The sequence below is a fragment of the Vibrio phycocola genome (genome assembly GCF_053850235.1).
In genome coordinates this window covers 1-115,343 of record NZ_JBSQDJ010000007.1, presented here as the reverse complement: position 1 = coordinate 115,343, position 115,343 = coordinate 1, and the positions used below count along the sequence as shown (strand labels likewise).

At 42.0% G+C, this 115,343-nt stretch carries 105 protein-coding genes, 1 tRNA gene, 1 rRNA gene and 1 pseudogene (1 of these 108 running past the window's edge); 49 read left to right on the top strand and 59 right to left on the bottom strand.

Going from position 1 to position 115,343, the window contains the following annotated elements:
- Together ppc and ACWU4D_RS11840 are read left to right on the top strand one after the other, a co-directional pair.
- A protein-coding gene (gene ppc / locus ACWU4D_RS11845) for a phosphoenolpyruvate carboxylase (RefSeq protein ID WP_456051642.1) crosses the window boundary here: on the top strand, positions 1–423 show its final stretch. The gene continues 2,211 nt to the left of window position 1, outside the view; the window shows 423 of its 2,634 coding nt (coding positions 2,212–2,634); its start codon lies beyond the left edge, outside the window; its stop codon occupies positions 421–423.
- A 351-nt stretch (positions 424–774) separates the two neighbouring features.
- A complete protein-coding gene (locus tag ACWU4D_RS11840) occupies positions 775–1,314 on the top strand; it encodes a PadR family transcriptional regulator (protein ID WP_456051641.1) in 540 nt (179 codons plus the stop codon).
- A gap of 103 nt (positions 1,315–1,417) precedes the next feature.
- On the opposite strand, the gene cysE is transcribed toward ACWU4D_RS11840, so the two are convergent.
- From cysE to epmA, 5 genes are all read right to left on the bottom strand, one after another.
- The gene (gene cysE / locus ACWU4D_RS11835; protein ID WP_456051640.1) at positions 1,418–2,239 is read right to left on the bottom strand and encodes a serine O-acetyltransferase; all 822 of its coding nucleotides are present in this window, start codon (positions 2,237–2,239) and stop codon (positions 1,418–1,420) included.
- Between the two features lie 35 nt (positions 2,240–2,274).
- Entirely contained in the window at positions 2,275–3,306 is a 1,032-nt protein-coding gene (gene gpsA, locus ACWU4D_RS11830; protein WP_456051639.1) for an NAD(P)H-dependent glycerol-3-phosphate dehydrogenase, read from the bottom strand.
- A 105-nt stretch (positions 3,307–3,411) separates the two neighbouring features.
- The gene (gene secB, locus ACWU4D_RS11825) at positions 3,412–3,888 is read right to left on the bottom strand and encodes a protein-export chaperone SecB (RefSeq protein WP_456051638.1); all 477 of its coding nucleotides are present in this window, start codon (positions 3,886–3,888) and stop codon (positions 3,412–3,414) included.
- A gap of 116 nt (positions 3,889–4,004) precedes the next feature.
- The gene (locus ACWU4D_RS11820) at positions 4,005–4,439 is read right to left on the bottom strand and encodes a rhodanese-like domain-containing protein (RefSeq protein ID WP_456051637.1); all 435 of its coding nucleotides are present in this window, start codon (positions 4,437–4,439) and stop codon (positions 4,005–4,007) included.
- A 149-nt stretch (positions 4,440–4,588) separates the two neighbouring features.
- On the bottom strand, positions 4,589–5,563 hold the full coding sequence (gene epmA / locus ACWU4D_RS11815) for an elongation factor P--(R)-beta-lysine ligase (RefSeq protein ID WP_456051636.1): 975 nt from the start codon (positions 5,561–5,563) through the stop codon (positions 4,589–4,591).
- Positions 5,564–5,835: 272 nt separating this feature from the next.
- Here epmA and frdA point away from each other — a divergent pair, with 272 nt between their 5' ends.
- The 4 genes from frdA to frdD are packed head-to-tail and all read left to right on the top strand — an operon-like array spanning position 5,836 to position 9,140.
- Positions 5,836–7,641 carry a fumarate reductase (quinol) flavoprotein subunit gene (frdA, locus tag ACWU4D_RS11810; protein WP_456051635.1) on the top strand — a complete coding sequence of 602 codons (1,806 nt, stop codon included), beginning with the start codon at positions 5,836–5,838 and terminating at the stop codon, positions 7,639–7,641.
- Complete coding sequence (locus tag ACWU4D_RS11805; protein ID WP_456051634.1) at positions 7,641–8,387, top strand: succinate dehydrogenase/fumarate reductase iron-sulfur subunit; 747 nt, start codon at positions 7,641–7,643, stop codon at positions 8,385–8,387. The genes frdA and ACWU4D_RS11805 overlap by 1 nt, the downstream gene beginning before the upstream one ends.
- Positions 8,384–8,767 carry a fumarate reductase subunit FrdC gene (gene frdC / locus ACWU4D_RS11800; protein ID WP_456051633.1) on the top strand — a complete coding sequence of 128 codons (384 nt, stop codon included), beginning with the start codon at positions 8,384–8,386 and terminating at the stop codon, positions 8,765–8,767. The genes ACWU4D_RS11805 and frdC overlap by 4 nt, the downstream gene beginning before the upstream one ends.
- Before the next feature lie 10 nt (positions 8,768–8,777).
- The gene (frdD, locus tag ACWU4D_RS11795) at positions 8,778–9,140 is read left to right on the top strand and encodes a fumarate reductase subunit FrdD (RefSeq protein ID WP_456051632.1); all 363 of its coding nucleotides are present in this window, start codon (positions 8,778–8,780) and stop codon (positions 9,138–9,140) included.
- A gap of 99 nt (positions 9,141–9,239) precedes the next feature.
- Here the strand turns inward: frdD and ACWU4D_RS11790 are convergent, their stop codons facing one another.
- Positions 9,240–11,123: a methyl-accepting chemotaxis protein gene (locus tag ACWU4D_RS11790; RefSeq protein WP_456051631.1), complete on the bottom strand. Its 1,884-nt coding sequence runs from the start codon at positions 11,121–11,123 to the stop codon at positions 9,240–9,242.
- Between the two features lie 393 nt (positions 11,124–11,516).
- The gene (efp, locus tag ACWU4D_RS11785; protein WP_456051630.1) at positions 11,517–12,083 is read right to left on the bottom strand and encodes an elongation factor P; all 567 of its coding nucleotides are present in this window, start codon (positions 12,081–12,083) and stop codon (positions 11,517–11,519) included.
- 33 nt (positions 12,084–12,116) lie between these two features.
- Between efp and epmB the strand changes: the two genes are divergently transcribed.
- Positions 12,117–13,139, top strand: coding sequence for an EF-P beta-lysylation protein EpmB (epmB, locus tag ACWU4D_RS11780; RefSeq protein ID WP_456051629.1), 1,023 nt, complete (start codon positions 12,117–12,119; stop codon positions 13,137–13,139).
- A 3-nt stretch (positions 13,140–13,142) separates the two neighbouring features.
- On the opposite strand, the gene ACWU4D_RS11775 is transcribed toward epmB, so the two are convergent.
- From ACWU4D_RS11775 to ACWU4D_RS11765, 3 genes and pseudogenes are all read right to left on the bottom strand, one after another.
- Positions 13,143–14,588, bottom strand: a complete 1,446-nt coding sequence (locus tag ACWU4D_RS11775) for an ATP-binding cassette domain-containing protein (protein ID WP_456051628.1) — start codon at positions 14,586–14,588, stop codon at positions 13,143–13,145.
- Positions 14,589–14,642: 54 nt separating this feature from the next.
- The gene (locus ACWU4D_RS11770) at positions 14,643–16,256 is read right to left on the bottom strand and encodes a diguanylate cyclase (protein WP_456051627.1); all 1,614 of its coding nucleotides are present in this window, start codon (positions 16,254–16,256) and stop codon (positions 14,643–14,645) included.
- A gap of 535 nt (positions 16,257–16,791) precedes the next feature.
- Positions 16,792–17,942 (bottom strand): annotated as a pseudogene (locus tag ACWU4D_RS11765) (IS3 family transposase).
- A gap of 529 nt (positions 17,943–18,471) precedes the next feature.
- On the opposite strand from ACWU4D_RS11765, the gene ileS reads away from it, so the two are divergent.
- Positions 18,472–21,618, top strand: coding sequence for an isoleucine--tRNA ligase (gene ileS, locus ACWU4D_RS11760; RefSeq protein WP_456051626.1), 3,147 nt, complete (start codon positions 18,472–18,474; stop codon positions 21,616–21,618).
- Between the two features lie 149 nt (positions 21,619–21,767).
- Here ileS and ACWU4D_RS11755 read toward each other — a convergent pair whose 3' ends face one another.
- Complete coding sequence (locus tag ACWU4D_RS11755) at positions 21,768–22,397, bottom strand: TetR/AcrR family transcriptional regulator (protein WP_456051625.1); 630 nt, start codon at positions 22,395–22,397, stop codon at positions 21,768–21,770.
- Positions 22,398–22,514: 117 nt separating this feature from the next.
- On the opposite strand from ACWU4D_RS11755, the gene ACWU4D_RS11750 reads away from it, so the two are divergent.
- The 3 genes from ACWU4D_RS11750 to ACWU4D_RS11740 all read left to right on the top strand — a co-directional run bounded on the left by ACWU4D_RS11750 (position 22,515) and on the right by ACWU4D_RS11740 (position 24,502).
- The gene (locus tag ACWU4D_RS11750; RefSeq protein ID WP_456051624.1) at positions 22,515–22,952 is read left to right on the top strand and encodes a DUF2214 family protein; all 438 of its coding nucleotides are present in this window, start codon (positions 22,515–22,517) and stop codon (positions 22,950–22,952) included.
- A 49-nt stretch (positions 22,953–23,001) separates the two neighbouring features.
- Positions 23,002–23,472, top strand: coding sequence for a DoxX family protein (locus ACWU4D_RS11745; RefSeq protein WP_456051623.1), 471 nt, complete (start codon positions 23,002–23,004; stop codon positions 23,470–23,472).
- 532 nt (positions 23,473–24,004) lie between these two features.
- Entirely contained in the window at positions 24,005–24,502 is a 498-nt protein-coding gene (locus ACWU4D_RS11740; protein WP_456051622.1) for an AAA family ATPase, read from the top strand.
- 427 nt (positions 24,503–24,929) lie between these two features.
- Here ACWU4D_RS11740 and ACWU4D_RS11735 read toward each other — a convergent pair whose 3' ends face one another.
- The 5 genes from ACWU4D_RS11735 to ACWU4D_RS11715 all read right to left on the bottom strand — a co-directional run bounded on the left by ACWU4D_RS11735 (position 24,930) and on the right by ACWU4D_RS11715 (position 27,928).
- Positions 24,930–25,100 carry a helix-turn-helix domain-containing protein gene (locus ACWU4D_RS11735; RefSeq protein ID WP_456051766.1) on the bottom strand — a complete coding sequence of 57 codons (171 nt, stop codon included), beginning with the start codon at positions 25,098–25,100 and terminating at the stop codon, positions 24,930–24,932.
- A gap of 28 nt (positions 25,101–25,128) precedes the next feature.
- Positions 25,129–25,341 (bottom strand): helix-turn-helix domain-containing protein, encoded by a 213-nt coding sequence (locus ACWU4D_RS11730; protein WP_456051621.1) that lies wholly within the window; start codon positions 25,339–25,341, stop codon positions 25,129–25,131.
- Between the two features lie 209 nt (positions 25,342–25,550).
- Complete coding sequence (locus ACWU4D_RS11725; RefSeq protein ID WP_456051620.1) at positions 25,551–25,817, bottom strand: hypothetical protein; 267 nt, start codon at positions 25,815–25,817, stop codon at positions 25,551–25,553.
- A 110-nt stretch (positions 25,818–25,927) separates the two neighbouring features.
- A complete protein-coding gene (gene groL, locus ACWU4D_RS11720) occupies positions 25,928–27,577 on the bottom strand; it encodes a chaperonin GroEL (RefSeq protein ID WP_456051619.1) in 1,650 nt (549 codons plus the stop codon).
- A gap of 60 nt (positions 27,578–27,637) precedes the next feature.
- Positions 27,638–27,928 carry a co-chaperone GroES gene (locus ACWU4D_RS11715; protein WP_456051618.1) on the bottom strand — a complete coding sequence of 97 codons (291 nt, stop codon included), beginning with the start codon at positions 27,926–27,928 and terminating at the stop codon, positions 27,638–27,640.
- A gap of 260 nt (positions 27,929–28,188) precedes the next feature.
- Between ACWU4D_RS11715 and ACWU4D_RS11710 the strand changes: the two genes are divergently transcribed.
- The 4 genes from ACWU4D_RS11710 (at position 28,189) to ACWU4D_RS11695 (ending at position 31,784) form a co-directional block, all read left to right on the top strand.
- Positions 28,189–28,821: a helix-turn-helix transcriptional regulator gene (locus ACWU4D_RS11710; RefSeq protein WP_456051617.1), complete on the top strand. Its 633-nt coding sequence runs from the start codon at positions 28,189–28,191 to the stop codon at positions 28,819–28,821.
- A 106-nt stretch (positions 28,822–28,927) separates the two neighbouring features.
- Positions 28,928–29,254 (top strand): DUF3135 domain-containing protein, encoded by a 327-nt coding sequence (locus ACWU4D_RS11705; protein WP_456051616.1) that lies wholly within the window; start codon positions 28,928–28,930, stop codon positions 29,252–29,254.
- Positions 29,255–29,550: 296 nt separating this feature from the next.
- Entirely contained in the window at positions 29,551–30,321 is a 771-nt protein-coding gene (gene tpiA, locus ACWU4D_RS11700; RefSeq protein ID WP_456051615.1) for a triose-phosphate isomerase, read from the top strand.
- A 122-nt stretch (positions 30,322–30,443) separates the two neighbouring features.
- Positions 30,444–31,784 carry an MATE family efflux transporter gene (locus ACWU4D_RS11695; protein ID WP_456051614.1) on the top strand — a complete coding sequence of 447 codons (1,341 nt, stop codon included), beginning with the start codon at positions 30,444–30,446 and terminating at the stop codon, positions 31,782–31,784.
- Between the two features lie 79 nt (positions 31,785–31,863).
- Here ACWU4D_RS11695 and rraA read toward each other — a convergent pair whose 3' ends face one another.
- From rraA to priA, 7 genes are all read right to left on the bottom strand, one after another.
- On the bottom strand, positions 31,864–32,394 hold the full coding sequence (gene rraA, locus ACWU4D_RS11690) for a ribonuclease E activity regulator RraA (protein ID WP_456051613.1): 531 nt from the start codon (positions 32,392–32,394) through the stop codon (positions 31,864–31,866).
- 76 nt (positions 32,395–32,470) lie between these two features.
- Positions 32,471–33,388 carry a 1,4-dihydroxy-2-naphthoate polyprenyltransferase gene (locus tag ACWU4D_RS11685; RefSeq protein WP_456051612.1) on the bottom strand — a complete coding sequence of 306 codons (918 nt, stop codon included), beginning with the start codon at positions 33,386–33,388 and terminating at the stop codon, positions 32,471–32,473.
- A 156-nt stretch (positions 33,389–33,544) separates the two neighbouring features.
- Positions 33,545–34,867: an HslU--HslV peptidase ATPase subunit gene (gene hslU / locus ACWU4D_RS11680; RefSeq protein ID WP_456051611.1), complete on the bottom strand. Its 1,323-nt coding sequence runs from the start codon at positions 34,865–34,867 to the stop codon at positions 33,545–33,547.
- A gap of 43 nt (positions 34,868–34,910) precedes the next feature.
- A complete protein-coding gene (gene hslV, locus ACWU4D_RS11675; RefSeq protein ID WP_456051610.1) occupies positions 34,911–35,447 on the bottom strand; it encodes an ATP-dependent protease subunit HslV in 537 nt (178 codons plus the stop codon).
- A gap of 151 nt (positions 35,448–35,598) precedes the next feature.
- Entirely contained in the window at positions 35,599–36,159 is a 561-nt protein-coding gene (locus tag ACWU4D_RS11670) for an SPOR domain-containing protein (RefSeq protein WP_456051609.1), read from the bottom strand.
- A 101-nt stretch (positions 36,160–36,260) separates the two neighbouring features.
- The gene (gene cytR, locus ACWU4D_RS11665; RefSeq protein ID WP_456051608.1) at positions 36,261–37,268 is read right to left on the bottom strand and encodes a DNA-binding transcriptional regulator CytR; all 1,008 of its coding nucleotides are present in this window, start codon (positions 37,266–37,268) and stop codon (positions 36,261–36,263) included.
- A 291-nt stretch (positions 37,269–37,559) separates the two neighbouring features.
- Entirely contained in the window at positions 37,560–39,761 is a 2,202-nt protein-coding gene (gene priA, locus ACWU4D_RS11660; protein ID WP_456051607.1) for a primosomal protein N', read from the bottom strand.
- 241 nt (positions 39,762–40,002) lie between these two features.
- Here priA and rpmE point away from each other — a divergent pair, with 241 nt between their 5' ends.
- Both rpmE and ACWU4D_RS11650 read left to right on the top strand, forming a co-directional pair.
- A complete protein-coding gene (gene rpmE / locus ACWU4D_RS11655) occupies positions 40,003–40,221 on the top strand; it encodes a 50S ribosomal protein L31 (protein WP_456051606.1) in 219 nt (72 codons plus the stop codon).
- Positions 40,222–40,456: 235 nt separating this feature from the next.
- Positions 40,457–41,734 carry a malic enzyme-like NAD(P)-binding protein gene (locus ACWU4D_RS11650; RefSeq protein ID WP_456051605.1) on the top strand — a complete coding sequence of 426 codons (1,278 nt, stop codon included), beginning with the start codon at positions 40,457–40,459 and terminating at the stop codon, positions 41,732–41,734.
- A gap of 58 nt (positions 41,735–41,792) precedes the next feature.
- Here ACWU4D_RS11650 and rluF read toward each other — a convergent pair whose 3' ends face one another.
- Positions 41,793–42,752: a 23S rRNA pseudouridine(2604) synthase RluF gene (rluF, locus tag ACWU4D_RS11645; RefSeq protein ID WP_456051604.1), complete on the bottom strand. Its 960-nt coding sequence runs from the start codon at positions 42,750–42,752 to the stop codon at positions 41,793–41,795.
- 170 nt (positions 42,753–42,922) lie between these two features.
- Positions 42,923–43,372: a DUF1499 domain-containing protein gene (locus tag ACWU4D_RS11640; RefSeq protein ID WP_456051603.1), complete on the bottom strand. Its 450-nt coding sequence runs from the start codon at positions 43,370–43,372 to the stop codon at positions 42,923–42,925.
- Positions 43,373–43,498: 126 nt separating this feature from the next.
- On the opposite strand from ACWU4D_RS11640, the gene ACWU4D_RS11635 reads away from it, so the two are divergent.
- On the top strand, positions 43,499–43,936 hold the full coding sequence (locus ACWU4D_RS11635) for a MarR family winged helix-turn-helix transcriptional regulator (RefSeq protein WP_456051602.1): 438 nt from the start codon (positions 43,499–43,501) through the stop codon (positions 43,934–43,936).
- Positions 43,937–44,020: 84 nt separating this feature from the next.
- Here the strand turns inward: ACWU4D_RS11635 and metJ are convergent, their stop codons facing one another.
- A complete protein-coding gene (gene metJ, locus ACWU4D_RS11630) occupies positions 44,021–44,344 on the bottom strand; it encodes a met regulon transcriptional regulator MetJ (protein ID WP_456051601.1) in 324 nt (107 codons plus the stop codon).
- A 289-nt stretch (positions 44,345–44,633) separates the two neighbouring features.
- On the opposite strand from metJ, the gene ACWU4D_RS11625 reads away from it, so the two are divergent.
- The 3 genes from ACWU4D_RS11625 to metF all read left to right on the top strand — a co-directional run bounded on the left by ACWU4D_RS11625 (position 44,634) and on the right by metF (position 49,316).
- Positions 44,634–45,800 (top strand): O-succinylhomoserine (thiol)-lyase, encoded by a 1,167-nt coding sequence (locus ACWU4D_RS11625; protein WP_456051600.1) that lies wholly within the window; start codon positions 44,634–44,636, stop codon positions 45,798–45,800.
- Positions 45,800–48,205: a bifunctional aspartate kinase/homoserine dehydrogenase II gene (locus tag ACWU4D_RS11620; RefSeq protein WP_456051599.1), complete on the top strand. Its 2,406-nt coding sequence runs from the start codon at positions 45,800–45,802 to the stop codon at positions 48,203–48,205. Before ACWU4D_RS11625 ends, ACWU4D_RS11620 begins: the two co-directional genes overlap by 1 nt.
- A gap of 220 nt (positions 48,206–48,425) precedes the next feature.
- Positions 48,426–49,316: a methylenetetrahydrofolate reductase gene (metF, locus tag ACWU4D_RS11615; RefSeq protein ID WP_456051598.1), complete on the top strand. Its 891-nt coding sequence runs from the start codon at positions 48,426–48,428 to the stop codon at positions 49,314–49,316.
- A 96-nt stretch (positions 49,317–49,412) separates the two neighbouring features.
- Here metF and zapB read toward each other — a convergent pair whose 3' ends face one another.
- Entirely contained in the window at positions 49,413–49,655 is a 243-nt protein-coding gene (gene zapB / locus ACWU4D_RS11610; protein WP_456051597.1) for a cell division protein ZapB, read from the bottom strand.
- A gap of 279 nt (positions 49,656–49,934) precedes the next feature.
- Here zapB and glpX point away from each other — a divergent pair, with 279 nt between their 5' ends.
- Entirely contained in the window at positions 49,935–50,942 is a 1,008-nt protein-coding gene (gene glpX, locus ACWU4D_RS11605; protein WP_456051596.1) for a class II fructose-bisphosphatase, read from the top strand.
- A 90-nt stretch (positions 50,943–51,032) separates the two neighbouring features.
- On the opposite strand, the gene pfkA is transcribed toward glpX, so the two are convergent.
- From pfkA to ACWU4D_RS11590, 3 genes are all read right to left on the bottom strand, one after another.
- The gene (gene pfkA / locus ACWU4D_RS11600; RefSeq protein WP_456051595.1) at positions 51,033–51,995 is read right to left on the bottom strand and encodes a 6-phosphofructokinase; all 963 of its coding nucleotides are present in this window, start codon (positions 51,993–51,995) and stop codon (positions 51,033–51,035) included.
- A 252-nt stretch (positions 51,996–52,247) separates the two neighbouring features.
- Positions 52,248–53,165, bottom strand: a complete 918-nt coding sequence (fieF, locus tag ACWU4D_RS11595; protein ID WP_456051594.1) for a CDF family cation-efflux transporter FieF — start codon at positions 53,163–53,165, stop codon at positions 52,248–52,250.
- A gap of 173 nt (positions 53,166–53,338) precedes the next feature.
- A complete protein-coding gene (locus tag ACWU4D_RS11590) occupies positions 53,339–53,845 on the bottom strand; it encodes a CpxP family protein (protein ID WP_456051593.1) in 507 nt (168 codons plus the stop codon).
- A gap of 196 nt (positions 53,846–54,041) precedes the next feature.
- Here ACWU4D_RS11590 and ACWU4D_RS11585 point away from each other — a divergent pair, with 196 nt between their 5' ends.
- The 3 genes from ACWU4D_RS11585 (at position 54,042) to trmL (ending at position 56,694) form a co-directional block, all read left to right on the top strand.
- Positions 54,042–54,728 (top strand): response regulator, encoded by a 687-nt coding sequence (locus ACWU4D_RS11585; protein WP_456051592.1) that lies wholly within the window; start codon positions 54,042–54,044, stop codon positions 54,726–54,728.
- Positions 54,728–56,140, top strand: coding sequence for an envelope stress sensor histidine kinase CpxA (gene cpxA, locus ACWU4D_RS11580; RefSeq protein ID WP_456051591.1), 1,413 nt, complete (start codon positions 54,728–54,730; stop codon positions 56,138–56,140). The genes ACWU4D_RS11585 and cpxA overlap by 1 nt, the downstream gene beginning before the upstream one ends.
- A gap of 77 nt (positions 56,141–56,217) precedes the next feature.
- Positions 56,218–56,694, top strand: coding sequence for a tRNA (uridine(34)/cytosine(34)/5-carboxymethylaminomethyluridine(34)-2'-O)-methyltransferase TrmL (trmL, locus tag ACWU4D_RS11575; protein ID WP_456051590.1), 477 nt, complete (start codon positions 56,218–56,220; stop codon positions 56,692–56,694).
- Between the two features lie 36 nt (positions 56,695–56,730).
- Here the strand turns inward: trmL and ACWU4D_RS11570 are convergent, their stop codons facing one another.
- Positions 56,731–57,216, bottom strand: coding sequence for an FxsA family protein (locus tag ACWU4D_RS11570; protein WP_456051765.1), 486 nt, complete (start codon positions 57,214–57,216; stop codon positions 56,731–56,733).
- A gap of 339 nt (positions 57,217–57,555) precedes the next feature.
- Between ACWU4D_RS11570 and ACWU4D_RS11565 the strand changes: the two genes are divergently transcribed.
- The 4 genes from ACWU4D_RS11565 to ACWU4D_RS11550 all read left to right on the top strand — a co-directional run bounded on the left by ACWU4D_RS11565 (position 57,556) and on the right by ACWU4D_RS11550 (position 62,347).
- Complete coding sequence (locus ACWU4D_RS11565; RefSeq protein WP_456051589.1) at positions 57,556–59,349, top strand: protein-disulfide reductase DsbD; 1,794 nt, start codon at positions 57,556–57,558, stop codon at positions 59,347–59,349.
- 125 nt (positions 59,350–59,474) lie between these two features.
- The gene (locus tag ACWU4D_RS11560; RefSeq protein WP_456051588.1) at positions 59,475–60,104 is read left to right on the top strand and encodes a response regulator; all 630 of its coding nucleotides are present in this window, start codon (positions 59,475–59,477) and stop codon (positions 60,102–60,104) included.
- Between the two features lie 260 nt (positions 60,105–60,364).
- Positions 60,365–60,631, top strand: a complete 267-nt coding sequence (locus tag ACWU4D_RS11555; RefSeq protein WP_456051587.1) for a DUF4212 domain-containing protein — start codon at positions 60,365–60,367, stop codon at positions 60,629–60,631.
- A 12-nt stretch (positions 60,632–60,643) separates the two neighbouring features.
- A complete protein-coding gene (locus tag ACWU4D_RS11550) occupies positions 60,644–62,347 on the top strand; it encodes a sodium:solute symporter family protein (RefSeq protein WP_456051586.1) in 1,704 nt (567 codons plus the stop codon).
- 103 nt (positions 62,348–62,450) lie between these two features.
- Here the strand turns inward: ACWU4D_RS11550 and ACWU4D_RS11545 are convergent, their stop codons facing one another.
- Positions 62,451–63,119, bottom strand: coding sequence for a 7-cyano-7-deazaguanine/7-aminomethyl-7-deazaguanine transporter (locus tag ACWU4D_RS11545; protein ID WP_456051585.1), 669 nt, complete (start codon positions 63,117–63,119; stop codon positions 62,451–62,453).
- Between the two features lie 314 nt (positions 63,120–63,433).
- Here ACWU4D_RS11545 and gmk point away from each other — a divergent pair, with 314 nt between their 5' ends.
- The 5 genes from gmk (at position 63,434) to recG (ending at position 69,587) form a co-directional block, all read left to right on the top strand.
- Complete coding sequence (gene gmk / locus ACWU4D_RS11540) at positions 63,434–64,054, top strand: guanylate kinase (RefSeq protein ID WP_456051764.1); 621 nt, start codon at positions 63,434–63,436, stop codon at positions 64,052–64,054.
- A 112-nt stretch (positions 64,055–64,166) separates the two neighbouring features.
- Positions 64,167–64,439 carry a DNA-directed RNA polymerase subunit omega gene (gene rpoZ / locus ACWU4D_RS11535; protein ID WP_456051584.1) on the top strand — a complete coding sequence of 91 codons (273 nt, stop codon included), beginning with the start codon at positions 64,167–64,169 and terminating at the stop codon, positions 64,437–64,439.
- A gap of 56 nt (positions 64,440–64,495) precedes the next feature.
- Positions 64,496–66,610 (top strand): bifunctional GTP diphosphokinase/guanosine-3',5'-bis pyrophosphate 3'-pyrophosphohydrolase, encoded by a 2,115-nt coding sequence (gene spoT, locus ACWU4D_RS11530; protein ID WP_456051583.1) that lies wholly within the window; start codon positions 64,496–64,498, stop codon positions 66,608–66,610.
- A gap of 130 nt (positions 66,611–66,740) precedes the next feature.
- The gene (trmH, locus tag ACWU4D_RS11525; protein WP_456051582.1) at positions 66,741–67,427 is read left to right on the top strand and encodes a tRNA (guanosine(18)-2'-O)-methyltransferase TrmH; all 687 of its coding nucleotides are present in this window, start codon (positions 66,741–66,743) and stop codon (positions 67,425–67,427) included.
- Between the two features lie 78 nt (positions 67,428–67,505).
- The gene (recG, locus tag ACWU4D_RS11520) at positions 67,506–69,587 is read left to right on the top strand and encodes an ATP-dependent DNA helicase RecG (protein ID WP_456051581.1); all 2,082 of its coding nucleotides are present in this window, start codon (positions 67,506–67,508) and stop codon (positions 69,585–69,587) included.
- A gap of 1 nt (position 69,588) precedes the next feature.
- On the opposite strand, the gene envZ is transcribed toward recG, so the two are convergent.
- From envZ to ACWU4D_RS11495, 5 genes are all read right to left on the bottom strand, one after another.
- Positions 69,589–70,896, bottom strand: a complete 1,308-nt coding sequence (gene envZ / locus ACWU4D_RS11515) for a two-component system sensor histidine kinase EnvZ (RefSeq protein WP_456051580.1) — start codon at positions 70,894–70,896, stop codon at positions 69,589–69,591.
- Between the two features lie 53 nt (positions 70,897–70,949).
- Positions 70,950–71,669, bottom strand: a complete 720-nt coding sequence (gene ompR / locus ACWU4D_RS11510) for an osmolarity response regulator transcription factor OmpR (RefSeq protein ID WP_456051579.1) — start codon at positions 71,667–71,669, stop codon at positions 70,950–70,952.
- A 232-nt stretch (positions 71,670–71,901) separates the two neighbouring features.
- The gene (locus ACWU4D_RS11505) at positions 71,902–73,095 is read right to left on the bottom strand and encodes an amino acid aminotransferase (RefSeq protein ID WP_456051578.1); all 1,194 of its coding nucleotides are present in this window, start codon (positions 73,093–73,095) and stop codon (positions 71,902–71,904) included.
- A 14-nt stretch (positions 73,096–73,109) separates the two neighbouring features.
- Positions 73,110–73,733, bottom strand: coding sequence for a YitT family protein (locus ACWU4D_RS11500; protein ID WP_456051577.1), 624 nt, complete (start codon positions 73,731–73,733; stop codon positions 73,110–73,112).
- A gap of 200 nt (positions 73,734–73,933) precedes the next feature.
- Positions 73,934–74,392, bottom strand: a complete 459-nt coding sequence (locus ACWU4D_RS11495; RefSeq protein WP_456051576.1) for an Lrp/AsnC family transcriptional regulator — start codon at positions 74,390–74,392, stop codon at positions 73,934–73,936.
- Positions 74,393–74,635: 243 nt separating this feature from the next.
- Between ACWU4D_RS11495 and ACWU4D_RS11490 the strand changes: the two genes are divergently transcribed.
- Positions 74,636–76,585: a methyl-accepting chemotaxis protein gene (locus ACWU4D_RS11490; RefSeq protein WP_456051575.1), complete on the top strand. Its 1,950-nt coding sequence runs from the start codon at positions 74,636–74,638 to the stop codon at positions 76,583–76,585.
- Between the two features lie 394 nt (positions 76,586–76,979).
- Here the strand turns inward: ACWU4D_RS11490 and ACWU4D_RS11485 are convergent, their stop codons facing one another.
- Both ACWU4D_RS11485 and greB read right to left on the bottom strand, forming a co-directional pair.
- The gene (locus ACWU4D_RS11485) at positions 76,980–78,860 is read right to left on the bottom strand and encodes a methyl-accepting chemotaxis protein (protein WP_456051574.1); all 1,881 of its coding nucleotides are present in this window, start codon (positions 78,858–78,860) and stop codon (positions 76,980–76,982) included.
- Between the two features lie 340 nt (positions 78,861–79,200).
- A complete protein-coding gene (gene greB / locus ACWU4D_RS11480) occupies positions 79,201–79,680 on the bottom strand; it encodes a transcription elongation factor GreB (RefSeq protein ID WP_456051573.1) in 480 nt (159 codons plus the stop codon).
- A 496-nt stretch (positions 79,681–80,176) separates the two neighbouring features.
- On the opposite strand from greB, the gene ACWU4D_RS11475 reads away from it, so the two are divergent.
- A complete protein-coding gene (locus tag ACWU4D_RS11475; protein WP_456051572.1) occupies positions 80,177–82,501 on the top strand; it encodes a Tex family protein in 2,325 nt (774 codons plus the stop codon).
- A 52-nt stretch (positions 82,502–82,553) separates the two neighbouring features.
- Here the strand turns inward: ACWU4D_RS11475 and ACWU4D_RS11470 are convergent, their stop codons facing one another.
- Both ACWU4D_RS11470 and bioH read right to left on the bottom strand, forming a co-directional pair.
- Positions 82,554–83,024, bottom strand: a complete 471-nt coding sequence (locus ACWU4D_RS11470; RefSeq protein ID WP_456051571.1) for an ATP-dependent Lon protease — start codon at positions 83,022–83,024, stop codon at positions 82,554–82,556.
- 158 nt (positions 83,025–83,182) lie between these two features.
- Positions 83,183–83,965: a pimeloyl-ACP methyl ester esterase BioH gene (gene bioH / locus ACWU4D_RS11465; RefSeq protein ID WP_456051570.1), complete on the bottom strand. Its 783-nt coding sequence runs from the start codon at positions 83,963–83,965 to the stop codon at positions 83,183–83,185.
- A gap of 70 nt (positions 83,966–84,035) precedes the next feature.
- Here bioH and ACWU4D_RS11460 point away from each other — a divergent pair, with 70 nt between their 5' ends.
- The 4 genes from ACWU4D_RS11460 to cysQ all read left to right on the top strand — a co-directional run bounded on the left by ACWU4D_RS11460 (position 84,036) and on the right by cysQ (position 86,954).
- Entirely contained in the window at positions 84,036–84,743 is a 708-nt protein-coding gene (locus ACWU4D_RS11460) for a phosphoribosyltransferase family protein (RefSeq protein WP_456051569.1), read from the top strand.
- Positions 84,744–84,836: 93 nt separating this feature from the next.
- Entirely contained in the window at positions 84,837–85,424 is a 588-nt protein-coding gene (gene nfuA / locus ACWU4D_RS11455) for a Fe-S biogenesis protein NfuA (protein ID WP_456051568.1), read from the top strand.
- Positions 85,425–85,561: 137 nt separating this feature from the next.
- Positions 85,562–86,107 (top strand): ADP compounds hydrolase NudE, encoded by a 546-nt coding sequence (nudE, locus tag ACWU4D_RS11450; RefSeq protein ID WP_456051567.1) that lies wholly within the window; start codon positions 85,562–85,564, stop codon positions 86,105–86,107.
- A 25-nt stretch (positions 86,108–86,132) separates the two neighbouring features.
- A complete protein-coding gene (gene cysQ / locus ACWU4D_RS11445) occupies positions 86,133–86,954 on the top strand; it encodes a 3'(2'),5'-bisphosphate nucleotidase CysQ (RefSeq protein WP_456051566.1) in 822 nt (273 codons plus the stop codon).
- Positions 86,955–86,999: 45 nt separating this feature from the next.
- Here the strand turns inward: cysQ and ACWU4D_RS11440 are convergent, their stop codons facing one another.
- Genes ACWU4D_RS11440 through gspC form a run of 12 tightly spaced genes read right to left on the bottom strand, consistent with a single transcriptional unit; the run spans position 87,000 to position 98,245 of the window.
- Entirely contained in the window at positions 87,000–87,761 is a 762-nt protein-coding gene (locus tag ACWU4D_RS11440) for a type II secretion system protein N (protein WP_456051565.1), read from the bottom strand.
- A gap of 9 nt (positions 87,762–87,770) precedes the next feature.
- Positions 87,771–88,259, bottom strand: a complete 489-nt coding sequence (gene gspM, locus ACWU4D_RS11435; RefSeq protein ID WP_456051564.1) for a type II secretion system protein GspM — start codon at positions 88,257–88,259, stop codon at positions 87,771–87,773.
- A gap of 2 nt (positions 88,260–88,261) precedes the next feature.
- Positions 88,262–89,467 carry a type II secretion system protein GspL gene (gene gspL, locus ACWU4D_RS11430; RefSeq protein ID WP_456051563.1) on the bottom strand — a complete coding sequence of 402 codons (1,206 nt, stop codon included), beginning with the start codon at positions 89,465–89,467 and terminating at the stop codon, positions 88,262–88,264.
- Complete coding sequence (gene gspK / locus ACWU4D_RS11425; RefSeq protein WP_456051562.1) at positions 89,436–90,458, bottom strand: type II secretion system minor pseudopilin GspK; 1,023 nt, start codon at positions 90,456–90,458, stop codon at positions 89,436–89,438. The genes gspL and gspK overlap by 32 nt, the downstream gene beginning before the upstream one ends.
- Entirely contained in the window at positions 90,455–91,114 is a 660-nt protein-coding gene (gspJ, locus tag ACWU4D_RS11420) for a type II secretion system minor pseudopilin GspJ (RefSeq protein WP_456051561.1), read from the bottom strand. The genes gspK and gspJ overlap by 4 nt, the downstream gene beginning before the upstream one ends.
- Positions 91,111–91,467, bottom strand: a complete 357-nt coding sequence (gspI, locus tag ACWU4D_RS11415) for a type II secretion system minor pseudopilin GspI (protein ID WP_456051560.1) — start codon at positions 91,465–91,467, stop codon at positions 91,111–91,113. The genes gspJ and gspI overlap by 4 nt, the downstream gene beginning before the upstream one ends.
- Positions 91,460–92,044 carry a type II secretion system minor pseudopilin GspH gene (gene gspH, locus ACWU4D_RS11410; protein ID WP_456051559.1) on the bottom strand — a complete coding sequence of 195 codons (585 nt, stop codon included), beginning with the start codon at positions 92,042–92,044 and terminating at the stop codon, positions 91,460–91,462. The genes gspI and gspH overlap by 8 nt, the downstream gene beginning before the upstream one ends.
- Positions 92,045–92,068: 24 nt before the next feature.
- Positions 92,069–92,506: a type II secretion system major pseudopilin GspG gene (gspG, locus tag ACWU4D_RS11405; RefSeq protein WP_456051558.1), complete on the bottom strand. Its 438-nt coding sequence runs from the start codon at positions 92,504–92,506 to the stop codon at positions 92,069–92,071.
- A gap of 37 nt (positions 92,507–92,543) precedes the next feature.
- Positions 92,544–93,761 (bottom strand): type II secretion system inner membrane protein GspF, encoded by a 1,218-nt coding sequence (gene gspF / locus ACWU4D_RS11400; protein ID WP_456051557.1) that lies wholly within the window; start codon positions 93,759–93,761, stop codon positions 92,544–92,546.
- The gene (gene gspE, locus ACWU4D_RS11395; protein ID WP_456051556.1) at positions 93,761–95,233 is read right to left on the bottom strand and encodes a type II secretion system ATPase GspE; all 1,473 of its coding nucleotides are present in this window, start codon (positions 95,231–95,233) and stop codon (positions 93,761–93,763) included. The genes gspF and gspE overlap by 1 nt, the downstream gene beginning before the upstream one ends.
- On the bottom strand, positions 95,233–97,260 hold the full coding sequence (gspD, locus tag ACWU4D_RS11390; RefSeq protein ID WP_456051555.1) for a type II secretion system secretin GspD: 2,028 nt from the start codon (positions 97,258–97,260) through the stop codon (positions 95,233–95,235). The genes gspE and gspD overlap by 1 nt, the downstream gene beginning before the upstream one ends.
- Positions 97,261–97,300: 40 nt before the next feature.
- Positions 97,301–98,245, bottom strand: a complete 945-nt coding sequence (gspC, locus tag ACWU4D_RS11385) for a type II secretion system protein GspC (protein ID WP_456051554.1) — start codon at positions 98,243–98,245, stop codon at positions 97,301–97,303.
- A 200-nt stretch (positions 98,246–98,445) separates the two neighbouring features.
- Here gspC and hslR point away from each other — a divergent pair, with 200 nt between their 5' ends.
- The 4 genes from hslR (at position 98,446) to ACWU4D_RS11365 (ending at position 103,679) form a co-directional block, all read left to right on the top strand.
- Positions 98,446–98,832 carry a ribosome-associated heat shock protein Hsp15 gene (hslR, locus tag ACWU4D_RS11380; RefSeq protein WP_456051553.1) on the top strand — a complete coding sequence of 129 codons (387 nt, stop codon included), beginning with the start codon at positions 98,446–98,448 and terminating at the stop codon, positions 98,830–98,832.
- A 22-nt stretch (positions 98,833–98,854) separates the two neighbouring features.
- Positions 98,855–99,730 (top strand): Hsp33 family molecular chaperone HslO, encoded by an 876-nt coding sequence (hslO, locus tag ACWU4D_RS11375; RefSeq protein ID WP_456051552.1) that lies wholly within the window; start codon positions 98,855–98,857, stop codon positions 99,728–99,730.
- 344 nt (positions 99,731–100,074) lie between these two features.
- Positions 100,075–101,703 (top strand): phosphoenolpyruvate carboxykinase (ATP), encoded by a 1,629-nt coding sequence (gene pckA, locus ACWU4D_RS11370; RefSeq protein WP_456051551.1) that lies wholly within the window; start codon positions 100,075–100,077, stop codon positions 101,701–101,703.
- Between the two features lie 116 nt (positions 101,704–101,819).
- Positions 101,820–103,679, top strand: coding sequence for an AsmA family protein (locus ACWU4D_RS11365; RefSeq protein ID WP_456051550.1), 1,860 nt, complete (start codon positions 101,820–101,822; stop codon positions 103,677–103,679).
- On the opposite strand, the gene ACWU4D_RS11360 is transcribed toward ACWU4D_RS11365, so the two are convergent.
- From ACWU4D_RS11360 to ACWU4D_RS11350, 3 genes are read right to left on the bottom strand one after another with little or no spacing between them, the layout of a single operon-like run.
- Complete coding sequence (locus ACWU4D_RS11360) at positions 103,669–104,586, bottom strand: bifunctional GNAT family N-acetyltransferase/hotdog fold thioesterase (RefSeq protein WP_456051549.1); 918 nt, start codon at positions 104,584–104,586, stop codon at positions 103,669–103,671. The genes ACWU4D_RS11365 and ACWU4D_RS11360 overlap by 11 nt on opposite strands.
- 42 nt (positions 104,587–104,628) lie before the next feature.
- Positions 104,629–105,063, bottom strand: a complete 435-nt coding sequence (gene dtd / locus ACWU4D_RS11355) for a D-aminoacyl-tRNA deacylase (protein ID WP_456051548.1) — start codon at positions 105,061–105,063, stop codon at positions 104,629–104,631.
- On the bottom strand, positions 105,038–105,952 hold the full coding sequence (locus ACWU4D_RS11350) for a virulence factor BrkB family protein (RefSeq protein WP_456051547.1): 915 nt from the start codon (positions 105,950–105,952) through the stop codon (positions 105,038–105,040). Before ACWU4D_RS11350 ends, dtd begins: the two co-directional genes overlap by 26 nt.
- Positions 105,953–106,121: 169 nt before the next feature.
- Between ACWU4D_RS11350 and ACWU4D_RS11345 the strand changes: the two genes are divergently transcribed.
- On the top strand, positions 106,122–106,763 hold the full coding sequence (locus ACWU4D_RS11345; RefSeq protein WP_456051546.1) for a DUF2959 domain-containing protein: 642 nt from the start codon (positions 106,122–106,124) through the stop codon (positions 106,761–106,763).
- 116 nt (positions 106,764–106,879) lie between these two features.
- Here the strand turns inward: ACWU4D_RS11345 and typA are convergent, their stop codons facing one another.
- On the bottom strand, positions 106,880–108,709 hold the full coding sequence (gene typA / locus ACWU4D_RS11340; protein ID WP_456051544.1) for a translational GTPase TypA: 1,830 nt from the start codon (positions 108,707–108,709) through the stop codon (positions 106,880–106,882).
- 527 nt (positions 108,710–109,236) lie between these two features.
- Between typA and glnA the strand changes: the two genes are divergently transcribed.
- The 4 genes from glnA (at position 109,237) to add (ending at position 114,585) form a co-directional block, all read left to right on the top strand.
- On the top strand, positions 109,237–110,646 hold the full coding sequence (gene glnA, locus ACWU4D_RS11335) for a glutamate--ammonia ligase (protein WP_456051543.1): 1,410 nt from the start codon (positions 109,237–109,239) through the stop codon (positions 110,644–110,646).
- 319 nt (positions 110,647–110,965) lie between these two features.
- Positions 110,966–112,015: a nitrogen regulation protein NR(II) gene (gene glnL / locus ACWU4D_RS11330; RefSeq protein WP_456051542.1), complete on the top strand. Its 1,050-nt coding sequence runs from the start codon at positions 110,966–110,968 to the stop codon at positions 112,013–112,015.
- A 33-nt stretch (positions 112,016–112,048) separates the two neighbouring features.
- Complete coding sequence (glnG, locus tag ACWU4D_RS11325; RefSeq protein ID WP_456051541.1) at positions 112,049–113,452, top strand: nitrogen regulation protein NR(I); 1,404 nt, start codon at positions 112,049–112,051, stop codon at positions 113,450–113,452.
- A gap of 128 nt (positions 113,453–113,580) precedes the next feature.
- On the top strand, positions 113,581–114,585 hold the full coding sequence (gene add, locus ACWU4D_RS11320; RefSeq protein ID WP_456051540.1) for an adenosine deaminase: 1,005 nt from the start codon (positions 113,581–113,583) through the stop codon (positions 114,583–114,585).
- Between the two features lie 317 nt (positions 114,586–114,902).
- Here the strand turns inward: add and ACWU4D_RS11315 are convergent.
- Both ACWU4D_RS11315 and rrf read right to left on the bottom strand, forming a co-directional pair.
- A tRNA-Asp gene (locus ACWU4D_RS11315) sits at positions 114,903–114,979 on the bottom strand.
- Between the two features lie 101 nt (positions 114,980–115,080).
- Positions 115,081–115,196, bottom strand: a 5S ribosomal RNA gene (rrf, locus tag ACWU4D_RS11310).
- Between the last annotated feature and the right edge of the window lie 147 nt (positions 115,197–115,343).

The window sequence follows — 115,343 nt, the reverse complement described above, 5'->3', positions numbered from 1 at the left end:
TATTCAGTCGATAAAGGTCATCAAGCCTTATTGGAAGAGATGTGTCGTGAATGGCCTTTCTTCTCGACTCGTCTGGGTATGCTTGAAATGGTGTACAGCAAAACCAATATCGAAATAGCACGTTTGTATGATGAACGCTTGGTAGATGAACCCTTACGCCCATTAGGTGAACGCTTAAGATCTCAGCTACAAAAAGATATCAAATCTGTTTTAAACGTTGAAAATAATGAAAACTTAATGCAAAGCGATCCTTGGGGACAAGAGTCCATCAAACTTCGCAATATCTATGTTGAGCCGTTAAATATGCTTCAAGCTGAGCTACTATACCGAACTCGTCAACATGAAAATGTATCTAGTGAATTGGAAGAAGCTCTGATGGTAACAATCGCGGGCATTGCAGCAGGTATGCGCAATACGGGCTAGAAAACCCAGAATAATATACTACTATAAAGACAAAAGGCCGCACTATGCGGCCTTTTTATTTTGATATTTTTGTTAATAAAGCATTTCATTAGATTTTTGACCCATTTTGTCCGGCTATTCTACTTTATGCTTATAATTTCGATATACTACCGCTCGTAACAGGCTTCCAATATTATTAATATCTGTTACTTAGGCTAAATGAAACGCAGTTATTTTAGGTGATAAAGGCTTTTGGGTGACGAACGTTCTCGATTTTGAGACGTATAGTTTAAGTTGAGCTAAGAGTTGAACCAAAGAAGTTCTCCGAAACTTAAACAGATTATAATTTTACTAACCATTTGGATGTTCAACATGTCATTACCACACGTTATCCTCACAGTTTTAAGTACACGTGACGCCACGGGTTACGATATAACTAAAGAGTTTTCCTCTAGCATTGGCTATTTTTGGAAAGCAAGTCATCAACAGGTTTACCGTGAGTTAAACAAAATGGGCCAAAACGCTCTAGTAACTTGCGTATTAGAACCTCAAGAAGGCAAACCAGACCGTAAAGTTTACTCTATTACAGACTCAGGTAGAGCAACATTAGCCGCTTGGTTTGACCAACCTACTCCTCATCCAACTGTAAGAGATGAGTTTAGTGCTAAGTTAATGGCATGTTCTGTACAAGATGCTACCGCTTACCGAGACCAACTTGTTGATTTAATTGCTGATTCGAAAAAGTTTATCGAATTATACAAAGAAATCGAAGCAAGTCACTATGCCGTTACCTCGACTTTAGATAAACATAAGCGTCTAGAGCGATTAACATTGCGCCGAAATATTCTAATTCGTTCAGCTTGGGTTGAATGGGCAGAAGAAGTATTAAGTGAGCTCAATGAAATGGCGTAATACGCTAAACTAGAGAGCCTGAACAATTAAAAAGGGATGACATGGTCATCCCTTTTTATCACTTATTAATTTGTCTCTCATGTATCAAGCATACATGAATAGCTTAAATACCATCACCACCAATAAACGTTTGTGAACGAGTATTAAATTGCTGATCCATATCCAGTGACGGTTGGTCACTTTGAGGTCGACCAACTATTTTGGCAGGAACCCCCGCAACAGTCGTATGAGCAGGCACATTCTGTAATACCACAGAACCTGAACCTATTTTTGCTCCTAACCCCACTTCAATGTTGCCAAGTATTTTCGCTCCGGCACCAATCATAACACCCGTTCTAATTTTCGGGTGACGATCGCCACACTCCTTCCCCGTTCCGCCTAATGTTACATCCTGCAAAATAGACACATCATTTTCTACGACCGCTGTTTCACCAATCACGATACCTGTAGCATGATCCAGCATAATACCGTAGCCCACTTTTGCGGCAGGATGAATATCAACTTGGCAGGTTACTGATATCTGATTTTGTAAATAAGATGCTAGTGCCTCACGACCTTGCTTCCACAGCCAGTTGGACACTCGATAACCTTGTAGTGCGTGATAACCTTTTAAATAAAGCAAGGGAATTGAATATTGCGCAACAGCGGGATCTCGAGTCACTGTTGCACATATATCCTTGGCGGCAGCGTCAATGATGGAATGATCTGAAGCAAATGCTTCTTCCACCACTTCACGAACAGCCATAGCTGGCATTGATGCAGTCATTAAATTATTAGCTAAAATATAGCTTAATGCTGCACCTAAGCTCTCGTGCTTAATTATTGTGGCATGATAGAAACTCGCAAGCATCGGTTCTTGTTCAGCCAGAACACGAGCCTCTTTAATGACGGCCTCCCAGACCAGTTGGTTGTTACAACGCTTCATGGTATTCGATTTCTCCCTCTATCACGGCGACGTTATTATTCTGACTTTTTATCTCGAGCAAGAAGATCTTGAGCCGCTAACCTTGCATCTTTATCTTGATACAGTACTTGGTAAAGTTGGTCAACTATTGGCATTTCTACACCCATTCGCTTGGCGAGCAACCACACTTCTTTAGTATTACGATACCCTTCCACTACTTGACCAATCTCATCTTGTGCAACATCGACGTTTTTACCTTGGCCCAACGCCAACCCAAAGCGACGGTTTCTCGATTGATTATCGGTACAAGTTAAAACTAAATCACCTAAGCCTGCCATGCCCATAAAGGTTTCTGCTTGAGCACCCAGAGCTGCTCCTAAACGACACATTTCAGCTAGGCCTCGGGTAATTAGAGCGGTTCTTGCATTGGCACCATAGCCAATACCGTCGGACATACCTGCGCCAATTGCGATAACGTTCTTTACCGCACCACCAAGCTGAATGCCGACAAAATCATCGTTGGCATACACTCGAAACGTTCGGCTGCAGTGAATCTTTTCTTGCAGTTGAGCAACAAACTCTGAATGCGGAGAGGCCACAGCTATCGCCGTTGGCATCCCCATCGCTAATTCCTTCGCGAAGGTAGGGCCAGAAATGACGGCCAATGGATAACGATCTCCAATCACTTCATGAGCCACATCTTGCAGTAATCGACCGGTCTCGGGTTCAAGCCCTTTCGTTGCCCAACACACACGACTGTCGGCACGCAAATGAGGCTGAATCGTTTTTAATACCTCACCGAAAACATGACTCGGGACCACAATCAATAAATCTCGACTACCTTGAACGGCTCGTCGAATATCGCTCTCAATGATCAATGACTCAGGGAATGCTATGTCAGGTAAAAAAGCACGGTTCTCACGTTCAGCTTCAAGTCGCGCCATATGTTCAGAATCATGGCCCCAAAGCACCACATTCATACCATTGCGAGCAAGAGAAATGGCTAACGACGTCCCATAAGAACCAGCCCCGATAACCGTCATCCCGATAGAATTCGAATAAATAGAATCAGTTTGTGTCTCAGACATAGCTACACCTATTAAATAACCCGTAATTCAAAAAAAATGCACGTAGCATGAGTAGAAACCTCCAATGCTCGTGCATCTTTATTGTTTGCAAGAATGCTTAAAGAATTAAGCGTCTGCTGGTTGTTCGCCTTTTTCTTGAGCTTGCTGTTGTAGGTAATTCATAAATAATGCATCGAAGTTTACAGGTGCAAGATTCAATTGAGGGAAAGTACCTTTTACAACCAAGCTTGAGATAGTTTCACGAGCATATGGGAATAAAACATTCGGACAGAATGCACCAAGACAATGAGCTAATTGACCTGCATCCATATTTTCAGCAGTAAAAATACCACCTTGTTGTACTTCACATAAGAATGCGGTCTCTTCTGCATTCGTCACGGTCACTGTAAGACGCAATACAACTTCATAAACCCCTTCACCCAGCTCGCGGCTTTGCGTATCAAGATCAAGGTTTACATTAGGCTCCCAATCTTTCTGGAACATAGTTGGTGAATTAGGCGCTTCAAACGATACATCTTTTAGAAAGATACGTTGAATAGTAAAGTTTTGTTGTGCTTCTTGCGCTGCTGCAGCTTCTGACATTCTTAATTCCTTAATAATCGTTCAAATTATATAACAGACCAAATTCTGTCGACCAAAGATAGATGAGAGTGCGTATTCATCGAACTAAGCCAGCTTCTATCTTTAGTATAAAGTGGTTACTTCTTGCCACGAATCAGAGGTAATTTGCCATCTTTCCATGCGCCAATACCAAGGTTAAGGACACTAACCTGTTCAAAGCCAGCACTCGCTAGCTGATTCGCACTTGCTGGTGAAATGTGACCATTTTGACATACGACAATAATTGGGTCTGCTTTATGATTTTCAAGGGTTCCCAAGTTGCCAGATGTGATCTCAGAAGGCAAAACGTTAATTGAATCGGTAATATGGCCTTTGGAAAACTCATCCTTGTTACGAATATCAACAACAATGCCATTCTCTTTATTCACTTTTTGAGTTAGCTCGTTCACATCAACATATTTAAACTTCGCTGTTGATGACTTGTAAACAGTAAAAATAACAGCGCCAAATATCGCGATCCACGCTACACATAGGATGGTATTTTGCTGAAAAAATTCGGTATATTCTTGCATGTCTTTGCTCTTATCTTTGCTATTGCAATGGGTGATCGTAAATAGAGGAAGAAGTATAGCGAGGTTAATTCCGTTACGCGAGTACTAACGTATCTCTTCCCTTCATTATCAATGGCAATCAATGACAATTCACATTTTAAATCTCAATTTTAAGCTCGAGAAAACGGAAATGAAATCACCTCATTAATGGATTCCTTACCTAGTGCCAACATAATCAAACGATCAATGCCAACCGCGACACCAGCACAAGGCGGCAATCCTGATGCTAACGCTTCAAGAAAATTCTCATCAATAGGTTGAATCGATAATCCCATAGCTTGACGTTTAAGGTTATCTTGTTCAAAACGACGGCGTTGTTCAGCAGAATCCTCTAATTCATGGAAACCATTGGCCAGTTCGATACCTTTAAAATAAACTTCAAACCGATCGGCAACGCGATTATCGTGTTGATTAATTTTTGCGAGCGCGGCTTGGGAAGCTGGGAAGTGATAAACAAAAGCAGGAACGTCGCGACCAATACAAGGCTCAATCACCATGCTAAATAGAAGTTGTAATATCGTATCACGATCATCTTCATCTTTAGCAATCTCATCAAATCCGTGCAGAACAGCACACTGACGCAGCTCTTCGAGTGATGCCTCAAGCGGACACACACCTAAAACCTGTTGAAAGATTTGTTGGTACGTTAGACGTTCAGCTTTCTTACAATGTAAGATTTGCTGTAATAACTCATCCATTTCATTCATAAGATCATGATGATCGAACCCAATACGATACCATTCAAGCATGGAGAATTCGGGATTATGAAAACGCCCACTCTCTTCATTACGAAATGACTTAGTGATCTGAAATATCGAACCACTATCAGCAGCCAATAAACGTTTCATATGAAACTCAGGACTGGTCATCAAATAGACCTCTTGCCCAGAAGCATAATTCGGCCCAATAAAATCACTTTTAAATGTTTGCAAGTGAATGTCGGTAACCGCTGCTTGGCTCATTATTGGCGTTTCGACTTCTAAAACCTGCCTTTCTAGAAAGAAAAATCGAAGTAAATCGATTAGCTCCGCGCGCTGTTTTAGAGAATCGATACTCGCACTAGGTTGCCACTTTAAAAGAGTCATTATTTTATCTTCGCTATAATCCAGTCGTTATCATTTTACCCGTCAAAATAGCAAAACCAAGCGCTTATAGTGATATCGCTCACAAGCAAGTGATTATTATGACGAACAACTCTGACTCCGAAGAAAAAGCCTGATCAAATCAATTTTTTAATATAGGAGCTACCTTACACTAAAATTTGCCCATTTATTTATGGGCAACCCTACAAAAATGCTCATCAAGAAGCTAACGAATCTAACGCGGATAGAATCCGTTCATAAACTGGAGGGTAACTGTGAAAATACTAACCACAGATATCGCAATCATTGGTGCTGGCGGCGCCGGGCTTAGAACAGCCATCGCTGCAGCAGAAGATAACCCAAATATAAAAGTCGCACTTATATCAAAAGTATATCCTATGCGTTCTCACTCAGTCGCTGCCGAAGGAGGCTCAGCTGCAGTGATCAAAGAAGAAGATTCATTGGATAATCACTTTAACGATACAGTTGGCGGTGGAGACTGGCTTTGCGAGCAAAACGTTGTTGAATATTTCGTTAAAAATTCGACACGCGAAATGATCCAAATGGAACAATGGGGCTGCCCTTGGAGCCGCAAAGAAAATGGCGAAGTCAATGTTCGTCGGTTTGGTGGAATGAAAGTCGAGCGCACATGGTTTGCGGCGGATAAGACTGGCTTCCACATGCTTCACACTCTTTTTCAAACCTCTATGAAGTATCCACAAATCGAACGTTTTGATGAGTATTTTGTTGTCGACTTAATCGTTCATGAAGGTCAAGTTCAGGGATTAATCGCAATCCATATGGCCGAAGGTGAATTAGTCGCAATCAAAGCCAAATCCGTCGTATTAGCAACTGGCGGCGCTGGTCGCGTTTATCACTGTAACACTAATGGTGGAATCGTAACCGGTGATGGAATGGCAATGGCTTACCGTCATGGAGTTCCGCTACGTGATATGGAATTTGTTCAATATCACCCAACCGGTCTACCTGGTACCGGCATTTTAATGACCGAAGGTTGTCGTGGAGAAGGTGGAATCATTACCAATAAAGATGGTTATCGTTACCTTCAAGACTATGGCATGGGGCCAGAAACCCCTGTTGGCCAGCCAAAGAACAAATATATGGAGCTGGGTCCAAGAGACAAAGTATCTCAAGCGTTCTGGCATGAGCAGCAAAAAGGCAACACCATCAAACATGCTCTAGGCGATGTTGTTTTACTCGATCTACGCCATCTTGGCGAAGAATATATTAACGAGCGTTTACCGTTTATCTGCGAGTTATCCAAAGCCTACGTCAATGTCGATCCGGTCAAAGAACCGATTCCAATTCGTCCTACCGTTCACTACACCATGGGTGGAATCGAAACCGATGCTCAATGTGAAACTCGAATTAAAGGGTTATTTGCAGTGGGTGAATGTGCGTCTGTCGGTCTTCATGGAGCAAACCGTTTGGGGTCGAACTCTTTGGCGGAATTTGTCGTATTTGGTCGAGTTGCCGGTGAAACAGCAGTACAAAGAGCTGAAGAATTTGCTGGTTGGGATCAACAAGCAATTGAAGCTCAAATGGCTCAAGTAGAAACGCGTATCAATAACCTACTTGCTCAAGAAGGTGATGAAAACTGGGCAGAGATTCGTACTGAAATGGGGCATTCCATGGAAGCGGGTTGTGGGATCTATCGTCAAGAAGATCTGATGCAACAGACCATCGACAAGATAACGGAATTAAAACAACGTTATAAAAACATCAGTATCAAAGATAAAGGCAAAGTGTTTAATACCGACCTATTTTATGCCATTGAAGTCGGTTACGGACTAGAGGTCGCTGAAGCGATGGCTCGTTCGGCAATATTGCGAAAAGAATCCCGAGGTGCTCACCAACGACTCGATGAAGGGTGTACAGAACGTGATGATGTTAATTTCTTAAAACACTCTCTGGCTTTCTATCAAGAAGATAGCGCTCCGATCATCGACTACAGCGATGTCACTATCACTAAGTCGCAACCCAAAGCTCGTCTTTACGGTGAAGCCGCTGATAAAGCTGCTGCCGCGGAAAATACAAGCCAAGCAGAGGAGAATAAATAATGTCATCACAACGTATGCAAAAAGTTGATATTCTCCGCTATGACCCAGAAAAGGATTCACAGCCTTATCTGCAATCTTTTGAAGTCCCGTTTGACGATACTATGTCGCTTCTTGATGCGATTAGCTACATCAAAGATTATCTCGATAAAGACCTCTCTTATCGTTGGTCTTGTCGTATGGCGATTTGTGGCTCCTGCGGCATGATGGTCAATGGTGTCCCTAAACTCGCGTGTAAGACTTTTCTCCGAGATTACCCTGATGGCGTAAAAGTAGAGCCACTAGCAAATTTCCCGATAGAAAAGGATCTTATCGTCGATATGACACCTTTTATTGAGCGTCTTGAAGCGATCAAACCCTATATTTTAGGAAATGATAGAACTCCAGAAGACGGTCCCAATAATCAAACTCCAGCTCAGCTAGAAAAATACAAACAGTTTGCTGGATGTATTAATTGTGGACTCTGTTATGCCGCCTGCCCTCAATTTGGTTTAAACCCTGAATTTATTGGACCAGCGGCACTAACCCTAGCTCGTCGCTACAACCTCGATAGTCGTGATAATGGCAAGGCTGAACGCATGGCTCTAATAAATGGGGAAAATGGCGTTTGGGGTTGTACTTTTGTTGGATACTGCTCTGAAGTATGCCCGAAAAACGTGGATCCAGCAGGCGCGGTGAACCAAGGAAAAATAGAGTCATCGACCGACTTTATTATTGCGATGTTTAAACAAGGGGAGGCAGAACAATGAGTAATCGCAAACCCTATGTAAGAGAAATGAAACGAACCTGGTGGCAAGCCCATCCCTTTTATCGTTTTTATATGTTACGCGAAGCCACAGTTTTGCCGTTGATCCTATTTACGATATTCCTAACCTTTAGTTTAGGTTGCTTAGTCAAGGGGCCAGAAGCTTGGCAAAGTTGGTTGGGCTTTATGGCAAATCCAATTGTGATTGCGATTAACATCGTTGCCCTATTGGGAAGTTTGCTTCATGCCCATACATTTTTTGGCATGATGCCACAAGTCGTCCCAATGAAATTAAAAGGCAAGTTACTCGATAAGAAAGTGATCGTCGCAGCTCAATGGGCTGCTGTCGCCTTTATTTCTCTCATCATCCTATTCATTGTATAAGGAGCCTATTGTGATTAATACCAATCCTAAAAGATCCGATGAACCAGTATGGTGGGGACTCTTTGGCGCTGGTGGTACTTGGTTCGCCATGATCTCACCCATCACTATTCTAATTATTGGCGTTTTAGTTCCTCTCGGCATTATTGATGCTGAGGCGCTCAGCTATGAACGTGTTGCTAACTTTGCAACCAGCTTTATTGGTGCATTATTTGTCATTGCTACACTGGCTTTACCAATGTGGCATGCAATGCACCGTGTTCATCATGCCATGCACGATCTAAAATTCCACACTGGTGTTGTCGGTAAAATAGCCTGCTACGCAATCGCGGGGTTTATTAGTGCACTTTCCGTTGTGTTTGTTTTTATGGTGTAAATCAACACTGATTTAAAGCATAAAAAAATCCCCCAGACTTTGGGGGATTTTTATTGCGTGCCATATTTAGTATTCAGAACTCAATACTAGTTCGACATACTATGCTGTTTTAAACACATCCAACTCGCGTTTTTGTGTTTCAGCTAATTCAGATAACTCCGAAGATGCTTGTAAGGTATCATCGATTCCCGATACATTTTGATGCACTAAATCGTATGTTTCAGTTGTGACTTGAGAAATCTCTTCTGTCACATGAAATTGCTCTTGAGAAGAAGTCGCTACCAAACTGTTGATTTCTGAAATAGATTCAACCGCAGATTGAATATCTTCAAAAGACGCCTTCACGTTGTCAACTAATTGAACAGACTGATCAATTAAGTCAACATTATGCATCATATTATCCTGAGCTTTTTTCGATTGCGTCTGCAGCTTTTCAATGATGTCTTGAATATCCACTGTCGATTTTTGAGTTTTTGAAGCCAAGTTTCGCACTTCGTCTGCTACAACCGCAAAACCTCGCCCTTGTTCACCGGCTCGTGCTGCTTCAATTGCTGCGTTGAGCGCCAACAGGTTTGTTTGCTCTGAAATCGTCTGAATAACTTCGGTAACGGAGCCAATCTCAAGAGCAAATTCACGAAGTTCGTTAACAATATCTGCACTCTCACTTACAGAGACATTAATATTGTCAGTTAAGCAGATGTTTTTCTCCAACGTTTGCTTACCTTCATCCACGCTTTTCGTCGCGGATTTTGCTTCTTGCTCGGCTCTTATTGCCTTATCACTCACTTCCTGAGAAGTCGATGATAGTTCATTAATCGCGGTCGAAATTTGCTCCATATGAGCGAGCTCTTGTTGCGCATTTCCTTTCGTCGTGTTCATCACAACATTAAGTTCAGTTGATGCTGCAGCCACACTTGAAGAAATGCCGTGAGAGTTTTTAATCAATTGCGTTAGCTCACCCGACAACTTAACTAAAGAGCGGTATATACCCGAATCTTTATCAGTAGACTCAAGTGTTTGCGTAAAGTCTCCTGATGCCATTTTCTCCATTAACTCTGCGATATCATCCGGTGTACCACCAACGGGTTTTAGTACCATTTTTTCTAAAGTAATAAACAAAATACCGATTGCAAGGAGCAAACAAAATGCACCAACTAATGCAGACGTTACAAGCTGATTATGCGCTGCCTCTCCAATCTCATCATCGTTGACAAAGGAAACAAATTGCCATCCTGCAACGTCTAGATGTGTCCAAAATGCAGTAAAGTCTGTCGCCGTTCCTCTCACTTCTGCGGTATAGTGCAGCTCTGGATTAGAATCACTAAAGCCTTTGTATAGTGGTCGCTCAGCATTAATGTCTTTCCCAACCAATTCAGCATAAGGCGCGACAATAATTGTTCCGTTTTCGGTATACATAAAGATATCTTTACGCTCGCCTAAACTTTCAAGTAATGAATCGAGATACACAGACGTGATAACAGCAACAGAGCTATCTAATTTATAAGCCATCACCACAATTTCTTTTTTTGTTACCGCAGACACAAAGGGATCTGAAAAGAAGAACGTTTTACCGTCTCTGAAAACCGCATTGTAATAATTACGGCTCAACTCTTTCACATTAAAGCCCAGTTTTTCGCCTTTTACGTTGTAAATGCCACCCGCGACATCAATCAGGTAGGCACCTTCAATAAATTGCGACTGTGTACGGTAAACCATCTCCAACTGAATCTTGGCTTTATCAGATAAGCCACTCTCACTAATATCACTCGAATTCGCTTCTACCGCAGCAAGTACGCTTTTATAACCATTCACTTTTTGCGTTAGCTCGGACTCTATTGTTGCATTTTTTTCTACGAGAACGGTCTTATTAAGATGAACACTCTCATTTTGAAAAGAAATATAGCCAATCGTCATTAAAACTACGACGATAGCGGCAATTATCGATCCTATCGTTGTCGCAATTTTTACTTTAAATGTATTCATGTTCCTAACAGCTCCACGGAAGAAATAGGCAAATCATAGATGAATGAGATCCATTACATTGGATAACTACTCACTTAGCCAAGGTAACTAAACGATGATATAAGCGTAGTCTAATTTAATAAATTTTGACCTTGTTATCTTAAGAAATGAGGAAATTCTTTAGCTGTTATTTGACTTAAAACAATAAAAATCAGACGCAGATCGCAAAAAAACCAAAGATAAATACCCAACATACCGTGACCAGCCTCACATATAAGAAGGCAATAATAATTTATTGGCTCCTATAATTGATATTTATATTAAATCTTGATAGTGCGAATAATGTGCATTAAATACAAAAAAGACGAGCACTTAAGGCTCGTCTGATCATATAGAAATCGGATAAATGTTGATTTATTTTACTCGGCTGACATATTCTCCTGAGCGAGTATCTACTTTAACCACTTCACCAATCTGAATAAATAGAGGAACTCGAACCACTGCACCAGTAGTTAAAGTTGCAGGTTTTCCACCCGTACCTTGAGTATCACCTTTCAAACCTGGATCAGTTTCAGTCACTTCAAGTTCTACAAAATTTGGTGGCGTTACTGTAATTGGGCTGCCATTCCATAAAGTAATCGTACAAGTGTTATTCTCTACCAACCACTTTACATTATCACCAACCGCATTGACTTCTGCGGCAATCTGTTCAAATGTTTCGTTGTTCATAAAGTGATAAAACTCACCATCGTTGTAGAGATAATCGAGATCGATATCAACAACATCCGCCACTTCAAAAGATTCGCCCGATTTAAATGTTTTTTCCAACACTTTGCCTGAGAGAAGCTTACGGATCTTCACGCGGTTAAACGCCTGACCTTTACCTGGTTTCACATACTCGTTTTCGAGAATGACACAAGGCTCATTATCAAGCATAATCTTAAGACCGCCTTTGAATTCATTCGTGCTAACAGTAGCCATTTTTTCCTCTTACCATTCTTCGAGTTCACATTAATGTCGACTATAATACCCCGAAAAACCGATTCTGTTGAGCAAAACTGGCTCAAACAACTAACGAATGCGATCTCAGATCCGCAAAAGTTGCTCAATTACTTGAATATCGATTCAACCTCCTTCGAAAAAGGGAATGCAGCACGTTCATTATTTGCTCAGCGAGTCCCGATGAGTTTTGTTGATCGTATGGAAAAAGGGAACCCAAATGACCCATTACTGCGTCAAGTATTACCATTAGAAGAGGAATTTGAACAACATCCAGGTTATACCCATGATCCATTAGAAGAGCAAAATAATGCTCAACCTGGGCTATTACACAAATATAAAAATCGAGTACTGCTAATAGTCAAAGGGGGCTGTGCCATTAACTGTCGCTATTGCTTCCGCAGACATTTTCCTTATCAAGACAACCAAGGCGGTAAAGTCGTTTGGCAAGAAAACCTCGATTACATTGCACTGCATCCTGAAATCAATGAAGTCATCTTGTCTGGTGGCGATCCATTAATGGCCAAAGATCATGAATTGGAGTGGCTCATTCATGAAATAGAAAAAATATCACACATTAAAACGCTTCGAATTCATACCCGTTTACCGGTTGTTATACCTGACCGTATAACAAGCCACTTGTGTGACATACTTGCTCACACACCCTTAAATGTCGTACTTATCACTCACATAAATCACCCGAATGAGATCGATACTACATTGGCACAAGCAATGGCAAAACTCAGGCAAGTGAATGTGACCTTACTGAACCAAGGAGTACTGCTAAAAGGGATAAATGATTCGGCTGATGTGCTAGTAAAGCTCAGTGAGCGACTTTTTAGTATCGGGGTTTTGCCCTATTACCTACACCTATTAGATAAAGTTCAAGGCGCAGCGCACTTTTATGTACCCGACGACGTGGCACGCGATCTCATGCGACAAATCATCCCACAGTTGTCAGGTTACTTGGTTCCAAGGCTTACGAGAGAAATAAGTGGGCGCTCCAGTAAAACGCCCATCGATTTACACTTAGAGTAAATCTTATCCGTTGTGAGAAGCGACAGCTTGGAAGCCGCCTTCTTCCAATGGATAAAAATCGACATAATTATTAATCGCCTCAATGGCATCTTCTTGATAATGAGTGACATAAAGCAACTGTGTAATATTAAGTTCAGCGATACGTTCAAGGGTGTGAAAAACCAGTTTACGATTTAAATAATCTAAGCCTTGATATGGCTCATCTAGAATCAGTAATGCGGGTTGTTTAATCAGTGCTCTAGCAATAAGTAACAAGCGCTGCTGACCATAATCCAAGGACTTAAAACTGACCTTAGCATACTGGCTCATTTCAAACGCTTGTAGCCACATCTGAGCCAATTGAATTTCTTTAGTTGACGGTTGAGAGTAAAGACCAATTGAGTCATAAAAACCGGAAAGCAGAACATCAAGCGCTTGGCAATTGACGCGATACTGTAAATGAAGCGATGAAGAAACAATGCCAATATGTTTTTTTATATCCCAAATGGTTTCACCGGAACCACGTTTCATACCAAGAACGCTAATATCATTGCAATAGCATTGAGGATGATCGCCCAAAATTAAACCAAGTAATGTACTTTTTCCACAGCCATTTGGACCTCGTACTTGCCAGTGCTGCCCAGCTTCAATACGCCAATCTAAATCTTTAAAAATGAGTCCATCTGTATATTCAACTTTAACCTGATTCATCTCAACCCTAGGGTCAGGGTAATTATTGGCATGTTGGTGTTGTTGAATCAAATCAACGAGCTGATCACTTTTACTCTCAGATAATGCTGCCAATTGTTGAATCACCGGATGCTGATTCCACTCTGAGATCGTCATAGTATTGGTCAATTTATTCTCGTCAAATAAAGCCACGTGAGTAATGAAACTTGGTAACTCATCTTCACGAGAAGTAATCACTATCAGTTGAAGTGTACGAGATAGTTCTTCTAACAAGTCAGTTAGCCATAATCGATGCTCAGTATCCATACCCACATATGGATCATCCAAAATTAACATTTCAGGGTTCATTGCCAATGCTCTGGCTAACATTAACCGTCGGGTTTCTCCCGTGGATAATTGACGAAACCCTCGTTGAGCAAGCGAAAACAGGTCCATCTTCAACATAAGGTCTTCAGACTGCTGCTTCGAGGCACACAACGCTTCGAGCAATTCAGAAACGGTTGACCCGTAGTCAATTCGATCTAAAAAATCAGTATCATCGTTTGCCAGTTCATCTTCCAATAGTGCTTGCTGTAGATGCAGTGATACCACCGCTACTGATGGAGGTAATTCAAGCTTATCACCGGGATTTTTAATGCTATCAACAAAGAGCTGAGAGAGAGATTGAGCAGTTTCTGAGCGAGTAACAAAAACACCCCAATGCTGGGTAGGTTCAAGGTTCCATTCAGATATTTGTAACCCAGATCCTTGATATGAGAAATTCCATTGCAGAGCAGACACTAGATTTCCTTTTAGTGTAATAAACCAAAATTGATATAAGAAACAGGCGAAAGTTTAAGGAAGATGAACAACATTATCTAACTTGTCAGCTTCGTGGATTTGATAGTTCACGTTACCGTTACGCTTCACTTCATACATAATATCATCAGCGGATTCAAGTAACGCTCTAAGATCATACCCTTTAGTAACTGACGTGCTCACCCCAATACTTGCTCCGACACGAGCAGTAATCGTTGAACTGATTTCGATCTCTAATGCAAACGACGCATGAATTTCTTCAAGAATAAAATTCACGCGCTCTAAATTATCTAAAATCATAGAGATAACGAATTCATCTCCGCCCCAACGAACCACGAGATCATCAGCTCGTAGAACACTCCGTAATCGAGAAGCAATTTCTTTGAGTACGATATCCCCAGCTTCATGACCATGTTTATCATTGACCAGCTTGAAGTCATTGAGATCCAGAAGAAGCATGACAAAGGCGCTATTACTCTCCTTGGCATATTCCAACTGTTTCGCAAATTTAAGCTCTCCGCCACGGCGATTAAGTAAGCCAGTAAGAGAATCATGCGTCGCGTTATACTCGAAATGACGTTCGATTTTGGCACGATCGGATATATCGTACACCACCATTTCCACAAATTTACCAGACTCGCTACTTTTATCTTCAATCAAAGAAAAAATCGCACGAACCCACACATCTTCATGCCCTTTTACTCTAAAGTCTCTGAATATATTCGTTTCTTGATCTCGAACACTTTGAATAACTTCTTCCATCTCAGCCTTTTCATCAATGAGATCAGAAGCGTAATAGTAACTTTGAGATAACTTTTCCGAGTTATGTTTAAAAACAGCTTCAAAAGCGGGATTGGAAAGGAGAACTTTGTTCTGCGCATTAATTAGCGCAATCCCTGCGTGGGAGTACTCAAAAATCATCCTAAATTGTTTTTCTAAATGAGCAATTTTGGCATTTTTTTCTGAATCTAAAGAAAATGAATCCTGAACTTTTTTCAGCATCACATTCATATTTTCAGCGAGAAAACCGATTTCATCATTCGACGTCACCTCGACGGGTTTTACTTCTCCCGACTCAATCTCAACTTCTGCAAGTTGCGCAACCAAACGATGGATGGGCCGTGAAACCACCATTCTAAATAACACCATAAAGCAAATTGAGACCGTAACAATTAGAATAATTTGCCATTGAACCAAAAACAGCCCTTTCTCTTTTGCTTGGCTGTTGATGAATTCTTGGTTAATGAAAATATCTAAAGAACCCACCTCTTTAGGCGTTTCAAAGGTCGTCCGAAGCTTAACGTGTATATCCGATCCGCTATTATATCGAACATCCCCGTTAGTTAACTTTACGCCAGACGAAAGCGTAAAAATGACGCCATTAATTTCTGAAATCGTTCCAAGTCCATTTACGATTTCCGTCGCTAAAGAAAAATCACTCATATAGGCTGCTACCGAAGCATTACTTTCGATAACAGATAAAAACTGTGTCACTCGAAAATGCGCATCTTCTTGAGCTGTTTGAAAGGCGTGACGATAAGCAATAGTACTTGCTACTGGGATAAAGATAACTGAAACAATGATGATCGACACCAGTATTTTTAATTCAAGATGTCTCGCTATCCACGAAAATGGTCCTGATTTTCGCATTTTTATCTCCCTCACTGAAAAAACCTAATTCATTGAGATTTAGAGTTACAATTAAGCTTGTTTAGGTACAACAATCATTATAATCATGTGATTAAATTGCCAATTACTATCAATTCAAACTAGAGGTAACCATAAGATTTTATTATATATTTATATACAGTCATTTCTAGCTACACTCTAGCTGAGTAATCTCACAATAATAGATAACAAACATAGGCTGTTTGATTATAGGTCATAATCGGCAAGCGTAGTCGCTAACATATTCTTATTAACAATTTACTAAATTGACTTACTGCTGTCACAAAAAGGTACCATATTGAGCCACTTGGAGCTTACCTTGACCACTTATATCGCCGAAATTTAGGGAAACTTAAATAAAATCTTTTAAAAATCAGATATGTGCCACAAATTTACATTAGATGAGTCTAATCTAGAGTAAGAATTGGGTTTAACGGTGGGAATAAAAAACGAGGCTAAATATAAGCCTCGTTTTTATTAAGGTAGGTTTGGTAAAAAGGACTTAATAGCCACCGAGTCAGTAGACACTCGTTAGTCTTCTTTCGTATTGCTTCTCATACTCTACAGGCGACAATTGATTATTGGAACCATGCCTGCGTTTTACGTTGTAGAACATCTCAATATATTCAAAGATATCCATACGAGCATCTCCCCGTGTAGAGTAGATTTTCCGCTTAACTCTTTCCCTTTTCAGTAACTGGAAAAAGCTTTCAGCTACGGCATTGTCGTGACAATTGCCTCGGCGGCTCATACTGGCTTCTAGCCTATGTTGCTTTAAGAACTTATTCCAGTCTTGACTCGTATACTGACTGCCTTGATCGGAATGCACCAGCACCTTTTGTATTGGTGAACGCCGCCATATAGCCATTAAAAGCGCATCTAAAACCAATTCTTTCGTTATTCGGCTTTTCATCGACCAGCTAATCACTCTTCTCGAGAAAAGATCCATAATAACAGCAAGGTATAACCAGCCCTCATGTGTTTTTATATAGGTAATATCGGTTACCCATGATTGGTTTGGAGCCATTGGATTGAACTCCCTAGCTAATTTGTTAGCCGAAGCAACATGTTCAAAGCCCGCCTTAACTCTAGGTTTACGATACCCGCGTTGTGACTGTAAGCCTTCTCGTTTCATCAAGTGATGTACTTGATTTATCCCGCAGGATTCACCTTCATCTCGTCGGTCACTGTATATCTTTCGATAGCCATAAACGCCACCTGATTCCAACCAAAACTGTTTGATAAGCCCAAGAAGATACTGACGCCGCTTCTCTTGTTTGCTGTCAGGTTGTTTTAGCCAAGCATAATAACCACTGGGATGAACCCCAAGGATTTTTCACATCCGTCGAACAGGCCAAAAAGACTGATTGGCTTTAATAAAGGCGTACCTCAGTCGGACTGGCTTGCGAAGTACACCGCGGCTTTTTCTAGTATATCCCGCTCTTCGGTTACTCTTTGCAGCTCTTTACGAAGCCGACGAATTTCGGCATTTTCATCAGATTGAGTTTGGTGTTGGGCGGAGTTAGGACCGTAGCGCTTCACCTAAGTATATAGACTGTGAGTTGTTGTCCCCAAGCGATTGGCAACATCTGCCACACCATGACCTTTTTCAGTGACTTGTTTTACCGCTTCAATTTTAAATTCTTTTGGATATTTTTTACTGATCATAAGCACCTCTCTATTAGTCATTTTGTCTAACTAAAAGGTGTCTATCAAGTCGGTAGCTATTCAATTCCGATGTAAGGGTTATTACAGTGAAGAAAGAAGAAGCTCGTGTTAAAAGGTTCCGCGTACCCATTGAATAATCCGCAGCAGGTCAAAAAATACTTTTGCTAGGTAAATGTGACTAAATTATTTCTGCCCGTTATTCGTTGACAAAATGATGAGCACTAGGAAGTCTTTGTAACCAAAGGTGGTTAGTAGATGATAATGTTTTTAAGATCAATGGATTGTATAGGAAAAGTCCTACTTCAATTGAAACAGTCAAAAACGCCAAAACTAAATCCCAATAAAGTGATTGACAAGCAAAACGGTAAGTGTAATCCTAAATTTATGAATATGAAGCCTAACTTCCAACGAATTATTATCATCATTTCTTAAGAAATGGTGGGATAGTTAGTGCAACTAAATTTTAAGACCCGCCTGAGAGGCGGGTTTTTTGTGCTTACCTCTTAGGATTTTAAATTAAGAGGTAAGTATGAGTTCAAAACAAAAACAGACATCTCCACCCACGAGTTTTTCTTTTGTGAGTGCTGAACACGACATGCTGCAATTCTGGGAAACGCACAGTGTATTCCAGACATCTTTGGAGCAGTCAAAAGATAAACCTAAGTTCGTATTTTACGATGGTCCGCCCTTTGCAACAGGGTTACCTCATCACGGCCATTTGGTGGCTTCCACTATCAAAGACATCATCCCACGTTATCAAACCATGCTTGGACATTACGTTGAAAGGCGATTTGGCTGGGATTGTCATGGTCTTCCTATCGAGCATGAGATAGACAAATCATTGGGGATGTCTGCTAAGGAAGCGGTAGAGAAATTTGGTATCGCCAAATATAACGACGAATGCCGTGGCATCGTTCAGCGGTATACACAAGAGTGGGAGAAAACAATAACCCGCCTAGGCCGTTGGGTCGATTTCGATAACGACTATCGAACTCTGGAACCCTGGTATATGGAATCCGTGTGGTGGGTGTTTAAGCAGTTGTGGGATAAAGGCCTGGTATATCAAGGGGAAAAAGTTGTTGCTTATTCCACGGAGCTCGAGACCGTTTTATCTAACTTTGAGGCAACATCGAACTACAAAGATGTTCAAGATCCCGCTATCTCGGTATTGTTTAAACTAGAAGACGAAGATTGCTATTTGGTAGCTTGGACAACGACACCTTGGACTCTACCTTCAAACCTTGCGCTCTGCGTAAATCCTGAATTTGATTACGTTAAGGTGCGCGACCAGTCTGCAGGAAAATCGTTTTGGGTTGCTAAAGAGTTATTAGAGAACTTCTCAAAGGGACATTCGGTCGAAGTGCTGGCTACTTCTAAAGGCTCAGAGCTTGCGGGTAAATCCTATACGCCTATCTTTCCTTACTTTGTACAGTACAAAGCTAAAGGTGCGTTTAAAGTCCTCGCGGATACTTTTGTTTCGCAGGAAAGTGGTACGGGCATTGTCCATATGGCCCCTGCGTTTGGGGAGGAAGATCAACGAGTCTGCCTTGAAAACGGTGTTGAGGCGAGTGTGTGTCCACTGGATAGCAAAGGTCGCTTTACTGGTGAAGTGCGTGATTTTGCCGACGTTTATGTGAAAGATGCCGATAAATCGATAATCCAGGCGATTAAGGATCGAGGATTATTGTATCGGCATGACACGTTAATGCACAGTTACCCTTTTTGCCCTCGTTCTGATACGCCAATCATCTATCGAACGGTGCCTTCATGGTATATCGGTGTAACCCAGCTGAGAGACAAACTTGTTGAAAACAACAACCAGATCAAATGGGTGCCAGAGCATATCCAGCAGGGTCGAATGGGTAAATGGTTGGAAAATGCGATCGATTGGGCCGTTTCAAGAAATCGATACTGGGGAACCCCCTTGCCTATCTGGATAAACGATGTCACAGATAAGACCTACTGTATAGGGTCTATCGAAGAGCTGACTTCTTTAACTGGTACACAAATTGCAGACTTGCATCGGGATCATGTCGACCATTTAACCTTTACTTTAGCCGGAGAGGATGGTGTGTATCGCAGGATACCGGAAGTCTTTGATTGCTGGTTTGAGTCAGGTTCAATGCCCTATGCACAGGTTCATTATCCATTCGAGAACAAGCAAGAGTTTGAAGCAAGTTTTCCTGCATCGTTTATCGCTGAAGGCGTGGATCAGACACGAGGGTGGTTTTATACCTTGCAGGTGTTGAGTGAGTGTCTGTTCGGTAAACCCGCTTTCACTAATGTCATTGTTAACGGCATTGTGATGGCGGAAGACGGTAAGAAAATGTCTAAGCGGCTTAAAAACTACACGGCCCCCGATGTATTAATGGAACAGTACGGTGCCGATGCGTTGCGATTGTGTCTTATCAATTCTGGTTTAGTTAAAGCCGAAGAACAGAAGTTCTCTGACAAAGGCGTTCAGGAAATGGTCAGACAGGTGCTTCTGCCTTGGTATAACGGATTTAAGTTTTTTAAAACTTATGCTGATATTGACGGGTGGAAAGTCAATGACACAGCTGCGAGAGACAATGTACTTGATCAGTGGATCGTTTCTCGTTTGGAAAGCCTAAAAGAAAAAGTAAATGCTGAAATGCAGGCGTACCATTTGTATGAAGTGGTTCCACCTCTGTTTGAGTTTTTGGAAGACCTAACAAATTGGTATATCCGCTTGAACCGTTCTCGATATTGGCAAACTGACATGAATGAGGACAAAGAAAGTGCCTATGCTACGCTCTATCATTGTCTAAACACGTTTACCACGTTAATGGCCCCGTTTGCCCCTTTCTTGTCGGAGTTCATTTATCAACAGCTTAAAAAGTATGACGAAAACTCAGAGCTGCCATTATCGGTACATTTGCGACCTTACCCTCAAGAAGTCAGTGAGCTGAAATTGCCCGAACTCGAGACAAGTGTTCAGAGTTTTCAACATCTGATCATTATGGGCCGACAAATGAGAAACGATATCAAAGTTAAGCTCAAAACACCGTTGAGACAGGCAACGATACTCCACCGAGACAAGTCAGTGCTGGATGATATTCAACGCTTGTCTGATTACATCAAAGCGGAACTGAATTTCAAGTCCTTAAGTTTTAGTACCGATGAAGGAAAATTTATCGACCTCTATGCGAAGGCTAACTTTATCGCACTGGGGAAGCGTTTGGGTAAGCAAATGAAACACTATGCGAACCTAATAGCTAACCTTTCACCTACTGAGATTGATCATCTTCAGCAAACAGGGTTTCTGGATATTGACGGACAACGTTTTGTTGAAGAAGATATTGCTATCTACAGAAAAGCAAAGGACGGCGTAAACGCGGTTTCTAACCGTTATATCTCCATGGAGTTTGATCCTAATCTCACTGAGGATTTGGTTGCAGAAGGCATGATTCGTGAGATAGTAAGCCGTATACAAAAGCTCCGAAAATCATCCGGTTTTGGGGTTACGGACAAAATATCAGTGTCTGTGAATACTTCTGATTCAGTAAAACGATGGGTAGAACAGCATCTTGATTATGTCCAAACAGAGACTCTAGCGAAATCTGTTGATTTTGAGTTGCCTGACAATATGGGGGAGCACCATAAGCTGGAAATGGGGGAACTAAGTATTGCGGTCAAAAAAATAAAAGTCGATTAACGTTTACTGCAACAAGACAAGTGCGGCGTGGAAAAACTACGCCGCCTTTTTGATAGTCAGTCATTTATGTTTATGAGCACGTGTAGGACGGTATTTGTCGGTCTCTTTCTCCAGCCACTAAGAATTTACATGGACAAAAGTAGAGTCCATTAAAGGCCATTGCTTTTGAAGTTAATCAGTCCCTGGGTAAAAATCCTCGTCGACTGCTCAATTATATCCGAGCTCTTCAGCGACTGAGCTTCAGGGTTTGCTGATAATCTATTCTCTATGAGCAGTACACTCAACCCTTGAACCAGAGCCCATGCCGATATTGAGGCGATTAGTTCATCTGCTCTATCTTGCTTATTACTCACTTGAACGTTCGAAACTGCATCGCGAAGAATCTGGAAAGATTGTGAAGAAACCGTTTGGAGCATACCTGACTCAGTCGTCGCTGACTGCATATCAAACATTAGTTTAAACAACGCAGGGTTAGATAGAGCGTACGTCACATAACCTTTGCCAATAGCTTGGAGATAGTCTGAAGGTGTTGATAAAGAGACACTGTTTTCTCTCATGCTATCTAAAAGCCCTTGAAAACCATCCACTGCTAAGGCCTCTAGCAATGCCGTCTTGTCTTTGAAATGAGAGTAGGGAGCATTCTGGCTGACGCCAACTTCCTTAGCAATTCTACGAAACGTGATAGATTTAATTCCCTCAAGTTCCAGTAACTTATGTGCAGCTTCTAATACCGCTTCTCTAAGGTTTCCATGATGGTAGTTATTTTTTTTTGTCGTCATATCATTCAATTCTATAAACAACTCATAATAGTATTTCACCACATAAACTTGACAGTGTACAGTTTGAGGTTATAGTTTAATCTGTACAGTGAACAGATCGGTAATGTCGAGGGCAGCATGATAGTAGAAATAGCGGTTAGGTATATACACTTTTTGAGCATTTTTTCTCTAACTTCCTTGTTGGTTTATCAGAACTTATCCTTAACAAAGAAACTTGAAGCTCACGAACTGAGAAACTTGAGTGCGATTGACGCGCTATATGGTGTGAGTGCCTTAGCTGTATTGGTTAGTGGACTATCTCTTTGTTTCTTTGTAGGAAAGCCAAGTCATTTTTACATCAACAATATCGTTTTTCATTATAAGGTAGGTTTGTTTTTACTTGTTGCCCTAATGTCAGTAATACCGACAGTTTTCTTTTTTAGAAACCGAAAAATCACTGAGTACGATAAGAAAGTCCCTAAAGCGGTTATATTTATTAAAAGGGTAGAGGTTTTCGTGTTGTTATTTATTCCTCTATTTGCCGCATTAATGGCTAGGGGAGTGGGTTACAGCTAAAAACTGTAATGCCCGGTGTACAGACAATGTATTTGTTTAGGAGAAATATATGGTAACGCCATTAATTATTCTTTTTTTGCTTTCCAGTCCATTGGGTATTGCATTTGTTTATTCAAAGTTGAGTAGCAACCCTCTGAATGTTAGGAAATATGCATGTTGGGGGCTAGCAATTGCCTTCCTATTCTTTAGTGTGGGTCATTTCGTTCAAAAAGAAGGTATGGTAGAAATGTTACCAACCTGGGTCCCTTTCCGTTTGGAGTTGGTCTATCTCACAGGGGTGATTGAGTTTTTTATTGGTATTGCCCTTTTTGCTCCGAGGTATCAGTCCTTAGCCGCAAAGGTTGCCATTTTAGCTTTTGTTGTTTTCTTCCCGGCAAACATTTACGCAGCAATTCATAGCATTGGTCTTGGTGGGCATCAGTGGGGACCTATCTACTTGTTAATACGCGGACCTTTACAAGTTATACTAATTTCATGGGCATACTTTTTATGTATAAAAGACCAAAACAAGTCGAGTTAATATTTACAAGTTGTCAAGTTCTGTCATTGCAACAACTCTAGCAATAAAGTCGAGAATGAAGACTGCGCTCAGACGTAAAATGTAATTGAAGAGGTGATAAGGTCTAGTTCATGTCCTCCAGCAATAAAGCAAGGTGTCTTCTTTGTAACAGTGTTCACTTGTCGACTGGTTTTCGAACACCAGTATGGGGATCAAACGAAGAGGAGTTGCACGTAATTTGTAACGATTGTGCATTATCAGTTCCTTTGTATTCTTGGGAGTCTAACTTGAAAACGCCAAAAACCAAGAATGATCTGTCTTTTGAAGACAGGGATTGAGCCTAACTATGTTTGAAATGGTGTTAGGGTTTTCAACACAAAGAAATGAAACCAAAAATTGATTGAGGTATGACATTAAAAAGTGAATAAGTCGACGTGTTGGGGCGCTCTTTCGAAGGTTTTGGTTTACGTCGTTTTTTTGCCTAGCAAGGCGGAAAGTGAGTTAGGAGTTTCTGGCTACTTTTTGTAGTGTACACCACCGTAAAGGAGGAAACATGGAAAATCAAGGAAAGCTGTTCTTCTTCTGTGGCAAGATGGGAGCAGGCAAATCGACTAAATCTAAGGTTATTGCTGCTGAAAACAATACAGTCCTAATCTCAGAAGACGAATGGTTGTCAGCTCATTATCCTTCTCAAATTCAAACATTTGATGACTACATTAAGTGCTCAAATTTCATTAAGCCTTTCGTTAAAAGCCACGTTCAAAGTTTGTTGAATGTTGGGGTTAACGTTGTCATGGACTTTCCAGCTAATACTGCTAAGCAAAGGGCTTGGTTCTTATCGCTGTGCGCCGAAGTCCGTAGTAAGCATGAGCTTTGGTATTTAGACTTAACAGATGAGCAATGTTTATCCCAAATTGCTAAGCGCCGAGTTGAACAGCCTGAAAGAGCAATGTTTGACACTGAGGCTGTATTTCATCATGTTACTCAGTATTTTGAAGAACCTACAGCGAGAGAAAAGCTCAATCTGGTGCGTGTGGGAGAATACGTATAAAATGTGTAACTCATAGAGATGGTTTCAATTTTATCTGTTTTTTGCGAGTGTTCCATTTTGCCATTCACGAGAGGTGAGCCAGGCTTGTTGGGGAGAAACATGATCTCATAAATCATAAAATGTTTCTGGGCTTTCTCAGCAAAGAATTCACGCCCAATGTCTATCAATTGGTGTTCTATCGGATATCTGCTTTAGGTGCATTGTCATTATCTCTTTATTTACATAAGGGACCACCAACGCTCCTGAGTAACCATTATTAATACAGACAGAGCCAAATAAGTAAGCATATTCAAATTGCTGTTGTTTTACTGCGCGTGGTCGGCTTCCTGTGTGAGCCCATAACCGGATTGTAGTATTCTGCTGACCAAACCGAGCTTCACCTTGAAGCCATATATCAACACGATCTAGCGCAACAGTTCCTGGTATTTCAAGGATCGTTTTTAAAAGATGCTTGCGCTTCTTCAGACTGTTTTGGGTGTTTAGAGCGAGAAGTTATCCATGAAAAACCCAATTTATTGAGTAATTTATAAATACTTGAAAGGTGGTAATGAAAGCCAAATTCTTCTTGGATATAGGCTTGAATATGGTTACCCGTCAGGCGTCCGCCTGTTTCTGACTTTGATTTATCAGAGATATAATCGATAGTTGTGAATGTTGTTTTTCAGAAAGACGAAAAGGCCTGCCAGTTGTTTTTTGTCAATTAAGCCATCTATCCCTTCTTGATGGTACTGCGTGATCCATTTATTGACGCTGGTTCTACTTACTTTTAAAAACCGCGCAATCTCAAAACGAGAATGCCCTTCATAGAAGTGTGCTAAGGCTAAAAACTTTAATCTCATCCTCACACTTTTGTGTGTTTTAGCTAATAAATTAAAATCTTCATTTATCATATTCATGGATAGTACAGAGTTAAATTAAATCATTCTGCTATTAGATCATATAATTAGGCGGAATGATATTATTAGTATTTATATTCCTCAATGCGATTTAGATTGACATGCTTCTGCACTTAAGTCAGCGTACCACTACACATCACTTCATATGTAACCTAGGCTTTCATCGCTATATTTTTAGCTTTTACTTTGTCTGGAGTTTTGCATGTTTTACGTTCATCAACCCCCCAACTTTTATTATAAATACGATACGAATAATTCAACGTATTTTTCGGTATGTAGATAGAAAGCCCCTCATGTAGGGTAATTGGTTTGCAACTAGATTGCTTGTTCATCAAAGTAATGAATTGCCCTAGCAACTCTTCATTACCTGAAATAGAATTTAGATATTCATGCAATTTTATTGCATTTTCATTTTCCATAAAAAAGCCCCTTGATACATAAGTTATACATAGTAGTATCAAAGGGCTTTTCTGAAAAATTTTAAACCAATAAAATCAATAGCTAATGAAAATTAACCTTGATTTCATTATCACATCATTCCGCCCATACCACCCATTCCACCCATTCCGCCCATATCAGGCATTGCTGGAGCGTTATCAGATTGAGGAATATCAGTGATCATTGCTTCAGTAGTAATCATAAGACCAGCAACAGATGCTGCAAACTGAAGCGCACTACGTGTTACTTTAGTTGGATCCAAGATTCCCATATCAATCATATTGCCGTATTCGCCAGTCGCAGCGTTATAGCCGTAGCTACCTTCACCCGCTTTAACGTTATTTGCAACAACAGACTCTTCATCACCTGAGTTAGACACGATTTGACGTAAAGGTGCTTCCATAGCACGAAGGGCAACGCGAATACCAACATTCTGCTCTTCATTTGCGCCTTTAAGACCAGCAACTTTAGAGGCAGCTCGAACTAGAGCAACACCACCACCGGCAACCACACCTTCTTCTACCGCAGCGCGAGTCGCGTGTAGCGCATCTTCTACGCGATCTTTCTTCTCTTTCATTTCAACTTCAGTCGCCGCGCCAACTTTAATTACCGCTACACCGCCAGCAAGTTTGGCTACGCGCTCTTGAAGTTTCTCTTTATCGTAATCAGATGTCGCTTCTTCTATTTGTTGACGAATTTGTACAACACGCCCTTGAATAGAAGCCTCTTCACCTGAACCATCGATAATGGTTGTATTTTCTTTGGTGATTGACACGCGTTTAGCTTGACCAAGATCTTCTAGAGCAGCTTTTTCAAGTTCTAGCCCGATCTCTTCAGAAATAACAGTACCGCCAGTCAGGATAGCGATATCTTGTAGCATCGCTTTACGACGGTCACCGAAACCAGGCGCTTTAACAGCAGCAACTTTCACGATACCACGCATGTTGTTTACAACAAGTGTCGCGAGTGCTTCACCTTCAACATCTTCAGCAATAATCAATAGAGGACGGGAAGCTTTTGCAACGGCTTCTAGACAGCCAAGAAGTTCACGAATGTTTGATACTTTCTTATCAACCAACAAGATAAATGGATTATCTAAATCTACAGAACCCGCTTCTTGGTTATTAATGAAATATGGTGACAAATAACCACGGTCGAACTGCATACCTTCAACAACAGCTAACTCGTCTTGTAATGCTTGACCTTCTTCAACGGTAATAACACCATCACGGCCAACTTTTTCCATTGCTTCAGCAATGATGTTACCAACACTGCTATCTGAGTTCGCAGAAATAGTACCAACTTGAGCAATAGCTTTGGTATCAGCACAAGGGACAGATAGTGTTTTCAATTCTTCAACAGCAGCAATAATTGCTTGATCGATACCGCGCTTAAGATCCATTGGGTTCATGCCAGCTGCAACCGCTTTAAGACCTTCAGTAATAATAGATTGAGCTAAAACAGTCGCTGTTGTCGTACCATCACCTGCCGCATCATTTGCTTGAGACGCAACTTCTTTAACCATTTGAGCGCCCATGTTTTGGAATTTATCTTCCAATTCAATTTCACGGGCAACAGAAACACCATCTTTAGTAATAGAAGGTGAGCCAAATGATTTATCAAGAACAACATTACGTCCTTTTGGTCCCAAAGTAACTTTTACAGCGTTCGCTAATACGTTCACGCCTTCTAGCATTTTCACACGTGCATCGTTGCCAAATTTTACATCTTTAGCTGCCATCGTTATTTCCTTTTCTCAATTCGGTTATCATGTTTTAGTTGTTGAAGTAAGAGCAAAAAATTAATCGACAATTGCCAATATATCGCTCTCAGAAAGAATCAGGACCTCTTTGCCATCGATTTTTTCTGATTTAGTACCATAGCCTTCGGCAAAGATCACCGAATCGCCAATTTTAACGTCTAGAGGTAGAATACTACCGTTTTCTAAAATACGTCCTTTACCAACTGCGATAATCTTACCGCGAGTCGATTTTTCTGCCGCTGAACCTGTTAAAACAATACCACCAGCCGACTTAGACTCAGCTTCTTGGCGCTCAACAATAACTCTGTCATGTAATGGACGAATATTCATCGGTCGTCTCTCCTGATTAATTTTCAGTTTTAGTTAGATAAAAAACTACAAAGTAGCTCGTGCTTCATATGTTGGGGAGAAAAGTGAATATACCAAGGGGGAAAACTCAAAAAATGTGATCATTTTGATGAAATTTTTCTTTTTGGGATAAATTGCTTGCCTGAATAAAATTGGAAGAATTAAAAGCACACGAAAATAGTCAACTATTTACTTTATTAATCAGAGTTACGATAATGAAAACTCAGTTAATAAGGGATGACATGAAAACTGCTGAAAAAATTCTACATACCATCAAGCGCGACGGTGCTGTCTCTGCAAAACAGATTGCTGAGCAATTTGGGATGACAACCATGGGTGCTCGTCAGCATCTCCAAAGCTTAGAGAAAGATGGGATTCTAGAAACGTTCGATATAAAGGTAAAAGTAGGTCGTCCATCACGTAACTGGGCACTTACCGACAAAGGTAACGAACAATTTAGTGATCGTCATGGTGAGCTAACGATTCAAATGATTGAAGCTGTTGGTAACCTATTTGGTCAAGATGGGTTACAAAAAGTCGTCCAACAACGCGAAACTCAAACATTAAAAAACTACCAGAAAGCGCTCGTCAATACAGATTCTCTTGAAGAAAAACTATCTGTCCTTGCAAAACTACGAGAAAGCGAAGGTTACATGGTTGAAATAGAAACGACAGAGTTTGGTTATCGATTTATTGAAAATCACTGCCCTATTTGTCGTGCTGCAACGCATTGTCAATCTTTTTGCCAATCAGAATTGAGTGTTTTCAAACTGTTACTTAAAAACGATGCCAGCATCGAACGAGAAGAGCATATTATTTCGGGTCAACGTCGGTGTAGCTACATTGTTACACCCCATGAGAAACCGTCTCAATAACAAGAATGCAATTAATCCCTCTTCGATTTGCTTTTTTTTTCACCGCCTCTAGTTTAGTGTTCTAGGTAACAGCTTAGATGTAACTGATGTGATGATGAGGTGAACAATGAGTAATACTGCACATGTACAACCACTTCCCCCTTTCGATGAATTGGTCGAATTGGCGCAAGGAAATCCACAAGCATTTACAATCTTAAAACAAGAAATCTGTGAAGAAACGATTCTTGCCTCTTCTGAGGATATGCAAGATCGCTTATGGGCACTGCAAAGCCATATCGATAGAATCATTGAGACAAGTAGCAACCCAAACCATGCTAATGTTCGCTTAATGAAAGAACTCACTAAACAAGTTGTTCGTTTCCAAGATTCACTTGAATGCTCAATTAATCAAGAAGAGCTACCAACAGCAAAAATTCTTCAATTCTCTCGCTAATTTCATAGTACGTCCCTCTCTCACTCATCCGTATTATTAATATTTAATACGGATGAATTCAAATTCCCTTCTATATTTCCACTGCTCTTTTATATCGACAAATATAAAACGATGGTTTAATAATTCATAACCAAAGTATCAGTTATTTTATGTGATTTGATTTATTTTTACCTTTGAAAAAATTTGTAAGATTCCAGTAAACACGTGTCCAGAATCATGAATTACGCCTTTTTATCTGCTATATTCTGTCACAGATTTAATTCTTTTTTATAAACTTAAATTTTGGAGATTTTCCTATGCGTCGTCCTGTAGTTATGGGTAACTGGAAACTAAATGGTAGCAAATCAATGGTAACCGACCTTCTAAATGGCTTAAACACTGAGCTTGAAGGTGTTTCTGGTGTTGATGTTGCTGTTGCGCCCCCAGCTCTTTATGTTGACCTAGCTGAACGTTTAATCAGCGAAGGCGGAAACAAAATCATTCTTGGCGCACAAAATACTGACCTTAAAAACAGTGGCGCATTCACTGGTGACGTATCTCCAGAAATGCTAAAAGACTTCGGTGCGACTCACATCATTATCGGTCATTCGGAGCGCCGTGAATATCACGCAGAGTCAGACCAGTTTGTCGCGAAGAAATTCGCATTCTTAAAAGAAAATGGTTTGGTGCCTGTTTTCTGTATCGGTGAATCTGATGCTCAAAATGAAGCGGGTGAAACTGAAGCTGTATGTGCTCGTCAAATTAATGCTGTTATCGACGAGTGTGGTGTTGAAGCTTTTAATGGCGCTATCATTGCTTACGAACCAATTTGGGCAATTGGTACAGGTAAAGCGGCAACAGCAGAAGACGCACAGCGCATTCATGCTTCTATCCGTGCTCTTATCGCGGCAAAAGATCCAGCGGTTGCTGAGCAACTAATCATTCAATACGGTGGTTCTGTTAAGCCAGAAAACGCTGATTCTTACTTCGCACAACCAGACATCGATGGTGCTCTTGTTGGCGGTGCAGCTCTGGATGCAAAAGGGTTTGCAGCCATTGCTAAAGCAGCAGCTAAAGCGAAAGCTTAAGTTACTACATACAATGTAAAAGGTCAGCTTCGGCTGGCCTTTTTTATATCTGGCGTTTAAGCCTCTAGGAGATTACTCAACTATCCAGTATTCTATTTACAAATTCTTAACTCATGCCTTCTATGCAAGATAAACACGGACTGCTATCCAGTCCTATCCATCTCGTACTTCGACAAATGACCATTCCGATGGTATTTGGCCTTGTAGCGATACTATTATTTAATCTTGTTGATACCTTCTTCATTTCTCTGCTGGGCACTGAAGCGCTTGCAGCAATGAGTTATACCTTTCCGGTAACCTTTGCTGTCAACTGCATCACCATGGGAATCGGAACCGGTTTGTCTGCATTGATTGGAAGATTACTAGGACAAGGAGAAACAAGCAGCGCCACCATGTTAACATCGCACGGACTTCTCCTTGCCGTGACTCTCGTTGTTTTAACCTCTTTCCTCGGCTTATCAACTATCGAACCTTTATTTCGTTTGCTGGGTGCAAATGATGAGTTACTTCCTCTTATTCATCAATATATGTCGATATGGTATTGTGCGATTCCACTTCTGGTTATTCCGATGGCAGGAAATAGCGCTATTCGAGCCACTGGCGATACCAAAACGCCGGCGATCATAATGATCATATCTGGCGTCATCAATGGCATTCTCGATCCATTATTGATTTTTGGTTATGGCCCTTTTCCTGAACTTGGAATGCAAGGTGCTGCAATTGCCAGTGGCGTGAGTTGGTGTGGTGCGCTTATCAGCTCTTTTTATATTTTAATTATTAGAGACAAACTGATCAGTAAACCCAAATGGAGATATTTACTGCAAGATTGGAAAAACATCTTAGCTATTGGAACGCCAGCGGCATTTTCAATTGCAATGAATCCTCTGTGTGGCGCAATTCTCATGGTGTTACTATCGAAACATGGCACAGCAGCTGTAGCAGCCTATGGTGCAGCACAGAGAGTTGAATCTCTACTTATGATTGTCTTAATGTCACTCACCTCTGCTTTAACGCCTTTTATGGCTCAAAACTTAGGGGCGCAACAGACTCAGCGTAGCTTTGATGCTCTATTTCTCAGCATACGATTTTCAGTGTTATTTCAATTGCTAATATTTATCATGATGGTGCCACTCAGCGTGCCATTGTCTCATCTATTTTCTCAAGACCCACAGGTACGCGAATTACTTTGGTACTACTTACTCATCGTGCCAATAAGCTACGGTTTTCAAGGTATTGTCATGATGCTGGTGTCAGCACTAAACGCAATGCGCCAGCCAGTTAAAGCCTTTGGGTGGAACTTTATTCGTTTGTTTTTCTTTACTCTTCCTGGGGCTTGGATTGGGTCTTGGTTATATGGCATTAAAGGGGTATTCATAGGAATGGCGATAAGCACAACATTAAGTGGTGCTATGAGTTACTTCTATGCTCGAAAGCTGCACAGAAGTGTTATGGCTTCAAGTTAAACAATCCCGAGTAAGCTGAAACATAAAAGCCGATAAACTGATTTATCGGCTTTTTCGAATACGCATATTGATAAGAGAATTATTCTTCTGATTCAACTATCTCGTCATCAAAGTCATCTTCATATCCATCTGGACTTAATGCTTCTGGAGAAATAATAATTCCGGTGCTATCTGCATAGAGATAATCATCAGGTAAAAATGTCACTCCACCGAAGTTAACTGGGATATCACCTTCACCAATACCTTGGCTCGATGCACCCACTGGAATTGGAGCCATGGCTTGAATGCCGAGTCCTACTTCTTCTAAATCATCAATTTCGCGTACACTTCCATATACGACGATACCTTCCCATTCATTATCTTCAGCAAGCGTTGCAATCTCAGCGTCAATCAAGGCACGGCGTAATGAACCACCACCATCGATTAATAATACTCGGCCTTCACCATCTTGTTCTAGAACCTCTCGAATCAAGCCATTATCTTCAAAACACTTAATCGTCGTGATTTGGCCTGCGAACGAAGTGCGTCCACCAAAATTACTGAACATGGGTTCAACCACATCAACTTGATCAATGTACATGTCACAAAGTGCAGACGTATTATATTCCATAGCAACGGTTCCCATAACGAAGGTAATCTCATTTGAGTATAAAGACTGAATAAGTCATTGCAATCACAAAATTCAATTAACTGATAAGAGTTTGAGCTACTACCACCACAACGAACAAAAGATTCGTTACCACAGAGCATCTAACAATTACAGGTAACATAGGAGCAATCTGAATTGGGTGGCTTGCTCGTTTGATCGCAATGACGTGTTTGGTGACAATAACAAGGCTCAACGCAAACGGAAAGCTAATCCACAAAGAAGCGTTTTGCAGCAACAGATAACTACTAAATGCGATTAACGCACTAACCAGCAAGACTACATGGTATTGCTTCGCAAGTTTAGACCCTAATCGTACCGCCACAGTACGTTTGCCACATTGCTGATCATTCTCTATATCGCGCATGTTATTCACATTAAGTACAGCAACCGCAAATAATCCACATCCAATAGAAGGAAGCAATAAGCGCATATCGACCGACCCAGTATGGAGGAAATAGGTACCATAGACACCCAATAACCCAAAGAAAATGAAAACTGAAAGGTCGCCTAATCCAACATAGCCATAAGGTTTGCTGCCCATGGTATAAGCAACCGCCGCTACCATAGCTAATACACCAAAGCCCATGAAGATGAAAATACTCTCCCAAGAATCAAGAGCGTAAAGAATAAGGACTAATCCAGATAGCATCGTCAGCAACACATTGATGACAATGGCTTTACGCATTGCCTCAAGACTGACAGCTCCTGACTGTAATGCACGCATTGGCCCTAGCCGTTCATCATTATCGGTTCCCTTAACACAATCACCGTAGTCATTGGCCAAGTTGGACAGTATTTGCAATAGGATGGCGGTCACTAATGCAAGTAATGTTACCCAAATAGAAAATTGGCCGAATGAGAATGCCAGTGTGCTTCCCGTTAAAATCGAGACTAACGCCAAAGGTAAGGTTTTTGGCCGAGCGGCATCTAACCAGATCGAAATTGATTGATTCATGGTACAAACAGTGAGTGCGACAAAGAAAGTTATTATACGCTGAAATGGTGACCATGATAAAGCCCGTCGATGACGGGCTTGATTTTATATATCAAACGGTAGCGTTTATAAGAAACAAAGTATCAATGGTCAACAATACTGTTCGTTTAGAAAACACTATAAAATAAAGCGAGTTAGGTCTTCATCCTCTACCAATTCACCTAAACACGTTTTGACATAAGCTTCATCGATAGTAAAAGTTGACCCTGACTTTTCAGTCGCATCAAATGAGATCTCATCCATTAAGCGCTCTAACACTGTATGCAGACGACGAGCACCGATATTTTCGGTGGTTTCATTTACACGCCAAGCCGCGTTTGCAATCTGGCTAATTCCGTCATCAGTGAAATCTAACGTCACTTCTTCTGTATTCATCAGCGCAATGTACTGCTCGGTTAATGATGCTTTTGGCTCGGTAAGTATGCGCTTGAAGTCATCACTGGTTAAAGCTTCAAGTTCAACTCGAATCGGTAGACGACCTTGCAGTTCAGGAATCAAGTCCGATGGTTTTGCTACTTGGAATGCACCTGATGCAATAAACAAGATATGATCCGTTTTAACCATCCCATGCTTAGTCGACACACTACTTCCTTCAATCAAGGGAAGTAGATCTCGCTGAACGCCTTCACGAGAAACGTCTGGGCCTGATGATTCACCACGTTTACAAATCTTATCAAATTCATCGATAAAAACGATGCCATTATTCTCAACATTAAAAATGGCTTGCTCTTTAAGCTCTTCTTGATTCACTAATTTAGCAGCTTCTTCCTCAACCATCGCTTTCTGCGCGTCTTTCACTTTCATTTTGCGCTTTTTCTTGGTGTCACCGGCGAGGTTTTGGAACATACCCTGAAGCTGATTCGTCATTTCTTCCATGCCGGGAGGAGCCATAATTTCAACGCCCATTTGTGGCGCAGCAATATCGATTTCGATTTCTTTATCATCGAGATCTCCTTCACGTAACTTTTTACGGAAGATTTGGCGTGTTTTTGAGTTATCTTCGCCGTCTTCCCAGCCATCACGTGGAGGAGGAAGTAAGGCATCTAAAATTCGCTCTTCCGCCATCTCTTCGGCACGGAATGTAACTTTCTCCATCGCTTGCTGATGCGTCATTTTTACAGCAACTTCTGTAAGATCGCGAATAATCGATTCAACTTCCTTACCAACATAGCCTACTTCTGTAAACTTAGTCGCTTCTACTTTTATAAATGGAGCATTAGCTAATTTTGCAAGGCGACGAGCAATCTCGGTTTTACCAACACCTGTTGGGCCGATCATCAGAATATTCTTTGGTGACACTTCCGCTCGTAAAGCATCATCAAGTTGCATTCGACGCCAGCGATTACGTAGTGCGATGGCAACCGAGCGTTTTGCTTTGTCTTGACCAATAATGTGGCGATTGAGTTCGTGAACAATTTCACGTGGGGTCATTTCAGACATACTTAATATCCTTAATCTTGATGTAACACACTATCGGCATGAGTTATTTTTCTTCGGGAATGTCGAGTTCTTCAATAGTATGGTTATGATTAGTAAACACACAAATATCACCAGCAATCAGTAGCGCTTTCTCTGCAATCGTTCGTGCATCTAATTCTGTATTTTCCAGCAATGCGGTGGCCGCTGCTTGTGCGAAATTACCACCAGAGCCGATCGCTATCAGATCATTTTCTGGTTCAACCACATCACCATTACCCGTAATGATTAACGAGGCGGTTTCATCGGCAACGGCTAAAATGGCTTCTAACCGTCGAAGCGCGCGATCACTACGCCAATCTTTGGCAAGTTCAACGGCTGCTTTGGTTAAGTGACCTTGGTGCATTTGCAATTTGCTTTCAAATCGCTCAAACAAAGTAAAGGCATCGGCAGTACCGCCAGCAAAACCAGCCAGCACTTGATTATTGTAGAGACGACGTACTTTACGTGCGTTGCCTTTCATCACCGTATTGCCAAGGGAAACTTGCCCATCACCAGCAATCACGACTTTGTTATTTCGTCGTACAGATACAATGGTAGTCACGAGATGCCTCTTATTTCATTTAAAAGTTAATTAAAATGTATATGAGGATCGTTCGAGGGAAATTCAAGTATTCAGTGGGATTTGCTAAGGGAGTTAGACGTTGTTTGGTGATAAACAACGTCTAATATGATTAGGAGCATCGGCAAGTTGATTAATTCTGTGCTTCTTTCCAAATAGCACAAGGTTCAATTTTAGCTCGTTGCAGCTTATGTTTGTCACGCTCAGCATCTCGTTTAAACTTGTAAGGACCAAGCACCACTCGAAACCAACTGCTGCCTTCTTTCTGGCGCACTGTACTTTGAATACCTTGAAAGGCGATATTCGCTTTTCGCTCCTGAGCGTGGGCAGCAGTTTTATACGCACCACACTGCATGATGTAGGGTATTTCAGACACCTGTAACTCTCTTGCTGTCACCTCAATTTCATTACTTGGCAATAATTGCTCATATTCCCAAGTTTGAGTCGGTGGCGGAGGTAGGTTCTCTTCTTTTGGTTTCGGCTTTGGTTTCACCACAGGAGCTGGTGCTATTTTCACTGTAGGTTGAGGGTCAGGAGACTGGCTAAGGAAAGTTAAACCATAACCAAACAAACAGACAACCACAATAGCCGTTAAACCACTTCGGATAGGTAGGCCTTTGGATTTAGGCTTCTTTTTAGTCGCAGACTGCTTTGAGCGTCCACCACCTCGTTTTACATAATCTTTATTGGCCACGATCGATTGATTTTTAACTAAATAATAATGAAGTATCTTTACAGGGTAGCCTAACTTCTTCGTTATATCTATGCGTGATCAACAATCTTGACGCAATGTGATTAGGGAACTCTCGGCGGCGCGACACTTTCACGAATGATCAATTCTGTTTCCAATAATCGAGACCCAGCTCTTACATCATTTCCACGTAATACTTCCAACATCATCAGCATGGCCTGGCGTCCAATTTCGTATTTAGGCTGCGCGACCGTGGTTAACGGAGGATCACAATACTGTGCAAACTTAATATCATCGAAACCCACGACAGATAGATCCTGAGGGATTTTCAACCCCATACGCTTGGCTTCTTGTATGACGCCAATAGCCATCATATCGTTGTGGCAAAAAATCGCAGTTGGAGGCACAGGTAGGTTTAGCAATTGCTTTGCTGCTGCCACTCCACCTTCAAATGAAAAGTCACTGAATAAATGATAGGAAGGGTTCATAGTAACATTGGCACGACGTAAGGCTTGGAGGTAGCCCTGATGCCTAAACTGACACAATGCGGCGGTTTCTGGCCCTGATAACTCGGCTATTTTTTTGTGTCCCATTTGTCCTAGATAATTAACCACTTCAAAGGCTGAGGTTAAATTATCAATATGCACAGTAGGAAGCTCGAGCTCTGGAGCATATTCACAGGCCATCACCATCGGCGGCAGGTTTTTTTGTTCAGATTTACTCACATCAAAAGGAAGATCGGTCCCTAGCAACAACATGCCATCCGCTTGTTTGGTAAAAACTAAATTGACAAAAGAGCTCTCTCGTCGTTTTTGCTGACAGCTATCTCCCAACAATACCAAATACCCATTCTCGATAGCAGCATCCTCTATCCCTCGAATAATTTCAGAGAAATAAGGGTCACAAATGTCCGGGACAATAGCCACGATGGTTTTGGATTCATTTCGACGTAGGCTTCTCGCTAAAGAGTTTGGCGAGTAACCCGACTCTAATACCGCCTCTTCCACTCTCTGCCGAGTGGTCGGTGATACTTTTTCTGGATTCATTAGCGCACGAGATACCGTAGCAGTCGATACTCCAGCTAATTGAGCAACATCTTTCATTGTCGCCATACTAATTTACCCTCTCAGTTCACCGAGATGCCTTAACAACTCTCTGTAAAGAATACAAAACTATTGTACTTCCTTTAGTGTAAGCATTTCTCCAAAGAAAATTTCGGTCTAATTAACAAAACTTGCATTATAAACGTGAACTCGCTCACGGCAAGTAGCATTAGTTTTATCAATAAGCCTATTACCAGTCGAAAAAGAGTAAATAGTGAACATTAAAACCCTACAAAATGTGATGTTAATCACCTTTAACAGACGATATTGACCTTAAATGCTCGTTCTAATCTCACGACCTTACGACATATCTAGTGGTTCTATATCTAAAGACCATTTAACTTTTGGCGCAAGTGGTAACAATTGAATAGCAGGTTTTGCACTGGCTAATAGACGCTGCATTTTCGATCTTGCGTGAGTTTGTAGTAAAAGATGCCAACGATACTTCCCCGCTCTTTTTGCGAGAGGAGCTGGAATTGGTCCTAATACCATGCATGAGTCATCAAACAGCGGATGAACTTCTAAGGTTTGCCGAACTTGACGCAAAAAATCTTCAACATTAGTCGAATTATTCGACTCAGCGCGAATTAACGTCAAAAACGTAAACGGTGGTTGCCATGCCATTTTTCGATCATTTAACGCTGATTGTGCAAAATGTTGATAGTCTTGATCAACGAGAGAGCGCAACAAAGGGTTATCTGGGTGGTGAGTTTGTAAGATAACCTCGCCTGGTTTACTGGCTCGTCCAGCGCGTCCCGCGACTTGAATAAATAATTGAGCTAAACGCTCTGGAGAACGAAAATCGCTACTAAAGAGTGCACTATCGACATCAAGTAAAGCCACAAGTGTCACATCTGGAAAGTGATGCCCTTTCGCCAACATTTGCGTGCCGATCAGAATATTATACTCGCCACTGTGAATTGAAGATAATGCGCTTTCTAAGCTCCCTTTTCTCCGAGTACTATCGCGGTCGATGCGCAGGGTTTTATATTCAGGAAACAAGCTTTCAAGTTGTTTTTCTAATTGCTCTGTCCCTACGCCAACCGTCACCATATTGGTGGAACCACAATCTTGACACTGCCGAGAAACTGGGCGCTGTGACCCACAATGATGACACCTAAGCTCATTACTAAACTGATGATAAGTGTAATAAGCATCACATCGTTTACATTCAGAGATCCATCCACATTCGTGACACATTAATGCAGGGGAAAAGCCTCGACGATTGAGAAACAGGAGCACTTGGTTTCCTGCACTTAAGTGACGTCTCATCTCCGCCATTAATGGTGCCGACAACCCACCTTCTAAATAAAGCCCCTTAATATCTAGGACTCGATTCGTTGTTGGAACCGCCAGCCCTGCTCTTTGAGTCAACTTCAGGTGGTGATACTTTCCGTTATTTGCGTTATGTAAGGTCTCTAACGCGGGCGTTGCAGATCCAAGCACAATCGGAATATCTTCAAGGTGTGCACGCATCACTGCCACATCACGAGCATGATAACGCAATGAATCCTGCTGTTTATATGACGTGTCATGCTCTTCATCCACAATAATAATTCCGAGCTGGCGAAATGGTGCAAATAGAGCCGAGCGAGTACCTATAACAATGCCAGCATGGCCATCTCGCGCCGCTAACCATGCATTTAATCGTTCGGTATCGTTCAATCCAGAGTGAATGACTTCTATCGGTACATTAAAACGGCGCTTAAAACGGTTAATGGTCTGTGGCGTTAACCCAATTTCTGGCACTAATACTAAAGCTTGCTCCCCACGTTCGAGTACCGGTGTAATCAGATTTAAGTAAACCTCGGTCTTTCCAGAGCCAGTCACCCCATCGATCAGCGCACAAGCAAAAGATGAAAAACTGTTTACTGTCGCAATGGCGACAACTTGCTCTTGATTGAGATCGGGTTTATCGGCGTGGTTCTCAAACTCTGTTGCCCATTGACCACGCAACGGCATCTTGCTGTGCTGTTCAATCCAACCTTTATCTTCCAATGAAGTCAAGAACGTGCGGTTTATCTCTTCCTCAATGAAAAGATCCTGCACAACTGGACCCGATTGCAACATAGAAAGCACTCTGGCTTGCTTCACTGCTCGACCAAGTCCCTGCATCAGTTTGTTGCGCCCCGACTCGGTTAACGACCATTCAATCATTGGGGCGACAGAAGCGGATTTTCCTTTTCTTAACGCCGCTGGCATCGCGATCGCAAAGGTATCACCGAGCGGATAATGGTAGAACTGGCTACACCAATTAATTAAGGAGTAGAGTTGATCACGCCACAAGGGTTCGTTGTCGATCACGGTTTTAATAGGCTTGAGTTGCTCTAACGCTAATTCCGATTCAGCAACAAACTCGACAACAATACCAACCAATGTTTGCCGCCCAAAAGGAACGGAAACACGCCCTCCAACCACGGGAAAGCAATGGCTTGGAACGATATAATCAAATTGCTTATCAAGTGGAACAGGTAACGCAACACGTGCAATATTCGGGCGCATAAAGAAAGATTTCGGAATAATAAATGAATAGATAGTCTAAACGATGAGTTTCCTAATTTCGAGCCGTTAATATGGTGAAAATAACAGCAAAAGAAGTTGATCCATCCGACACTTTTCATTAGTATAGCGCGCCTCAAGGTCTGTTTACCAAAATGACAACCTTGGGTTACGCAATTTAACTCTACGTGTGGTGTCCGGCAAAGACTCGGATGGCGACACGGCCTAATATTGAGGTTATCCTATGAAAGCTGGAATCCACCCAGAATACAAAGAAGTAAGCGCAACTTGCTCTTGCGGCAACGCGTTCACTTTTAAATCATCTATGGCGAAAGATTCTCTTCACCTAGACGTATGTGACAAATGTCACCCATTCTACACTGGTAAGCAACGTATCGTTGATACAGGCGGCCGTGTTGATCGCTTCACTAAACGCTTTGGTAACTTATCAAGCAAGAAGTAATAACTTCTAAAATGTGAATGCAAAGGACGCTATATTGGCGTCCTTTTTAGTTTCTGCTTGCAGCCTTAGCTCTATAGAACTCTTTGTTTTCCTTTTTGTTTACAGTTTATTCAGTTTTTGGACTATTTTTATTGCTGCAGCTCTTTTCCTTGCTATGAAGATGGATCAACATCCATTAAAATAGCTGCTGGAAAAAACACCATAACCTCATACCGAATAATTAGGACCCACACACATGTCCGAAGACCAAAACCAAGAACTATCAGCGGAAGAAGCCTTTCGCCAACAAGCCCTCGATTATCATGCCCAGCCAACACCGGGCAAAATTGAAATAGCGCTGACAACGCCAGCCGATTCGGCAAGCGATTTGTCACTAGCATACAGCCCAGGTGTCGCGGAGCCCGTGCGTGAAATAGCACAGAACCCAGATAACGTCTTTAAATATACAGCAAAGGGCAACACTGTCGCGGTCATTTCAAACGGGACAGCAATACTTGGTTTAGGTAATTTAGGGCCAATGGCATCGAAGCCAGTAATGGAAGGTAAAGCTCTATTATTTAAACGCTTTGCCAACATTGACTCTATTGATATTGAAGTTAAGCACCGTACGATTGATGAATTTATCGATACGGTTGCCAACATCGCCGATACTTTCGGTGGTATCAACCTAGAAGACATCAAAGCCCCTGAATGTTTTGAAATTGAACGTCAATTAATTAATCGTTGTGATGTACCAGTCTTCCATGACGACCAACACGGTACTGCAATTATTACAGCAGCAGGAATGCTTAACGCGATCGAACTACAAGGTAAAGACCTAAAAGACTGTATCATTGTCTGCCTTGGTGCTGGTGCCGCTGCAACCGCATGTATGGAGCTACTGATTAAATGTGGCGCAATGCGTGAAAAAATCTACATGCTCGATCGCAAAGGTGTGATTCATACCCGCCGTGAAGAACTCAATGAATATAAAGCACAGTTTGCCAATAATACCGACAAGCGCACGTTGGAAGATGCGATTACCAATGCTGACTTATTCCTCGGCGTATCGGGACCAAACCTGATTTCTGTAGAAGAATTAAAGTTGATGGCACCAAACCCTGTGGTCTTTGCCTGTTCCAACCCTGATCCAGAAATCAAGCCAGAGCTGGCGCACACCGCCCGCAAAGATTTGATTATGGGCACAGGTCGCTCCGACTATCCGAACCAAGTAAATAACGTACTTTGTTTCCCATTCATTTTCCGCGGTGCGCTTGATGTTCGTGCCAAAGAGATCAATACAGAAATGAAGCTTGCGGCAGTTGAAGCAATTCGTAGTATTGCCAAGGAACCTGTACCAGCAGAAGTGCTTGCCGCAGCAGGTGTCGATAAGTTGGAATTTGGACCTGACTACATTATTCCAAAACCAATGGACCCTCGCTTGCTTTCACGAGTATCGAAAGCGGTTGCTCAAGCGGCGGTTGATTCCGGTGTTGCTCGTATTGAGATGCCAGAAAACTATATGGAAGATTAAACAAGCCACTTTGTTGAATCTTATGCGTAATAAAATGCCGACATTGTGTCGGCATTTTTTATTTCTTCAACTTTAGCGTGCCTTTTACACTCGGCTTGCTGGTGTTTGGTTTTCGTCCGCGCCCTGAAGAGGTGTCATCGCGCTTCGAATGAGGTGTTTTTTTACCACTAGCGCCACGGCCTTGTGATTTCCCACTTCGTCCAAATGGCGCCTCTGAATTTACGCGGCGATTAGGCTTTGGTTTTGCTTTAGCAACAGGGCGAGTCGTGGTTTGACTTTCAACTTGAGAGGCTTCTTCAGTACCACTTGAGTTTTCGCACATCGCCAGAATTTGCGTCACTTCCTGTTCACTAAGGTAACGCCATTTTCCATTGGGAATACCGTCTAAGGTAATGTTCATAATTCGCACTCGGCGAAGCTTAAACACATCATACCCTAACGTTTCACACATCCGGCGAATCTGGCGGTTTAACCCCTGTGTTAACACAATACGAAACGAAAATTTACCTTCTTGAGTGACCTTACATGGCAAGGTCACAGTATCAAGAATCGCAACGCCTTCACTCATTTTTCGAATAAAGTCCTGAGTGATCGGCTTGTCTACTCGTACTACATACTCTTTCTCATGCTGATTCCCCGCGCGAAGGATTTTATTAACGATATCACCGTCATTAGTCAGAAAAATCAAACCATCGGAAGGTTTATCTAAACGGCCAATTGGAAAAATACGCTCGCGGTGCCGAACAAAATCGACGATATTTCCTTGAACATCACGCTCAGTGGTACAGGTAATGCCAACAGGTTTATTCAAGGCAATGTAAATTGGTTTGCGTTTGGCTCTTAATGGTTTGCCATTGACGACAACATCATCCGCATCGGTTACTTTTAGTCCCATTTCTGCCACCAAACCATTCACCTTCACTTTACCATCGGCAATCAGACGGTCGGCCTCACGACGAGAACAAATTCCGGTTTCGCTGATGTATTTATTAAGACGTTTTTCGGTGGTGTCGGACATGAATTCCTCGAATTTCGAGCTAAGTGGTAAGCAACCCGAGAGGAAGTGTGTAAAAAACCAAACGAGCAAGACAACTCGCGCAGTTTACTTGATTATGAATAGGGACAAAAGCCATTGGTTTAATTTGTTTCGATTAAATTAAACCAATGAAATTCAGTCGTGCCTTTCGCTTATTTTTCTGCGTACAGTGCGGCGAGCGCTTCATAACGTTTACGGTTTAAGCCCATATCTGAATACCCTGCTCGGCTTGCAGAACGAAAATGCACAACACCGTTTGCTTCATCAATCCAAAACTCAACATCGTCACGATACTTCATCAGATCGGTAGTAAAAATAACATACAGGTAAGTGTCACTTTCTTCTTCAATCTCCGCTTTACCATATTCGCTTACCGCCTGTTTTAAGGCTTCCATCGTCGCACTTGTCGACGCTTTTACCGGGAGTGGTGCCACTTTTTTGTCTTCGGTTTCAGCTTGAGTTGAGACATTATTCGGCTTGCTACTTAGCGGTGTAAATTGACCATTTTTGACACCTAATTCAGGAGCTTGATTATTTTGATAGTAAATTCGACCAAAATTTATGGCAATAAATGCGGCAATGACGATCAGAATAGTAGTCATGATTTTGTTCCCTTTCATCGGTATCTCTAATAAACAATTACTTTGTGCACAAAATAATGCGCTTTGTAGTTTGACATGTCAATGCTTTGCGCACAAAATAGTTTCAGATAAACAATAGGACACTTCATGAACACGCCAAAAGAGTTAAAACTCGATAACCAAATTTGCCATTCGCTTTACTCTGCGAACAATGCATTAATCCGAGCGTATCGCCCTTTGTTAGACAAATTGGATCTCACCTACCCGCAGTATCTCGTTATGCTGGCATTGTGGGAGGAGGATGGTGTCATCATTAAACGCCTAGTGGAACGTACTCGCCTAGATGCTGGAACTCTCACGCCAATCATAAAACGATTAGAAACCAAACTTTTGATTGAAAAAGTAAAGTCCGAGCAAGACTCGAGGCAAACGATATTGAAAGTATCAAAAAATGGTAGGAGCTTACAGCAACAGGCCGCAAGTGTTCCCAAAGAATTGGCTTGCCAGATTAATATGCCAATAGAAGAGGCATTGGAATTAAAAGCACTTACTGAGCGGTTGTATCAAAAATTAAGTTCACAATAATTAAATACACAATAAAAAACACCCATAACATCGATAGCTTGGGTGTTTTAAAAAATGTGGTTTTAAATTTCAGGCTTTATTGAATCAGAACTCTTCGTCGTACGCTTCAAACGAAATGCCCATTTCAGTCATTAAAGCTTTTGCTTCAACAGGTATATCATCGGGGCGATCTTTACGCAAATCCTCGTCGGTTGGTAGAGGTTGCCCGGTATAAGCATGAAGGAAAGCTTCGCACAATAGTTCACTGTTGGTCGCATGACGCAAGTTATTTACTTGGCGGCGAGTACGTTCATCGGTCAATACTTTGAGTACTTTCAAAGGGATAGAAACCGTAATCTTCTTTACTTGCTCATTCTTTTTACCATGTTCAGCGTATGGACTAATATAGTCTCCATTCCACTCGGCCATACCACACCCTCTTTGCCAATAATTCTGATTCAAAAATTGAGGTTAATTCTAGCGTTTCTTACTGCTATAAGCAAAGACATATAGACGTCTAGAAGTGTTGACGTCCGAATTAATTGTTATTAAAATAGCCATAAATACCGTTTTGATAAACAGTCGATCCAAGCAATCGTTAAACGGTATAAAAATTTATCTTTAATGCCACTGCAACTTGTGATCAGAAAAGGTAAAATATTGCCCTCAACCCGCCACCTCGGCGGTGACGTTCTCATGTCAAAAGGAAGGAATTATTATGGCACCTCGTAAGCCCGCGACAATTGCGGTTCGCACTGGCATCGAATCCGATTCGCAATATCATGCGGTTGTCCCACCGATTTATCTCACAACCAATTATGGTTTTCCTGCATTCGGTGAAGTGCCTAAATATGATTATACTCGTTCGGGCAACCCTAATCGTGGCTTATTGGAAACAGCCTTAGCCGATCTAGAAGGTGGAGAAGGCGCGATTGTCACCAATTGTGGAACCTCGGCAATCAACTTATGGGCCTCAGCATTTCTAAGTCCTGGCGATCTTATTGTCGCACCTCATGATTGTTATGGTGGCACCTACCGCTTATTCAATTCTCGTGCGAACAAAGGGGATTTCAAGGTTGAATTTGTCGACCAATGTGATGATCAAGCCGTAGCAGACGCCATGGCGAAACAGCCAAAACTCGTCCTATTAGAAACACCATCGAATCCACTGCTTCGTGTCGTTGATATAGAGAAAATTTGCAAGCAAGCAAAAGCCGTTGGTGCATTAGTTGCGGTTGATAACACGTTTTTATCACCGATTTTTCAACAACCACTTTCACTCGGTGCCGATTTTGTTATTCATTCCACGTCCAAATTCATTAATGGTCACTCTGATGTCATTGGTGGGGTTGTCATTTGTAAATCGAAGCAAGATGCCGAAGATCTTGCATGGTGGGGAAATTGCTTAGGTTCAACCGGAACACCATTTGACAGCTACATGACACTACGTGGCGTGCGCACTCTTGGTTCAAGAATGCGCAGCCATGAAGAAGGCGCGGCTAAAGTACTCAGCTATTTACTTGAGCAGCCACAAATTAGCGAAATTTATCACCCGAGCTTACCCGATCATCCAGGTCACGAGATCGCAAAAAAACAGCAAGCAGGATTTGGCTCAATGTTGAGCTTTGAATTTGGTGGAAGTTATGAAGAGTTACAACAATTCGTTGGCGAACTTAAGCTTTTCTCTCTCGCTGAATCACTTGGCGGTGTTGAAAGCTTGATTTGTCATCCAGCAACAATGACACACCGAGCAATGGGCGAAGAAGCGCTTGCAACGGCGGGGGTATCTCTTCAACTGTTGCGTTTGTCCATTGGTTTAGAAGACGCTGACGATTTGATTGCCGATCTCGATCGAGCCTTTGCCGTGGTCGAGGAGAACCGTTAATGCTTTCTGCACGTCATTTGCACAAATTTGGCGGCAGCAGTTTGGCCGATCCAGACTGTTATCGCCGAGTGGCAACCTTGCTAAAAGAACACTCAAAAAGTCACGATTTAATCGTCGTATCTGCTGCAGGAAAAACCACCAATCAATTGATTAAATTTGTAGAGCTTGTTTCCTCAGACAATGAAGAAGCGCACCAACAACTGAACGGTGTAAAAAAGTTCCAATTAGATCTGATCAACGACTTGCTTGACCAAGAGCATGCGCAGAAATTAACGGCGCAATTGCTTGATGAAATCGATGCACTATACAGCCTTATAGACGCGTCTACGCCATTTGAGCGCGCGACCGTCCTTGCTCATGGTGAAGTTTGGTCATCTCGTTTATTGGCAGCACTACTGAATCAACAAGAGATGCCAGCGTGCGCCCAAGATTCACGCAACTTCTTACGCGCACCTAATGTCGCTCAACCAGAAGTGGATCGCGCCAAGTCATATCCATTGCTCAAAGAGATTCTGGTTCAACACGCACATCAGCGCATCATTTTTACCGGTTTCATTGCCCAAGACGAACTCGGCACTACGGTATTATTAGGACGTAATGGTTCTGACTATTCAGCTACTATTATTGGAGCCCTTGCTGAGGTTGACCGAGTCACGATCTGGAGTGATGTCGCGGGTGTCTATAGTGCAGACCCTCGCATTGTCGATGACGCATGCTTACTACCTTTGTTGCGCCTTGACGAAGCAAGTGAATTAGCACGACTCGCGGCTCCAGTTCTTCACAGCCGTACATTGCAGCCAGTCTCCCAAAGCGCAATTGACCTCCATTTACGTTGCAGCTACTCACCTGAATCCGGATCGACTCATATCGAACGCGTATTGGCCTCCGGACGTGGCGCAAAAATCATTACTTCACTAAAAGAGGTGATGATCATCGATCTAGCATTTCCACACGGTCACGACTTTGAACGCTTAAAACACAATGTTATCGAGCAACTGAAACGTGCCCAGCTAATGCCTTTAGCTATGGAGTGTCAAGTCGACCAATCTCGCTTACGTTTGGCTTATACTGCCGAGATTGCAGCTGAAGCTCTTCATTATTTACAAGATATCGCGATCGAAGCTGAAACAATTCTGCGTGAAGGCTATACCATGATCGCAGCAGTAGGCGCTGGGGTAACCAAAAATCCAAATCATTGTTTTGGCTTCTATCAGCAACTCAACACTGCCCCGATAGAGTTCTTTGCAGAATCTGGGTTTAGTTTAGTCGCGATCATGCGTCGAACTGACCTTGCACCACTGGTCAAATCAATTCACGCTCAATTATTTCAAGCGCAAAAGCGAGTCGCTCTCGCACTGTGTGGAAAAGGGAACATTGGCTCAAATTGGTTGGAGTTGTTCTCACAACAAAAACAAGAGCTTGAAAAACGTCACGGTATGAATTTCGAACTGGTCGCCGTATCTGCAAGCAAAGGCTATTGGTTCGATCACACAGGAATTGATGCTGCAAAAGCCATTGCCAGTTTTGCCGAACATTCTATCGCACATAATGGCTTAGAATGGCTTCAGCGTTTGGGGAGTATCAAAGGTTACGACGAAGTCATTGTTCTCGATGTCACGGCAAGCAAAGAGTTGTCCGCGCACTATGCTGAGATAGCAGAACAAGGAATCCATCTGATTTCAGCCAATAAAATCGCAGGTTCAGCATCGAGTGAAAACTACTACCACGTAAAAGAGGCATTTGAAAAAATTGGCCGTCACTGGTTCTACAACGCAACAGTTGGTGCAGGGCTTCCAATTAATCATACGTTACGTGATTTGCGCGAAAGTGGAGATAGCATCGTTGCGCTTTCTGGTATTTTCTCTGGAACATTATCTTGGTTATTCCAGCAATACGATGGTTCTATTCCATTTAGCCAATTGGTTGAACTGGCGTGGCAACAGGGATTAACCGAACCAGACCCTCGTAATGACCTCGATGGTTCCGATGTGATGCGTAAATTAGTCATCCTTACTCGTGAGTCTGGACTCAATATTGAGCCTGAATCGGTAAGCGTTGAGTCTTTAGTACCGGACGAGTTGCGCTCTTTATCCTTAGATGACTTCTTAGATAATGCTGAGATACTTGATCAGCAGCTATCATCACGATTAGAAGAAGCACAGCAAGAAGGTCAAGTATTGCGCTATGTTGCTCGGCTAGAGAAAACGGGAGAAGCAACTGTAGGGATCGAAGCCTTGCCGCAAGAGCATGCTCTCGCCAACCTTTTGCCTTGTGATAATATCTTTGCGATTGAAAGTAAATGGTATAAAGACAATCCATTAATTATCCAAGGTCCAGGAGCAGGAAGAGACGTAACAGCAGGCGCAATTCAATCAGATATCAATCGCTTAGCAAGTCTATTATAATCCTTTCAACTTCCAATACAGTGCTAGTTTAGCGCTGTATTGGAGAAGCTGTCGCTCATGTGAAAAATGCTCATTTCTATCATGAAGATAATTCATGTTTTGATTATTGACATTAAATTCATTTCAAGACATTCTTTGGACATATAGACGTCTAAATATATGCATGAGTTAGACAATACACGTATAACGCAGGGTGAGTGCACCCAACCGGAGAATCGACATGGTATATTCACACGCAAGTCACATTGATGCTTTAAACCGAAATATCACCGAAGTATCAGACATTAATGTGTCATTTGAGTTTTTTCCACCAAGCTCTGAGCAAATGGAAGAGACATTGTGGAACTCTGTCCACCGTCTAAAAACACTGAAGCCAGAATTCGTTTCTGTGACTTATGGTGCCAACTCTGGTGAGCGTAATCGTACTCACTCCATCATCAAAGAGATTAAAGATCAAACCGGCTTAGTCGCTGCACCTCATTTAACCTGTATCGATGCCTCACGTGATGAATTAATTCAAATTGCAGATGATTACTGGAATAACGGTATTGAAAGTATTGTTGCTCTGCGTGGTGATATTCCACCGGGTGGCGGCAAACCTGATATGTATGCTTCAGATTTAGTTGAACTGCTTAAAGCGAAACATGATTTCGATATTTCGGTTGCTGCATTCCCTGAAGTTCATCCAGAAGCGAAAAGTGCTCAAGCGGATCTATTTAACTTAAAGCGCAAGGTTGATGCAGGAGCAAACCGTGCGATTACTCAGTTTTTCTTTGACGTAGAAAGCTATCTACGTTTTAGAGATCGTTGTGTCACTGCAGGCATTGATGTTGAGATCGTGCCAGGCATCTTACCGGTGACTAACTTTAAACAAGCCTCAAGTTTTGCAGCACAGAACCAAGTAAAAGTACCAAGCTGGATGGCAAAACAGTTTGAAGGCTTGGATGACGATCCATTAACTCGTCAATTAGTTGGTGCGAGTCAAGCGATTGATATGATTCGTGTCCTATCACGTGAAGGGGTTAAAGATTTCCACTTCTACACATTAAACCGTGCAGAGATGACCTATGCCCTATGTCATACTCTAGGTGTTCGCCCACAAGGCGCATAAACGCTCAGACAACAGCACTTATATAAAAACAAAGGCCGATGAATCTATTCATCGGCCTTTGTTTTACAGTCACAGCTGTTCAAAATAGTACGACGATTATTCTACGTCATCCATTTTGCCAAGTAGTGTACGAATGCGCTCTTGCCACTGAGCATGCTCTTGCTCAACTTGTTGAACTTTCTGCTCTAGCGCTGCACGGCCAGAATTTAACTCTGCCGCTTCAGTTTGCAATGTTTGCTTTGCTTCTTTTAGCTCTTCAACTTCCATCTGAAGCAATGCAATCGTATCTACAGCAGTTTGAATTTTTGCTTCTAGTTTTTCTAACACTTCAAAAGACATGCTTATTCCCTTTTTCTAATTCATCAATGTGAACGCATTTTCACTCAATCGCCTCATTCTACTCAGCCAACGCACGAGACACACGCGCTATATTGAAAAAATGATACCATTCGCTTAAAAATTCAACGTATTTTACACGATGTTGACCTACCTACTGTTTGCTCTCCCTTTTATTCCATAGATCTTTGATTAAATACAATTGTACGCGGACAAATTCACCGACGATTAACTCGTGTTATGCTAAAATTTGCCACAACGTTTAGGTTTATTGGAGTCAACATGAAGCGCGATTTAGCGATGTCCTTTTCACGCGTCACCGAAGGCGCAGCATTAGCTGGATACAAATGGTTAGGCCGTGGTGATAAAAACGCCGCCGATGGTGCCGCAGTCGAAGTAATGCGTAGTCTACTTAACAAGACCGAAATCGAAGGCGAAATCGTCATCGGCGAAGGTGAAATTGACGATGCACCAATGCTCTTTATCGGCGAAAAAGTCGGACTAGGTGGTGATGCTGTCGATATTGCGGTTGACCCAATTGAAGGAACTCGCATGACCGCGATGGGACAGTCAAATGCCTTAGCTGTTCTTGCCGCTGCGGAAAAAGGCAGTTTTCTAAAAGCACCCGATATGTACATGGAAAAGTTGGTGGTTGGTCCTGGAGCAAAAGGTTGTATCGACCTAGAGAAACCACTTACCGAGAACCTAACTACGGTGGCTCAAGCTCTCGGTAAATCACTCCAAGAACTGGTTGTCATTACATTAGCCAAACCACGTCACGATGAAACCATTGCTGCAATGCAAGAGATGGGTGTAAGAGTCTTCGCAGTGCCAGACGGTGATGTTGCCGCATCGATTTTAACCTGTATGCCAGACAGTGAAGTCGACATGATGTATTGCATTGGTGGCGCACCTGAAGGAGTTATTTCAGCAGCAGTTATCCGTGCACTGGATGGCGATATGCAAGGTCGCTTACTTCCTCGCCATGAAGTTAAAGAAGATAATGCCGAAAACCGTAAGCACGGTGAACTTGAACTTCAGCGCTGTTCCGAAATGGGAGTTGAAGCAAGAAAAGTACTGCATATGGAAGATATGGTAAGCAGTGACAATGTTATCTTTTCTGCCACCGGTATTACCAAAGGTGATTTACTGGAAGGAATAACTCGTAAAGGCAATATCGCGACAACAGAAACACTGCTGATTCGAGGACGCTGCCGTACCATTCGCCGTGTTAAATCGATTCATTATCTTGATCGTAAAGACAGTGAAGAGCGCGAAATCATTCTCTGAGTAATGGCCGATTTAAACTCTAAATAAAAAAGACCGCAAAAAGCGGTCTTTTTTAATATCAGATTCTTTCTTCTATATAGAACAAGAAGATTAAAACAAATCTTCCGCGACTTTGAATAGGTCGTGACGTACAGGGCGTCTCATATGCTCGATCGCATCAATAATATCGTGGTGAACCAATTCATCTTTTTGAATTCCCACGCAACGACCACCTTCACCAGCAAGTAAAAGGTCGACAGCGTAATTACCCATACGGGAAGCAAGTACACGGTCAAATGCCGTTGGGCGACCACCACGTTGAATATGCCCTAGAACCGTAGCACGAGTCTCTCGGCCAGTTGCTTTTTCAATCGCATCCGCCAATTCAGTCGAATCCATCATTAGTTCGGTTAACGCAATGATGGCGTGCTTCTTACCTTTTGCGATACCGTCTTGGATATTTGAAATTAACTCATCCATATCAAGGCCGGTTTCTGGGGTAATCACATACTCACACCCACCCGCAATAGCTGCCATCAAAGTCAGGTCACCACAATGACGCCCCATGATCTCAACAATTGAAATACGCTGGTGAGAAGATGATGTATCGCGTAGACGATCAATAGCATCAATAACTGTATTTAATGCTGTTAAGTAACCAATTGTATAATCAGTTCCGGCAATGTCGTTATCAATCGTGCCCGGTAATCCGATACATGGATAGCCCATTTCTGTTAGCTTTTTAGCTCCCATGTAAGACCCATCACCACCTACAACAACAAGCGCTTCGATGCCATGTTTTTGTAAGTTTTCGATTGCGACTTGGCGAATGGATTCTTCTTTAAATTCAGGAAAACGCGCTGAACCAAGGAACGTACCGCCACGGTTAATGATGTCAGATACACTAGAACGATCGAGCTTCTCAATGCGATCTTCGTAAAGTCCCAAATAACCATCGTAAACGCCATAGACTTCCAGGTCCTGACTTAGTGCTGTACGTACGACACCACGTACCGCAGCATTCATTCCAGGAGCATCGCCGCCGCTGGTTAATATCCCGATTTTCTTAATCATGCTCACCCTCGATTTTGGGAAACCCAAAAAAAATAATAATTTTTTATCTACTCGTTGGTTGCAAACGAGTGGAGAACTATCCTGTTCATTCGCGTATGTTACCTTGCTAGAGCAGAATTTCCACTCTTATTTCGCATCGATGAATAAGTTCTCAATTTGGAACGAAGTATGGCAATATTATAGTAGGTTTTTGTTGATTCATATCAGAAATCGGGGCTATTTCTGATAAAAAAGACAATGAGCAGAACTTAATTAAGCTTTTGGCTCATTAAGTTCAACAGCTCTTTCGGGGCCCAAAATAACTGAATAAGGGTCGTGATGCACCAAGACATCAGAACTTGGGAAGCGTTCTAGGAGTAAATTTTCTACTTCTTCGGAAATATCATGCGCTTCAATTAACGGCATATCGTCGTCGAGCTCTAAATGCATTTGAATAAACCGAACAGGGCCTGATAATCGAGTTCTTAAATCATGAACACCAAGAACTTTATCTACGGATAAGCAAATTTGACGAATCTCCGCTATCTCCTCATCTGGCAGTTTTTTATCAAGCAGTACATTAACCGCTTCTTTAGCCATATCATAAGCACTATAGAGGATATAAATACCAATCCCCATGGCAAAAACCGCATCAGCTTGACCAATTCCTACCCAGCTTAAACAAAGTGCAACCATGATAGCTGCATTCATATAGAGGTCAGTCTGGTAATGCAAAGAGTCTGCAGCTATCGCCTGACTACCGGTTTGTTTAACGACCTTCTTTTGAAATATAACTAACCCACCAGTCAAAAGTATGGCAATCATACTTACACCAACACCGAACTCAGGTGAGGTTAACTCCTGGGGGCGAAAAAATCGTTCAACACCATTCAACATCAAGAAAACGGCGGAACCAGAAATAAACATAGCTTGAGCTAACGCGGCGATAGACTCTGCCTTACCATGTCCAAAAGCATGCTCACGATCAGCAGGTTGTAATGAATAGCGTACGACAATTAAATTGACCACTGATGCGGCGATATCAAGCATAGAGTCAACTAAAGAAGCGAGCATACTTACTGACCCTGTAAACCACCAAGCCACTACTTTTATAATCAATAGCAAAGAGGCAACCACCGTGGCTGTCCATGCCGCCAATGTCACCAAACGACCGTATTCATTCTGATTCATTTTTGAATTCCTTTTATATTTCGAACCATTATAGAAAGATCTACCGCACAACTTCATCAATTAATTGGTAAAAAAAGCGAATTAAATTAACTCATTGATCAAGCTCAATAAAAACAAAAAGCAGCCACTCGGGCTGCTTAATATCGGTCACTTCTTACATTCGGGATTCAACGTTAGTTTGAACCTTTATTACCTTTATGTTTATGTCCGCCTTTTTTACCGTCCATATCGCAGCTGCCCATCTGATCTTGTTGCAGCTCTACAAGTTTTTCTTTCTGTTCGGGCGTTAAAATACTCATCATTTCAAAACGTTTTTTCAACTGTTCAACTCGTTTTTCAGCTTGGTCATCTACCATTTTTTTAGCAAGCTCTTGGGCAGCAGCTTCATCAAAGTCCGCCGCCATTACGATTTGCTTCTCTTGCGCACGCATTGCTTGCATCTCAGCTTGTCGTTCATTGCGATCTTTTGCCATATTGTCACGGCCCGCTTTACGAAGCTCGTCCATTTTTGCTTGTTGTTCAGACGTCAAATCAAGCTTTTTCATTAATGACTTCTCGGAACCATGTCTGCAGTTATCATCACGCCCTTCTTTATCTCCACCTTTTGCCATTACCGCAGTAGTGCTAAGTAGAATAGGAAGAACTGTTGCGCCTAGGATTACTTTTGTCATCTTTTTCATTTTGAATTCCTCAATTGTCATTATGTATTCTGTTTGCACGTTATCGTTATTGATTAGCGTATGGACTTAGAATACATAACACTGAGTCAAGCAACGTATAGCCATCGTAAACTTTCGTAAAGAGCAGAAAAAAGGTCAGTTTCACATTCGGTTTATGCGTAAACTAAGGGCATAAAGAAACACTAGGAGCGAGTCAATGCCGAATATATTACTTATAGATGATGACATCGAACTCACTTCGTTATTAAAAGAAGTCCTCTCTTTTGAAGGCTTCGAGGTAACGGAAGCGAATGACGGTGAAGCTGGATTAGCCGCTTTCAACGAAAGCATTGATCTGATTCTACTCGATGTCATGATGCCGAAACTAAATGGAATGGAGACATTAAAACGCCTGCGTGAGTTTTCCCACGTTCCCGTCCTGATGCTCACAGCAAAAGGGGAAGAGATTGACCGAGTCATTGGGTTAGAGCTTGGAGCGGACGATTATCTACCTAAGCCGTTTAGTGACCGTGAGCTCATGGCAAGAATTCGAGCAATACTGCGTCGCTCTCAAGCTCTTGGAACCACGAAGCCATCGGATACTTTCGAATATCAAGAGATAAAGCTTCATCCTGGTAAACAAGAAGCCTATTTTAATGGCGAACTTCTGGATCTCACCACAACCGAATTTGCACTGCTTAGCCACTTTGTTAAAAACCCGGGGGAAACCCTAACGAAAGAAGCGCTCAGTCTGGATGTTTTGGGAAAACGTTTAGCGGCTTTTGACCGAGCCATCGATATGCATGTATCGAACCTGCGAAAAAAACTCCCTGAACGCGCTGATGGTAAACCTAGAATCAAAACTCTGCGTGGCCGTGGTTATATGATGATTTTGGAGGACTAATGACAATTATGTCGAGGCTCAACAGTCTTAATGGACGTATTTTCGCGATCTTCTGGCTCACGATTTGTATTGTTTTAGTTTCTGCTATCTACTTTACTCATCTCGACCCTCGTAAATCTCGCCCACTCGCTCAACATAAAATTGAGCGGTTAGAGTCGATCAAATACAGACTTGAGGAGCGCTTTAAAGGGGAGAATTTATCCACCATTACAGATCAACTCAACCTATCACTGCAAAAACGCCACAATAATGATGAAAGACCAAAAGACAAAGACCGACCAAGAGTCGTACTCTATTTAGCCGACGAACATGGGCAGATCATAAATAGCGTCGATAATAATGACTTCAAACTGCGTTTTATTCGCAACTTTATCACTAGTATCGATGATGTTAACCATCCTCAAGAACGACAGTATGGAAAGTACCAAATAACGGGTCCAGTTAAATTAAACCTAGCGGGTCAACCATTAACCCTTTACTCAAGTGCAAGAGGGAATGAACCATCGGTATTGTTGATTGGATTATTCGATCATCCAATCAGCTTATTTCTGACAATGATGCTCGTGAGTACTCCTTTTCTACTTTGGCTTTCGTGGGCCTTAAGTCAACCAGCGAAACGACTGGCTAGTGCTGCACAACGAGTAGCTAAAGGTGAGTTCCAAGTAGATGAAAAACTCGAGCAAGGTCCTAATGAGTTTCGTCAGGCAGGGTGCAGTTTCAATCAAATGGTTGAGGCGGTAAATGGCATGATTTCGGGACAACAGCGCCTACTCTCTGATATTTCTCATGAACTGAGATCCCCTCTTACTCGCTTACGCATGGCCAATGGGTTAGCAAAACGTAAAACGGGTGAATCATCTGAGCTAGAACGCATTGATACCGAAGCACAACGCCTCGAGCAGATGATTGGCGAGCTACTCGAGCTTTCACGAATGCAAGTAAACAGTCATAGTGTTCGAGAAGAGCAACCACTTGGCAGTTTATGGCAAGAGATGTTAGAAGATGCAGAATTTGAAGCCGAGCAAAGAAACAAGAAACTTAGCTTCTCACCTGTTCCAGATCGCATTATCTCAGGCACGCCAAAATTGTTAATGAGCGCGGTTGAGAATATTGTTCGCAACGCTATCTATTATGGGAAAGATCAAATCGTGGTTAATCTTGAGGCAAAAGAGAACACGATTCAGATATCTGTTGATGACAATGGTGAAGGCGTTCCCGAGACGGAACTTGACCAGATATTTCGTCCATTTTACCGCGTCTCTACCGCTCGAGATCGCCACAGTGGTGGAACGGGGCTAGGGCTTACGATAACCGAAAGCGCTGTGCGTCAACATAGTGGAACAATCACGGCCAATCGCAGCCACCTTGGCGGCTTAAAAGTCACCATGACGCTTCCAATAAAACCCGAGTAATTCAGTGCCAACTTGTGCTCAACAGGTTGGCACCTTTATACTTCGCTCTAATCTTTCTTCAATAGACATTAATGCCCATGTTTGATATCGCTTTATATGAGCCAGAAATTGCCCCAAATACCGGAAATATTATCCGCTTATGCGCGAATTGCGGCGCGAACCTCCATCTAATTGAACCGTTAGGCTTTGATTTAACAGAGAAGAAGGTGCGTAGAGCTGGCTTGGATTACCACGATTTAGCACGCGTCACTCGCCACGCAAACTATCAAGCATTTATCGAGCATTTAGAGAAGCGGGAACAAGACTATCGTCTCTTTGCCTGCACTACAAAAACCACAGGTCATCATGTCGATGCACGTTTCCAACAAGGAGATGTGTTGTTATTTGGCCCTGAGACTCGAGGGCTTCCAGCAGATGTGATTGAAAGTTTGCCGATGGAACAGCGAATTCGGATTCCGATGATGGCCGATGCGAGGAGTTTAAATCTCTCTAATGCGGTGGCAATTATTGCGTATGAAGCGTGGAGACAATTCGATTTTAATGGTTCGCTTTAACGAACCATTATTTTATTTCAGAGTTGTAGTAGGGATCTATTTGAGGCGATGTTGAGGATCATCGTCGTCATTTTTGCGCTCGTACTCTCCATCAAAGGTGTTACCGCCTGCATTTTGCTCAAAGCCTGAAGTTCTATGAGATTGAAAGCCGGATTGGAAATTCGTTCTCACTACCATTTTTGTCATTAAGTATTTTGCAATGTGAGCACGTGGAACAGGAATCAAAACCAACATTCCCGCCAAATCAGTCATAAACCCAGGTGTTAACAATAACACGCCAGCCACTGCTAGCATTACCCCTTCCAAGATTTGTTGAGCGGGTAATTCGCCTTGCTGCATGCGCTGTTGAACAGACATAAGTGTCATCAAGCCTTGGCTTCGAACTAATGATGCACCAGCAAACGCGGTAATAAGAACTAACGCAATCGTCGGCCATAAACCAAGAAAGCCGCCGACCTGAATAAACAACGCAATCTCAATAATCGGGACAGCAATAAATGCGAGTAATAGAATAGGAAACACGTTCACCTCCAAATTTGTCTGCATTGAGTGTACCGCAAACCGTTTGCCTTGCGAATTAGATTACATAACTTTACTTGGGTTGTAACAATTTAGCATTCGCGATACTCACCAATAATATATGGAACTTATATACCCAAGTGACCTCTAAATGCAGGATTCAGAACAAGCTCATAAAATGACACACTTTAGTTATCCCACAGGGTGAGCAAATCATCACATTACACATTTTTGCGTTATGATACGCGTTCAAGTTGGTTAGTTCATTAAATGAGTTAATAAGGGAAACAACTTGCCACTGTTATTAAATGATTAATAATTAAATGATTGGAAAAGGGTCATATGCGAACACTGTTAACTTTATTACTCAGCGTATATTGTTTTACATTGCCTGTTTGGGCTGCTTTCGAGAATACCAACAATGCTGACTTCTCTAATCAAACCAATCAATTTGTGCCTGTTGATCAAGCATTTCCGTTCGAGTATGAACAAACTAACAATCAATTAAGCTTAGGTTGGCAAATCAAGCCCGGCTATTACCTCTATCAAGATCGTTTCGCGATTAAAGGTGAAGGTATAGACATCAGTTATACTTTGCCAAAAGGAATCGACTATCACGATCAGTACTTTGGCGATGTTGTCATCTACACCGAGCCTCTTCTATTTAATGCTCAGCTCAACTCTGTTCCAAATGATGCGACGCTTACAATCGAATATCAAGGGTGTGCCAAAGCTGGCTTATGTTACCCGCCAGAGCGTAAGATAATTCAAATTTCAGCAGTGACTCCTGAGAGTGATTCTGACTTGTCACAACTAACGCAGCCCGTAACTCAAAAAAAGAGCGAGCAACAAAGCTTTGCGGATTCACTAAGTGATCACTCTTGGGCACTGTTACTATTTTTTGTTCTCGGAATAGGCCTCGCCTTTACCCCTTGTGTTCTTCCGATGTACCCAATCATTACCAGTATTGTCCTTGGTTCTAAGTCTCTCACAAGAACAAAAGCGCTATGGCTCTCGTTTATCTACGTTCAGGGAATGGCAATAACCTATTCAATATTAGGATTGGTAGTTGCATCGGCTGGGTTAAAATTCCAAGCATTGCTGCAAAGCCCAGTCATTTTAATTGGTATATCACTCCTCTTTGTGGCTCTATCTTTATCGATGTTTGGCCTTTTCACCTTGCAGATGCCAAGCAGTATTCAAGTTCGCCTCTCAAATTGGAGCGCTAAACGTCAAGGTGGTGAGTCAATCAGTGTCTTTATCATGGGTGCGATTTCTGGCTTAATTTGCTCTCCTTGCACAACAGCTCCCCTTTCTGGTGCCTTGCTTTATGTGGCGCAGTCTGGCGATCTCATTACCGGCGCTTCTGCTCTCTACTTACTCTCCTTAGGCATGGGCATTCCACTGATTATCGTCGCAGTATTTGGTCAACATATGCTTCCTCGTTCAGGTGAATGGATGGATAAAGTAAAAACCGTGTTTGGCTTTGTACTTCTCGCGGCGCCTATTTTCCTTATCGAGAGAATTACCCCAATCTGGGTATCTGCATCACTCTGGTCTCTGCTTGGGTTAAGTGCGTTTGGCTGGCTTTATTGGCAGAAAAATCGCCTTCCTTTTGGTGGTTGGAAACAAACCGCATTGGGCGTTATTGCAGTACTCGGCATTATCGCATCAATCAAACCTATCTTGCCGTTTTTCATTGAGCCAGAATCGACATCCGTTGAACATCAATCATCTGCTCTCGCACCCTCTTTGGTGAGTTTCGTTTCAATAAAAACCATTGATGATTTACAGCGCGAGCTTGCGTTGGCGAAACAAAATCAACAACCGGTGATGCTGGATCTCTATGCAGATTGGTGTGTTGCATGTAAAGAGTTCGAGCACAAAACCTTTGCCGATAACGCAGTGGCAAAAGAGCTCGAAAACGTTCTCCTTCTGCAAGCTGATGTGACTAAAAACCAACCAGAAGATTTCGATTTACTCGCATCTTTAAAGGTACTTGGCTTGCCAACAATCATATTTTGGGATGCTGAAGGGAAACAAATAGATGCTGCTCGTATTACAGGATTTATGGATGCTCCAAACTTTATCGAGCATATACAACAAGTTTTACCTGTCCAACCATCTTCTGATTAACTCAATTATGGAAAAATTGAGGGCGAAAAGGGGATAGAGTTCAGACTTTTTAGCCAACCCTATTGTCGGAAGCACTATCTAGGACAATACTTTAGTTAAACAAAATGTTAAAAGTGTAAAAACAAATGGATTCGAACTACACCATTATCATTGCTGATGATCATCCGCTCTTTCGTAATGCACTATTTCAATCGGTGCACATGGCGATCAGTGGAGCTAATTTATTAGAAGCCGATTCATTGGCTGCGTTGCTCGATCTCTTAACAAAAGATGCCGATCCTGATTTATTACTCCTCGATCTCAAAATGCCAGGTGCTAACGGGATGTCTGGGTTGATTCAGCTGCGAAATGAATATCCTGATCTTCCTATTGTTGTTATCTCAGCCAGTGAAGAAACCTCTGTCGTATCTCAAGTAAAACGTCACGGTGCGTTTGGGTTTATTCCAAAATCAAGTGATATGCGCACATTAATCAGCGCACTGAACCAAGTTCTTGCGGGTGACCCTTATTTCCCTGAAGGATTAAATGACATCAACGATGATGGCAACGATCTATCGGAGAAAATAGCCTCCCTAACCCCGCAGCAATATAAAGTGCTAAATATGCTGTCCGATGGACTGCTCAACAAACAAATTGCGTATGAACTGAATGTATCTGAAGCGACCATTAAAGCTCATATGACCGCTATTTTCCGCAAATTAGGGGTTAACAACCGAACCCAAGCCGTTATTCTATTAAATGGAATGCATGAGTAGTCTTTTGCTACTCATCATTTCCCCTACAACTCTCCTTATTTATTAAATAGATCATTTTATTTACATTATACTTTTGGCTAATAGGTAATATTACCTACCTCTCATCTTTCTCCTAAAATACCACCAAACAAATTAAACTACTGATTTATATAGACTTTAATTCAAGACTAAAGTTGGACAGATATTAGCCAACTAGGTTGGTATTCTTGTTTGGTAACATTCAGTTAACAAACAAATAACAAAAACGAAAGGAGACAGCCATGTCCTTCGAGTCAACCGAAAAGGCGCAGGCCTACTGGAAAGAGAACCTAAGCACTATGGGTACCCTACTCTCAATCTGGTTCATCGTATCTTATGGAGCAGGAATTCTATTTGTAGACGCTTTGAATAACATCCACTTAGGTGGTTTTAAACTAGGCTTTTGGTTTTCACAACAAGGTGCAATCTACACCTTTGTCGTGCTGATCTTTGTTTACGTTTGGCGTATGAACGCGCTAGACAAAAAATATAACGTACAAGAAGATTAAGAGGCGTAGCGAATGGATATTCAAACTTGGACCTTTATTCTCGTCGGCATTACCTTCGCTCTCTATATAGGGATTGCGATATGGGCTCGTGCCGGCTCAACGAGTGAATTCTATGTTGCCGGTGGTGGTGTACACCCAGTTGCGAATGGAATGGCAACCGCTGCTGACTGGATGTCTGCGGCATCATTTATTTCGATGGCAGGTATCATCTCATTTATTGGTTATGATGGTGGTGTTTACCTAATGGGTTGGACCGGTGGGTACGTGTTACTTGCTCTTTGTTTAGCACCTTATCTGCGTAAGTTTGGCCAGTTTACGGTGCCAGATTTCATCGGTGAGCGTTACTACTCAAAAACAGCTCGTATGGTAGCGGTATTCTGTGCAATTTTCGTATCGTTTACTTATGTAGCTGGCCAAATGCGTGGCGTCGGTGTTGTATTCTCTCGTTTCCTTGAGGTTGACATCAACTTAGGCATTATCATTGGTATGGGTATCGTGTTCTTCTATGCGGTTCTTGGTGGCATGAAAGGCATCACTTATACGCAGGTTGCGCAATTCTGTGTTCTCATTTTCGCCTTCCTTGTTCCAGCAATCTTTACATCAATCATGATGACAGGAAATCCGCTACCACAAATTGGTATGGGTTCAACTATCTCAGGATCGGATGTTTACCTACTCGACAAGCTTGATGGTCTAACGGAGGAACTCGGGTTCACCGCCTATACCGAAGGCAATAAGAGTATGGTGGATGTATTCTTTATCTGTGCGGCTCTAATGGTCGGTACTGCGGGTCTTCCACATGTAATCATTCGTTTCTTCACTGTACCTAAAGTGCGTGACGCGCGTATCTCTGCAGGTTGGGCACTACTATTTATCTCTTTGCTATACACAACAGCACCAGGTGTTGCGGCGTTTGCTCGAGTAAATATGATTGAAACCATCAATGGTCCAGATATGCAAGGTGTCGCCGCTGAGGAAGCACCAAGCTGGTATAAAAACTGGGAAAGCACTGGTCTAGTTGGTTGGGAAGATAAGAACGGCGACGGCAAAATGTTCTACTCTGGCGATGATCGCAACGAGATGAGTATTAACCGTGACATTATCGTACTTGCCTCCCCTGAGTTGGCTCAACTTCCAAACTGGGTAGTTGCATTGCTTGCTGCTGGTGGCCTTGCTGCTGCACTATCTACCGCTGCTGGTCTACTACTGGTTATCTCAACGTCGATTTCACATGACTTGTTGAAGAAAGGTTTCAGACCTAATATGACCGATAAGCAAGAGTTGCTTGCAGCTCGACTTGCAGCCATGGTGGCCATCGTTGGTGCTGGTTATTTAGGTATCAACCCTCCTGGCTTCGTAGCACAGGTAGTGGCCTTCGCCTTCGGATTAGCGGCAGCATCGTTCTTCCCGGCAATCATCCTTGGTATTTTCTACAAGAAGATGAATAAAGAAGGGGCTATCGCAGGTATGTTGGCAGGTATTGCCTTCACCGCAAGTTACATCATCTACTTCAAGTTCATTAACCCAGCTGCAAGCACACCAGATAACTGGTGGTTTGGTATCAGCCCTGAAGGCATCGGTACACTGGGTATGTGTCTAAACTTTGTTGTCTCAATTGTTGTCAACAAGTTCACAGCTGAAGTACCAGAAGATGTGCAAGATATGGTGGAATCGATTCGTTTCCCTAAAGGTGCTGGAGAAGCTCACGATCACTAAGTCACTTATTCTTAAGTAACTAACGAGCTTTAACAGAAACAACAAAGCCCAAGTAAGAGATTTCTTACTTGGGCTTTTTATTGTTCTCTAAATAGTATGACTCTTAGTTTACGCCAGCAACTTTAAAATCTGCGTTCGTCGAGGTGATCTTTTTAACCAAATAATTAAGCAACACACCATAGATTGGAACAAATAAACCAATGCTGATGACCACTTTAAATCCAAAATCAACCCACGCGATTTCTTGCCAATTCGCCGCCATAAATGGATCGGGACTTTGATAAAAAGCAATAGCAAAAAACGCAAGTGTGTCTATCGCATTGCCGAAAAAAGTGGAACATAACGGTGCAATCCACCACTGTTTCATTTGGCGCAAACGGTTAAACACGTGCACATCTAAAATCTGCCCTAACATGTAAGCCATAAAGCTTGCGACAGCAATACGAGCAACAAACCAATTCATTTCAGATAAGGCAGCAAATCCTTGGAATTGAGCTTCGTAAAAAATGACCGACAAAACATACGACACAACCAGAGCCGGTAACATAACGAAGAAAATGATCTTTCTTGCCAATTGAGCACCAAAAATACGTACCGTTAAATCCGTTGCTAAGAAAACGAAAGGAAAAGTAAATGCACCCCATGTGGTATGAAAACCAAACACGGTAAAGGGGACTTGAACCAGATAGTTACTAGAGGTAATCACAACAATGTGAAATAAAACGAGATAGCTTAAAGCTTTGCGCATTTGTACGGAGGTAAAACTAGACATATTGTACCTTTTTAGTTTGATTTGGGGGTGAGGGAACCCAAATGTATAAAGAGTGTTAAGTATAATTTTGATGTCTAAACATCGAGGGCAGCGATTATACGTATTTCTTTTGCGTATGCAACGGATTCACAAAACATAATAAATTGGACAAATCCATTATTCTCACCCTAGTTTAATCCCTAATGTGCTTGAGAAGATCATCAAGATCATGCTACTCTTCGCGTCCATTTTTCCACCAATAGGTTGGGGAAATCATATTTTTTCGTCAAACCTTCTTTTGACATTCATCCAATTAGCATTGTGGAAGAGAAATGATAGGTAAAGGTACTCTTTATATTGTCTCTGCTCCTAGTGGCGCAGGTAAATCGAGCTTAATTGCAGCATTATTGGAAACCAATCCAACATACGCAATGAAAGTCTCTGTCTCTCACACCACGCGTGGCCCACGCCCGGGTGAAGAAGATGGCGTTCACTACCACTTTGTTGAAAAGGCAAACTTTGAAGCCTTAATCGAGAAAGGTGAATTTCTTGAATACGCAGAAGTATTCGGAAATTACTATGGTACATCGCGAGCTTGGATTGAAGAAAACTTGGAGAAAGGGATAGATATCTTTTTGGACATAGACTGGCAAGGTGCGCAACAAATTCGCCCACAAATGCCGTTAGCAAAAAGTGTCTTTATTTTACCGCCTTCAAAAGAAGAGTTAGAACGCCGACTAAATGCTCGTGGGCAAGATAATGAAGAAGTGATAGCCAAACGAATGAGTGAAGCTCAATCTGAGATATCGCACTATTCTGAATACGATTATGTCATTGTAAATGATGATTTTGATGTCGCATTAATGGACTTCAAAGCTATTATTCGAGCTGAACGTGTTCAACAAAGTAAGCAAGCTGCTAAATACAGCAGCATGATTAATGAACTTCTACGCTAATTAATTAGTCGTAAGAGGTTTTCCGATAGAGTCTACACCTAGTCACACATAGAGTTAGGTTGTATACTTTCTATTCATACATTGAAATATTGATAAATTATTTGGAGTTCTCATGGCACGCGTAACTGTTCAAGACGCCGTTGAAAAAGTTGGCAACCGCTTCGATCTCGTTCTTATTGCGGCTCGCCGCGCTCGTCAAATGCAAACTGGCGGTAAAGATTCTCTAGTGCCAGAAGAGAACGATAAGCCTACGGTTATTGCTCTTCGTGAAATTGAAGATGGTCTAATTACAAAAGATGTATTAGATGCTCGCGAACGCCAAGAGCAACAAGAGCAAGAAGCAGCAGAATTAGCCGCGGTTAGCAGTATTACTCATACCCGCTAACTTTTAGCTAATTTACAGCTAATAAGAATAACACGACGATTTTACGGGCCTAGAATTTGTATCTATTTGATAGTCTCAAAGAGGTCGCCCAAGAATACTTAACAGAGCCTCAAATTGAGGCTCTGCGTCACTCTTACGTAGTTGCACGAGATGCACACGAAGGGCAGACACGTTCAAGTGGTGAACCTTACATTATCCATCCAGTTGCGGTAGCTAGAATTCTTGCAGAAATGCGCTTAGATCTAGAGACTCTACAGGCAGCTCTGCTTCATGACGTCATTGAGGATACGCAAGTCAGCAAAGCCTCTCTTGAAACTCAATTTGGCAGTGCGGTTGCTGAATTGGTTGATGGTGTTTCAAAGCTCGATAAACTCAAATTTCGTGACCGTAAAGAAGCACAAGCAGAAAACTTTCGCAAAATGGTTCTTGCGATGGTGCAAGACATCCGTGTTATTTTAATCAAGCTCTCTGACCGTACCCATAACATGCGTACGCTCGGTGCCTTACGTCCAGATAAACGACGACGTATCGCACGAGAAACTCTTGAGATCTATGCACCATTAGCCCACCGACTGGGTATCCATAATATCAAGTCCGAGCTTGAAGAATTAGGTTTTGAAGCACTTTATCCGAATCGCTTTCGTGTCTTAAAAAATGTCGTAAAATCTGCTCGCGGAAATCGCCGAGAAATTATCCAACGTATCCATGACGATCTTGAAGGTCGTTTGGTTGACTTTGGTCTCGATGCCCGAGTCTATGGACGCGAGAAAAACCTCTACTCCATCTACAAAAAAATGAAAACAAAAGAACAGCGTTTCCATACCATTATGGATATTTACGCGTTCCGCATTATTGTAGATTCTGCCGACAGTTGTTATCGCGCCCTTGGTCAAGTTCACGGTCTTTTTAAGCCTCGTCCGGGACGTATGAAAGATTATATCGCGGTACCGAAAGCCAATGGCTATCAATCGATCCATACTTCAATGGTTGGGCCTCATGGTGTCCCTGTTGAAGTACAGATTCGTACCGAAGATATGGATCAGATGGCGGATAAAGGAATTGCGGCCCATTGGTCGTATAAAACCAACGGTGAGCGAACAGGCACAACAGCACAAGTGAAAGCACAACGTTGGATGCAAAGTTTACTAGAACTTCAACAAAGTGCGGGAACTTCGTTCGAGTTTATCGAAAACGTTAAGTCTGATCTCTTTCCCGACGAAATTTACGTATTCACACCGAAAGGACGTATTGTTGAACTGCCTGCTGATGCAACCGCCGTCGACTTTGCGTATGCAGTACATACCGATGTTGGTAACACCTGTGTTGGTGCTCGTGTCGATCGCAACCCATACCCTCTGAGCAAAGCACTGAAAAATGGCCAAACTGTAGAAATTATAAGTGCTCCAGGTGCACGCCCTAATGCGGCTTGGCTCAACTACGTTGTGACCTCTCGAGCCAGAACTAAGATTCGCCAAGTATTGAAAACAATGCGCCGAGAAGAATCGATAAGTTTAGGTCGTCGTTTATTAAATCATGCTCTTGGCGAACTATCGGTAAACGATATCGCTGAAGATACCATCCATATGGTTCTTACTGATCTTAAACTAGAGAGCGTTGACGATTTACTAGCATCGATTGGTCTTGGTGAATTAATGAGTATCGTCATTGCCCGACGCTTACTCGGTAACGACGAAGGCATCGTTGTACAGGATAATGGCTCACCTAAACGTAAGCTTCCGATACGTGGCGCTGAAGGTATTCTTCTTAACTTTGCCAACTGTTGTCACCCGATCCCTGATGATCATATCGTTGCTCATATTTCCCCAGGTAAAGGGCTTGTCGTCCACCGTGAAACATGCGCCAATGTTCGAGGCTATCAACGCGAACCTGATAAATATATGGCCGTTGAATGGTCAGATGATTACGACCAAGAATTTATCACCGAACTGTCTGTTGATATGATGAATAATCAAGGAGCCTTGGCGTCATTAACTAATGTGATATCCAAAACAGGTTCGAATATTCACGGACTTTCTACCGAAGAGAAAGACGGTCGTCTGTACACCATATCGGTATTACTTTCGACTAAAGATCGAGTGCACTTGGCTAAGATTATGAAAAGAATAAAAACAATGCCTCAAGCTCTAAAAGTAAAACGGAAGAGAAGTTAATAACGACGTTGGGAGAAATCTCAAATCATATTAATGCTAACAATATATTGTAAGCCCTTGATATAAATCGGTATCAAGGGCTTATATTTTAACTAACTCAATTAAATGAAACGTCATTACTGCCACTGTTATGAATATTGAACGCTACAATCGTATCCAAGAAGTACTAAAAGCTCGCCAAGCAGACCTTACTCTGTGTTTAGAGGAAGTCCACAAACCCAATAATGTATCGGCAATAGTTCGTACTGCCGATGCTGTCGGTCTTCATAAAATCCACGCAGTTTGGCCAAATGGAAAAATGAAAACGTTAACTCATACCTCTGCAGGCGCTCGAAATTGGGTAGAAGTCGAGACCTACGAAGACACAGGCTCTGCGTTAACGAAGCTTAAGCAACAAAACATGCAGCTATTGGTGACCAACTTATCGGACACCGCAGTCGACTTTCGAGACATTGATTACACCAAACCCACAGCGGTGATCCTTGGCGGAGAAAAATTTGGCGTATCAAAACAAGCGTTAGAAATGGCTGATCAAGATATCATTATACCTATGGTTGGTATGGTTCAATCACTCAATGTTTCGGTAGCTAGCGCGCTGATCCTGTATGAAGCACAGCGCCAACGTCAACTTGCTGGAATGTATCAACAAGAGAAAAGCCCACTCAGTGATGAAGAAATCAACCGAATTTTATTTGAACGCGGCCATCCTGTACTCGCTAATGTTGCCAAAAAGAAAGGCCTACCTTTTCCCTTGCTCGACCAAGAAGGGCAAATCATTGCAAGCCCAGAATGGTGGAGTGCGATGCAGAGCAAATAACTCACTAAAAAGTCCTGTACAAAAAAACAGTTAAATGCTTGAATATTTGCTACACCTATACGCTACAAGAGTCCGATTATGTCCCAACTGCTTTCTGCTGTCCCACTAACCTCATTAGCTGGAGTTGGGGCTAAAGTCGCTGAAAAGCTAGCAAAAATCGGACTAAATTCGGTGCAAGACTTACTCTTTCACCTACCACTACGTTATGAAGATCGTACTCGCGTTTACCCTATTGCGAAGCTCCACCCTGGAATGTGGGGAGCAGCGCAAGGAAAGGTCATGGCCGTCGATACTCTGTTTGGGCGACGTAAAATGCTCGCCGTGAAAATTAGTGATGGAAATGGCTCACTCACGTTGCGGTTTTTTAACTTTAATGCGGGAATGAAAAACAACTTTAGCGAAGGTAAAACGGTTCACGCCTACGGTGAAATTAAACGAGGTATGGGTGGGTTAGAAATTATTCATCCAGATTACAAGTTTCAGACTCAAGACAAGGCAGTTTCTGAAACGCCGACAACCTTGACGGCAGTTTATCCCACCACGGAAGGATTACGCCAAATAACGTTACGTAATCTGACTGATCAAGCTCTAACCCTTTTGCAAAAATCAGCAGTACGAGAACTCATTCCAGAAGGGTTGCAACCGAATCAACTCACCCTAGAGCAAGCACTCGCGATCATTCATCATCCACCTGCAACAATTGATCTAGAATTGTTTGACCAAGGGCGCCATCCAGCACAATTGCGCTTAATTACCGAAGAACTGCTCGCTCAGAATCTCTCGATGCTCGCAGTACGCAGTCAGGGACATCAGGATATCGCCAAAGCACTGCCCTGTTCTAGAAACCTCAAAGCTTCATTTTTACAGCAGCTTCCTTTTAGCCCGACCAATGCTCAAAATCGTGTGTCTAAAGAAATCGAACACGACCTTCAACAACCTCACCCAATGATGCGTTTAGTTCAAGGTGATGTCGGTTCTGGTAAAACCCTTGTTGCGGCATTAGCTGCACTCAATGCGCTTGAACAAGGTCACCAAGTCGCGCTCATGGCACCGACTGAATTGCTTGCAGAGCAACATGCTTTAAACTTTTCAACATGGCTTGAACCACTTGGCATAAAAGTAGGTTGGTTAGCAGGGAAACTAAAAGGGAAAGCTCGCGATGCTTCGTTAACCGATATTGCAAGTGGCGAAGCGCAAATGGTGGTGGGAACTCATGCGCTATTTCAAGAGCAGGTTGAATTCAACCAATTGGCTCTGGTTATTATTGATGAACAACACCGATTTGGGGTCCACCAGCGACTGGAGCTTAGAGAAAAAGGGGCCAAGCAAGGCTACTATCCTCATCAATTAATTATGACCGCGACTCCGATACCTAGAACGTTAGCAATGACCGCCTATGCCGATCTCGATACCTCTATTATTGACGAACTCCCACCGGGACGCACCCCAATTCAAACCGTGGCAATTCCAGACACTAAGCGTGATGACATTGTAGAGCGAATTCGCCGAGCTTGTCTTGACGAAGGCAAACAAGTCTACTGGGTTTGTACCTTAATCGATGAATCAGAAGTTTTAGAAGCTCAAGCAGCCGAAGAAATCGCTCAAGAATTACGTACTCGTTTACCTGAAATACACATCGGACTGGTTCATGGCCGAATGAAATCGAAAGAAAAACAAGAGGTAATGAGTCAATTTAAAGCGAATCAACTGCAACTGCTGGTCGCAACTACGGTTATTGAAGTTGGAGTAGATGTCCCTAATGCAAGCTTAATGGTTATCGAAAACCCTGAGCGCTTGGGGTTAGCTCAACTTCATCAATTACGGGGTCGAGTCGGTCGTGGCTCCGTCGCCAGCCACTGTGTATTGCTCTACCATGCACCATTATCAAAAACCGCACAAAAACGATTAGGGGTACTGCGAGAAAGTAATGACGGATTTGTTATCGCTCAGCGCGATCTTGAGATTCGTGGCCCCGGTGAACTGCTCGGCACCAAACAAACAGGGTTGGCTGATTTTAAGATCGCCGATCTGGTTCGCGACCAACGTCTGATTCCCGATGTTCAAAAGCTGTCGCATCATATTCATCAGCAATACCCCGAACAGGCAAAAGCGATTATCGAACGTTGGCTAGGCAATCGCGACCTCTACGCTAAAGCATAACCTACCGCTTTTCTTTGGTAGGAAAACTCAGTTGTACTTTTAACCCGCCCGCACTGCGATTAGTAAGCGTAATTGCTCCATGATGCTGACCAACGATCCGCTTTACTATTGCTAAACCTAGGCCGGTTCCTTCACTGCCACGCGCAGTATCACCTCGAGTAAATGGTTGGAATACTTTTCTGATCTGGCTTGCTTCAATCCCGGGCCCATTATCTTCCACCGTCACCCAAACCAATTCATTATCAGCGGTTATTCCAGTGGACACTTTCACCCAACCGTTTCCATATCGAATCGCATTGATGACAATATTGGTTACCGCGCGTTTTATCGCGATCGAGTTTCCGCATACCACTCTAAGCGACTTAGCCAATTCGGTTTCAATCTCTATCTCATAACCGCCTTCAGCACTCGAGACCTCATTAACGATCTCATTGATATTCACATCTTCAAAAGATTGGCTATCCAATGGCTTTAAGAAATCCATAAACTGGCTGATGATTTCGTTACATTCTTCCGTATCGCTATTTATACCTTCCGCAAGATAGTCGTCTTGTGGTGACATCATCTCTGTGGCTAAACGGATTCTCGTCAGTGGCGTTCGTAAATCATGACTAATACCAGCCATCAATAATGCTCGATCTTCCTCTAGCTCTTGGATCCCTTTTGCCATTTGATTGAAAGCACTGGTCACAGAGCGAATATCTGAAGAACCTTTCTCTTGAACAGGTTGTGGGTTTTCTCCCCGACCGACTGCGTTTGCTGCTCTTTCCAGTGCTTTCAATGGTCTATTCTGTAATCGTATAAATAACCAGCCTCCAAAGATAATCAGCAGAGACATTAATAAGCTATTGCGAAATAAAGGGGCAAAGTCTTCTTCTTGCAATTCAGACAACGGAATTCGAATCAATGTGTCTGGTACCGCCTCCATTTTAAGCCATAGCACGTAACTTTCCTTCCCGAGATAAAGACGAACATCTGTTGGAGTCTCTAGCTCTCTCGTCATCTGTTCACTCATCAAACTAATACTAATACCGTGTTCGTACTCTTTTGAAAATTCACTTTTATCAGAATGAACTGTCACTCCCAGTTTTGCCAACATCTTCTGTCGCATAGGAGCATATAGCTCTTGCTCATTGGTATCAGGATCATCGAGCATAAAACTAATTTCATGACCAATAATCTTATTAACCTGCTGGAGGCTCGGCAACAACGCATAATTGTAAACGGCGTAGTAGGAATACACCTGATTTGCGATCAGCAAAATCAAAAACAGCACAATGGTCTGAGTAAAAGAACTACGAACTCGCATACTGGACTCACAATGATAAAAAAAGCTCCTGATAGTCAGGAGCTCAATATAAGTTAAACAGACTCACCATCAGGAACAAAAACATAACCGAGTCCCCATACGGTTTGAATATAACGAGGCTTACTTGGATCAATCTCCAACATACGTCGCAAACGAGATACCTGAACATCGATAGAACGTTCCATCGCAGAATACTCCCGCCCTCTTGCCATATTCATCAGTTTATCCCGAGACATAGGTTCACGTGGGTTACTAACTAGGGTTTTCAATACCGCAAATTCACCGGACGTTAATGGCATCGGTTCATCACCGCGGAACATTTCTCGCGTCCCTAGATTTAGTTTAAACTCGCCAAACTCCACGACTGACTCTTCAGCACTTGGCGCTCCAGGAGCCTCGATGACTTGGCGACGCAATACGGCTTTAATTCGAGCAAGTAACTCACGAGGGTTAAACGGCTTCGGTAGATAGTCATCCGCTCCAACTTCTAACCCAACAATCCGGTCAATTTCATCCCCTTTTGCCGTTAACATTAAAATAGGGAGATTATTATTCGCATTGCGTAAACGACGACAAATCGACAATCCATCTTCACCTGGCAACATTAAATCTAGAACCATTAAATGAAAGTTCTCCCGAGTGAGTAAACGATCCATCTGCTCACTATTCGCAACACTGCGTACCTGGAACCCTTGCTCAGATAAATAACGCTCCAATAAAGAACGCAATCGAACATCATCATCAACGACTAAGATTTTGGCATTATCAACCATGGTTAACCTCATTGAATTTAGGTTTGGATTTCTCGACAATTCACAGTATAACGCACTTCGTATGCATCGTGATTCGTCAGATCGACATTATGATACGACTGTAACATTACCGAGAACACTCTACCCAAAATAATTGTTAATGAGTATTTCTCTATTGTTTCCGTAAATAAAGGGCAAAAAAATAGCAAGCGAATAAGAACCCGCTTGCTATACATTGTCTCGAACAGGAGAACTAAATTACGGCGAAAGCCTGCGCCACTTTATCAACGTTCTGATAATTTAATCCAGCCAAGCACATACGGCCACTGGCGATTAGATAAATGCCATGCACATCTCGTAGCTCATCCACTTGCTGCTCGCTAAAACCGGTGTAGCTAAACATCCCTTTTTGGTCGACAATAAAATCAAAATTCTTTGTCGGAGCTAACTGCTTCAACTGCTGATGCAAATGTTGACGCATACTGCGAATTCGCATTCGCATCTCTTCTAGCTCGTCCATCCATTGTTGGATTAATTTATCATCATTAAGCACTTTCGAGACCAACATCGCACCGTGCTTAGCTGGGCTAGAATAATTACGACGAACCGTCGCTTTTAACTGTCCTAGAATTCGCGTCGCCATCTCTTCGTTTTCACACACAAACGAAAGCCCACCGACACGTTCCCCATAGAGTGAGAATGTCTTCGAAAAAGAGTTTGCGGCAAGGAAAGAGATTTTGTTACGTTTCGCCAATTCAGCAATCACATAAGCGTCTCGCTCAATATCATCACCAAACCCTTGATACGCCATATCAAAGAAAGGAATTAACTCATTTTTCTCTAGGACTTCAATGACCGAATCCCACTGTTCATTAGTTAAATCAACCCCTGTTGGGTTATGACAACAGGGGTGGAGCAATACAATATCTTGTTTTGGAAGAGCAGATAGTGCACTTAACATACCGTCAAAATCGAGTGAACAGGTTGTCGAGTCGAAATACGGATAATTCCCTACTTCAAAGCCAGCACCAGAAAATATCGCAATATGGTTTTCCCAAGTTGGATTACTCACCCAGACTTTTGAATTTGGGAAATAATAATTAAGAAAATCAGCGCCAATCATAAGCGCACCAGAACCACCCAGTGTTTGAATGGTCGCAACTCTGTTTTCCTTCAATGCATCATGGTCTGCTCCAAAAACTAACCGTTGCACTGCAGTACGATAAGGCGCTAAGCCTTCCATTGGTAAATAGAGACAAGGCTCATTTGAAGCATTAAAAAGCTGTTGATCAGCTTGTTGTACGCATTCCAAAGTCGGGATCTTTCCCGCTTTATCATAATAAAGGCCGATACTAAGGTTTACTTTATCAGCACGCTCATCACCGATAAAAGTTTCCATCAGCGATAAAATTGGGTCGCCAGCGTACGAGGTAACATGACTAAACACTAAATTTTCTCCTGTTAAACGCTATATCGGTCACTTCTATGATTCAGTGCGATAATGAGATTCAGCACCAAACCACAAACGATTGAAAGTAATAACTTATCTGGTGTTACGACAGAAAGTGAAATCAACATAATCGTGACATCGACTCCCATTAACAACCATCCTGCTTTTATACCGAATCTATCTTGTAAGTAAAGCGCAAGAATATTAAACCCACCTAAACTGGCTTTATGGCGAAACAAAATGATAAACCCAACACCAAATAAAAATGCGCCAAAGATAGCGGCATAAATAGGGTCTAGATGCTGAATGTCGATGAATTGGCCGTGCAATTTCGAGAATGTCGACACCAAAAATACCGCGGCAAACGTTTTTAAGGCAAATACCCACCCCATACGTCGAATCGCAAAATAGTAAAAAGGCAAGTTTATCAAGAAGAAAACAATGCCAAATTCAATGCCTGTCTTATAGTGAAAAAATAGTGATAATCCAGCGGTTCCGCCCGTTAACAATCCTGCTTGCTTAAGAAACACAACCCCAAACGCGACAATGCTTGTCCCCATGAGTAGCGCCATTGCATCTTCAAACCAACGGTGCTTTGGTATCACTTTTTCTTCTGTTAATGCCGTATCGGACATAACTCTTAATCCTATCGTAATTATTTATATCGACTCAATTATCATGCAACGCTTATTTTGTGCAATTATATCACTAAAAATATAAATATCATGCAAAAATTAACAACAATCGCTAAAAACAAGCACAGGAGATATGGAAAGGATAAAAACAAAAAAATCCCCAAGAGTGGGGACTTTCTAAAATTCGTGGCTAAGGTGTTCTAAGACGTCACAATACCATTTTCTTTTATGCGTTCTAAAACAATCGATGTTTTAATATGAGAAATAAGCTTAGTTTGAAACAAGCGAGATATCAGTTCATTAAGACTAGCAAGGTCTGCCACCACCATTTTCAAAGAATAGTCGGCATCACCTGTCGTCTTATACGCATCAATGATCGTCGGTTCAGTTGATACCATGTCATGAAACTTCGAAGAATTGATTTCTTCATGGCTCGATAATTTCACTTCAACCGTCGCCATAATTTCTTGTTTCAGAGCTTTTGGCGCGAGGCGAGCATGATACCCAAGTATCAATTGTTGCTGCTCGAGACTAATACGGCGTCGTGAACATTGCGATGGCGACAAGCCGACTAAATCACTTAACTCTTGATTGGTCAAACGTCCATTCTCATGCAACAGCGTAAGAATTTTCACATCGTACTCATCGATATTAGACATAGATTCCACTTCCTTTGATGATAATGACGAATTCTAACAAACAAGTATTTCTCTTGCCTGAAACTTTTCAGTCCCTACCTTTATTTTTTGAGGCCAAAATATCAATCCGAAAATACTTGCCAATATATTCATGATCCATATCAATTATTATTTAACTATCCAGTAATTAAAAAACAAGGCTCATATATGCACGTTATATTTTTAAATGTCATTGGCTAAAAATAAAAATAGGTCACAACCATCATGTTTAATAATTTAAAACTCGCAAAAAAAATCGGCTTAGGATTTGCGCTCGTTTTAGTACTCTTAACTGCCGTCGCATTTGTCGGCATTTCTGGACTCAATAATGCAGACCATGGAATGAAAACATATCGTTCATCGGTGACAGATACCGATTTAATGAGTCGTGTTCAATCAGACATGTTAATGGTACGACTAGCAGTAAAAGGGTTTCTTGATAGCGCAAATGAGAGTGATGTTACGCTCTACAAAACGCACCTTTCCAAGTTGCAACAACACTTGAGTACGAGTGAATCTCAAATAACAAACCCCGAACGAAAAAATATTATTACCACAATCAGCAGTTCCATTTCAAACTATAATACTGCCTTTTTAGAGGTCATTACCAAAGCTTACAAGATCGATGAAATTTATAACCAAAGCTTGGTCCCTCATGGAGAAGACATGAGACTGGCGATCAATAATCTGATCACCAAGTTGGGCAATAGTAGCAATCATTCAGCACTTCTTGATGCCGTCGAACTACAGCGTCAAATGTTGGTAGGCCGACTCTTTGTTGTAAAATATTACGAATCAAATAAAGAATCCGATTACCTTACTGCAATTGAAAATATAGACGATGCAGTAACCGCACAGCTAAGTGTTCTATCTAGAAAAATATACAATCCCGATAACAAGGCTCTACTCAATACCTTTAGTCAAAATCAAAAAAATTATGTCAACGATATGGCCAATATTTACCAAGTGGTCAATCAACGCAATGCACTCGTTACCGAACAACTGATTGTCCTTGGTCCTCAAGTTGCGGAATTAGCTGAGCAAGTAAAAGCGATGGTATTAACCGAGCAAAACACATTGGGGGATGAGCTAAAAGCACTTATCCATCAAAATATGCTCTATTCAATAACTCTTTCTGCTATTGCAATTGTCCTTGGCATAGGAGTATCGGTGTTTCTTGCACGACGAATCACTCAACCAATCAGTCAAGCGGTTGGGCTTGCCAATCAACTAGCCGACGGCGATCTCACTATAAAAGTTCCTCCTCACTCAAAAGATGAAACCGGCATGTTACTGGATGCCGTAGACAACACGGCAAATAAACTGCGCGCCATGATAGGCACTATTTCTCAATCGAGTATGGAACTGGCTTCAGCCTCTGACGAACTGGCTGTCGTAACAGAGCAATCATCAAAAGGCATTATGCAGCAAGAAACCGAAAGTGACTTGGTTGCAACCGCAATGAACGAGATGGCAACAACAGTTCATGATGTGGCAAATAATGCGAGTAAAGCCTCTGAAGCTGCGACTCAAGCCGACCAGGAATCTATGGCAGGGTCAAACGTTGTTAACCTCACGATTCAATCAATTAATGAATTACACGACAACGTGAATAACTCATCAAGCAAGTTACAAGAAGTTGAAAAGCAAGTCGAAAATATCAGCAACATTCTTAATGTGATTAAAGAAATTGCAGACCAAACCAATCTACTTGCACTTAACGCTGCGATTGAAGCCGCACGAGCAGGTGAACAAGGTCGGGGCTTTGCGGTGGTCGCGGATGAAGTACGCTCACTTGCTGCTCGTACTCAAACTTCCACCGGAGAGATTCAGCAAATCATTACCCAACTCCAAACTGGCACAAAATTGACTGTTGAAGCAATGACGGAAGGAAAGGCTCATGCATTGACCTGTGTTGACCGAGCTGAGCAAACCAATGAAGCACTATCAGCCATAACAAATGCGATCTCACTGATCAATGAGATGAACTTCCAAATCGCGAGTGCTTCTGAACAACAAAGCACGGTTGCTGAAACCATTAACCAGAACGTCGAAAATGTTAGACGCATAGCACAAGAAAATGCCGCTGGAGCAAGCCAAACGCTCAGCTCTAGCCGAGAAATCGCCCAACTAGCGGATAATTTGAACCAGATGGTTGTCCAGTTCAAAGTGTAATTTTATCGATATTGTCTAAAGCTCCAACTAAGTAGCATAAAAGCCAGCGAACTTGCTGGCTTTTTATTGAATGTACTAATGAAAACGAACAGTCTTTATCACTATTATTCTCTTGTTAACCTTATGAGCTATTTTAAGTAAGAGGTTACTGCTGTCTGTCGAGTTCAAAGTTAATTGATTTACTCTCCCCTTCGCAACTCTACTGCCCTACTGCTGTTTCGATATATCAGGCCACTGAACGTTATCTACATCTACGCGTTTTAATGACATTCAGGCTTTATTTTTCTGACTCATTCCTATCAACCTTAGAACGAAAAAAAAGCTTTACCGACCATTGGGTAAAGCTTTCTATATAATTAATGTCCAGATCTAGCAGTTACCCGCAACGATTAAATCAACCAGAGCTGAGTTTGAACAGCGCGGTGATACTTGAAAGTCTTTCAACCACTTGAGTCAGATCTTTGGTTGAACGCTCGGTACTATCGGCACCTTCATTAGTTGTCTTTGCAAGTTCATTCACTTCAACAATCGACTGGTTAATTTCTTGAGCAACCGCCGACTGCTCCTCAGAAGCGGTCGCAATTTGCAGATTCGATGCCTGAATTTCTTCTACTGACGTTAAAACGGCAGTAATGGCATCGTTTGCTTGAGAAGCGTGCTCAATAGTTTCTTGAGTATTTTCTAAACTACACGTCATAGATTGAACCGCAGTCTCCGCAACCTGTTGTAAAGTAGTAATCGTGTTGTCAATTTGTCCAACACTGTCTTGAGTTCTACTTGCCAATTGGCGAACTTCATCTGCCACAACAGCGAATCCACGTCCTTGTTCACCAGCTCGAGCTGCTTCAATCGCTGCATTAAGAGCAAGAAGGTTGGTTTGATCGGCAATATCTCGAATGACTTTTAAGACATCAGAGACATTGACCACTTCAGTCTTCAGATTATTAATCTCACCAGAGACTGAACTGATATCACTACCTAACTTTTGAATACTTTGAGACGTCAAATCCGTAATATTTGCTCCCTCCTTCGCTTGGCTCAATACCATATCAGCTAAAGTAGAGGCTTGTTGAGCATTCCTAGAGACCTCGTCAACCGTTGAAACCATCTCACTCATTGCGGTTGCAGTCATTTCCATTTGGGATATTTGGTTATCTGAGCTTTGCTTCGTAACATCAACCAAAGACTTAAGCTGTTGTGATGTTGTATCAACTGAAGATGACTCTCGATTAATATCCCCCACCATAGCTTTTAACCCTTCGAGCATCATCACGGTTGATGCATAGATACCTGTGGCATTTGCTGATCCCGCGGTTTCGACAGTTAAATCACGATCGGCAATTCGCTCAATGATTCCTTGGATCTGCTGAGGCTCGCCTCCAATTGGTTTATAAATTAATTTAACGATAATTGTATAAACTAAGAATAAACTAATAGTGATGAAAATTACGGCAATGAAGCTCGATTCTTTTAACATATCTAAACTAGGCGCAAGGATGATAGAGCGATCCTCATACGTGTATACATTAATACCGTACTGAGAAGCACTTTGCTTTGTAGCAACATAGGCGGAGTCATCATCTAGCTGATACTCAATGTAGTCACCACTAAAGTTTTTGTACATGGGTCTAATCTGGTAAAAGTCCTTCCCTAGATATTCTTCACTTTGAGCATAAAGCACTTTTGCTGAAGAGTCGGTCACAAATACTTGTCCATCAGCAACATTTCCTAGCACTAACTGCTTAAAGGTATCAGAAGTGATATCCAGGCCAATAATAGCCACCACTTCTCCTTGGCGCATAATTGGTACAACATAGGACGAGACAAGCTTTTTTAAAGTCTCATCATAATAAGGAGGGATAATTGTGAATTTTTTATTTTGAGCGGGCCCTGCATACCAAGAGGCCGTTGTATCAACATCGGAACCAATGACATCATCACTCCTCACTTCATTCCCGGAAGAGGCAACGAGATAAGTTAAAAAACCATTGCTAGATGTTGTTAGCGCTTTAAGTTGAGTCATCACCATCTCTGGGTTAGAAATCACCCCATCTTCAATAGTGACAATATCCCCGAGCATTTTCAGCTTGAATTCAACACCGCTAATATACTGATCAATTTGACTTGATACCGAAATACCTTGTTGCTTTCGAATATCAACCGCTTCTTTGTAATTGAATGCTTTAAACGCAAGATAGCTTTGCAGCACAATAACGACAACAAGTAAAAACAGCAAACCGCCAATTAGACTCGTCAATAATTTTTTTAAGCTCATATTTTTCAATACAGTACCCTCGTACCCAAAAGTTAAAGCTCATCATTTGACAGTTTCGATAATCGATCGAACTATCAAAAACTCGCTTTAATGTACATAATCACTTCGTCTATAAACTATAGGATGTGAATGGGTATTTTTCTGTTTAGAAATAACATTTATTTTTAACAGAATAAGATAATCTTGCTTACCTTAATGATTCGTAGAGTGAATTCTGCTAGTAGTAACTCAGAGCAGGCAACTTCGGCTTAGAGAACTGGTTCAATGGATTTTGGGCTGAGATACAATAGAGAATAAAGGTATCGAGAGGTTCGTTTTCTAGAAAGCCGAATCATCGGCTTTATGTTTGACAATATTCAATTGAGTTAATGAACCATTCTTTTTCTCCGTCAGGTGTCATTACAGTAAACTCATCGTCGACTTCTTTCTTTAGCAATGCTCTTGCCATCGGCGAATCAATAGAAATGTAGTCTTTTGCATCGCCATAAATCTCTTCAGGGCCAACGATACGAAATTTTTTACTATCACCAGCATCATTTTCGATCTCTACCCATGCTCCAAAAAACACTTTACCCTCTTGCTGAGGTGAATAATCGACAATAGTCACCTCCGGTAAAAATTTTCTTAAAAACCGAACGCGCCGGTCTATTTGTCGGAGTAAACGCTTATTAAATGTGTAATCTGCATTCTCTGAACGATCGCCTAAACCTGCAGCCCAAGTAACTATTTTTGTTATTTCTGGACGTTTTTCATTCCATAAATAGTCATGTTCTGCTTTTAATTTGTCGTAGCCTTCTCGGGTTATCAACTTGGTTTTCACGTCAACTATCCAACTTATCTATAAGAACTGTAATGTCTTTTTAACCTATTCTACCGCTAAACTGACTTATTTGTATCGGATAAGACTATACTGCTAATTTGCCTAAGCCCCAATTGATTACAATATATAAGTCTGGTGAAGAAGAGCACATCATTTTTGGGTAGAAAGAAACGATTTTTTTCAAATAAAATAATAAGATACTAGATATTATGAGGGAATCACATAGAATTGTGGTCACGTTCTTTTTGAACACAATGCAATAGTATGACAATTTTCTCGGACGAATATCAATACACTAATCACTACCTTGCCAACAGTGGTAGAAAGGTTAAAAAGATGACGAGTTTACCGTTATGATGCCTAAAGATGAGAGAATGGTGTGTGAATACCATTTTTTACAAAACAGTACACACCAGAATAAACCTCAGTAATTATCCCCTAATAACAATTCGATGATCGTCAATACAATCATCGAATTAAACAAGAGAAACCAAGAATGAGCCAAGCTATCACCACACTAATTGCCAATGAACTCAACGTGCGCCTAGAGCAAGTCATCGCGGCTGTTGGCCTAATTGATGATGGTAATACCGTTCCTTTTATCGCTCGTTATCGGAAGGAAGTCACTGGTGGCTTAGATGATACACAGTTGCGTAATTTAGACAGTCGCCTCTCCTACCTGCGAGAGCTGGACGAACGTCGTCAAACTATCCTTAAGTCAATTGATGAACAAGGCAAACTCACAACCGAGCTCACTAAAGATATAGAAGACGCCGACAGTAAAACACGCCTTGAAGATCTCTATCTACCCTACAAACCCAAACGCCGAACCAAAGGGCAAATCGCAATAGAAGCGGGACTCGAACCACTTGCCGATCGTTTGTGGGAACAAGCTGATTGTGAACCCGAAGCTGAAGCTCAGAAATACCTCAATAGCGAACATAACATCAATGACACCAAAGCCGCACTAGATGGTGCTCGAGTCATCATCATGGAGCGCATCGCTGAAGATGCAAACTTGCTAGAAAAGGTTCGCCATCATTTAAATCGCAATGCACATATTGTGTCACGAGTGGTTGTAGGGAAAGAGCAAGCTGGTGAAAAGTTCAAGGATTACTTTGAGCATCAAGAGCCGATCAGCAAAGCGCCATCACATCGTGCATTAGCGATGCTGCGAGGTCGCAACGAAGGGTTTCTATCGATAAATATGAATGCCGATCCTGCTCAAGAGGAAGGAGTTCGAGAATCATACTGCGAAACTATTATTGCACAGCATTACGGCTTACATTTAAGCCAAGCTCCAGCAGACAAATGGCGTAAGCAGGTCATCAGCTGGGCCTGGCGAATCAAGGTTTCGATGCACATGGAAACCGAGTTAATGGGCTTGCTAAAAGAGCGCTCTGAAATCGAAGCAATTGACGTATTTGCCACCAATCTAAAAGACTTATTAATGGCCGCACCAGCTGGGCCACGCGCAACATTAGGGCTCGACCCTGGTTTGCGTACCGGTTGTAAGATAGCGGTCGTTGATGCCACAGGTAAGGTATTGGACACCGGTGTTATTTACCCTCATCAGCCACAAAAGCAATACGATCGCTCAATGCAAATCATTGATGCCCTTATCCGCAAACACAACGTAGATTTAATCGCGATTGGTAATGGTACCGCCTCACGTGAAAGCGATAACTTTGCAGCAGATTTAATTAAACGCGGCAACTTAAAGGTTCAAAAAGTAGTTGTTAGCGAAGCGGGTGCATCGGTGTACTCCGCTTCAGAGTTAGCTGCAAACGAATTCCCTGATATGGATGTGTCACTCCGTGGCGCGGTTTCGATTGCTCGCCGCTTACAAGATCCACTTGCTGAATTGGTTAAGATTGATCCGAAGTCGATTGGTGTTGGCCAATACCAGCACGACGTCAATCAATCCATGCTAGCAAAGCGTCTCGATGCGATTGTTGAAGACTGTGTTAACGCCGTGGGTGTCGATGTAAACACCGCTTCTGCAGCACTTCTAACGCGCGTTGCAGGGCTTTCCACTGTGTTGGCGCAAAATATCGTTAACTACCGTGATGAGAATGGTCGATTTAATTCACGCACTACGTTGAAGAAAGTCGCTCGCTTAGGGCCAAAAGCTTTTGAGCAGTGTGCCGGTTTCCTTCGGATCATGGGTGGAAAAAACCCTTTAGATGCCTCAGCAGTGCACCCAGAAGCCTACCCGGTTGTGAAATCTATTGCGGAAAAGAATCAGAAAAAAATTGATACGTTAATCGGCAACAGTGACTTTCTGAGAAATTTAAAAGCTGTCGATTACACTGATGACAATTTCGGTATTCCAACCATCAGCGACATCATCAAGGAACTCGACAAACCCGGGCGCGATCCTCGTCCAGAATTCAAAACCGCTACTTTTGCAGAAGGTGTCACCGAAGTGTCTGATCTTGAGGTAGGAATGGTCTTGGAAGGTGTTGTATCTAACGTCGCCAACTTTGGTGCATTTATTGACATCGGCGTCCACCAAGATGGTTTAGTTCATATCTCGGCACTTACCGACCATTACGTCTCAGACCCACGAGAAGTGGTCAAAGCGGGAGACATTGTTAAGGTGAAAGTGATGGAAGTGGATGCGCAGCGCAAACGAATTAGCCTGACGATGCGGCTAAGTGATGAACCTGGACAAGAGTCTCGATCTCGCTCTAGCGCGCCAAAGGAGCATCGCCAAAATTCTCAAAGAAGCTCTCAACAGAAGCCTCGATCCACACCAGCAGAAAATGGCGCTATGGGTGGTGCATTTGCAGCCGCTTTTGCCAAAGCCAAGCGATAAAAAGCCCACCAGCGTTATTGGGTGGGTTAGCAAAATGTGCTTGTCGTTGTCTTTATAAAACGGCAAGCACCTCTGATGGAGTATGAGGACATACTGCTTGACCATAGTGATATTTAATCACTGTCCGACGACGGGCCATTCGCCCCTGCGTGATCGCTTCATCAATAATGTGCTTAGGAAGTCGAAACCGAATCGTATAACCAGTACCTTGCTCTTCACTGTAAGAAGAAAGCGCTAATAAATCGAACAGTCGATCCAATTCACTTTTTTCAACTTGCTGCTCAGAGGTAGCAATATCAGCGTCACCTTCAATATCATACTCAGGATGTTCAGCGGGATCCCACGCGGCACTTTTACGTCGTTTATCTTCTGGTTTTACCTTACGTTCTGCATTGGTTTTCTGCAATTGAGTTGTCGGAGCAATTGGTTCGCGAGTTCGATTATCTCGGGCAGCTTGTTCTGTTTGCACATTAACAGAAGGCGCAATAAGTGGCACACTCATATTATTTGCTGACACAATCATAATCGGAACCTCCTCGACACCCTACCTAGAATTCTAACAAATCACACAGAAACGCTAGGGTAAATACTATATCGACCCATCATTGTTTAATTTTAGTCCTAATTGTCTATTTTTTCCTCATCTAGGTGGCATTTCAGCTTCATGATACAAAAACGCCTCTAGAGACAAAACTGAAGTACCTGCTGGCAAAACTCTTCACCCTCGGTAATAAAAGGGGCGTGAGAGGAGCCAGTGAAAATATATTTATGACTCGCGCTCGCCAGAGAATCCATATCACTGGCGACTTTAATCGGGACTAACCCATCTAAACGGCCATAGAGCCGAAGAAATGGCACTGATATTTCCATTAATTTTGGGCGAAGATCTTCTTGTGCCAACAACGATAACCCTGCTACTAACGACTTTAAATTCGGTTCCGGACGAGAGAGTACCGCTTGTTTTAACGATTTTACATCTTGCCTAGCGGTAGGACTCCCCATTGCTTGCAACGCCATAAAACGCTCAATTGTTAATTGGAAGTCACTCAGTAACTGATCCGTAAAATCAATCAAAACCTGCGACTGAATACCACGCCACGGTTTATCTGCTGAAAACTTAGGTGAACTCGCAACCGTGATTAATTTACTCACATATTCCTTGTGGTACAGCGCCATATACGTTGCCACTAATCCACCCAATGACCACCCAATCCAGATCGCATTCTTTGGCGCTAGTTCAATAAGTTGCGACGCTATCTCTTCCAGTGTTTCTGCATCACAATGCGCACTATTCCCATAGCCGGGTAGGTCCACTACATGAACTCGGTGATGGGCTTGTAACTGCTCAACCGTTTTATTCCAAACTGCGCCGTTCATCCCCCAACCATGGACAAGGACAATATCGCTTCCATTACCGGATACTTGCCAATGTAATTTTTTCTGCTTGCTCGAATTTTCTACCACTTTTTGCCAACCCTAAACATCGTATCAACTGAGACACTGGAGTGTATTAACCTGAAAAAACCAATTTGCTATGTTAGCCGAGAAACTAAAAAATGCCATCACTCCTTATCTGCACCGATTATGTAACACCTGTGAATTACCACTCAATCTAGATGAAGAAGTATGGTGCAACTACTGCAGTCGTCACTTCCTTTTTCCGCCATGCTGCCAATGCTGTGGTTTACCATTACCCAAAAGCCAACCCCATTGTGGCGAGTGTCTCTCCCACCCTCCCAATTGGCAACGCCTATACTGCTTAGGCGATTATCAATTCCCTATAAGTCAGGAAATACACAAGATAAAATATCAACGACAAGATTGGCGTCTGCCTCGCTTGGTTAATAAGCTCGTACCAATCATTGACGACATACCTGAAATGATAACTTCAGTTCCACTTCATTGGCGACGTCGGTGGCATCGAGGCTTTAATCAAAGTGAATTAATGGCCAGTCGAATGGCAAGCCAGTTAAATACCCATTATCAACCAAATATATTCAAGCGTATAAAAGCCACGCCGTTCCAAAGAGGCTTAAATCGTCGTCAACGGCAACAAAATATGAAACGCGCTTTTGTCTTACAACCCCACCAACTCCGTTCATGTGAACATATTGCGATTTGCGACGATGTGGTCACCACGGGAAGTACGGTCAATCAATTGTGCAATTTGCTATTGGATGCTGGTATCAAGCGAGTAGATATCTATTGCTTATGTCGAACTGCTAGTAACGGACTTGATTAACACTTTCTAATTCAGATAGAGAAAGAACTGGATTCATATCGCCACAAGAGTAAAATAACCGCAATAGCCTACATAAATACTCAGGTACTCGTCGTGTCAAATTCAATTACAATTACTGAAAATGCTCAAGAACATTTTTCTAAACTACTCGCACAACAACCGGATGGCACCAATATCCGAGTGTTTGTCGTGAACCCAGGAACTCCAAACGCAGAATGTGGTGTTTCATATTGCCCAACCGATGCGGTTGAAGCTACAGATACTGAAATCACTTATGATGCTTTTTCTGCTTACATAGATGAACTCAGTCTTCCATTTCTAGAAGATGCAATGATTGACTATGTCACCGATAAAATGGGTTCTCAACTTACACTTAAAGCGCCAAATGCAAAAATGCGTAAAGTGTCAGATGATGCATCCTTGATGGAGCGACTTGAGTATGCAATTCAGACTCAAGTTAACCCACAATTAGCCAGCCATGGTGGTCACATCGAATTAATCGACATCACCGAAGATGGTATCGCATTGATCCAATTTGGCGGCGGTTGTAACGGATGTTCGATGGTTGATGTAACGTTAAAAGATGGTGTTGAAAAAGAACTCCTGGCTCAATTTGAAGGTGAATTAACCGCTGTTCGTGATGCAACAGAACATGCTCGTGGTGATCATTCGTTCTATTAATCTTTCTCACTTTACATAATCGAGTGTTTAACATTCGATTATGTAACCTTTAATTACATAACTCTCTGTACAAAACTTTCCAATCCCACGTTTTTTTTCATATAGTTAGAGTAACGTTAAAGCTTAGGGAAGCGGCCATGTCGATCAAAAAAAATCCTGAGATTCTAAATATTCAAACGGTTGCTTCATCGCAACTTTTTTCCATCGAAGCAATGGATTTACGCTTTTCCAATGGTGAACAACGAACCTATGAAAGAATGAAACCTAGTGGACGAAATGCCGTCATGATGGTTCCTATTACTTCGCAAGGTGATCTGCTTTTAGTGCGAGAGTATGCAGCCGGTACTGAGCGCTATGAACTGGGCTTTCCCAAAGGCCTCATTGACGCTGGTGAATCCCCTGAGCAAGCTGCAAATCGAGAACTCAAAGAAGAAGTTGGCTTTGGCAGTCATCAATTAACATTTCTAAAAGAAGTCGTTCTAGCCCCCTCATACTTTTCCAGTCGTATGAAGCTATTCATTGCTCAAGATCTTTACCCAGAACAACTGGAAGGTGACGAACCCGAGCCTCTAGAGCTGGTACGTTGGCCACTATCACAAGCCGAAGAATTGCTTACTCATCTCGACTTTTGCGAAGCTCGAACGATTTTAGCGCTCATGCTGACTCTACGTCATTTGCAATAAAAAATAATAATAAAGGAAAGCAACCATGACAAAAGACTTATCTTCGTTACTCCCTGAAGTCATTGAGATTGCTCGAGAAGCCGGGGCTGTAATCCTAGAACACTATCAAAACCGTACCTACGATGCTTTCATAAAAGATGATTCGACCCCCGTAACTTGCGCTGATATTGCCGCACATCACGTCATCTATGATCGACTCTCAGCCCTTACACCTGATATTCCAGTGTTGTCTGAAGAAGCCGCCGATATCAGCCTAGAGAAACGTTCTCAATGGTCGACATATTGGTTAGTCGACCCACTAGATGGAACTCAAGAGTTTATTGCTCGTAGCGGCGATTTTGCGACCATTATTGCATTAGTTCAAGATAACCACCCTGTTATGGGCGTCGTTTTTGGCCCAACGTCGGGCGTCACTTATTATGCTTATCAAGGGTATGGCGCATGGAAAATTTTAGAGAACAATGAAAAGTTTGAAATTGGAATCCATCAGCACCAATCATTAAAGCAGCCTATCTCGATTGCTACTAGTCGTCGCCAGAATATCAACTCAATCACGAGTCGCTTAAGTACAAATTGGGATTATGATTTAGTGCCGCTGGGATCCGCAGCGTTGAAAGCTTGTTTGGTGGCAGAAGGAGCCGCAGATTGCTACCTAAGACTTGGACCAACAGGTGAGTGGGATACCGCCGCAACCCAATGCATTGTTGAAGCTGCAGGTGGGCAAATTCTAAGCACGGAACTTGCCGCTCTTTCGTACAATTTACGAGAGTCGTTAGAGAATCCGAATTTTATCGTTCTTGGTGATAAAAGCTTACCTTGGGATGAGATTTTAGTCGATAAACGCTAATTCCAATTCACTCAATAATAACCCTCATTTAATGCATTAAGTGGACTACCAACGTCCACTTAATTTTATTGGGTAACGATTATTCTCATCAGGCTCAATCAACCAAGTAAGTTGTGGCATAAATTCTAGAGGAAACTCGGTATTTGGATGAAGCCAACCAGATACAGAGTACTGATTTGGTGCCGTTAGACGTACATTGAACTCACTGCTTACTTGTTCACTCTCTTGTTTCGGTTGAGCTATCAATTGATTCTGGTCACAACTCAACTCAGCGCTAACCCCACCAAGTAACAGCGGTGTCGACATAATAGAAAGGTGGGTATTTTGCCAGTTTGCCTCTCCGATTAATTCGCGACAAAAGCCTGAGCCGTCATGCTGGTATTCATCCAAGAACAGCGATAGATTTCCCGCAATTTCGACGGGTATCTCGGGTGAAATATAAGGAGAAAGTTCGGAAACGGGGAGCAATACTGAAAACTGTTTGAGGTGTAACGTAGACAGTGATAACCCGATCAAGCCTTTACCACGTATTTGAGTTGTGCTTTGCTCACCAAAACGCACATCAGCCCCAAGCTGTCCAAGGAGTAAACTGCTCGGTTTTGCTTGCCACCTAACTTTCCCTAAGTCGATTGAGTTAACCGTCATACGATCAACCTGGCCGTGTAGCAAAGTTCCGCTCACACCATGCAAAGTGACATTAGTCGGCAATCGAGCCCAATGTATCAATGTCGTGGCCGGCATATGGACAACCGCACTTAACAAGCCAACAATCAATAAACATATAAATACTAACAGCTTAGTTTTCACTACCTACCCTTATCGAAATTGAAGCCGGCGAACGTCAACCATTCCAGGCTTATCTGATCGCTCAATATCTAAAGCAACGACTTGAATGCCAAAATTACGATCTAACGTATTAATCCAATCAAGTAACGTGTCAAACCGAAGTGGCTCTACCCACACTTGCAGTTCTTGATCTCGAGGTTGAATTCGGATCAAAGAGATGTTTAATTTCTTACTTGATGCAGCAATTACCTGATTTAATGGCTCTTGACTCGTACTTTCAATCCCTTTTTCTTTTCTTAACGACTCAATCCTATTTGATTGTGTCATCACGGTTTGAAGGACCGATTTTTCTCGTTCGAGTGCTTGTTTACTCGAAACAAGACTTTGATTCATCGGTTGCCAAAAACCAAAAACAAACAGAACCAATAGCCCAAGTCCTGCCAGTGTCCCCACTAACCATCTCTCACGGCTAGAAATTTGAGACCACCAAGAGCGTAGCCTAACCATAGTGTCTTTCATGATTATTGCCCTCGCTTCAATGTAAATGAGCCAAGTACTAACTCACCATTTCGATTTAAAGGCCCAGATTCAACATCAAAGTCTGTACTTAACTTATTTTTTGCTTGTTCAAAATTTTGAAAATCAACACCTTGAAGGTCAATTCGAATCTCACCACGACTTTCATCATAGTTCAGACGATTCAGTTGAATTCCATCTATTTCGGATATTTGTTTACTCAACTCATCAAGTAATACCAAAATACTATTTTGACTATTTCCACCACTTAAACGTGCAACTTCGTTATCCAATTGCCCCGTCAGATAACTCAATGTTGGAATACGTTGTTTATCAGGAAAAACCGAACGAAAAATACGCTCACTCTCTGCACGAATTGACATGCGTTCTGTTTTTTGCGATTGAACCGTAAAGATAATTTGAGCGCAATAGAGAGCGAATAAAAACACACTAGCAAATAACACTTTTCGCCATACGTTCCATCGAGCACTGCCGCCTTTTTTTAATTTAAACTCACCGCTAAGCAGGGTAAAACGTGAAGCCATAGCGCCTTGGCTAAGTAACACTTCAGGACTTTCAATAACCAACCTCTGCCAATCATCAACTCCAACGATGTTATCCGCCGAATTGGGACTAAGCAAAGTCACAGCTCGCTGATTTGGCTGCCAGTCAGTCTGAATAACACTGCTTAGCCAAGAATCTTCGAGGACATAAGCCGCATTCATTCCATCTCGAACAAGCCACTGTTGCTGCCAAGCCATTAACATAACGCTATCCGAGTCTGGTAACACCAGCACATCAGGAATAACACGAGCTACATCCACGTTATTCTCACGACACAGTTGGCATAAATCACGTAACCACTGAGCATCAATCCCAGAAACTAAGGCTTTATTTCCCTGCTTATGTAGAACCGTTAGGTGGAGCGATTCAATATCTTGTGCGATGTCTTCTTCAACCAAAAATGGCAACATTTTATCTAAATGACGCCCGCTCCCTTTCGGCAGTTCAATCTGCTTCAGCATAAGATCAGCCGAATCGATTAATATCAACGCATTAAGCGATAAGGCATGTTCTGGTAAATCAGGAAGATCATACCAAGTCGGTAACTCTCCTGATTCTATATTTCGCTGTTCAGACTCACTCCAGATCCACCACGGAGCACTCGCTCCTTCTTGGTTACTGATCCGGATGATCAGAGTGTTGTTCACGCATTCCTCCAAATTGGCGGCGAACCACCCAAGTATTCGATTCATCTGGACTGTAAAATAGCGTCCGTATACGTACTTGTGACTTTTCTACAGTCACGGCTGCGTCCAGTTCGTAATAGTTGCTCACGACGTCTAAATATCTTTCTGCGTCATCTAACGTCGATTCATCAATAGATGCAATTTGAGACTCAGTATAAAAGCTTTCAACATCAGCCCAACCATCATATGGACGAGATGAAATTAACGTTTCTGCATTAGACAAACTTAAATAAGGACTAAACAATGCAACCAACAATGGCGCTTGCTGCTCTGATAACGTATTAATATTAAGAAGCCAGTCTGTTGTTGGTAATGCACAAACAACGGATTTCATCGCTGTCAAAGCAGGGCTCGTCATTTGCTGTACTGCTCTCAATTCACTCGTATCAGCAATCTCACCATCTGGGGGTAAATAACTGGGAGTAAGCGATTCATAGTAGCTGTCTTCGACACCATCGGTCACATCGACGTTGTCATCACTATCAAGATACTCACTTAACGATCCCGCTATCACTTCCGCTTCATAATTATCAAGCTCTTGTAAGTCTAGCAAACGTGAAAAAACATCAATAAGAAAAGTGCGCTCACTCCCATCACTGGTTAAAGCGGCATTTGCAAACACATTCATATTAAAACAAGCTTGGCGATCATAAATTCGCCCGACGACCGTACCATAATCCAATGGATAGATTTGTTCTTCAGAGGCCCAGGCCTGACTCAAGTTTGTGGTATCACTATCATCTTCAAAGCTCTGTTTTATCACCACTTTGGCGAGTGATTCGACGCCAATAGCATACCAATAAGCTTGCTGATAGTGTTCGCGTTGAGTTGCTCGCTGGAATTGAGTAAATACATTTTCAGCAATAACAGCGGCTAGCGACACCATTAATGACAATGCCAACAAAACAATAATTAATGCAACACCAGACTGTTTACGGGGACCTTTCATCATTCAAGCTCACCGTCTTCTTCCTCTGGCTGCTCAGGCAACAAGTATATGCGACTGATCTCACCAAAGTCCTCGAGTTCCAGCTTTAATGCAATTCCTTCTGGCAATGCACTTTCAACTTCCCAATTATCTAACCACTGATCTTGATAATAAAATTTTGCCGACATCGAAATGACACCATCGAGCAATGGAGATACCACTCCATTATCACCAGCGGCTGTATCCGGATAGCGCCACCACACTCTTTGCAATTGTTTGTTTACAATTTTATACCCAACTTTAACGACTTCACCGCGTGGGAACTGATAATTTGGGTTTGACCAACCTAAGCGGGTAAATAGTATCCCCTTACTGTCAGAGTCAAATAAATAATCTTGCCACAACAGCCAATATTCACTGGCGCTGCCACCATTATTCCGGAATGGACGACGGGCCATTTGGCGAAAATCCGCATCCATAATCAATATTGCTTTTTGTAATTGATTGAGTCGAGATGTGGATTCACGAGTCATTAATTCACTTCGCTGAACCTGATTGAGAACTTGATATACCCCGAAACTCAGCCCGACAAATATAACCAAAGAAACCATCACTTCAATCAAAGTGAAACCTCGTTGAGACCGAGAAGCGCTGAATGATGATTTAGAATATTTCATCATTGTGGTTCCTGATAGGTTCGAACAGAGATAAGAGGCTCTCCGCCTTCTTTACGAGAGACCTCGACGTCGAACGCTGCCAATAAACTGCTTTCCGTTTCGACTGGTTTTAGTGTCCAGTACCAAGTCACGCCAGCTAACTCTTCTTTGCCTGACTTAGTCTCTACTGTTGCCCCAGAGAGCATAACCAAAGCTATTTGATTATCTGCTACCCAACTAGCAAAGCTCTTCTCTTCCATATAGGAAATCGAATCAACTTGCTGACTGACCGCTTTAATAACACTTAATGATGCCGTTGCGAATATCGCCAAAGCCAGCATCACTTCTAAAAGTGTCATGCCTCGATGTTTATTCATCAGAGACCTCAGAAATCGCCGTCAGCTTTAACGTTCCATTTTCCGAAACATGAGTAATCCAACCACTACTTTTATTATTTTTTTCCTCAAAACGTAAGGAGAACGCCGTGATCTCACCACTCGACATAATTAGGATCTGTGGGTCAAATTTAGGTTCTTCATCACTTTCCTTCTCTTCTTCAAATAAAGAGGTATCACTATCGAATGATTGAGGGATATATAGACGGTCGTTGTCTTTCCAGACACCAGAGGCGAGAGAAAAATCGAGAACAACATTATCGGCGATGGCGATTTCACTCTTCATTTTTGCCCACTCAAGAGGCTTCCAACCTGACTGAGTCATCCCAAGAAGTGTTAACTTATCTTGTTCAGCACTGACTTGAACCGCAAACTCTTGACCACTAAGCAATGCTTCATCTTGTATTAACGAGATCCGATGGTACAACTGGCGAGCTTGTTGCTCTGCTTCATCTTGAGCAGATGCAGGTATACTGATAACGACGACAAACGAAGTTAGGGCAATGATGGCTAAAACTAATAGCACCTCAATTAATGTAAAGCCCTGTTGAGATTTCATATTATCGTCGCTCGATTCACTGAATTAATTAATGTCCAATAAATTCCAGTTCCCTATATCTTTACTGGATTCTTCGCCACCTTCTTCCCCATCAGCGCCTAATGTAAAGATATCAATCACACCATGATTGCCAGGGCTAATATATTGATACTCACGTCCCCATGGGTCATTTGGAAGGCGCTTAATATAGCCCCCTTCACGGTATTTACGAGGTTCTGGATTATTTGGTTTTGTTACTAGAGCTTCTAAGCCTTGGTCTGTGCTTGGGTAAACGCTATTGTCGAGCTTATACATATCAAGCGCATTTTCGATCGCAACAATATCGGCTAACGCTTTATCCTGATCGGCACTCTCTTTATTCCCCAACACATTTGGTAGTACAAAGGTAGCGAGTAGAGCCAGAATCGCCATTACAGCCATCACTTCGATTAACGTAAAGCCCGCTTGTTTATTTCTTTTCATATTAAATCCAACCTCAAAAAAAACGACTCTCGCTCAATTAGCGAGTCATTAAATTATTCATTTCTAAAATAGGCATTAGTGTTGCCATCACAATAAACAACACAACCCCAGCCATTAACGTAATCAGCACCGGTGTAAAAATACCTAACGCGATATTCACAGTCGATTCAAACTGGTTGTCTTGATTATCAGCAGCATTTATTAGCATTTTTTCAAGTTCGCCACTCTGCTCTCCGCTGGCAATCATATGAAGCATCATTGGTGGGAACAAGCCCGTCGATTGCAAGGCTTTACGCAAACTGATGCCTTCACGAACCGCCTCTGCCGCTTCCTGCACTTTCTGTTTCATATATAAATTGGTGACAACATCCCGAGCAACCATCATTCCATCTAAAATTGGAATATTACTGGACGAACAGATGGCTAAAGTACGAGCAAAACGTGCAGTATTCAGCCCTTTTATCACCTTCCCTAATAGAGGAAAAAACAGCAAACGTTGATGTACTTTAAAAGCAAAGTTAGGTACTTGCATGGCATACCGAAACACAACAACGAGTGAAAAGGTAAGTATAGCGACAAGGATCCCCCACTCTTGCATAAACCCGCTCATTGTCATTAATGCTTCAGTAGAGCCTGGGAGCTTTTGCCCCATATGAATGAATTGCTCGATCAACTTAGGAACAACACTCGATACTAAGAATGTGACCACTGCAAACGCCACCACCACAAGTATGATCGGATAAAGCAGAGCTTGGAGTAATTTACTGTTCATTTTCTGACGATGTTCGGTGTAAGTCGCCAAACGATCTAAGATCAAGTCGAGATGACCGGAACGCTCTCCAGCCACCACCATCGAACGATATAAAACATCAAAAATATGACCTTGCTCGCCAAGGCTTTCGCCCAGTGTATAGCCTTCCGTGACTTTGGAGCGTACTGAAGTAATCACACTACGAATCGTATTTTTTTCGGTTTGCTCTGCTACAGCTTGCAAACTCGATTCTATCGGCATTCCAGATTGCAAAAGAGTAGAGAGCTGGCGCGTAATTAATGCTAAATCCATCGCACCAATTCCACGTCGAAATGAGAACGCCGAATCTTTATTTTTACTGCGTTGCTGCGACAGCTTAACCTCGATAACGGTTAGCCCTTTCTCCTTAAGCTTTTGTCTAGCTTGACGGGTACTATCGCCTTCTAAAGAGCCTTTCTTGCTCCGGCCTCGAGCATCCAGAGCTTGATATTCAAAAACTGCCATCAAGCCTCCTCAGTCACCCGTAATACTTCTTCAAGCGTCGTAATGCCTTGTTGTACCTTTAGCAAGCCATCAGAACGTATACTCGGAGTATAGGTGCGAATGCTATCTTCGATCTCTTGTTCGCTCACATCAGTGTGAATCAAGTTTTTAACCTTATCATCCACCGTCAATAACTCATGGATACCGGTTCGACCACGGTAACCTTTGTGTAGGCAGTGCGGACATCCGGTTGCTCGGTGCAACGTTAAAGAGTGGCTATGATCCAATCCGAAGAGTTGTTTCTGCTCAGGTGTTGCTTCATAAGGTTGTTTGCACTCTGAACACAATACACGCACTAAGCGCTGTGCGAGTACCCCAATGACAGAAGACGAAATAAGGAATGACTCAATTCCCATATCCTTCAAACGCGTAATTGCGCCTATAGCCGTATTTGTGTGTAAGGTCGACATAACTAAGTGACCAGTCAACGAAGCTTGAATACCAATTTGCGCCGTTTCAAGGTCACGAATTTCTCCGACCATCACAACATCAGGGTCTTGACGTAAAATTGCTCGTAATCCTCTCGCAAACGTCATATCAACTTTTGGGTTAACTTGAGTTTGACCGATGCCATCGATATCAAATTCGATAGGGTCTTCAACGGTAAGAATGTTTTTCTCTGTGCGATCGAGCTCTTGCAGTCCAGCGTATAACGTTGTGGATTTACCCGAACCTGTCGGCCCAGTTACCAATAAAATTCCGTGTGGATTTGAGATTAGATTAACAAAAGCAGTGTGGTTTTCATCGGTCATGCCTAAACTGTGCAAATCTAAACGGGTCGCATTTTTATCTAAAATACGCATCACCACGCGCTCACCATGAGATGACGGCATGGTTGAGACACGAACATCAACGGCTCGCCCACCAATTCGTAGAGAAATACGACCATCTTGCGGGATGCGTTTTTCCGCAATATCCAGTTTTGCCATGACCTTGACGCGAGATACCAATAAAGGCGCTAATTTACGGCTAGGTGCTAGAACTTCCCTCAGCACTCCATCCACTCGAAAACGAATCGACAATGTCGTTTCAAACGTCTCAATATGAATATCCGATGCCGCTTCTTTAATTGCCTCACTTAGCATTGCATTAATCAATTTAATGATTGGCGCGTCGTCGTCAGAGTCGAGTAGGTCTTGGTGGTTCGGAAGCTCTTCTGCTAATGAGAAAAAGTCATCATCCGACCCTAAGTCTTCCATTAACTGACGCGTTTCTGAAGAGTCTCTTTGATACAATTGGGTTAACTTCGTATCAAATTCCTCTCCTTCTAATGCGACCAATTCAAACTGACATTTTAATACTCGTTTAGCTTCGACGAGAGCATCAATAGACATCGGCTCGATAAAATAAAGCTTAGAAAGGCCATCGCTATTGTGCTCATAAGCGACCTTAAATCGAGTCGCAAAACTAAATGGTAATTGCGTCACCGACATTAAGACTCCGTATCAAACTGGTTTAAGAAAGCTTGAATTTCTGGTGGATGCTGAATGTCATGACCAAACTCAGGTAATATTGTTGGCTTCTTGTCATCACCCAGGAGCTTCAGCGCATCTTGCGACTTATAAAGCTGCTCTGCACGGATGTAATTATATTTACGCTGAGTAATACCATCAGCAGTGAGTCCATCTCGAATAATCGTTGGTTTAAGGAAAATCATCAGATTTCTTTTCTCGACTTTATTAGATGTCGAACGGAAAAGTGCTCCAAGCCAAGGAATATCTCCAAGTAATGGGACTTTTGAAACACTTTCTTGTGTGGTTTCGTTGATCAAGCCTCCCAACACTATCATCTGCCCATCATCGACCAACACTTCTGTATTTAATTGACGCTTAGCAAAACGAACATCAACCGCTCCGTCAGCTGCTGTCACATCTGAGACTTCTTGCTCAATAGCAAGCTGAACTGAATCACCTTCATTAATTTGCGGGACGACTTTTAGCTTAATTCCCACTTCTTTACGATCGACGGTTTGGAATGGATTGGAATTATCTGAACTTGATGTCGAACCTGTAATAACAGGCACTTCTTCGCCGACAACAAAAGATGCCTCTCCATTATCTAAAACCGTAATGCTAGGCGAAGATAAAATATTGGAGTTCGAATTACTTTCAACAGCACTAATTAATGATGTCCAGTCACCAAGGCTGACGCTTACTGCAGACCCCGTAGCAGCAGACAACACACTAGCTAGAGTGTCGTAATCGCCAGATTCGGTTGTGGTGTAGGTTTGAATATTCCCATCATCATCAAAATAAGTGCCCGTTCCGGTCTGATTGCCCGCTTCTTCTAAGCCGACAAGAACCTCACCAATTGGTGTCGCCGTATTATTGAACTGAACAACAGAACCAGATTCTAGCGATCCCCATTGCACACCTAAGTTAACGCCATCACCTTCTGTCATTTCAACAATCAAGGCTTCGATCAATACTTGTGCGCGACGAATATCGAGCTGATCAATCACATTGACCATCGCATTCATCACATCTTGTGGAGCATTTAGAACTAATGAGTTAGTCGGAACATGAGCACTAATTAAAACTTGGTCTCGAGATGAGGTTGACGTTGTTTTTCCATCGGAGCTTTTACCCTTCGTTGCATTTTCCGCGACCCCTTTTAGAACTTCAACCAACTCTTCCGCTTTGGCATATTTAAGGTACACAACTTGATTATTACTCTTGCTTGCCATCTCAACATCGAGCTGTCTAATCAAGCGAGAAAGACGTTTACGAACATTCGGTTCACCAGATAATAATATTGAATTAGTTCGTTCATCAGCGACCAATTGAGGTTGTAATTGATCAGGTGCATTCTTTGCTTCAGTTGTTCGACTTAATGCATCAACAATACGTACAATTTCCGAGGCCGATGCATTCCTTAAAGGAATGACCTCAATATCTTTATTTCCTGCTTGGTCAACTCTCTTGATAATGCTCACTAAACGGTCAACAACGGCAGAACGCCCTGTGATTAAAATGATATTTGCAGGGTCATAATGCACAACATTCCCAGCACCGGCATTATCGACCAATTGTCGAAGTAATGGAGACAACTCTTTAACAGAAACATTGTGTACAGGAACAACACGAGTAATCACGCTGTCTCCAGCACTGTTTTCACTATCCCCCAATACAGGCACGGCAGATGTCTTTGCTGATTTAGCTTTAATGACTTTAAGAATACCGTTTTCCATATCAATAACGGCAAATCCATAGACTTCAAGCACATTCAAAAAGAAGCTGTAATACTGTTCTTCATTCAACGGTTCATAACTGCGAACATCGATTTTACCGCGAACTGCAGGATCGATAATCACTGTTTTCTCAAGGTTGCGGCCAACAATATTGATAAACTCTTGTATGTCCGTTCCTTTAAAACTGACATTATATTCATTTGCAAAAACAAACGGCGAAAGCAACATACTTCCTAATAGCCAAATATTTCTTACTAACCAATGCTTCACGCTATTACTCCCGAGCCCTCGATGAGCACTCTTTTTTAATCTAAAGTTGTATGTAAATATCATAGGGTTGCCCATCGCGCTCAACGATAATACTGAGTTCTCCAATATCATCCAATGATGCTGTCAAATGAGACAGAGCGCCGTCCTCTGATAAATCAATTCCATTTATTTGTGTCACGATATCACCGTTCAGAAAGCCCAAAGATTCAAATAAATCCGGGGAACCTTTAGGCCGTAACCGATAACCAACAACGCTACCATCACGCTTTAATTTCGACATTCTTATATACTGTAATAAGCGAGAAGGTTTCTCTGCGATTTTTTCTTTTAGCTCAGCCAATTTATCTTCATTTGCTTGAGAGGGTGCATCGGCACTGTAGTCCACCGCGGGTTTGTTCTCTCTTCTTGTACGCTCAGAATTTACTCTTGAGATACGACTGTCGCTTTTCTCAGTCAGCAGTAATGTTTCACTGCGTCCGGCATTATCCAATACCACACGGTCACTATATACTGCAGAAAGTGTGGCTCGGGTACCTTCTATTTTTTGGTCAATCCCATAAGTGTCTTGATTATTTTTATTTGCAATAATGGCTAAACTCAGTTCCGATGGTTCAACAACAACAACACCGACTAAATTTAACGACAAGCTCGTTTTCGGAGCTTCCTTTATTGACGGAGTGACCACTTTGGGCTTTGCATTTTTAACAAATTGACCGAATAAGTTGTGTCTTTTTATCGATTCAACGCCTACGCGTGATATCGGACTCTCATTTAACTCACTGATTTGAGCACGCCAAGGGACAATGGAATTAGGAGTGAATGGCAGCCATACCATTTTACCCAATAGCCAAGCACTACACACAAGCAACAACAAAGTGATTCCACGACTTATAGTAACCTGATTACGTTGAAACATTGTCTGTATCGAAAGTAAAAAAGCAGTTAATTTATAAACAAATTTATGTTTGAAGGTCACGCCTTCCATCAAAGCCATATCCTTTTTAGCTGTTCCAAAGAGAAAAAATCGAGGAATAATTATGCATTAAGGTAATCCAATTAAATACTGCCTTATCTTTCTTTATGTACATAGGTTCAAGAAACACCTTGAAAATATCAACATCTATCACCATGTTCTTATTCTATTATAAGACACTATTTAGATTCTGTTAGAGGGTTGAGTTGCCAATGAGTTCCCAAGAAGGTTCAGTTCGACTCGATAAATGGTTGTGGGCAGCCAGATTTTACAAAACTCGAGCCATCGCTCGCAGCATGGTAGATGGCGGAAAAGTTCATTATAATGGCCAACGCAGTAAACCAAGTAAGATAGTAGAACATGGTGCAATAATTACGTTACGTCAAGGACATAACGACAAAACGATACAAATTGAAAAGATTTCGAGTCAGCGCCGGTCTGCTCCAGAAGCTCAACAATTGTATTCCGAAACAGAAGAAAGCATTAAAAAACGCGAGCATATGGCTATGCAGCGTAAACTCAATGCCCATAATCCAAGTCCAGAGCGCCGTCCTGATAAAAAACAGCGCCGCGACATTATCAAATTTAAAACTCAATAAGCATCTAGCTGGAGCTTTCTCAATGGCGAATAACACATTAAGCCGCTACTTATTTGACGATATGTCAGTACGTGGCGAACTAGTACAATTAGATGAAACCTACCAACGCATCATTTCGAGCAAAGAATACCCTGCTGCCATTGAAAAATTGTTAGGGGAACTGCTCGTAGCAACCACATTGTTGACGGCGACGATAAAGTTTGAAGGGTCGATTACGCTGCAATTACAAGGCGATGGCCCAGTGTCTCTTATTGTTGTAAATGGCGACAACAATCAAAATGTACGTGGCGTCGCACGCTGGCAAGGCGATATTCCATCTGACGCAAATGTTCGCGATCTTATGGGCAAAGGTCATTTAGTGATCAATATTGAGCCGAAAAAAGGCGAGCGTTATCAGGGCATTGTTGGATTAGAAAGCGATAGCTTAAATGAAATAATCGAAGGCTACTTTGAACGCTCTGAGCAACTTAAGACTCGAATTTGGATTCGAACGGGAGCACACCAAGGAGCGGCCCATGCTGCGGGTATGTTACTCCAAGTAATTCCAGATGAAACGGGAAGTGATGACGACTTTGAACATTTAGAACAACTAACCAATACCGTTAAAAGTGAAGAGTTATTTTCTTTAGGGGCTCAAGAGTTACTTTATCGCTTATATAACCAAGAAAAGGTTCGCTTGTTTGATCCACAAGAAGTCGCGTTCCACTGCGGTTGCTCTCGAGAAAGAAGTGGAGCCGCGATCATCACAATTGATCCAGCAGAAATTGCAGAGATTCTTGAAGAAGACGGAAAAATCGCAATGCATTGCGATTATTGCGGAAGTAACTATGAATTCAATAAAACTCAAATTGATGAGTTACTAATTGAAGCAAACACCCCCAACAATACCCTTCATTAATTTTCAATTTTTATTAAGTTATTAATACCCTATTAAAATGAAATATATATTCGTTTTAATAGGGGTTACTCAAAATATAATGCTCCCTCATACACAACTTCTCACTCTGTCACATCAACTTAATTTTTTATTAACAATAATTAATCCTAACTAGTATCTTTTACCACAAATAGTTAACATAGATTTGGCTTTAATATGTGACAAGGCACTTAGAATGCACTGACTGGGTGTGGTCTTTTTTTGAACTATCTCCCTGTTTTAAGTGTACCTCGTTGCTAGCATGGAAGTCAGATAATAATAAAATTCAAATAATCCCTACAATTACTGTCCTAAAAGGAGCACCTATGACCGTTATGGAACATCAAAAGGCTGCACAATTAGATCTTACAAACTACGGAATCTCTGATGCAATAGAAGTCATACGCAACCCGAGCTATGAGATGCTATTTAAAGAAGAGACTCGTGATGACTTAGAAGGTTACGAAAAAGGCATAGTCACAGAGCTTGATGCTGTGGCTGTTGACACAGGTATCTTTACAGGTCGTTCTCCTAAAGATAAGTTCATCGTTAAGGATGAAACGACCGAAAAAAACATGTGGTGGACATCAGAGTTTGCCAAAAATGATAACAAACCAATCACTAAAGAAACCTGGGACGAGCTTAAAGTTCTGACAACTAACCAGTTATCCGGGAAACGCCTATTTGTTCTCGATTGTTACTGTGGTGCGAATAAAGACAGTCGAATTTCCATCCGTTTTATTACCGAAGTTGCTTGGCAGGTTCACTTTGTTAAGAACATGTTCCTTCGACCAACAGAAGAGGAACTCGCAACATTTGAACCAGACTTCGTTGTAATGAACGCAGCGAAAACGGTAAACCCTGATTGGGAAAAGCAAGGTCTTAACTCAGAAGTCTATACCGTATTCAACCTAACAGAAAAAATGCAATTAATCGGTGGTACTTGGTACGGCGGTGAGATGAAAAAAGGTATGTTCGCAATGATGAACTACTTCCTTCCGTTAAAAGGCATCGCATCAATGCACTGCTCTGCAAACGTGGGTAAAGAAGGCGATGTCGCTATCTTCTTCGGCCTCTCTGGTACAGGGAAAACCACGTTATCAACCGATCCTAAACGTGCACTCATTGGTGATGATGAGCATGGTTGGGATGACGATGGCGTATTTAATTTTGAAGGGGGTTGCTACGCCAAAACAATCCGTTTATCAAAAGAAGCCGAACCCGATATCTACAATGCGATTCGTCGTGACGCGTTGCTAGAAAACGTGGTTCTGCGTAACGATGGTTCTATTGACTTCGATGACGCATCAAAAACCGAGAATGCTCGCGTTTCTTACCCGATCTACCACATTGATAATATAGTAAAACCTATCTCAAAAGCAGGTCATGCTCAGAAAGTCATTTTCTTAACTGCCGATGCGTTTGGTGTACTTCCTCCGGTGGCTAAACTAACTCCGGAACAAACTAAATACCACTTCCTGTCTGGTTTCACCGCGAAACTCGCAGGTACTGAACGTGGTATTACCGAGCCTTCTCCAACATTCTCTGCTTGTTTCGGTGCGGCATTCCTAACTCTGCACCCAACTAAGTATGCTGAAGTATTAGTGAAACGTATGGAAGCAGCTGGAGCTGAAGCGTATCTCGTCAATACAGGTTGGAATGGTACTGGAAAACGTATTTCTATCCAGGATACCCGTGGCATTATCGATGCCATTTTAGACGGCTCCATCGATAACGCTCCAACCAAGCAAATTCCAGTCTTTAATCTGGAAGTACCGACAGAGCTTCCAGGTGTTGACCCTGCAATACTTGACCCTCGCGATACCTATGTCGATCCACTTCAATGGCAAAGTAAAGCAGACGATCTTGCATCTCGCTTTATTAAGAACTTTGAGAAGTACACAGATAATGATGAAGGTAAAGCGCTAGTAGCTGCTGGACCAAGTTTGGACTAGTATATACTTAGCACATCATTTATTTGCAGTAAGCCCCTATCTTTAGGGGCTTTTTTATTGAAGAAAACTCTATTTTGCTCCAAGCTATAACTCTTAGATATTGGGGAATTACTAGCATGTTGCGACAGGTCACTCGCTTACTATCCATTGTTTCAATTATCCTGTTACTTGGGTTTATTGCGATTGTCATTATTCTTAACACTTCTTTACTAAAACCGACAACGAATGCTCTCTTGCAGTATTGGTTGGGACCAAACACTCATGTTGAAAATGTCGCCTATACCTCACCAAATCATTTAAAGTTATACGATGTAACATTAGAAAATGGCGATATCATCGAGTCAGTCGATAGCTGGTTAACCCTATATCCTACGCAATTTAAACAACTCGAATTCGATGCTCTGTTGCTGAATGGGCTTACCTTAACCAGCGACGGTTTCAATACTCTGCCTATACGCCAATGGAAAATACATCAGCTTTCACTCGATAACGTCACTCTAAATATTGAACGTTGGAAAGCTGTGCAAGCGGACATTCAGTGGCAAAATCCACAATGGAAACAAGACCAAATATTGCCGAATGGGATATTCCAAGCCCATGCCAACATTCTAGTTTGGGACGATCAACTTCCGCTAAACGATGTGCTGATCAATGGTACCTTCAATGATACACAGCAACGTTTAAGTGGACTTTCATTAAAATGGAAAGACTCTCACGTTGAAGCTCAAGCAACACGAGACAGAAACCGCTGGATTATCAATGATGTTACGATAGAAAACCTTCTTATTGAAGAATATGATATTTCTCCAGAATTAAAGCAGCAACTTAAACAATGGGTCACATCGATAGACTCTATTGAACGATTTGACTTACTACGGGGGCAAATTCAGTGGTACGAGACCACTTTAAACAACCTTGAATTGTCCGCAACAAACTTTGATCCTAATAACCTTCTTATATGGCAACAGTTCGATACTTCGATTTCATTTAAAGCGGACAGTATCGATAACCAAGGAATATTGTGGACTGACCCCAATATAAAACTCACCCTAAAACCAAACAGTATCGATATCGATGATATGAGTATCGGGTTATCCGGTGGAGATATTCACTTATCAGCTCACTTCGAGCCCACCTTAGCGGAAATTTATAAACTTGATATCATTGCCGTTAAACACGCTATTGAACAAGAGCAACCTCACTATTCAGCATTCAGTAACTATATCCAGCAGTTGGATCAATTACATGTCGATAAATTACGCCTACTAAACGGACAACTAATCCAACTTGCACAGAAACCTTACTGGCAATTCTCTGGTGTTAACCTGGAGTTTCTCAATGCCGATCTCGTTCAAGATAACCACTGGGGGTTATGGAATGGGCATTTTTCAGTATCAGTGAATAGTCTCAGTTACGATAGTGTTCTTGCTACGCAAGCCATTATCGAAATGAACAGCAACGGCCAAGATTGGAATATGTCTCGAGCATTTATTCCTTTTACCAAAGGCTATCTTAGTGCTCAAGGTCAGTGGCGATTTGGACAAAATGGCCAACCTTGGAATGTCGTCGTTGAAACTGACAGCTTTCCTCTTCAACTCTTTAAAAACACACCTTTACCTTTAAATGTCGATGGCATTATCGATATGCAGCTCTCTGCAAATGGCCTTTCTGGCGATGAAACAATCTTACGCCATACGTTAACTGGAGAACTGGATCTGTCATTGCGAGATGGGACTTTTAAGCTCAAACAGAAAGGGAAAAATGATACACATTCCTTCGGCATAGAACATTGGCACATACAGTCACACAAAGGCGAAGTGACAACTTCTAAAGCAAATGTAGTCGGAGATAGATTTAACGGAGTACTCGAAGGTGAATATGACTTATCAACAGAAAAAGAGAATCAAGGGTTTTCTTTGTCCTATCGAGAAAATGGACTAAAGAAAACCATCAACGTTTTACACTCTACTGAGTAATCAGTTTTTGGTAATTAGGGATCAGCATATAAGTCCCGACAAAACGTACCGCAGCGTGTCGACCACTTTTGATGGTCACATTAACAACAATTCTTGCTTTTCGACCAGACTCTAATCGGTCTAAGTCCCCACTAATATCATCCAAAGAAGTAGATGCAACCGGAGCATCAATAACGGGTTTGTGATAGCGAACTTGGCTATCAACTAAGACAATATCTCCTCGTAAGTTCCGCTCTTTCATCAACAGCCATGCCATTCCCCACCCAGTCAAGGTCGCCAACGTAAATGCGGCGCCTGCAAACATACTGTTATGAGGGTTAAGATTTGGATTTAGTGGTGCACTACACTCAAATTGAAAACCATTATACTGATTTATCTTAATTCCCATTTTATCGCTAATTGGGATCTGCTGTGCCCAGCGCTCTTGCAGTTCATTACACCACTCTGGCTTACGTTGTACTGTCGCCATAGGGTCTAACGGCTTAACCATCTGTTGATGTCGTACTGGACCTCTCGTATCAGTAAGCGACCCTCGACACTCAAAGCCGTTACGCTCATAAAAAGCAATCGCATCTTCACGAGCATTACAAACCAAACGCTTTGCACCTTCTTGACGAGCGAGTGATTCTAATGTCACAAGAAGAAACGAGCCCATTCCTCTATTACGTCGGTTTGATTTAACCGCCATAAAGCGAATCTGGCCTTCGCAGTCTGGAGTAATGTATAAGCGACCGATAGCCATTGGGCGACCACTACCATCAACAATCATACGATGATGACTCATAATGTCATATTCATCACGCTCAGAGCCGATCGGGAGGTTCCATGGCTCTCTTAGCATTTGCCAACGAAAATGGTAATACTTGTTAATTTGGTTATCTGTCGTCGGTGCTATGATCTTAAACATTCTCTGTACCCTAAATTGTTCATCTAATCGCCCAAAATGTTTTTACACTTGCAACCAAAATGTTACGGGGCCGTCATTAACTAATGACACTTTCATATCGGCAGCAAATTGCCCTGTTTGCGTCGGAACAATGTTACTGCTCAATGTATTAAAATAATCGTAAAGCCGTTCAGCATCAACTGGATCAGCGCCACGAGAAAATCCGGCTCGAGTTCCCTTTTTAGTATCTGCTGGCAACGTAAATTGAGACACAACTAGGAGTTCTCCTCCAATTTGCTCAACATTGAGATTCATTTTCCCCTGCTCATCTTCAAAAACTCGATACCGAGTAACTCGTTCAACTAAGCGCTTAGCCTTCGCTTCATCATCACCTTTTTCTACACCAAGTAACACCAAAAGACCTTGGCTAATTTTACCAATTACTTCACCATCAACAGTAACGGAAGATTCACTAACCCTTTGAATCAAGGCTATCACACGTAGGACCCTTTTCTTGATTTTGAGAAATTGAAGTAGAGTTTACCATGATATTGGAATCTTCTCTCCATTGTTCCTCCTCACCACTAGAAGCGGTCACTTCAGCACCTAACAATACGATTAACCAAGAGAGGTACACCCAAACAAATAAAATGGGAATCGCTGCTAACGCCCCGTAAATCAATTGATAAGATGGGAAGTTGGTAATATAGAGCGCAAATCCTTTTTTACTCGCTTCAAACAAGATGGCTGCAATTAAAGCTCCAAACATGGCATGTCTAAACTTCACCGACATATTGGGAACCAATAAATATAAACCAGTGAATAAAACCAAAGAGATAAGAAAAGGGAGACCAGCCAACAGCACACTATACGCACCGCTAACTGCCGCATTTTCCAAGAGCTGAGTCGACGTTAGGTATGAGCTCACCGCAAGGCTTGCTCCAACAAGCAAAGGCCCTAAAGTAAGTATCATCCAATACATAGAAAGTGATAGGACCCAACTGCGCTTTTCTTTTACTCGCCATATGTAATTTAGGGTCTTATCGATATTTGAGATCAAGGTAACCGCCGCAACAAATAGGAATCCACCACCAACCGCGCTCATTTTTCCAGTGTTTGCGACAAAATTACTTAGAGCATCGCTAACGGCATCCCCTGCCGCTGGCACAAAATTATTAATCACGAATGACTGAATAACGTCACCAGCACCACTGAAAATGGAAAAAGTACTGAGTACAGATAAAAGCACGGTTAACATTGGAACAATCGAAATCAACGTTATATAGGCAAGATAGCCTGCGTTTACGCTAATTCGATCATGTTGCATTCTTCTATATAGGTAGAATAAATAACTTCTCACTCCAAATACCATCCTTTTAAATTTCAACTTGCCTCTCCCCAAGGAGTGGTATACGTTACTGATCTTCAACATAGAATCGATTACTTCAAATCACTCAACCGATCGATTGGTAATTCATGACCTCTCGCAGTGTTGAACCATAAAGTTACTTGAGGATATATCCTAATATTATCATTCTAATAAAAAGGAATTACTAATGCGCTATTTTCTGGCTCTTCTTTTTTCAATCACATTCTTAACTGGTTGTGAATCCACTTACTATTCGGCACTAGAGCAAGTCGGCGTCCACAAGCGAGACATAATGGTCGATAGAGTAGAAGAAGCAAAAGACTCTCAACAAGATGCACAGGAAGAGTTTTCCAGTGCATTGGAGGCTCTTTCTTCATTAACACAATTTGATGGTGGCGATCTTGAAGCTATGTACAATCAAATTAATGATAAATACGAAGATAGTGAATCTGCAGCCGAAGAGGTAAGTGAACGTATCTCGGCAATTGAAGATGTTTCAGAAGCACTGTTTGAAGAGTGGGAAGAAGAATTAGAACTCTATACCAACACTAAACTTCGCCGTAATAGCGAAGTAAAATTAAAAGAAACCAAATCCTCATATCAAACGATGTTAAAAGCAATGAAAAAAGCTGAAGCGAAAATGGATCCAGTATTGAACACGCTTCGCGACAATACGCTTTATCTAAAACACAATCTCAATGCCAGTGCCATCACATCACTTCAAGGGGAGTTTTCCAGTTTAGAAAAAGATATCTCTTTTGCAATTAAAGAGATGGAAGCGGCTATTGCTGAATCTGATAAGTTTCTTAGCAAGTTAAATGCTCAATAGAGCCTGTTTTACTTTCAGGCAATTGAATAACAAAGCTTAAAAAAATCCGTAGAGTTGAAATAAAAAAAGGAGCTGGGAATTTATTCTCAGCTCCTTTCTATTAATATAAGAAGTACTTATTTCGCTGGGCGACTCGCTCGCTTACGATCATTTTCCGTTAAGAGTCTCTTACGAATTCGAATACTCTCTGGAGTTACTTCTACTAGTTCATCATCATCAATAAACTCTAAAGCTTGTTCCAATGTATATTTAATCGCTGGAGAGAGAACTTGAGCTTCATCAGTTCCTGACGCACGAACGTTGGTAAGCTGCTTACCTTTAAGGCAGTTAACGGTTAAATCATTTGAACGGTTATGAATACCGATAATCTGACCTTCATAAACTTCATCAGCGTGCTCTGCAAATAAACGCCCACGCTCTTGAAGGTTAAACAGTGCATAAGTTAACGCTTTACCTGTCGCATTAGAAATTAACACACCGTTATTACGCTGACCAATAGTGCCACCTTTGTGCGGGCCATAATGTTCAAACGTATGATAAAGCAGACCAGATCCAGACGTTAATGTAAGAAACTCTGTTTGGAAACCAATCAATCCACGTGACGGCATAATAAAGTCGAGACGTACTCGGCCTTTTCCATCAGGCGACATATCTTTTAATTCACCTTTACGGATACCGATATTTTCCATGATTCCACCTTGGTGCTCATCAAGAACATCGATGGTAACAGTCTCAAACGGTTCCATTAATTGGCCATTTTCTTCACGGATGATAACCTCTGGACGAGATACCGCTAACTCAAAGCCTTCACGACGCATGTTTTCAATTAGAATTGAAAGGTGAAGTTCACCACGACCTGATACTCGGAATCTGTCTGGATCATCAGTTTGCTCAACGCGCAGTGCTACGTTGTGAACCAATTCTTTTTCTAATCGCTCTAGAATATTACGCGAAGTAACGAACTTGCCTTCTTTACCAGCGAATGGTGAAGTATTTACTTGGAAAGTCATTGTTACCGTTGGTTCATCAACAGAAAGAGGTTCCATTGCTTCAACTGTATTCTGGTCACAAATGGTATCTGAGATCTTCAGTTCACCTAGACCCGTGACGGCAATAATGTCTCCAGCAGTCGCTTCAGCAACTTCATGACGCTCTAAACCAAGATAGCCAAGAACTGTACCGACTTTACCGTTACGCTTTTTACCATCAGCACTTACGATCGTCACCTGTTGATTCGGTTTGATGCTACCACGAGTCACTCGAGCGACACCAATAACACCTACATATGAGCTGTAATCTAGCTGTGAGATTTGCATTTGCAATGGACCATCAAGATCAACCTGAGGTGCTTCCACGTTATCTACAACTGCTTGGAACAGTGGTTCCATATCTTCGCCTTCGACGCTGTCATCAAGTGTTGCCCAGCCATTTAATGCCGATGCGTAAACCACTTGAAAATCGAGTTGGTCATCAGTTGCACCAAGGTTATCAAACAAATCGAAGACTTGGTCCATAACCCATGAAGGACGAGCGCCTGGGCGGTCAACCTTATTAATAACAACAATTGGCTTCAAACCATGGTCAAATGCTTTCTGCGTTACAAAACGAGTTTGAGGCATCGGCCCGTCAACGGCGTCAACAATCAGCAATACAGAGTCAACCATCGACATAATACGTTCCACTTCACCACCAAAGTCGGCGTGTCCGGGAGTATCTACGATATTAATGCGGTAATCATTCCAGTTGATCGCGGTATTTTTCGCCAGAATGGTGATACCACGTTCTTTCTCAATATCGTTGGAGTCCATAACGCGCTCTTCAACTTCGCCGCGAGACTCTAATGTCCCAGACTGTTGCAAAAGTTTGTCGACAAGAGTGGTCTTGCCGTGGTCAACGTGTGCGATAATCGCGATATTTCTTAGTTTCTCAATCTTAGATGTCGTCATGGATTCTATATCGTTTAGGTGAAAGTCAAAGGCCACTGAGCAGAGTAAAACTCAGCAACGAGACGCTTTTACGTCAAAAGTGGCGAATAATTTACCAGAATTTGAGGAAAAGCCTAGGAATATGTGATCTTACACAAATAAAAGTGCCCATTTCCTCCCAATTAGCCCCAAATCTGCATATTTGAACGATAGCTTGACAAAAATTCATCTTAATTGTGCTCAAATGACGATTGACAAATTAGGGTGGAATAGTGCTGAATAGTAGCAAATATAGCGACCATTTGGTGCAAAACCACCAACAATGCACCCAATTGGTGCGTATTGTGATCATTTTAGTGCAATACCAGTGCAGGGTACGACAAATACTCGAAACAACATATTGAATTAAAAGGATTTATAAATATGGCACGAATTTGGCTTTGAAAGTTCCCAGCAATAGTTATGCTCAAAATTACGCATTGAATTGATGCAGCTCTCAAAGGCAAGTCGAGCGTTTACCGATTTTTTAACACTGGAGGTTATCCAAGATGTCAGTAGAAAATGTTTTATCGCTGATCCAAGAAAACGAAGTTAAGTTTGTTGACTTACGATTTACCGATACTAAAGGTAAAGAACAACACATCTCAATCCCTGCACACCAAGTCGATGCAGACTTCTTCGAAGATGGTAAAATGTTCGATGGTTCATCTGTTGCCGGTTGGAAAGGCATTAATGAATCTGACATGGTAATGATGCCTGATGCATCAAGCGCAGTTCTTGACCCGTTCACAGAAGATGCAACTCTAAATGTACGTTGTGACATCCTTGAGCCAGCAACAATGCAAGGTTATGACCGTGACCCACGCTCTATCGCTAAGCGCGCTGAAGATTTCATGCGTTCTACTGGTATTGCAGATACAGTTCTTATCGGTCCAGAACCAGAGTTCTTCCTATTTGACGATGTTAAATATGAAAACAACATGTCTGGTTCATACTTCAAAATTGATGATATTGAAGCTGCATGGAACACAGGTGCTGATATCGAAGGCGGTAACAAAGGTCACCGTCCTGGCGTTAAAGGCGGTTACTTCCCAGTAGCTCCTGTTGATTCTTCTCAAGACATTCGTTCAGCTATGTGTTTAATCATGGAAGAAATGGGTCTTGTTGTTGAAGCTCACCACCATGAAGTAGCAACTGCTGGTCAGAATGAAATTGCAACTCGTTTCAACACATTAACGAGCAAAGCAGATGAAATCCAAATCTATAAGTACGTTGTACACAATGTAGCTCATGCATTTGGTAAAACCGCAACGTTCATGCCTAAGCCACTTGTAGGCGATAACGGTTCTGGTATGCACGTTCACCAATCTCTAGCAAAAGATGGTGTTAACCTTTTTGCTGGTGATCTATACGGTGGTTTATCTGAGACTGCTTTATTCTACATTGGCGGTATCATTAAACACGCTCGCGCTATCAACGCATTCGCGAACGCATCAACTAACTCGTACAAGCGTCTTGTACCTGGCTTTGAAGCTCCTGTAATGCTTGCATACTCTGCACGTAACCGTTCTGCTTCAATCCGTATCCCAGTGGTACCAAGCCCTAAAGCGCGCCGTATCGAGCTACGTTTTGGTGATCCAACAGCGAACCCATACTTAGCATTTGCAGCAATGCTAATGGCTGGCCTAGACGGAATCAAAAACAAGATTCACCCTGGTGATGCAGCTGATAAAGACTTGTATGACTTACCAGCAGAAGAAGCAGCTCTAATTCCAACAGTAGCTGAGTCTTTACAACAAGCTCTTGAGTGTCTATCTGAAGACCGCGCATTCCTAACAGAAGGCGGTGTATTCTCTGATGACTTTATCGATTCTTATATCGCTCTGAAATCTCAAGATGTTGAGAAAGTGAACATGGCAACCCACCCATTAGAATTCGAACTATACTACTCTGTATAATTTAAGTTTCTCTTAGGTTTCAATCTAAAAAAGCTCGCTACCAGCGAGCTTTTTAATTTTCTATCAATATAACTTTACCTATTGATCTAAAAAGTAAATTTTCCCATCAAAAATTCTCTACTCTTCTAATTTAGGCAAGATAATTGCATCGTTGTAGATACACATGGTGCATTGTTGCAGTTATACCTACTCAGGTTACTAATTTAATCGACATACCTGAATCTAGCTTATTGATTTGTTGTTTCAATGCTCCATACTAGTAACAACTCATGCACTACAATAGTGCGACGCATCATATTAAGTCAAAACAGGTTGCCCAATGAGTAGCGAATTAAGTGACACAATATTAGATAATATTGTTACTTCCACAATGATATTGGATGAATCGTTACGTGTACGGTTTGCAAATCCCGCAGCTGAGCAACTTTTTTCTCAAAGCGCAAAGCGTATTATTAATCAACCTTTGTCCAACTTAATTCAACACGCTTCAATGGACTTAGCTCTACTTTCTCAACCACTACAAAGTGGGCAAAGTATTACCGATAGTGATGTCACTTTTGTCGTAGATGGAAAGCCATTAATGCTGGAAGTAACCGTTAGTCCACTCTCTTGGCAAAAACAATTAATGCTCTTGGTTGAGATGAGAAAAATAGGTCAGCAGCGACGCTTAAGCCAAGAACTAAACCAACATGCTCAGCAACAAGCGGCTAAACTATTGGTTCGTGGGCTTGCACATGAAATTAAAAACCCGCTAGGTGGCCTAAGAGGAGCTGCGCAACTTCTTGAACGTATGTTGCCCGACCAAAGCTTAACGGAATATACACAAATAATCATAGAACAAGCAGATAGGCTTCGAGCGTTAGTTGACCGTTTATTGGGACCACAGAAACCTGGGAAAAAATGTTCTGAAAATTTGCATTTAATATTAGAAAAGGTTCGTCAGCTCATTGAGCTTGATGCCCATGCAAATTTATCAATCGATAGGGATTATGACCCAAGCCTACCAAATATCATGATGGATACCGATCAGATAGAACAAGCCATGCTCAATATTGTTAGTAATGCTGCGCAAATTTTATCTAGCCAACCACATGGAAAAATAGCGATACGCACTAGAACGGTGCACCAGGCTAATATTCATGGCCAACGTCATAAATTAGTCGCACGCATCGAAATTACCGATAACGGCCCAGGAATTCCCACCGACTTACAGGACACACTTTTTTATCCCATGGTTAGTGGTCGTGAAGGCGGTACTGGATTAGGCCTATCAATATCGCAAAATATCGTTGACCAACATAATGGCAAAATTGAAGTCGAAAGTTGGCCAGGAAGAACCACTTTTACCATTTATTTACCAATTAAATAATGTTAGTAACCGTTGCTGTTGAGGAAGCAAATTATGAGTAAAGGATACGTATGGGTTGTCGATGATGACAGCTCTATCCGCTGGGTTATGGAGAAAACCCTATCATCAGCCAACATCAAATGTGAAACATTCTCTGACGCGGAAAGTGTATTGATGGCGCTCGAGCGTGAGACACCTGATGTATTAGTATCAGACATTCGAATGCCTGGTATTGATGGTATCGAATTGCTGCATCAAGTTCACTCTCGCTCTCCAGAGCTTCCTGTAATAATCATGACAGCTCATTCAGATCTCGATGCCGCTGTTAATGCATACCAAAAAGGTGCATTCGAATACTTACCTAAACCTTTTGATGTCGATGAAACGTTAACGCTGGTTGAACGAGCGATCGCGCATGGACAAGAGCAGCGAAAAGAGAATTCTCAGCTTCTGGTCGCTCAAGAAAGTGCGCCAGAAATCATAGGCGAAGCACCGGCAATGCAAGAAGTATTTCGTGCAATAGGTCGTTTGTCTCGTTCATCCATCTCTGTACTTATTAATGGTGAATCTGGTACTGGTAAAGAACTGGTAGCTCATGCTTTGCACAGGCATAGCCCTAGAGCACAAAAGCCATTTATTGCGCTAAACATGGCAGCGATTCCGAAGGATTTGATTGAGTCTGAACTTTTTGGTCATGAAAAAGGCGCATTTACTGGTGCGAATAGTGTACGTCAAGGGCGTTTTGAGCAAGCTAACGGTGGAACACTATTTTTAGATGAAATCGGTGATATGCCATTGGATATTCAAACTCGTTTACTCCGAGTTCTAGCCGATGGCCAATTTTATCGTGTTGGCGGACACTCTGCTATAAAAGTTGATGTTAGAATTGTTGCTGCGACGCACCAAGATTTAGAAAAGCTCGTACATCAAGGCAATTTTCGAGAAGATCTATTTCACCGCCTTAATGTAATTCGAGTTCAGATTCCTGCACTTCGAGAACGTAAACAAGATATCGAAAAATTAACCAAACACTTCCTTGCTCAAGCAGCGACCGAGCTTGGCGTAGAAATGAAAACCTTGCATGACAAAACCGTCGATATTCTTAATCGACTAGATTGGCCAGGAAATGTTCGACAATTGGAAAATATGTGTCGTTGGCTCACCGTCATGGCAAGTGGTAGCGAAGTACTCCCTAGTGATTTGCCGCCAGAATTACTAACCGAAAAGAAAAGTGTCGAATTCGATGGTGATTCAAGTTGGCAAAAGCAGCTAGAAACATGGGCTAAGTCGGCCTTATCTTCCGGACAAACAGAACTTTTATCTTATGCTCTTCCAGAGTTCGAACGCATTTTACTTGAGGCTGCCCTTAATCATACCAACGGGCACAAACAAGACGCCGCTAAAGTATTAGGCTGGGGCCGCAATACTTTAACCCGAAAACTAAAAGAACTGTACTAGACACTCCACTAATGACTCCAGAACAAATCGATAGCTAGGCTTTTGTCGATTTGTTCTAGACTTATCATCGCCAACTCATTATTTTCCTATACTTAAACACAACCGATAAAAAAAGAGACTGGTCTCATATGATAAACCGCAGCCTTCCGCTTACCGATATTCATCGTCATTTAGACGGAAATATTCGAACACAGACCATTATTGATCTTGGTCGTACACACGATGTGGCTTTACCTAGTTTTGATATTGATAAGCTAACGCCTTACGTGCAAGTGGTTGAAAATGAACCTTCTCTCATCGCGTTTCTTTCTAAATTAGATTGGGGTGTGAAAGTATTAGGTGATCTAGAAGCGTGTCGAAGAATTGCCATTGAAAATGTTGAAGATGTCTTTCACGCTGGAATCGATTACGCTGAATTACGCTTTTCGCCTTACTATATGGCATTAGAGCATCAACTCCCACTTGAAGGCGTTGTTGAGGCCGTGATCGACGGTGTAACAAGCGCCTCTAAGCAATATAACCTACCCATCAACCTAATTGGAATCATGAGTCGAACATTTGGTCAGAAGGCTTGTCAGCGAGAATTGGAAGCCATCTGTGCCTATAGAGATAATATCATCGCAATAGATTTAGCTGGAGATGAGCTAAATTACCCGAGTGAACTATTTCTTGAACATTTTAAACATGCTAGAGATCTAGGGTTTCATATCACAGCTCACGCAGGAGAAGCTGCTGGATCAGAAGCTATATGGCATGCAATCAATGAATTAGGCGCTGAACGTATTGGTCACGGAGTCAAAGCTATAGAAGACCCTAAATTATTGGAGCATTTAGCCCAACATCAAATTGGAATTGAATCTTGCCTCACCTCTAATATACAAACGACAACCGTCCTAAATTATGAGAACCACCCAGTTAAGGCTTTTTTGGATCGAAATATCTGCGTTTCATTAAACACAGATGACCCTGCAGTCGAAGGCATCGAATTACCGTACGAATATCAAGTCGCCGCAAAGAAAGTTGGTTTAACTCAAGACAACTGTGAAACGCTACAAAAAAATGGTCTCGAAATGGCATTTCTTTCTGAAAATGAGAAGCAGAAATTAATAGATAAAGTGGCACAACGGGCTTAACATTTCTCAAATCACTTTTTCTGAAGTTCCACTCATACATCCACTACGCTTGCTGCATAACCACTAATAAACAACCACAAAAAAGCCTTAGCATTTCTGCTAAGGCTTATGTGCTCTATTGTAAAGTACGTGGCGGAACGGACGAGACTCCCTATCTTGCAAAATGCAGCAGTCCCCGGCGTGACAGGTCGCTTTCTCTAAACAAATAAGCTAACCAACTGAACTACCGCTCCATTTTCACTAATACAGCTACAGCACAATCTCTAACAAACAAGCACAAAAAAGCCTTAGCATTTCTACTAAGGCTCATGTGTAAATGGCGGAACGGACGAGACTCGAACTCGCGACCCCCGGCGTGACAGGCCGGTATTCTAACCAACTGAACTACCGCTCCACGGTATTCTTACTAATCAAAGTCTTATATAACTATTGCTTCAACTAGTTTTGCCTTCAGATTTACTTTATAAAAAAGAAAAATCTAAAAACAATAATAAAGCCTGGCGATGTTCTACTCTCACATGGGGAAGCCCCACACTACCATCGACGCTATTTCGTTTCACTTCTGAGTTCGGAAAGGAATCAGGTGGGTCCAAAACGCTATGGTCGCCAAGCAAATTCTAAAATTCGGAAAGCTGTTAGTTCTACTTAATACACATTCAATGTTCTATTCTTTGAGTCCATCAAAAACCCCTTGGGTGTTGTATGGTTAAGCCTCACGGGCAATTAGTACAGGTTAGCTCAATGCCTCACAGCACTTA

Bases quoted from the DNA above. Each gene is read 5' to 3' on its own strand.
- ACWU4D_RS11715 (WP_456051618.1), bottom strand. From the start codon at position 27,928: ATGAATATTCGTCCATTACATGACAGAGTTATTGTTGAGCGCCAAGAA.
- ACWU4D_RS11650 (WP_456051605.1), top strand. From the start codon at position 40,457: ATGTCCGAAGACCAAAACCAAGAACTATCAGCGGAAGAAGCCTTTCGC.
- ACWU4D_RS11565 (WP_456051589.1), top strand. From the start codon at position 57,556: ATGCGAACACTGTTAACTTTATTACTCAGCGTATATTGTTTTACATTG.
- ACWU4D_RS11725 (WP_456051620.1), bottom strand. From the start codon at position 25,817: ATGGAAAATGAAAATGCAATAAAATTGCATGAATATCTAAATTCTATT.
- rpmE (WP_456051606.1), top strand. From the start codon at position 40,003: ATGAAAGCTGGAATCCACCCAGAATACAAAGAAGTAAGCGCAACTTGC.
- epmA (WP_456051636.1), bottom strand. From the start codon at position 5,563: ATGACTCTTTTAAAGTGGCAACCTAGTGCGAGTATCGATTCTCTAAAA.
- ACWU4D_RS11730 (WP_456051621.1), bottom strand. From the start codon at position 25,341: ATGAGATTAAAGTTTTTAGCCTTAGCACACTTCTATGAAGGGCATTCT.
- ACWU4D_RS11550 (WP_456051586.1), top strand. From the start codon at position 60,644: ATGGATATTCAAACTTGGACCTTTATTCTCGTCGGCATTACCTTCGCT.
- ACWU4D_RS11745 (WP_456051623.1), top strand. From the start codon at position 23,002: ATGGTAACGCCATTAATTATTCTTTTTTTGCTTTCCAGTCCATTGGGT.
- ACWU4D_RS11360 (WP_456051549.1), bottom strand. From the start codon at position 104,586: ATGTTTAAGATCATAGCACCGACGACAGATAACCAAATTAACAAGTAT.
- ileS (WP_456051626.1), top strand. From the start codon at position 18,472: ATGAGTTCAAAACAAAAACAGACATCTCCACCCACGAGTTTTTCTTTT.
- ACWU4D_RS11625 (WP_456051600.1), top strand. From the start codon at position 44,634: ATGGCACCTCGTAAGCCCGCGACAATTGCGGTTCGCACTGGCATCGAA.
- gspK (WP_456051562.1), bottom strand. From the start codon at position 90,458: ATGATGAAAGGTCCCCGTAAACAGTCTGGTGTTGCATTAATTATTGTT.
- rraA (WP_456051613.1), bottom strand. From the start codon at position 32,394: ATGGAATATAATACGTCTGCACTTTGTGACATGTACATTGATCAAGTT.
- metF (WP_456051598.1), top strand. From the start codon at position 48,426: ATGGTATATTCACACGCAAGTCACATTGATGCTTTAAACCGAAATATC.
- glnG (WP_456051541.1), top strand. From the start codon at position 112,049: ATGAGTAAAGGATACGTATGGGTTGTCGATGATGACAGCTCTATCCGC.
- ACWU4D_RS11840 (WP_456051641.1), top strand. From the start codon at position 775: ATGTCATTACCACACGTTATCCTCACAGTTTTAAGTACACGTGACGCC.
- ACWU4D_RS11500 (WP_456051577.1), bottom strand. From the start codon at position 73,733: ATGTCCGATACGGCATTAACAGAAGAAAAAGTGATACCAAAGCACCGT.
- ACWU4D_RS11635 (WP_456051602.1), top strand. From the start codon at position 43,499: ATGAACACGCCAAAAGAGTTAAAACTCGATAACCAAATTTGCCATTCG.
- glnA (WP_456051543.1), top strand. From the start codon at position 109,237: ATGTCAGTAGAAAATGTTTTATCGCTGATCCAAGAAAACGAAGTTAAG.
- ompR (WP_456051579.1), bottom strand. From the start codon at position 71,669: ATGGTTGATAATGCCAAAATCTTAGTCGTTGATGATGATGTTCGATTG.
- ACWU4D_RS11770 (WP_456051627.1), bottom strand. From the start codon at position 16,256: ATGCGAAAATCAGGACCATTTTCGTGGATAGCGAGACATCTTGAATTA.
- ACWU4D_RS11485 (WP_456051574.1), bottom strand. From the start codon at position 78,860: ATGAGCTTAAAAAAATTATTGACGAGTCTAATTGGCGGTTTGCTGTTT.
- gspI (WP_456051560.1), bottom strand. From the start codon at position 91,467: ATGAATAAACATCGAGGCATGACACTTTTAGAAGTGATGCTGGCTTTG.
- recG (WP_456051581.1), top strand. From the start codon at position 67,506: ATGTCCCAACTGCTTTCTGCTGTCCCACTAACCTCATTAGCTGGAGTT.
- ACWU4D_RS11790 (WP_456051631.1), bottom strand. From the start codon at position 11,123: ATGAATACATTTAAAGTAAAAATTGCGACAACGATAGGATCGATAATT.
- ACWU4D_RS11710 (WP_456051617.1), top strand. From the start codon at position 28,189: ATGAAAACTGCTGAAAAAATTCTACATACCATCAAGCGCGACGGTGCT.
- hslR (WP_456051553.1), top strand. From the start codon at position 98,446: ATGAGTTCCCAAGAAGGTTCAGTTCGACTCGATAAATGGTTGTGGGCA.
- cpxA (WP_456051591.1), top strand. From the start codon at position 54,728: ATGACAATTATGTCGAGGCTCAACAGTCTTAATGGACGTATTTTCGCG.
- gspJ (WP_456051561.1), bottom strand. From the start codon at position 91,114: ATGATGAAATATTCTAAATCATCATTCAGCGCTTCTCGGTCTCAACGA.
- ACWU4D_RS11805 (WP_456051634.1), top strand. From the start codon at position 7,641: ATGTCATCACAACGTATGCAAAAAGTTGATATTCTCCGCTATGACCCA.
- glnL (WP_456051542.1), top strand. From the start codon at position 110,966: ATGAGTAGCGAATTAAGTGACACAATATTAGATAATATTGTTACTTCC.
- groL (WP_456051619.1), bottom strand. From the start codon at position 27,577: ATGGCAGCTAAAGATGTAAAATTTGGCAACGATGCACGTGTGAAAATG.
- ACWU4D_RS11490 (WP_456051575.1), top strand. From the start codon at position 74,636: ATGTTTAATAATTTAAAACTCGCAAAAAAAATCGGCTTAGGATTTGCG.
- trmH (WP_456051582.1), top strand. From the start codon at position 66,741: ATGAATATTGAACGCTACAATCGTATCCAAGAAGTACTAAAAGCTCGC.
- ACWU4D_RS11820 (WP_456051637.1), bottom strand. From the start codon at position 4,439: ATGCAAGAATATACCGAATTTTTTCAGCAAAATACCATCCTATGTGTA.
- gspE (WP_456051556.1), bottom strand. From the start codon at position 95,233: ATGTCGGTGACGCAATTACCATTTAGTTTTGCGACTCGATTTAAGGTC.
- efp (WP_456051630.1), bottom strand. From the start codon at position 12,083: ATGGCTACTGTTAGCACGAATGAATTCAAAGGCGGTCTTAAGATTATG.
- ACWU4D_RS11750 (WP_456051624.1), top strand. From the start codon at position 22,515: ATGATAGTAGAAATAGCGGTTAGGTATATACACTTTTTGAGCATTTTT.
- ACWU4D_RS11365 (WP_456051550.1), top strand. From the start codon at position 101,820: ATGTTGCGACAGGTCACTCGCTTACTATCCATTGTTTCAATTATCCTG.
- ACWU4D_RS11475 (WP_456051572.1), top strand. From the start codon at position 80,177: ATGAGCCAAGCTATCACCACACTAATTGCCAATGAACTCAACGTGCGC.
- ACWU4D_RS11545 (WP_456051585.1), bottom strand. From the start codon at position 63,119: ATGTCTAGTTTTACCTCCGTACAAATGCGCAAAGCTTTAAGCTATCTC.
- frdC (WP_456051633.1), top strand. From the start codon at position 8,384: ATGAGTAATCGCAAACCCTATGTAAGAGAAATGAAACGAACCTGGTGG.
- rpoZ (WP_456051584.1), top strand. From the start codon at position 64,167: ATGGCACGCGTAACTGTTCAAGACGCCGTTGAAAAAGTTGGCAACCGC.
- ACWU4D_RS11620 (WP_456051599.1), top strand. From the start codon at position 45,800: ATGCTTTCTGCACGTCATTTGCACAAATTTGGCGGCAGCAGTTTGGCC.
- ACWU4D_RS11460 (WP_456051569.1), top strand. From the start codon at position 84,036: ATGTTAGCCGAGAAACTAAAAAATGCCATCACTCCTTATCTGCACCGA.
- ACWU4D_RS11590 (WP_456051593.1), bottom strand. From the start codon at position 53,845: ATGAAAAAGATGACAAAAGTAATCCTAGGCGCAACAGTTCTTCCTATT.
- metJ (WP_456051601.1), bottom strand. From the start codon at position 44,344: ATGGCCGAGTGGAATGGAGACTATATTAGTCCATACGCTGAACATGGT.
- ACWU4D_RS11640 (WP_456051603.1), bottom strand. From the start codon at position 43,372: ATGACTACTATTCTGATCGTCATTGCCGCATTTATTGCCATAAATTTT.
- cytR (WP_456051608.1), bottom strand. From the start codon at position 37,268: ATGGCGACAATGAAAGATGTTGCTCAATTAGCTGGAGTATCGACTGCT.
- fieF (WP_456051594.1), bottom strand. From the start codon at position 53,165: ATGAATCAGAATGAATACGGTCGTTTGGTGACATTGGCGGCATGGACA.
- pckA (WP_456051551.1), top strand. From the start codon at position 100,075: ATGACCGTTATGGAACATCAAAAGGCTGCACAATTAGATCTTACAAAC.
- envZ (WP_456051580.1), bottom strand. From the start codon at position 70,896: ATGCGAGTTCGTAGTTCTTTTACTCAGACCATTGTGCTGTTTTTGATT.
- rluF (WP_456051604.1), bottom strand. From the start codon at position 42,752: ATGTCCGACACCACCGAAAAACGTCTTAATAAATACATCAGCGAAACC.
- priA (WP_456051607.1), bottom strand. From the start codon at position 39,761: ATGCGCCCGAATATTGCACGTGTTGCGTTACCTGTTCCACTTGATAAG.
- hslO (WP_456051552.1), top strand. From the start codon at position 98,855: ATGGCGAATAACACATTAAGCCGCTACTTATTTGACGATATGTCAGTA.
- ACWU4D_RS11495 (WP_456051576.1), bottom strand. From the start codon at position 74,392: ATGTCTAATATCGATGAGTACGATGTGAAAATTCTTACGCTGTTGCAT.
- ACWU4D_RS11755 (WP_456051625.1), bottom strand. From the start codon at position 22,397: ATGACGACAAAAAAAAATAACTACCATCATGGAAACCTTAGAGAAGCG.
- gspG (WP_456051558.1), bottom strand. From the start codon at position 92,506: ATGAAAAGAAATAAACAAGCGGGCTTTACGTTAATCGAAGTGATGGCT.
- gspF (WP_456051557.1), bottom strand. From the start codon at position 93,761: ATGGCAGTTTTTGAATATCAAGCTCTGGATGCTCGAGGCCGGAGCAAG.
- hslU (WP_456051611.1), bottom strand. From the start codon at position 34,867: ATGTCTGAAATGACCCCACGTGAAATTGTTCACGAACTCAATCGCCAC.
- nudE (WP_456051567.1), top strand. From the start codon at position 85,562: ATGTCGATCAAAAAAAATCCTGAGATTCTAAATATTCAAACGGTTGCT.
- ACWU4D_RS11470 (WP_456051571.1), bottom strand. From the start codon at position 83,024: ATGATTGTGTCAGCAAATAATATGAGTGTGCCACTTATTGCGCCTTCT.
- add (WP_456051540.1), top strand. From the start codon at position 113,581: ATGATAAACCGCAGCCTTCCGCTTACCGATATTCATCGTCATTTAGAC.
- ACWU4D_RS11695 (WP_456051614.1), top strand. From the start codon at position 30,444: ATGCAAGATAAACACGGACTGCTATCCAGTCCTATCCATCTCGTACTT.
- ACWU4D_RS11560 (WP_456051588.1), top strand. From the start codon at position 59,475: ATGGATTCGAACTACACCATTATCATTGCTGATGATCATCCGCTCTTT.
- pfkA (WP_456051595.1), bottom strand. From the start codon at position 51,995: ATGATTAAGAAAATCGGGATATTAACCAGCGGCGGCGATGCTCCTGGA.
- gspC (WP_456051554.1), bottom strand. From the start codon at position 98,245: ATGGAAGGCGTGACCTTCAAACATAAATTTGTTTATAAATTAACTGCT.
- secB (WP_456051638.1), bottom strand. From the start codon at position 3,888: ATGTCAGAAGCTGCAGCAGCGCAAGAAGCACAACAAAACTTTACTATT.
- ACWU4D_RS11705 (WP_456051616.1), top strand. From the start codon at position 28,928: ATGAGTAATACTGCACATGTACAACCACTTCCCCCTTTCGATGAATTG.
- ACWU4D_RS11345 (WP_456051546.1), top strand. From the start codon at position 106,122: ATGCGCTATTTTCTGGCTCTTCTTTTTTCAATCACATTCTTAACTGGT.
- trmL (WP_456051590.1), top strand. From the start codon at position 56,218: ATGTTTGATATCGCTTTATATGAGCCAGAAATTGCCCCAAATACCGGA.
- glpX (WP_456051596.1), top strand. From the start codon at position 49,935: ATGAAGCGCGATTTAGCGATGTCCTTTTCACGCGTCACCGAAGGCGCA.
- ACWU4D_RS11555 (WP_456051587.1), top strand. From the start codon at position 60,365: ATGTCCTTCGAGTCAACCGAAAAGGCGCAGGCCTACTGGAAAGAGAAC.
- epmB (WP_456051629.1), top strand. From the start codon at position 12,117: ATGTCGACTATAATACCCCGAAAAACCGATTCTGTTGAGCAAAACTGG.
- gspM (WP_456051564.1), bottom strand. From the start codon at position 88,259: ATGAAAGACACTATGGTTAGGCTACGCTCTTGGTGGTCTCAAATTTCT.
- tpiA (WP_456051615.1), top strand. From the start codon at position 29,551: ATGCGTCGTCCTGTAGTTATGGGTAACTGGAAACTAAATGGTAGCAAA.
- ACWU4D_RS11740 (WP_456051622.1), top strand. From the start codon at position 24,005: ATGGAAAATCAAGGAAAGCTGTTCTTCTTCTGTGGCAAGATGGGAGCA.
- cysE (WP_456051640.1), bottom strand. From the start codon at position 2,239: ATGAAGCGTTGTAACAACCAACTGGTCTGGGAGGCCGTCATTAAAGAG.
- ACWU4D_RS11685 (WP_456051612.1), bottom strand. From the start codon at position 33,388: ATGAATCAATCAATTTCGATCTGGTTAGATGCCGCTCGGCCAAAAACC.
- gspH (WP_456051559.1), bottom strand. From the start codon at position 92,044: ATGAAATCTCAACAGGGCTTTACATTAATTGAGGTGCTATTAGTTTTA.
- typA (WP_456051544.1), bottom strand. From the start codon at position 108,709: ATGACGACATCTAAGATTGAGAAACTAAGAAATATCGCGATTATCGCA.
- ACWU4D_RS11585 (WP_456051592.1), top strand. From the start codon at position 54,042: ATGCCGAATATATTACTTATAGATGATGACATCGAACTCACTTCGTTA.
- cysQ (WP_456051566.1), top strand. From the start codon at position 86,133: ATGACAAAAGACTTATCTTCGTTACTCCCTGAAGTCATTGAGATTGCT.
- gpsA (WP_456051639.1), bottom strand. From the start codon at position 3,306: ATGTCTGAGACACAAACTGATTCTATTTATTCGAATTCTATCGGGATG.
- zapB (WP_456051597.1), bottom strand. From the start codon at position 49,655: ATGTCTTTTGAAGTGTTAGAAAAACTAGAAGCAAAAATTCAAACTGCT.